The organism is Vibrio sp. Vb2960, assembly GCF_033337665.1.
GTDB classification, from domain to species: domain Bacteria; phylum Pseudomonadota; class Gammaproteobacteria; order Enterobacterales; family Vibrionaceae; genus Vibrio; species Vibrio alginolyticus.
Map to the genome: position 1 here is coordinate 57,672 of NZ_JAWORD010000010.1, position 115,343 is coordinate 173,014.

Annotated in this window: 96 protein-coding genes and 2 tRNA genes; 61 read left to right on the plus strand and 37 right to left on the minus strand. The window is 44.7% G+C overall.

Annotated features, from left to right (window positions below):
* The first annotated feature begins 52 nt into the window (after nucleotides 1-52).
* The 5 genes from R7O03_RS10530 to R7O03_RS10550 all read left to right on the plus strand — a co-directional run bounded on the left by R7O03_RS10530 (nucleotide 53) and on the right by R7O03_RS10550 (nucleotide 5,570).
* A complete protein-coding gene (locus R7O03_RS10530; protein ID WP_005386570.1) occupies nucleotides 53-391 on the plus strand; it encodes a P-II family nitrogen regulator in 339 nt (112 codons plus the stop codon).
* 27 nt (nucleotides 392-418) lie between these two features.
* Nucleotides 419-1,648: an ammonium transporter gene (locus tag R7O03_RS10535; protein ID WP_005386568.1), complete on the plus strand. Its 1,230-nt coding sequence runs from the start codon at nucleotides 419-421 to the stop codon at nucleotides 1,646-1,648.
* A 152-nt stretch (nucleotides 1,649-1,800) separates the two neighbouring features.
* Nucleotides 1,801-2,814, plus strand: coding sequence for a Fe(3+) ABC transporter substrate-binding protein (locus R7O03_RS10540; RefSeq protein ID WP_005386566.1), 1,014 nt, complete (start codon nucleotides 1,801-1,803; stop codon nucleotides 2,812-2,814).
* A gap of 99 nt (nucleotides 2,815-2,913) precedes the next feature.
* Complete coding sequence (locus R7O03_RS10545; protein WP_025768193.1) at nucleotides 2,914-4,539, plus strand: ABC transporter permease; 1,626 nt, start codon at nucleotides 2,914-2,916, stop codon at nucleotides 4,537-4,539.
* Entirely contained in the window at nucleotides 4,539-5,570 is a 1,032-nt protein-coding gene (locus R7O03_RS10550; protein WP_005380055.1) for an ABC transporter ATP-binding protein, read from the plus strand. The genes R7O03_RS10545 and R7O03_RS10550 overlap by 1 nt, the downstream gene beginning before the upstream one ends.
* Before the next feature lie 157 nt (nucleotides 5,571-5,727).
* Here R7O03_RS10550 and R7O03_RS10555 read toward each other — a convergent pair whose 3' ends face one another.
* The 14 genes from R7O03_RS10555 to hemL all read right to left on the minus strand — a co-directional run bounded on the left by R7O03_RS10555 (nucleotide 5,728) and on the right by hemL (nucleotide 28,502).
* On the minus strand, nucleotides 5,728-7,140 hold the full coding sequence (locus R7O03_RS10555) for a phosphoglucomutase/phosphomannomutase family protein (RefSeq protein ID WP_318071126.1): 1,413 nt from the start codon (nucleotides 7,138-7,140) through the stop codon (nucleotides 5,728-5,730).
* A 125-nt stretch (nucleotides 7,141-7,265) separates the two neighbouring features.
* Nucleotides 7,266-9,674, minus strand: a complete 2,409-nt coding sequence (locus R7O03_RS10560; protein WP_170893985.1) for a GH36-type glycosyl hydrolase domain-containing protein — start codon at nucleotides 9,672-9,674, stop codon at nucleotides 7,266-7,268.
* 84 nt (nucleotides 9,675-9,758) lie between these two features.
* Complete coding sequence (locus R7O03_RS10565) at nucleotides 9,759-11,678, minus strand: beta-N-acetylhexosaminidase (protein ID WP_005380048.1); 1,920 nt, start codon at nucleotides 11,676-11,678, stop codon at nucleotides 9,759-9,761.
* A gap of 8 nt (nucleotides 11,679-11,686) precedes the next feature.
* On the minus strand, nucleotides 11,687-12,577 hold the full coding sequence (locus tag R7O03_RS10570; RefSeq protein ID WP_005380046.1) for an N-acetylglucosamine kinase: 891 nt from the start codon (nucleotides 12,575-12,577) through the stop codon (nucleotides 11,687-11,689).
* 2 nt (nucleotides 12,578-12,579) lie between these two features.
* The gene (locus R7O03_RS10575) at nucleotides 12,580-14,319 is read right to left on the minus strand and encodes a glycoside hydrolase family 9 protein (RefSeq protein ID WP_213903889.1); all 1,740 of its coding nucleotides are present in this window, start codon (nucleotides 14,317-14,319) and stop codon (nucleotides 12,580-12,582) included.
* Nucleotides 14,320-14,382: 63 nt separating this feature from the next.
* Nucleotides 14,383-15,378, minus strand: a complete 996-nt coding sequence (locus R7O03_RS10580; protein ID WP_005380041.1) for an ABC transporter ATP-binding protein — start codon at nucleotides 15,376-15,378, stop codon at nucleotides 14,383-14,385.
* Nucleotides 15,379-15,425: 47 nt separating this feature from the next.
* Nucleotides 15,426-16,409 (minus strand): ABC transporter ATP-binding protein, encoded by a 984-nt coding sequence (locus tag R7O03_RS10585; RefSeq protein ID WP_005380040.1) that lies wholly within the window; start codon nucleotides 16,407-16,409, stop codon nucleotides 15,426-15,428.
* A 2-nt stretch (nucleotides 16,410-16,411) separates the two neighbouring features.
* Nucleotides 16,412-17,437 carry an ABC transporter permease gene (locus R7O03_RS10590; RefSeq protein ID WP_130545024.1) on the minus strand — a complete coding sequence of 342 codons (1,026 nt, stop codon included), beginning with the start codon at nucleotides 17,435-17,437 and terminating at the stop codon, nucleotides 16,412-16,414.
* A 2-nt stretch (nucleotides 17,438-17,439) separates the two neighbouring features.
* Nucleotides 17,440-18,426 (minus strand): ABC transporter permease, encoded by a 987-nt coding sequence (locus tag R7O03_RS10595; protein ID WP_005380038.1) that lies wholly within the window; start codon nucleotides 18,424-18,426, stop codon nucleotides 17,440-17,442.
* A gap of 170 nt (nucleotides 18,427-18,596) precedes the next feature.
* Nucleotides 18,597-20,279 carry an ABC transporter substrate-binding protein gene (locus tag R7O03_RS10600; RefSeq protein WP_005380037.1) on the minus strand — a complete coding sequence of 561 codons (1,683 nt, stop codon included), beginning with the start codon at nucleotides 20,277-20,279 and terminating at the stop codon, nucleotides 18,597-18,599.
* Between the two features lie 781 nt (nucleotides 20,280-21,060).
* Entirely contained in the window at nucleotides 21,061-24,447 is a 3,387-nt protein-coding gene (locus R7O03_RS10605) for a response regulator (RefSeq protein ID WP_005380036.1), read from the minus strand.
* A gap of 226 nt (nucleotides 24,448-24,673) precedes the next feature.
* Nucleotides 24,674-25,699, minus strand: coding sequence for a 16S rRNA (guanine(1207)-N(2))-methyltransferase RsmC (gene rsmC, locus R7O03_RS10610; protein WP_017820412.1), 1,026 nt, complete (start codon nucleotides 25,697-25,699; stop codon nucleotides 24,674-24,676).
* 76 nt (nucleotides 25,700-25,775) lie between these two features.
* Complete coding sequence (locus R7O03_RS10615; protein WP_005386541.1) at nucleotides 25,776-26,861, minus strand: AI-2E family transporter; 1,086 nt, start codon at nucleotides 26,859-26,861, stop codon at nucleotides 25,776-25,778.
* Between the two features lie 345 nt (nucleotides 26,862-27,206).
* Entirely contained in the window at nucleotides 27,207-28,502 is a 1,296-nt protein-coding gene (hemL, locus tag R7O03_RS10620; RefSeq protein ID WP_005380032.1) for a glutamate-1-semialdehyde 2,1-aminomutase, read from the minus strand.
* 246 nt (nucleotides 28,503-28,748) lie between these two features.
* On the opposite strand from hemL, the gene erpA reads away from it, so the two are divergent.
* The 3 genes from erpA to vmeK all read left to right on the plus strand — a co-directional run bounded on the left by erpA (nucleotide 28,749) and on the right by vmeK (nucleotide 33,425).
* Nucleotides 28,749-29,090, plus strand: a complete 342-nt coding sequence (erpA, locus tag R7O03_RS10625) for an iron-sulfur cluster insertion protein ErpA (protein ID WP_005380031.1) — start codon at nucleotides 28,749-28,751, stop codon at nucleotides 29,088-29,090.
* A gap of 105 nt (nucleotides 29,091-29,195) precedes the next feature.
* On the plus strand, nucleotides 29,196-30,311 hold the full coding sequence (locus R7O03_RS10630) for an efflux RND transporter periplasmic adaptor subunit (RefSeq protein ID WP_213894053.1): 1,116 nt from the start codon (nucleotides 29,196-29,198) through the stop codon (nucleotides 30,309-30,311).
* A 9-nt stretch (nucleotides 30,312-30,320) separates the two neighbouring features.
* Nucleotides 30,321-33,425, plus strand: a complete 3,105-nt coding sequence (vmeK, locus tag R7O03_RS10635; protein WP_318131702.1) for a multidrug efflux RND transporter permease subunit VmeK — start codon at nucleotides 30,321-30,323, stop codon at nucleotides 33,423-33,425.
* A 64-nt stretch (nucleotides 33,426-33,489) separates the two neighbouring features.
* Here the strand turns inward: vmeK and R7O03_RS10640 are convergent, their stop codons facing one another.
* Nucleotides 33,490-34,782, minus strand: coding sequence for a peptidoglycan DD-metalloendopeptidase family protein (locus R7O03_RS10640; RefSeq protein WP_054579093.1), 1,293 nt, complete (start codon nucleotides 34,780-34,782; stop codon nucleotides 33,490-33,492).
* Between the two features lie 130 nt (nucleotides 34,783-34,912).
* Here R7O03_RS10640 and tyrS point away from each other — a divergent pair, with 130 nt between their 5' ends.
* A complete protein-coding gene (tyrS, locus tag R7O03_RS10645; RefSeq protein WP_017820416.1) occupies nucleotides 34,913-36,100 on the plus strand; it encodes a tyrosine--tRNA ligase in 1,188 nt (395 codons plus the stop codon).
* Between the two features lie 419 nt (nucleotides 36,101-36,519).
* A complete protein-coding gene (locus R7O03_RS10650; RefSeq protein ID WP_005380062.1) occupies nucleotides 36,520-37,365 on the plus strand; it encodes a magnesium transporter in 846 nt (281 codons plus the stop codon).
* On the opposite strand, the gene dacB is transcribed toward R7O03_RS10650, so the two are convergent.
* The gene (gene dacB / locus R7O03_RS10655; RefSeq protein WP_017820417.1) at nucleotides 37,344-38,765 is read right to left on the minus strand and encodes a serine-type D-Ala-D-Ala carboxypeptidase; all 1,422 of its coding nucleotides are present in this window, start codon (nucleotides 38,763-38,765) and stop codon (nucleotides 37,344-37,346) included. The two genes, R7O03_RS10650 and dacB, sit on opposite strands and share 22 nt — an antisense overlap.
* Nucleotides 38,766-38,951: 186 nt before the next feature.
* Nucleotides 38,952-39,974, minus strand: coding sequence for a porin (locus tag R7O03_RS10660; RefSeq protein ID WP_005380064.1), 1,023 nt, complete (start codon nucleotides 39,972-39,974; stop codon nucleotides 38,952-38,954).
* A 545-nt stretch (nucleotides 39,975-40,519) separates the two neighbouring features.
* On the opposite strand from R7O03_RS10660, the gene greA reads away from it, so the two are divergent.
* Nucleotides 40,520-40,993, plus strand: a complete 474-nt coding sequence (gene greA / locus R7O03_RS10665; protein ID WP_005380065.1) for a transcription elongation factor GreA — start codon at nucleotides 40,520-40,522, stop codon at nucleotides 40,991-40,993.
* Between the two features lie 84 nt (nucleotides 40,994-41,077).
* Here the strand turns inward: greA and yhbY are convergent, their stop codons facing one another.
* Complete coding sequence (yhbY, locus tag R7O03_RS10670) at nucleotides 41,078-41,374, minus strand: ribosome assembly RNA-binding protein YhbY (RefSeq protein WP_005380066.1); 297 nt, start codon at nucleotides 41,372-41,374, stop codon at nucleotides 41,078-41,080.
* 138 nt (nucleotides 41,375-41,512) lie between these two features.
* On the opposite strand from yhbY, the gene rlmE reads away from it, so the two are divergent.
* The 17 genes from rlmE (at nucleotide 41,513) to R7O03_RS10755 (ending at nucleotide 59,591) form a co-directional block, all read left to right on the plus strand.
* Nucleotides 41,513-42,142, plus strand: a complete 630-nt coding sequence (rlmE, locus tag R7O03_RS10675) for a 23S rRNA (uridine(2552)-2'-O)-methyltransferase RlmE (protein ID WP_005388985.1) — start codon at nucleotides 41,513-41,515, stop codon at nucleotides 42,140-42,142.
* A 108-nt stretch (nucleotides 42,143-42,250) separates the two neighbouring features.
* The gene (gene ftsH / locus R7O03_RS10680; RefSeq protein WP_021034025.1) at nucleotides 42,251-44,224 is read left to right on the plus strand and encodes an ATP-dependent zinc metalloprotease FtsH; all 1,974 of its coding nucleotides are present in this window, start codon (nucleotides 42,251-42,253) and stop codon (nucleotides 44,222-44,224) included.
* 52 nt (nucleotides 44,225-44,276) lie between these two features.
* Nucleotides 44,277-45,107, plus strand: coding sequence for a dihydropteroate synthase (folP, locus tag R7O03_RS10685; protein ID WP_017820419.1), 831 nt, complete (start codon nucleotides 44,277-44,279; stop codon nucleotides 45,105-45,107).
* A gap of 19 nt (nucleotides 45,108-45,126) precedes the next feature.
* Nucleotides 45,127-46,467 carry a phosphoglucosamine mutase gene (gene glmM, locus R7O03_RS10690; protein ID WP_005388992.1) on the plus strand — a complete coding sequence of 447 codons (1,341 nt, stop codon included), beginning with the start codon at nucleotides 45,127-45,129 and terminating at the stop codon, nucleotides 46,465-46,467.
* Nucleotides 46,468-46,687: 220 nt separating this feature from the next.
* Nucleotides 46,688-47,026, plus strand: coding sequence for a preprotein translocase subunit SecG (secG, locus tag R7O03_RS10695; RefSeq protein ID WP_005380080.1), 339 nt, complete (start codon nucleotides 46,688-46,690; stop codon nucleotides 47,024-47,026).
* Nucleotides 47,027-47,042: 16 nt separating this feature from the next.
* Nucleotides 47,043-47,126 (plus strand) — tRNA-Leu (locus R7O03_RS10700).
* A 56-nt stretch (nucleotides 47,127-47,182) separates the two neighbouring features.
* A tRNA-Met gene (locus R7O03_RS10705) sits at nucleotides 47,183-47,259 on the plus strand.
* Nucleotides 47,260-47,484: 225 nt separating this feature from the next.
* Nucleotides 47,485-47,940, plus strand: coding sequence for a ribosome maturation factor RimP (gene rimP, locus R7O03_RS10710; RefSeq protein ID WP_005386424.1), 456 nt, complete (start codon nucleotides 47,485-47,487; stop codon nucleotides 47,938-47,940).
* 36 nt (nucleotides 47,941-47,976) lie between these two features.
* The gene (gene nusA, locus R7O03_RS10715) at nucleotides 47,977-49,464 is read left to right on the plus strand and encodes a transcription termination factor NusA (protein ID WP_005380084.1); all 1,488 of its coding nucleotides are present in this window, start codon (nucleotides 47,977-47,979) and stop codon (nucleotides 49,462-49,464) included.
* 22 nt (nucleotides 49,465-49,486) lie between these two features.
* Nucleotides 49,487-52,198 carry a translation initiation factor IF-2 gene (gene infB, locus R7O03_RS10720; protein WP_005380086.1) on the plus strand — a complete coding sequence of 904 codons (2,712 nt, stop codon included), beginning with the start codon at nucleotides 49,487-49,489 and terminating at the stop codon, nucleotides 52,196-52,198.
* Between the two features lie 114 nt (nucleotides 52,199-52,312).
* Nucleotides 52,313-52,708 carry a 30S ribosome-binding factor RbfA gene (gene rbfA / locus R7O03_RS10725; protein WP_005380087.1) on the plus strand — a complete coding sequence of 132 codons (396 nt, stop codon included), beginning with the start codon at nucleotides 52,313-52,315 and terminating at the stop codon, nucleotides 52,706-52,708.
* Nucleotides 52,708-53,661, plus strand: a complete 954-nt coding sequence (gene truB / locus R7O03_RS10730) for a tRNA pseudouridine(55) synthase TruB (RefSeq protein ID WP_005380088.1) — start codon at nucleotides 52,708-52,710, stop codon at nucleotides 53,659-53,661. Before rbfA ends, truB begins: the two co-directional genes overlap by 1 nt.
* A gap of 141 nt (nucleotides 53,662-53,802) precedes the next feature.
* Complete coding sequence (gene rpsO / locus R7O03_RS10735) at nucleotides 53,803-54,072, plus strand: 30S ribosomal protein S15 (RefSeq protein ID WP_005380094.1); 270 nt, start codon at nucleotides 53,803-53,805, stop codon at nucleotides 54,070-54,072.
* A gap of 292 nt (nucleotides 54,073-54,364) precedes the next feature.
* Nucleotides 54,365-56,500 (plus strand): polyribonucleotide nucleotidyltransferase, encoded by a 2,136-nt coding sequence (pnp, locus tag R7O03_RS10740; protein WP_005380098.1) that lies wholly within the window; start codon nucleotides 54,365-54,367, stop codon nucleotides 56,498-56,500.
* Nucleotides 56,501-56,678: 178 nt separating this feature from the next.
* Nucleotides 56,679-57,599: a lipoprotein NlpI gene (gene nlpI, locus R7O03_RS10745; protein WP_062730456.1), complete on the plus strand. Its 921-nt coding sequence runs from the start codon at nucleotides 56,679-56,681 to the stop codon at nucleotides 57,597-57,599.
* Between the two features lie 98 nt (nucleotides 57,600-57,697).
* Nucleotides 57,698-58,120, plus strand: a complete 423-nt coding sequence (locus R7O03_RS10750) for a MarR family winged helix-turn-helix transcriptional regulator (RefSeq protein WP_005394653.1) — start codon at nucleotides 57,698-57,700, stop codon at nucleotides 58,118-58,120.
* Nucleotides 58,121-58,244: 124 nt separating this feature from the next.
* Nucleotides 58,245-59,591: an MATE family efflux transporter gene (locus R7O03_RS10755; RefSeq protein WP_062730457.1), complete on the plus strand. Its 1,347-nt coding sequence runs from the start codon at nucleotides 58,245-58,247 to the stop codon at nucleotides 59,589-59,591.
* A gap of 53 nt (nucleotides 59,592-59,644) precedes the next feature.
* Here R7O03_RS10755 and R7O03_RS10760 read toward each other — a convergent pair whose 3' ends face one another.
* From R7O03_RS10760 to R7O03_RS10770, 3 genes are all read right to left on the minus strand, one after another.
* Complete coding sequence (locus R7O03_RS10760; protein ID WP_005380107.1) at nucleotides 59,645-60,523, minus strand: U32 family peptidase; 879 nt, start codon at nucleotides 60,521-60,523, stop codon at nucleotides 59,645-59,647.
* A 20-nt stretch (nucleotides 60,524-60,543) separates the two neighbouring features.
* A complete protein-coding gene (locus R7O03_RS10765) occupies nucleotides 60,544-61,557 on the minus strand; it encodes a ubiquinone anaerobic biosynthesis protein UbiU (protein ID WP_005386427.1) in 1,014 nt (337 codons plus the stop codon).
* Nucleotides 61,558-61,690: 133 nt separating this feature from the next.
* The gene (locus R7O03_RS10770; protein WP_176311149.1) at nucleotides 61,691-63,730 is read right to left on the minus strand and encodes a bifunctional diguanylate cyclase/phosphodiesterase; all 2,040 of its coding nucleotides are present in this window, start codon (nucleotides 63,728-63,730) and stop codon (nucleotides 61,691-61,693) included.
* A gap of 363 nt (nucleotides 63,731-64,093) precedes the next feature.
* Between R7O03_RS10770 and R7O03_RS10775 the strand changes: the two genes are divergently transcribed.
* Nucleotides 64,094-64,621 (plus strand): ubiquinone anaerobic biosynthesis accessory factor UbiT, encoded by a 528-nt coding sequence (locus tag R7O03_RS10775; RefSeq protein ID WP_005394645.1) that lies wholly within the window; start codon nucleotides 64,094-64,096, stop codon nucleotides 64,619-64,621.
* Nucleotides 64,605-65,108, plus strand: a complete 504-nt coding sequence (locus R7O03_RS10780) for a GNAT family N-acetyltransferase (RefSeq protein WP_017820425.1) — start codon at nucleotides 64,605-64,607, stop codon at nucleotides 65,106-65,108. Before R7O03_RS10775 ends, R7O03_RS10780 begins: the two co-directional genes overlap by 17 nt.
* A 62-nt stretch (nucleotides 65,109-65,170) precedes the next feature.
* Here R7O03_RS10780 and R7O03_RS10785 read toward each other — a convergent pair whose 3' ends face one another.
* Nucleotides 65,171-65,617 carry a hypothetical protein gene (locus R7O03_RS10785; RefSeq protein ID WP_176311148.1) on the minus strand — a complete coding sequence of 149 codons (447 nt, stop codon included), beginning with the start codon at nucleotides 65,615-65,617 and terminating at the stop codon, nucleotides 65,171-65,173.
* A 159-nt stretch (nucleotides 65,618-65,776) separates the two neighbouring features.
* Between R7O03_RS10785 and R7O03_RS10790 the strand changes: the two genes are divergently transcribed.
* From R7O03_RS10790 to R7O03_RS10815, 6 genes are all read left to right on the plus strand, one after another.
* The gene (locus R7O03_RS10790; protein ID WP_017635885.1) at nucleotides 65,777-66,175 is read left to right on the plus strand and encodes a DNA polymerase III subunit psi; all 399 of its coding nucleotides are present in this window, start codon (nucleotides 65,777-65,779) and stop codon (nucleotides 66,173-66,175) included.
* 12 nt (nucleotides 66,176-66,187) lie between these two features.
* Complete coding sequence (gene rimI, locus R7O03_RS10795; protein ID WP_158174144.1) at nucleotides 66,188-66,643, plus strand: ribosomal protein S18-alanine N-acetyltransferase; 456 nt, start codon at nucleotides 66,188-66,190, stop codon at nucleotides 66,641-66,643.
* A gap of 285 nt (nucleotides 66,644-66,928) precedes the next feature.
* The gene (gene prfC, locus R7O03_RS10800; protein WP_005380123.1) at nucleotides 66,929-68,518 is read left to right on the plus strand and encodes a peptide chain release factor 3; all 1,590 of its coding nucleotides are present in this window, start codon (nucleotides 66,929-66,931) and stop codon (nucleotides 68,516-68,518) included.
* A 94-nt stretch (nucleotides 68,519-68,612) separates the two neighbouring features.
* Nucleotides 68,613-68,810 carry a DUF5363 family protein gene (locus R7O03_RS10805; protein ID WP_005380125.1) on the plus strand — a complete coding sequence of 66 codons (198 nt, stop codon included), beginning with the start codon at nucleotides 68,613-68,615 and terminating at the stop codon, nucleotides 68,808-68,810.
* The gene (locus R7O03_RS10810; protein WP_318131703.1) at nucleotides 68,797-69,570 is read left to right on the plus strand and encodes a TatD family hydrolase; all 774 of its coding nucleotides are present in this window, start codon (nucleotides 68,797-68,799) and stop codon (nucleotides 69,568-69,570) included. Before R7O03_RS10805 ends, R7O03_RS10810 begins: the two co-directional genes overlap by 14 nt.
* A 204-nt stretch (nucleotides 69,571-69,774) precedes the next feature.
* Nucleotides 69,775-71,058 (plus strand): NupC/NupG family nucleoside CNT transporter, encoded by a 1,284-nt coding sequence (locus tag R7O03_RS10815; protein ID WP_005380131.1) that lies wholly within the window; start codon nucleotides 69,775-69,777, stop codon nucleotides 71,056-71,058.
* A 358-nt stretch (nucleotides 71,059-71,416) separates the two neighbouring features.
* Here the strand turns inward: R7O03_RS10815 and R7O03_RS10820 are convergent, their stop codons facing one another.
* Complete coding sequence (locus tag R7O03_RS10820) at nucleotides 71,417-71,551, minus strand: hypothetical protein (RefSeq protein WP_005391675.1); 135 nt, start codon at nucleotides 71,549-71,551, stop codon at nucleotides 71,417-71,419.
* Between the two features lie 90 nt (nucleotides 71,552-71,641).
* On the opposite strand from R7O03_RS10820, the gene deoC reads away from it, so the two are divergent.
* From deoC to deoD, 4 genes are all read left to right on the plus strand, one after another.
* Nucleotides 71,642-72,418, plus strand: coding sequence for a deoxyribose-phosphate aldolase (gene deoC, locus R7O03_RS10825; protein WP_005380133.1), 777 nt, complete (start codon nucleotides 71,642-71,644; stop codon nucleotides 72,416-72,418).
* Nucleotides 72,419-72,515: 97 nt separating this feature from the next.
* Nucleotides 72,516-73,844: a thymidine phosphorylase gene (gene deoA, locus R7O03_RS10830; RefSeq protein ID WP_025768209.1), complete on the plus strand. Its 1,329-nt coding sequence runs from the start codon at nucleotides 72,516-72,518 to the stop codon at nucleotides 73,842-73,844.
* 68 nt (nucleotides 73,845-73,912) lie between these two features.
* Nucleotides 73,913-75,133, plus strand: a complete 1,221-nt coding sequence (locus R7O03_RS10835; protein WP_054700480.1) for a phosphopentomutase — start codon at nucleotides 73,913-73,915, stop codon at nucleotides 75,131-75,133.
* Between the two features lie 143 nt (nucleotides 75,134-75,276).
* Nucleotides 75,277-75,996, plus strand: a complete 720-nt coding sequence (deoD, locus tag R7O03_RS10840) for a purine-nucleoside phosphorylase (RefSeq protein WP_005380140.1) — start codon at nucleotides 75,277-75,279, stop codon at nucleotides 75,994-75,996.
* A 95-nt stretch (nucleotides 75,997-76,091) separates the two neighbouring features.
* On the opposite strand, the gene R7O03_RS10845 is transcribed toward deoD, so the two are convergent.
* Nucleotides 76,092-76,697, minus strand: coding sequence for a YtjB family periplasmic protein (locus R7O03_RS10845; protein ID WP_005391677.1), 606 nt, complete (start codon nucleotides 76,695-76,697; stop codon nucleotides 76,092-76,094).
* Between the two features lie 91 nt (nucleotides 76,698-76,788).
* Between R7O03_RS10845 and serB the strand changes: the two genes are divergently transcribed.
* A complete protein-coding gene (serB, locus tag R7O03_RS10850) occupies nucleotides 76,789-77,769 on the plus strand; it encodes a phosphoserine phosphatase (protein ID WP_005380142.1) in 981 nt (326 codons plus the stop codon).
* Nucleotides 77,770-77,832: 63 nt separating this feature from the next.
* On the opposite strand, the gene R7O03_RS10855 is transcribed toward serB, so the two are convergent.
* Nucleotides 77,833-80,181, minus strand: a complete 2,349-nt coding sequence (locus tag R7O03_RS10855; protein WP_238970088.1) for a PilZ domain-containing protein — start codon at nucleotides 80,179-80,181, stop codon at nucleotides 77,833-77,835.
* A gap of 136 nt (nucleotides 80,182-80,317) precedes the next feature.
* Here R7O03_RS10855 and radA point away from each other — a divergent pair, with 136 nt between their 5' ends.
* Nucleotides 80,318-81,697 carry a DNA repair protein RadA gene (radA, locus tag R7O03_RS10860; RefSeq protein WP_005386443.1) on the plus strand — a complete coding sequence of 460 codons (1,380 nt, stop codon included), beginning with the start codon at nucleotides 80,318-80,320 and terminating at the stop codon, nucleotides 81,695-81,697.
* A gap of 215 nt (nucleotides 81,698-81,912) precedes the next feature.
* The gene (gene fusA / locus R7O03_RS10865; protein ID WP_005386444.1) at nucleotides 81,913-84,003 is read left to right on the plus strand and encodes an elongation factor G; all 2,091 of its coding nucleotides are present in this window, start codon (nucleotides 81,913-81,915) and stop codon (nucleotides 84,001-84,003) included.
* A 118-nt stretch (nucleotides 84,004-84,121) separates the two neighbouring features.
* Here fusA and R7O03_RS10870 read toward each other — a convergent pair whose 3' ends face one another.
* The gene (locus tag R7O03_RS10870; protein ID WP_130545035.1) at nucleotides 84,122-85,069 is read right to left on the minus strand and encodes a LysR substrate-binding domain-containing protein; all 948 of its coding nucleotides are present in this window, start codon (nucleotides 85,067-85,069) and stop codon (nucleotides 84,122-84,124) included.
* Between the two features lie 106 nt (nucleotides 85,070-85,175).
* Between R7O03_RS10870 and R7O03_RS10875 the strand changes: the two genes are divergently transcribed.
* The gene (locus R7O03_RS10875; RefSeq protein ID WP_224721253.1) at nucleotides 85,176-85,376 is read left to right on the plus strand and encodes a DUF1127 domain-containing protein; all 201 of its coding nucleotides are present in this window, start codon (nucleotides 85,176-85,178) and stop codon (nucleotides 85,374-85,376) included.
* 68 nt (nucleotides 85,377-85,444) lie between these two features.
* On the opposite strand, the gene R7O03_RS10880 is transcribed toward R7O03_RS10875, so the two are convergent.
* Together R7O03_RS10880 and R7O03_RS10885 are read right to left on the minus strand one after the other, a co-directional pair.
* Nucleotides 85,445-87,136 carry an AMP-binding protein gene (locus R7O03_RS10880; RefSeq protein WP_031779037.1) on the minus strand — a complete coding sequence of 564 codons (1,692 nt, stop codon included), beginning with the start codon at nucleotides 87,134-87,136 and terminating at the stop codon, nucleotides 85,445-85,447.
* A 148-nt stretch (nucleotides 87,137-87,284) separates the two neighbouring features.
* Nucleotides 87,285-88,010, minus strand: coding sequence for a helix-turn-helix domain-containing protein (locus tag R7O03_RS10885; RefSeq protein ID WP_151515083.1), 726 nt, complete (start codon nucleotides 88,008-88,010; stop codon nucleotides 87,285-87,287).
* Between the two features lie 336 nt (nucleotides 88,011-88,346).
* On the opposite strand from R7O03_RS10885, the gene R7O03_RS10890 reads away from it, so the two are divergent.
* The 14 genes from R7O03_RS10890 to R7O03_RS10955 all read left to right on the plus strand — a co-directional run bounded on the left by R7O03_RS10890 (nucleotide 88,347) and on the right by R7O03_RS10955 (nucleotide 100,830).
* Nucleotides 88,347-88,520, plus strand: a complete 174-nt coding sequence (locus R7O03_RS10890) for a Flp family type IVb pilin (protein WP_031781043.1) — start codon at nucleotides 88,347-88,349, stop codon at nucleotides 88,518-88,520.
* Nucleotides 88,520-89,008, plus strand: coding sequence for a prepilin peptidase (locus R7O03_RS10895; protein WP_031781044.1), 489 nt, complete (start codon nucleotides 88,520-88,522; stop codon nucleotides 89,006-89,008). Before R7O03_RS10890 ends, R7O03_RS10895 begins: the two co-directional genes overlap by 1 nt.
* A 62-nt stretch (nucleotides 89,009-89,070) precedes the next feature.
* The gene (locus R7O03_RS10900) at nucleotides 89,071-90,384 is read left to right on the plus strand and encodes an AAA family ATPase (RefSeq protein WP_165401630.1); all 1,314 of its coding nucleotides are present in this window, start codon (nucleotides 89,071-89,073) and stop codon (nucleotides 90,382-90,384) included.
* A 13-nt stretch (nucleotides 90,385-90,397) separates the two neighbouring features.
* Nucleotides 90,398-91,153: a Flp pilus assembly protein CpaB gene (gene cpaB / locus R7O03_RS10905; protein ID WP_005386448.1), complete on the plus strand. Its 756-nt coding sequence runs from the start codon at nucleotides 90,398-90,400 to the stop codon at nucleotides 91,151-91,153.
* A gap of 7 nt (nucleotides 91,154-91,160) precedes the next feature.
* The gene (locus tag R7O03_RS10910; RefSeq protein WP_005386449.1) at nucleotides 91,161-92,624 is read left to right on the plus strand and encodes a type II and III secretion system protein family protein; all 1,464 of its coding nucleotides are present in this window, start codon (nucleotides 91,161-91,163) and stop codon (nucleotides 92,622-92,624) included.
* A 13-nt stretch (nucleotides 92,625-92,637) separates the two neighbouring features.
* On the plus strand, nucleotides 92,638-92,862 hold the full coding sequence (locus R7O03_RS10915) for a hypothetical protein (RefSeq protein WP_031781045.1): 225 nt from the start codon (nucleotides 92,638-92,640) through the stop codon (nucleotides 92,860-92,862).
* A gap of 25 nt (nucleotides 92,863-92,887) precedes the next feature.
* A complete protein-coding gene (locus R7O03_RS10920; RefSeq protein WP_137282334.1) occupies nucleotides 92,888-94,207 on the plus strand; it encodes a pilus assembly protein TadG-related protein in 1,320 nt (439 codons plus the stop codon).
* A 1-nt stretch (nucleotide 94,208) separates the two neighbouring features.
* The gene (locus tag R7O03_RS10925; RefSeq protein ID WP_031781046.1) at nucleotides 94,209-94,673 is read left to right on the plus strand and encodes a TadE/TadG family type IV pilus assembly protein; all 465 of its coding nucleotides are present in this window, start codon (nucleotides 94,209-94,211) and stop codon (nucleotides 94,671-94,673) included.
* Nucleotides 94,670-95,203 (plus strand): TadE/TadG family type IV pilus assembly protein, encoded by a 534-nt coding sequence (locus R7O03_RS10930; RefSeq protein WP_005386454.1) that lies wholly within the window; start codon nucleotides 94,670-94,672, stop codon nucleotides 95,201-95,203. The genes R7O03_RS10925 and R7O03_RS10930 overlap by 4 nt, the downstream gene beginning before the upstream one ends.
* Nucleotides 95,204-95,207: 4 nt before the next feature.
* On the plus strand, nucleotides 95,208-96,416 hold the full coding sequence (locus R7O03_RS10935) for an AAA family ATPase (protein WP_005386455.1): 1,209 nt from the start codon (nucleotides 95,208-95,210) through the stop codon (nucleotides 96,414-96,416).
* 12 nt (nucleotides 96,417-96,428) lie between these two features.
* Nucleotides 96,429-97,874 (plus strand): CpaF family protein, encoded by a 1,446-nt coding sequence (locus R7O03_RS10940; RefSeq protein WP_005386456.1) that lies wholly within the window; start codon nucleotides 96,429-96,431, stop codon nucleotides 97,872-97,874.
* Nucleotides 97,875-97,883: 9 nt separating this feature from the next.
* Nucleotides 97,884-98,852, plus strand: a complete 969-nt coding sequence (locus R7O03_RS10945; RefSeq protein ID WP_046875024.1) for a type II secretion system F family protein — start codon at nucleotides 97,884-97,886, stop codon at nucleotides 98,850-98,852.
* A 2-nt stretch (nucleotides 98,853-98,854) separates the two neighbouring features.
* Nucleotides 98,855-99,796, plus strand: a complete 942-nt coding sequence (locus R7O03_RS10950) for a type II secretion system F family protein (RefSeq protein ID WP_005386462.1) — start codon at nucleotides 98,855-98,857, stop codon at nucleotides 99,794-99,796.
* A 20-nt stretch (nucleotides 99,797-99,816) separates the two neighbouring features.
* Nucleotides 99,817-100,830, plus strand: coding sequence for a tetratricopeptide repeat protein (locus tag R7O03_RS10955; protein ID WP_005386465.1), 1,014 nt, complete (start codon nucleotides 99,817-99,819; stop codon nucleotides 100,828-100,830).
* 99 nt (nucleotides 100,831-100,929) lie between these two features.
* On the opposite strand, the gene R7O03_RS10960 is transcribed toward R7O03_RS10955, so the two are convergent.
* Both R7O03_RS10960 and chrA read right to left on the minus strand, forming a co-directional pair.
* Nucleotides 100,930-102,045: a phosphatase PAP2 family protein gene (locus R7O03_RS10960; protein ID WP_262592472.1), complete on the minus strand. Its 1,116-nt coding sequence runs from the start codon at nucleotides 102,043-102,045 to the stop codon at nucleotides 100,930-100,932.
* 113 nt (nucleotides 102,046-102,158) lie between these two features.
* A complete protein-coding gene (gene chrA / locus R7O03_RS10965; protein ID WP_262592473.1) occupies nucleotides 102,159-103,298 on the minus strand; it encodes a chromate efflux transporter in 1,140 nt (379 codons plus the stop codon).
* A 112-nt stretch (nucleotides 103,299-103,410) separates the two neighbouring features.
* On the opposite strand from chrA, the gene R7O03_RS10970 reads away from it, so the two are divergent.
* The gene (locus tag R7O03_RS10970) at nucleotides 103,411-104,328 is read left to right on the plus strand and encodes a LysR family transcriptional regulator (protein ID WP_395230267.1); all 918 of its coding nucleotides are present in this window, start codon (nucleotides 103,411-103,413) and stop codon (nucleotides 104,326-104,328) included.
* Nucleotides 104,329-104,497: 169 nt separating this feature from the next.
* Here R7O03_RS10970 and ebgR read toward each other — a convergent pair whose 3' ends face one another.
* A complete protein-coding gene (gene ebgR, locus R7O03_RS10975; protein WP_005380173.1) occupies nucleotides 104,498-105,484 on the minus strand; it encodes a transcriptional regulator EbgR in 987 nt (328 codons plus the stop codon).
* Nucleotides 105,485-105,911: 427 nt separating this feature from the next.
* Between ebgR and R7O03_RS10980 the strand changes: the two genes are divergently transcribed.
* Nucleotides 105,912-106,499 carry an outer membrane beta-barrel protein gene (locus R7O03_RS10980; protein WP_005380175.1) on the plus strand — a complete coding sequence of 196 codons (588 nt, stop codon included), beginning with the start codon at nucleotides 105,912-105,914 and terminating at the stop codon, nucleotides 106,497-106,499.
* Between the two features lie 38 nt (nucleotides 106,500-106,537).
* On the opposite strand, the gene R7O03_RS10985 is transcribed toward R7O03_RS10980, so the two are convergent.
* Nucleotides 106,538-107,089, minus strand: coding sequence for a gamma-glutamylcyclotransferase family protein (locus tag R7O03_RS10985; protein ID WP_042521366.1), 552 nt, complete (start codon nucleotides 107,087-107,089; stop codon nucleotides 106,538-106,540).
* 182 nt (nucleotides 107,090-107,271) lie between these two features.
* Here R7O03_RS10985 and R7O03_RS10990 point away from each other — a divergent pair, with 182 nt between their 5' ends.
* Nucleotides 107,272-108,456: an NnrS family protein gene (locus R7O03_RS10990; protein ID WP_005380186.1), complete on the plus strand. Its 1,185-nt coding sequence runs from the start codon at nucleotides 107,272-107,274 to the stop codon at nucleotides 108,454-108,456.
* A gap of 73 nt (nucleotides 108,457-108,529) precedes the next feature.
* Here R7O03_RS10990 and R7O03_RS10995 read toward each other — a convergent pair whose 3' ends face one another.
* The 5 genes from R7O03_RS10995 to R7O03_RS11015 form a co-directional block, all read right to left on the minus strand.
* Nucleotides 108,530-109,483, minus strand: coding sequence for a CorA family divalent cation transporter (locus R7O03_RS10995; RefSeq protein WP_005380188.1), 954 nt, complete (start codon nucleotides 109,481-109,483; stop codon nucleotides 108,530-108,532).
* Between the two features lie 275 nt (nucleotides 109,484-109,758).
* Entirely contained in the window at nucleotides 109,759-111,318 is a 1,560-nt protein-coding gene (gene glpD, locus R7O03_RS11000) for a glycerol-3-phosphate dehydrogenase (RefSeq protein ID WP_318131704.1), read from the minus strand.
* A gap of 176 nt (nucleotides 111,319-111,494) precedes the next feature.
* On the minus strand, nucleotides 111,495-112,286 hold the full coding sequence (locus tag R7O03_RS11005) for a DeoR/GlpR family transcriptional regulator (protein WP_005380192.1): 792 nt from the start codon (nucleotides 112,284-112,286) through the stop codon (nucleotides 111,495-111,497).
* Between the two features lie 159 nt (nucleotides 112,287-112,445).
* Entirely contained in the window at nucleotides 112,446-113,963 is a 1,518-nt protein-coding gene (gene glpK, locus R7O03_RS11010) for a glycerol kinase GlpK (RefSeq protein WP_005380193.1), read from the minus strand.
* A 59-nt stretch (nucleotides 113,964-114,022) separates the two neighbouring features.
* Nucleotides 114,023-114,877 carry an MIP/aquaporin family protein gene (locus tag R7O03_RS11015; RefSeq protein ID WP_005380195.1) on the minus strand — a complete coding sequence of 285 codons (855 nt, stop codon included), beginning with the start codon at nucleotides 114,875-114,877 and terminating at the stop codon, nucleotides 114,023-114,025.
* Between the last annotated feature and the right edge of the window lie 466 nt (nucleotides 114,878-115,343).

Sequence of the window (115,343 nt, forward strand, 5' to 3'; positions counted from 1 at the left end):
GTAGATTGGATTATAAGAAGTGTTTCAGGATGAAAGCTTCGGAGATAACTCAATGAAAATAATCAATGCCATTATTAAGCCGTTTAAATTAGACGATGTACGAGAAGCATTGGCTGATGTCGGTATCGAAGGGATGACAGTATCAGAAGTTAAAGGGTTCGGTCGTCAAAAAGGTCACACGGAATTGTACCGCGGTGCAGAGTATCAAGTCGATTTTCTACCAAAGGTGAAAATTGAAATCGCGACTCACGCAGACAATGTAGATCGCGTTGTTGAAGCAATTACAAAAGCTGCGCAAACCGGAAAAATCGGCGACGGTAAAATTTTTGTTTACGATCTGAACCAAGCGGTGCGTATCCGAACTGGCGAAATGGACGCAGAAGCACTTTAAGAATTCAAAGGATTGGAGATACTTATTATGGAATTAACAACAACAGTAACCGAGTTACGTTACGCACTTGACACCTTTTTCTTCCTCATTTCCGGTGCGTTGGTAATGTGGATGGCAGCAGGCTTTGCGATGCTAGAGGCTGGCCTTGTGCGCTCTAAAAACACAACAGAAATTCTTACGAAGAACATCTGTTTGTACGCCATCGCATGCACGATGTTTCTGATTGTCGGTTATAACATCATGTATGTCGATAATGGAGAAGGAGGCTGGTTACCTTCATTTGGTACGCTAATTGGTACTCAAGGTGAAGGGGCCGACCACTCTTTAGAGTCTGACTTCTTCTTCCAAGTTGTCTTCGTTGCAACTGCCATGTCCGTCGTTTCTGGTGCGGTAGCTGAGCGCATGAAGCTTTGGTCTTTCTTGATTTTCTCTGCGATTTTAACTGCGTTTATCTATCCAATGGAAGGTTACTGGACATGGGGTGGAGGCTTCCTAGCAGAAGCTGGATTTAGTGACTTTGCGGGGTCTGGTATCGTACATATGGCAGGTGCTTCTGCTGCTCTTGCTGGTGTGTTACTGCTTGGCGCGCGTAAGGGTAAGTACGGTAAAAATGGTGAAATCTATCCGATTCCAGGTTCTAACATGCCTTTGGCAACGTTGGGTACTTTTATCCTTTGGTTTGGCTGGTTTGGATTTAACGGTGGTTCTCAGTTGATGGTTTCAGATTTTGAGAATGCTACAGCGGTAGGTCAGATCTTTCTAAACACTAACGCAGCAGCGGCTGCTGGTGCAATTGCGGCGCTATTCGTTTGTAAAACTACTTGGGGTAAAGCCGATTTAACGATGATCCTCAATGGCGCGCTAGCTGGCTTGGTTGCCATCACTGCAGACCCTCTATCGCCATCACCACTGTACGCGGTTGCGATTGGTGCGGTGTCGGGTGCACTAGTAGTATTCAGTATCATTGCTCTAGATAAACTTAAAATTGACGATCCAGTAGGTGCTATCTCAGTTCACGGTGTGTGTGGTTTCTTCGGCCTAATGGTAGTGCCACTGAGCAACGGTGATGCAACGTTTGGTGCACAGCTTTTAGGTGCCGTAGTTATCTTTGCTTGGGTATTTGGTGCTAGCCTAGTTGTGTGGGCAATCTTGAAAGCGACCGTTGGGATTCGCGTTACAGAAGATGAAGAAATGGAAGGTATGGACATGCATGATTGTGGTGTTGGTGCTTACCCAGAGTTTGTTACGGTGAAATAATCATTAGCTTGTAATAAATGGTTACACACTTAACACAATAAAACCTGCTCCGATGAGCAGGTTTTTTAATATTCGTCATTGTCTTCTTATTGAACATACATATAATAACGCAACTGATAAACGTTATCATTAGCATGGTAAAGGATTAAACAATGAAAAAACTGCTAACTCTTTCAGCACTAACTTGCGCTACTCTAGCTCCAACAGCAATGGCTGCTGAAGAAGTGAACGTCTACTCTTACCGTCAACCTTTCCTAGTTGAACCTATGTTCAATGAGTTCACTAAAGAAACTGGTATCAAAGTAAACGTAAAATTTGCTAAAAAAGGCTTAGCAGAAAAGCTAGCTCAAGAAGGTGAGTACAGCCCTGCTGACGTTATTCTTACGACAGACATCAGCCGTCTAGCTGAACTGACAAACAAAGGTTTAGTTCAGAAAGTCGATAGCAAAATCATTGAAGAAAACGTACCTGCTCAATACCAAGATAAAGAGAATGAGTGGTTTGCTCTAACTCTACGTTCTCGTAGCGTTTATTCATCACGTGATCGCGTAGGTAAACTAGGCGCAGATTTCAACTACGCAGACTTAGCTAAGCCAGAGTTCAAAGGTAAAATTTGTACTCGTAGCGGTAAGCACCCGTACAACGTTTCTCTAGTTTCAGCAATGATTGCTCACAATGGCGAAGCAGAAACCAAAGAGTGGTTAGAAGGCGTGAAAGCAAACCTTGCTCGCAAACCACAAGGCAACGATCGTGCACAAGTTAAAGCGATCAAAGAAGGCCTATGTGATGTTTCTCTAGGTAACAGCTACTACCTAGGTAAAATGGTTAACGACAAAGAGCAAAAAGCTTGGGCTGATGCAGTTTACATCAACTTCCCTAACCAAGAGACTACAGGCACTCACGTGAATATCTCTGGTATGGCGATGGCTAAGTACTCTCCAAACAAAGACAATGCTGTGAAGCTAATGGAATTCCTAACGGGTGACAAAGCGCAGCAAATGTACGCAGAAGTTAACTACGAGTACCCAGTTAAAGAAGGCGTGAAGCGTTCTGAGCTTGTGGAATCTTGGGGTGACTTTAAAGCAGACAAGCTTTCTCTAGACGATATTGCAGCCAACCACGAAGCGGCAATTAAGCTATTAGATGAAGTGAAATTTGACCTTTAATTCCTTGTGGGGGTATAACAGTACCCCCATTTGATTAAAGGATATGAGATGTATTTGCAACAGCATTTGTATTTCATACAGCCTTGCAGTAATTAGGCGATGAAAGATAAACACTCTTTATGGAAAACCAGTAGTGGGGTAATAACTCTGCTACTGGTTTTGCCGATCTTAGCGATCTTCTACACCGCAATTGGTGAAACGGATGATTTGTTTGCTCATTTAATGGCAACGGTCATGCCGACTTATATTTTTAACACGGTTGCGCTAACTGTTGGCGTAATGGTGCTGTCCTTAATTCTTGGTATTCCAAGCGCTTGGATAATGGCCATGTGTAAACTGCCGACCGAAAAATGGTTGCAGTGGGCATTGGTGCTACCTCTTGCAATGCCAGGTTATATCATTGGTTATATTTTTACTGATTGGTTTGATTTTGCAGGCCCGATTCAGATCTTTTTGCGTGATGTAACCGGATGGGGACCTGGCGAGTATTGGTTCCCTGACATTCGTACGTTGCCTGGTGCGACCTTTGTGTTGGCTTTGGTGTTGTATCCTTACGTGTATTTATTGTGCCGGGCTGCGTTTATGGAGCAAAATGTATCTTTATTGCAAAGCGCGCGTTTGCTCAAGTGCTCTCCATGGGAAAGCTTTTGGCGCATCTCGATGCCGTTAGTAAGACCCTCTATCGCAGTGGGTTTATCATTGGTCGCAATGGAGACCATCGGTGACTTTGGTACGGTAAGTTACTTCGCGGTGAATACGTTAACCACAGCGGTCTACGATACTTGGTTGGGGTACTCTAATCTTAATGCGGCAGCCAAGATTTCTGCCATGATGCTCGTCATTGTAGTACTGCTTCTTAGTGCCGAACGATACAGCCGCCGTAAACAAAAGCTTTTTCAAAGCCAATTTAACAGTCACGAAGATTTTCGTTACGAGTTGACGGGCTGGAAAAAGTGGACCGCACTGGTTTGGTGTTGGGGCTTGGTTTCAGTCGCTTTTATTTTGCCGCTACTACAGCTGATTGATTATGCGATCACTTATTTTGCGCAGAGTTGGACCTCAGAGTTTCGTGAATACGCATGGAATAGCTTAGTTGTGTCTGTTATTGCTGCGATTATTGGTGTTGCTGTCGCACTGATCGTTAACTTTACCCATCGAGTCAGTGGTAAACGAGAAAGCTTGGCATTTATGCGTCTTTCTTCTATGGGCTATGCAGTACCAGGAACGGTACTAGCCATCGGTGTGATGGTCGCTGTGCTGTTTATGGATCATCGTGTCAACGATGTTGCTAAAGCCATGGAGTGGGGAAGGCCGGGACTTATCTTTTCTGGTTCCATGTTCGCACTAGTATTTGCCATGGTTGTGCGCTTTTCCGCGGTAGCGATTGGTAGTATCGAAAGTAATTTAAATAAAATTTCTCCGTCGTTAGATATGGCATCGCGCACTATGGGTTGTAAGCCCAATGCCATGCTGTGGCGCGTGCACTTTCCGCTGGTTAAGCGCGGTGCACTGATTGCGGCTTTATTAGTGTTTATCGAGTCGATGAAAGAGCTTAATGCGGCTTTGTTACTTCGTCCGTTTAACTTTGAAACACTAGCCACATACGTTTATAACTTCGCCTCGGATGAGCATTTAGAATTGGCCGCTTTGCCAGCGGTTCTGTTGGTTCTTGTTGGGTTGATCCCGCTTGTTGTTGTTAACCGTTCACTGGAGCAAAATCACTGATGAGCTGTGCATTATCAATTAAAAACCTAACGTGCCAATATGACGATCAAACTGTACTCGAATCATTGTCTCTTGAGGTAGAACAAGGGCAGATTGTCTGTTTGCTAGGAGCCAGTGGCTGTGGGAAAACAACACTATTAAAGGCCGTTGCGGGATTATTGCCGTTAACGTCAGGCGAAATGAGTCTAAATTGCGTCACAATTGATGATGGGGAAAACTGGTTGCCGCCAGAACAGCGTAATATCGGGATGATTTTCCAAGATTACGCACTTTTTCCTCACTTGACGGTGGAGCAAAACATTGCCTTTGGCTTAAAGCAGTGCTCGACAAAAGAGAAAAATGCCAAAGTTCAAGAGATGTTAGAACTCGTGCATCTTCAAGGTTATGGCGATCGTTATCCTCATCAATTGTCTGGTGGACAGCAGCAGCGTGTTGCGATTGCTCGCTCATTAGCTTACAGCCCAGACTTATTGTTACTTGATGAACCGTTTTCTAATATTGATACGCAAGTTCGCCATGAGTTGATAAGTGAGATCCGTAAGATTTTTAAGGCGCAAGGCGTGACTGCCATTTTTGTTACGCATAGCCGTGAAGAGGCTTTTGCTTTCGCCGATAAAATGGCAGTGATGAACAATGGAGTCATCGAGCAATATGGCACAGCATCTGAACTTTACTACCAGCCTTCAAGTAAATTTGTCGCTGATTTCTTAGGTGGTGGCAGTTACCTTGCTGCTAAACGGGTTTCGAATTCAGAATATGAAACCCACTTGGGCGTGGTTGAAGCCACGGCTCAACAAGATATTCCAGTACAGGCGGAGTGCTCTTTACTGCTAAGACCGCAGCATGTGCAAATTCAATCCGATGAAGATAGTTCGGTAACCGTATTGGAACAGCATTTTATGGGTGATCACTGCCGTTATGTGATTAACGCGAATGGTGACCGTTTGTTAGCTACAGCTTCGCAAGCATTAAATATAGGTGAGTCCGTCGCGGTGAAAATTGAAACGCAAGGCGTCCTGGCATTTGCTTAACGCTCCTGAGTATCTTTTCTATCTCGTTTACGACTTTCCAACATACAATAAAAAAGCCCGGCTGTGGAGCCGGGCAAGTGTTCTTCTCCTGTTGATGAGCGCCTTTTCAGACAGCGTTGACTCTCATAATAGTGCTCGAAGCGGGCACAAGGTTCAGTTATAAAGACAAGAAGTCTTTAAACTGTTGAAGAACACGTTCCGCAGTGTCCTTATCTTGCATCTCTGCAAAAATTCGTAGCAGTGGCTCAGTACCTGAGAAGCGCGCAATGATCCAACCGCCGTTTTTGAAGTAGACTTTCGCACCATCTTCATAGCTGACTTTTTCGATTTCAAACTCAAATTCAGGCAACTGCTTTTCAACATAAATCTTGTTGAACAGAACGTCTTTTTGCGCCGGTTTGAACTTGCAATCGCCTTCTGCCATGTAGGCATAGCCGTACTTGCCGTAGATTTCATCCAACAACTCAGACAGCTTCTTGCCGGTTACTGAAATCATTTCTACCAATAGGCTTGATGCGAATACGCCGTCTTTACCTTTGATGTGGCCGCGAATGGTTAGGCCACCAGAGCTTTCCCCGCCAATCAGTGAATCATCCGCTTCCATTTGAGAACTGATGTGCTTAAAGCCGACCGGAACCTCAAAGCATTTCTCGCCATGATCTTCGGCGACTTTATCTAATAGGTGAGTGGTTGCGATGTTACGTACTACTGACCCTGTCCAACCTTTGTATTCAAGTAGGTAGTAGTAAAGCAGCAGTAGCACTTCATTTGGATGAATGAAGTTACCTTTTTCGTCGATAATACCAAGACGGTCCGCATCGCCATCAGTACCGATGCCAATATCGTAACCTTGCTCTTTCACTAGGTGCATCAAACGGTAGAGTGTTGCAGCGCTTGGCGAAGGCATTAACCCACCGAAATCTGGGTTTTTGCCATCGTTAATCACATCAACGTCACAGCGGCCGTTGATTAATACGGTTTGCAGTGCGTTTTTCGCGACACCAAACATTGGGTCGATCAAAACACGTAAATTCGCCTTCTTGATCGCTTCGATGTCGATAAAGTCGATGATTGAGTCAACGAATTCGTTCATCGGATTGATGATTTCAATCAGCTTATCTTCAACCGCTTGTTCAAAGTCGACGCTTTTTACATCTTGCGCAGTGAGCGCGTCTATTTGTGATTCGATTTTTTGGGTGATGATTTCATCTGCGTCACGACCGCCTTCAATGAAGACTTTAATGCCGTTGTAATCGGCAGGGTTGTGTGATGCGGTAATACATGCCGAGTATGCGCAGCCCATTTCTTTCGCTTTAAACATTACGATAGGTGTTGGGACAAATTTGTCGATAAAGCTAACCACAATGCCGTTTGCTGCTAGAACTTCAGCGAACCAACGACCTGCTTTATCGGAAAGAAAACGACGGTCATAGCCAATCACAAAACCGCGATCAGCAACCGATTCGTTATTCGTGATGTTTGCAACTGCTTGAGCGACCAAGCGTACGTTATCTTTGGTGAACTCCTCACCGATAAATGCACGCCAACCGCCTGTACCAAATTTGATCATGATTCGATCCTCGATAAGAGCGGCATCCCACCGCCTCTTCAATCTTTGCTAGCGAACCGATGCACTTCTCAAACTCAAGTGCATCGGATAAATCAAAAGGGGAAAAGCTCTCCCCTAAAAGATGATTAACCTAGAGTAACGATAACTTCGTTTACTGAACCTTCCGCTTGAACTGGGACAGAGGCACCATTCACTGCTTCACCGTTCACAGTAATCGACTTAACGCCTTTGCTTACTGAGTCTGGGTTAACTACTTTGATGTTGTACGTTGCACCTAGCCATTGACGAGTCACTTCGAAACCAGGCCAGTTCGTTGGGATACATGGATCGATAGTTAGGCCATCGAAGCCTGTACGCACACCAAGGATAAAGTTGGTAACAGCGAAGTAAGCCCAGCCAGATGTACCTGTTAACCATGGGTGGTTTGCACGACCGTGGTCTTGGTGGTCACGACCCATGATGAACTGAACGTATGAGTATGGTTCTGCAATACGTTTTTCGATGATGTCGTTCTGGTTGTATGGGTTTAATGCATCGTAGAACTTCATTGCACGATCACCACGACCCAGTTTCGCTTCAGCTACCCAAGCCCATGGGTTTGGATGCGAGAAGATCGCACCGTTCTCTTTTACGCCTTGGTAAACACGAGTTACGAAGCCGATATCATCATTCGGTGTTGCAAAAGATGGTGAGTTTAGGTGAAGGCCGTATTCAGAGAACAGGTTCTCATCGACAGCGTCCATCGCTTTTTCGCCGCGCTCTTGAGATACCGCACCAGAAAGTACCGCAAGTGTGTTTGACTCTAGGTGTACTCGGCCTTCCGCTTGTTGCGCAGTACCGATCTTGTCGCCATTCTTCGTCAGACCACGGATGTACCAACCGCCTTCGTCATCCCAAAGGTGGGTTTCACACGCTTCACGAACGTTTGCTGCCATCACCGTGTATTTTTCAACGTCGGCTTCCTTACCTAGGTATTTCGCTAGGTCGATGAACTCCTGCAGTGCCCAGAAATGTAGGAACGACACCATTGAAGATTCGCCACCACCTAGGTTCAGACAGTCGTTCCAGTCTGCACGCAGACCTTTACAGATACCAGTTTGACCTACGTATTCAGCCGAGAAGTCTAGCGCAGCTTTCATGTGGTCATACACGGTTGCATCACCGCCATCCGCGTAAGGAATCACTTCGTCGAAGAAGCTGTGCTCACCGGTTTCCATCACGTACTTACAGATGGTTGGAACTAGCCATAGGTGATCATCAGAACAGGTGTCTTCGATGCCGTGGATTTTGTCTTCATCAGAAGGCGTTGGAACCACGGTTGGGGATTTCGATGGTTTAACATCTGCTTTCTCTGGATCGAACCAATCTGGATCGAATAGGTGTAGACCGTAACCTGCTTTCACTTGGCCGCGCAGTAGGTCAACGATACGTTTACGCGTCATTGCTGGGTTAGCATGAGGAACTGAGATTGCATCTTGCGCTGTATCGCGGTAACCAAGACCAGTACGGCCTCCCACCTCGATGAATGAAGCAAAGCGAGACCACACCACACAAGTTTCCGCTTGGTATAACGTCCAAGCGTTGATCATGGTATCTAGACCTTCGTTTGGTGATTTCACTTGGAACTTGCCACAGCGCTCATCCCAGTGTGTTTTGATACCCGCAAATGCGTTGTCGACTTCTGCAAGGTCTTGGTACTTAGCACGTAGACGCTCACCGTTGCCTTTACCGATACCTAGAATGTAAGCAAAGCGAACTTCTTCACCCGGCTGAATAGTAAATTGCTTATGCAAAGAGCCACAGTGGTTGTAACACGTTTGTGCTGTATTGAAACACTTACCTTGTTCTACCGCTAACGGGTTTGCTTCGTCACGGTATAGGCCTAGGAAGCTGTCACGTTGGCCGTCGTATGAATCTGGGTCAAATGTTGAAGCTAGGTAGTAGAAGCCTTCGAAATCGTTGGTGTTGTAGTACAGGTCGTACTCGATCACGCCTTCGTTGTAAGCCGTACCTGCCGAGTACAGAGACATCTGATGGTTTTGGTTATCAGATTGAATGTGGCTGAATGAGAACTCAACAAATGAGAATGCACTGATCGTACGTGGTTTGTCAGAGGTGTTTTTAATCACTACATCCCAGATTTCAGCGTCTTCGCCTTTTGGTACGAATAGCGTCTTTTCAGCTTCAATACCGTTGTACTCACACTTAAATTTAGAGTAAGACAAGCCGTGACGAACTTCGTAGTTTGCTTCGTCTAGGCTCTTCGCAACTGGTTGCCAAGAGATTGACCAGTAATCACCTGTCTCATCATCACGCAAGTAAACGTAGTGTCCTGGGCGATCGAATGTCGCATTTGGACGGAATTTAGTAACACGGTTGTATTCTGGAGAGTTGTAGAACGAGTAGCCACCCGCGTTGTGCGAGATAACCGTACAGAACTTCTCAGTACCTAGGTAGTTGGTCCATGGTGCTGGTACGTCAGGGCGAGTGATGACGTATTCGCGATTCTCGTTATCGAAATAGCCGTATTTCATTTGTGTCTTTCCTTTTTACGAAGCTGCATCAGCAGCCAAAATTTAAAAACTCTTCAAGCGTGATGTTTCGACATCAGTTTTGTATTACTTCCACGGTTTACGGTAATTCACTCCCTGCAAATCAAGCAGAGGTAGATGGCCTTTCAAGCGTGATAAATAGTCGGTCCAATCTCGGTGTTGTTTGTCTGTCCAACATGCTTCTGCCATTGCAGTTAAACGAGGGAAGATCATGTAGTCCATGCGAGGTTGGTTATTGATAATTTCGCACCATAATGCTGTTTGAATGCCCCAAATGCGCTTACGTATTGGGTCGTCGGCAGGCACTTCAGCGAGCGGCTCGTAGTTGTAAGCTTTTTCTAGTGGCAGTGGGTTTGCCCAGTCCACGCCCGGTTCTTCAGGTGCGTAGTCTTGGGTCATATCTAGGTAAGTGGTTTGTGCTGGTTGCAGCACCACATCAAAGCCTTGGCGAGCACAGTTCAAGGCCGCTTCTTCGCTTAGCCATGAGTAGATCACCGTATCTTTACTGACTTTGTCGCCGTGTTGAGCTTCTTCCCAGCCCAGCATGCGTTTGCCCAATTTACGAAGTTTGTCTTCGGCATAACGTAAGAAGTGTCCTTGCAAATCTTTGTAGTCGCTGTAACCCAGTTGTTCCATTAGTGCTTGGCATGCTGGGCTTTTTGACCATACGCCGTTAGGTACTTCGTCGGCACCAATATGAACGTAAGGCGCAGGAAAAAGCGCAGAGACTTCTTCTAGCACTTTGTCGATAAATTCATAACTCCCCGGCAGAGCAGGGTTAATGACGTTGTCGTTGTAATGCTGAATACTGCGGTATTCGGTGGTATCTTCCGCTTCTACCAATAGGTGTGGTAACGACTTGATGGCGGCTCGGCAATGACCAGGTACATCAATTTCAGGAATGATGGTGATGCCGCGTTGCGATGCAAATTCGATAACGTCTTTGATGTCTTCTTGTGTGTAGAAGCCGCCGTAACGTTCATCAAAGTGCGTGTACTGTGGTTCATTGATCTCATCCAATCCGCGCCAAGCACCAATATCGGTCAGTTGAGGCAGTGATTTGATTTCAATTCGCCAACCCTCATCGTCGGTAAGATGCCAATGGAACGTATTGAACTTGTAATGAGCCAGTTGGTTGATCAAGCGTTTGACTTGCTTAACGGAGTGAAAATGACGAGCACAATCCAGCATCATACCGCGGTAACGAAAACGTGGCCTGTCCTTGATTGAACAGCAAACTACTTCCATTGAGTTAGGTTGATCGCCAACTTTGATTAGTTGTAATAACGTTGCACAAGCATGGGTAAAACCAGACGAAGATCCTGCTTCAATTTTGATTGACTCTTCGGCTACTTTCAGTTTGTAAGCGCCTTCATCCAAGGTTGGGTTGCCTTTGAAGATGATCTGACTGCCATTGTCTGATGCGAACTCAAATTGGTGAATGCGCTTAAGCTCATCAAGTAGCCATTCTTTAGCTGAATTGGCCAGGCTTGAATAAACCGCGACGCCAGCATGATGATCAAAGCTAAAATAGTGATCGCTGACCTCAATATGGTTTGGTTTTGGCAGCAAGGGCTGTGCATGGGTTAAACTTGCAGGAATCTCACTGCGTTCACGGTATGGTGAAGCTAATACGATAGGCGTGACATCCACTTGTGCGCGCTGTGGGTTTCCATCAACGACAAAGTTGATCATCGCTTCGTTAAAGCCATCCGAGTAATAACGGAATGGGTTCGAACCAATACTGAATTCACAGTAATAGTGATGGTTGGCAGCCAGTACCACCCCTTCTGGCTTAAGTGTGCAAAAACTACCAATTTGAGTCAGTTGACCATTTGAAACGCTGTCTGGAAGAATGTAACGATCGAAAGCGAAAGTTAAGCTCCAGCTGTTTAGGTCTTGGTCGCTCAAGTTATGAAAGGTGAGGCCAAAGCGGCAGTTTTGTTTCTGCTCAGAAAGGACTACGAGATCAACACGATATTCCATATCTACTCCTACGCCGCACTGAGCGAGTAAAGGTTATGTTCTGGTTTGCCAGCAAACATAATTGCGCCTTCAATCGCGTCAAACTGTGGCTCAACAATCCATTGCTGAACTGGTGGTGAAAGCCAACGTACAATGCGTTCAGCTATGCTGCCCATTAAACAAATACGTGTTGCGCCGCGCTTGTTTAATGCCACGAGAAACATTTCTATATCCGCTGCGGTTTGCTTCAGCATTTCAATGGCCAGTGCATCGCCTTGTTCCGCATGTTGGAAAATAGCCGGAGAAAACTGCCCATAATCACGAGGAAGCGCCTGTTTTGACCACGCCACCACGTTGTCGACCTCATTTTCGAAATGCGTCATAACGTGTTGTGCTAGGGGCGTTTTTTCTCTGATGCCATCTTCAGCTAACAAAACTTGCTGAACTAGGCGTAGCCCCATCACTGCGCCGCCACCTTGATCCGAAATAGGGAACTCACGACCACCGACAACATGTTGCTCCAATCCGTTAAGGTAGATGCCACAAGAACCGGTTCCCGCAATCATGATTGCGCCATCTTCGCCATTGTGCGCACCAACGCACGCACCGTAAGCATCGGTATTCAGAGTCATACTGGCAAATGGATGAGGAAGAGACATGAAGGCTTGCCAAGATGCTTTGTGCTCTGCGCCAGCAAGGGCTAAGCCGACGTGCATCGACGCGAAATCTTGTTGTGTCAGACCGCCTTGCTCGGTAGCCGAAGTGATGGATTCAAGAATCGAAGCCATTGCTATTTCAGCACCTAGCATGATGTTGGCACTGCCGCTTTTGGCCTCGCCAAGAAAATTACCTTGTGAATCTTTAATCCTGGCTCGACATGACGTGCCGCCACCATCGATACCGACAAAATACATTCCCATGATTATTCTTCCTTCATATTTTTAGAGGTCGCCAACTGAGAAACATGCTGAGCTTGACTCATTATCGCGAGTAAGTACCAAGCGCCATGCGGGATCCATTGTTCGCCCCAGCGCCAGTTTTGTAACACGTCTTCTTTTTGTGCTGGTGGGTTAAATGCAATGTCTTCCTCGTCTTCAAAGCCGCCAGTGATTCCGTTACACACGCCACCTTTTGCGTTGAAGAAACCATATTGAGGGAGGTAATCAGGGTTGTTACGACCATGGCCATCTAGCATGCACATGTCGTATGGGTTTAAGCCTACAATCCAGTTCAATGCATCTTGAGCAAACACAGAAAGTTGTTGCTGTACTTCTTGCGACGCTGTATGCGGTTGAGCAAGGTACGCCATGGTCGCGAGTGAGCCCAGTCGAGCATTCTCGCCTTGCCACCAATAGCCGGATTCATTGTTGTGTGCGACAAAAAATGCCTCGCGTTTTGACTCATTTACGCCTTTAACATATTGGCGAGGGTAACCGAATGGGTTGATCACTCTATTCGATATTGTGATCTCAAACTCACACGCTAGGTTTACGATACGTTTTACCGATTCCGCTCGTGCTGAGTCGTCTTCAATTGATAGATATTCGCATAGGGCAATAACTGGTAGACCAGCTTCGGCTGCGTGAAAATATGGACGGCTGCCGTCTTGGTTTGCTGACCAAAAGTGTTGAATCTGTTCGTCGCTCATTTGGCGTGCAACTAAACGTTGCGCCCACAAACGGCTCTCTTCCAAGTAGCGAGTTTCTTTGGTTGCTTTAAACAGTTCTACACATGCCAGTAGCGCACAGTATTCGTCGATAATGTTTTCTTCCCCATCATTGAGGTACTGCGTATTGTGCACTTTTAAGTGCCAGTAACCATTTTCCGCAGCGTTGCGGTATTTTTGTTGATCGTATTCACCGTGAACACTTAAACGCGACGCTGCCGCTAGCGCTGCAATGGCGACACCGCCACCTTGTCGAAAGCCTGCTTGATAGTCGTCAAATTTGTGACCAAGTTGAGTTTCGTACGCGCAAATCTCGCGTTGCGCAGTATCTTTGCTCCACTTGTCAAAGACCGTCATGTAGAAAAAGCCTTTTTCGTTTTGCATACGCACAAGAAAGTCTGCACCGAACAGGGCTTCTTCAATCAGACGTGTACGTGTGAAAGCTGCAATGTCTTCGCTTCCTTCAAGCAACGAAACCCCTTTTAGGATGTTCCAAACCACCATTGGGGTTTGTTGAGGATTCAAATAATTCGCGTATGAAAGGTGACTTAAATACTTGCTAACGTCTCCTGATGCGTCGTACCAGCCGCCGTGTACATCAACCTTTTTATTGGAGTTTAGTACTGGAAGTTGTCGATCTTGTTGATCGAAGATTCCGCCGCAACGTTGCGATTTGAAGTAGTGGATCACATCTGACAAAGTTTGATCCAACAGAATGTGTTCGCCAACGATGAAAGAGGAAGAGCGCGTATCTTCTACTTGCAAGAAATAGTCGCCTGACGTTGTGAAAGAGGAAAAGTCGATGAGGTAGAAATAGCCCTGATGCCAGTTCGCCACTTTACCTTGTTCTTCAACCGCAAAAGTTGCCACGGTTTGCTCGCTAGTGGCACAAATCAATTGAGCAGTGTAAGAAGACAAGTGTGGTTGTTCGGTCTGGATAATGGCTTTCTTTGGGCCCAGACGTTCATAACCAATGTGGTTAGTCAGTAGCAGCATTCAATGTCTCCGGGAAACGATAAAAACAGGAGTGGGTCAGGCTGAACCTGACCCTCGTTATGATTAATCTTCAAATAAGTAACAGCGGACAAAGTGGTTGTCGGACAGTTGAGTGACGCCTGGTAGTCGTTCGCGACATTTGTCGGTAGCGTGTACACAACGTCCAGCAAATGGACAGCCGACAGATTCTGGTGTCCAAAGTGGGATTTCCCCTTTGTTGCCTTTCAGTTTCTCGTGAATAGACTTCGATGGATCTGGAACCGCAGATACCAACAGTTGCGTATATGGGTGTTGAGGATCGTGAATGATTTCTTCAGTATCGCCCCATTCAACCATGTGACCTACGTACATGACCGCGAGATCTTCAGCAATGTAACGCGCTGTTGCGATGTCGTGAGTGATGTAAAGCAGAGACATTTGTTTCTCGAACTTCATCTCTTCCATCAAGTTCAGAACACCGGCACGGATTGATACATCGAGCATGGATGTTGGCTCATCCGCCAAGACTACTTCAGCTCCAACTGCGATGTTACGAGCTAGGTTTACACGTTGACGCTGACCGCCAGATAGCTGGTGCGGGAACTTTTGCGCCGTTTCTTTTGGTGGAATAAGACCAACTTGTTCAAGTAGGTCGTACACACGCTCTTCCAGTTCTTTCTTGTTGCCCGGTGCTACTTTCTTATGAATCAGCAGCGGGCGCGCAATATGGTGGAAGATATTGTGCGTTGGGTTTAGCGAGCCAAACGGGTCTTGCCACACCATTTGTACACCTTCACGGTAGGTCATTAAATCGTGACGAGAGGTGATGTCTTGGATATCACGACCTTTGTATTCAATGATGCCATCGGTTGGTGCGTACATTTTTGCAATCATTTTTGCAGTAGTAGACTTACCTGAACCAGATTCACCTACCACTGACAAGCCGCGGCTCTTGTACATTTTGAAAGAGACGTCGTTGATTGCGCGCATCTTAGATTGTTTGATTGAGTTACTGTTTAAAGGGAAGTCCTTAACGACATTTTTACCCTCAATCAGCAGTTCGCCGAATTGTTTGCTCATAATTCTCTCCAGTGTAATTTTTGTTCTTAGCTAGCGTTTTTTTGTTGTTAAACCTTAGCTTGAGCAATGGTGTCGCCGTACAAATGGCAATTTGAGAGGCGACCTGGTTCAATTTGACGTAATTGGGTTGGTACACGTGTACATGCTTCATGTACGCGATCGCAACGAGCTTGGAAGCGGCAGCCCCGTGGTACTTCTAGCAAGTTCAACGGGTTACCTGGAATACCAGTCAATTTGGTCTTTGGTCCAGTTAGTGGAGGGAAAGAGCTACCCAAACCTTTGGTGTAAGGGTGGTAAGGACTTTCCAGAATTTGCTTAGAAGGTGCGACTTCAATCAACTCACCTGAGTACATGATGCCGATACGATCCGAGAACTCGACCATCAATGACAAGTCATGTGTGATGAACAGAATTGAGAAACCAAACTCTTCTTTAAGCGCGTAAATTTTTTGTAGAATTTCACGTTGAACCACTACATCCAATGCGGTAGTCGGTTCGTCCATGATGATCATTTTTGGGTTCAGAGCCAAAGCGATTGCGATTACTAGACGTTGACGCATACCACCAGAGAACTGGTGCGGGTAATCACTCAATCGGCTAGGGTGGATATCAACGATTTCCAGCAGACCTTCAGCGCGTGTTTTTGCTTGAGCGCGAGTCATATTGGTATGACGCATGATGACGTCACAGAACTGCTCTTCCATGGTTAGAACAGGGTTCAAAGCGTTCATCGCACTCTGGAATACCATCGACATTTCACTCCAGCGGAACGCTTGCATGCGATCATCGCTGTACTGAAGGATATCTTCACCGTTGAAGATCACCTCACCACCTGTGATAAACGCTGGCGGCTTATGAAGGCGCATTAGTGAGAAGGCAACAGTGGATTTGCCACAGCCAGATTCACCAGCCAGACCGAATACTTCACCTGGTGCAATGTCGAAGCTCACGTTGTTACAGGCGCGGACATCGCCCGCATCTGTAATATAGTCTACGCATAGGTTACGGATGGAAATTAGTGGTGCAGTCATGATTATTTATCTCCGCTCCATAGTGCATTTTGTGGTGCCAGTTCAGGCTCACGCTCTTTCTTGTCTTTTGCTGCTAGTTTTTTCCAGCGTTTCATGCCTTTGTGAGAACGAAGTTGAGGGTTCGCAATTTCGTCAACGGCAAAGTTCAACAGAGCAAGACCAGTAACCAGTAGTGTTAGGGCAATACAAGGTGCTAGTACTTCCCACCATGCGCCAATCAGCATGGCTGATGAGGTTTGCACGTTGTAAAGCATGATGCCCCAACTGATCGTGTTGGCATCACCCAAACCTAGGAACGAAATGACCGCTTCAGTGTTGATCGCCAGCATTACTGAGCCAATGAAGCTCGCACCGACAATTGGGATAAGGTTTGGTAAAATCTCAACGAAGATGATGCGGAATGAAGACTCTCCCAATACTTCGGCAGCTTTAACGAACTCTTTCTCGCGTAGTGCCATAGTTTGAGAGCGGACAACACGTGCACCCCATGCCCAAGAAGTACCAGCGATAATCAAGGCAATGGTGAGTGGGCCTGCTTCACCGATAAAGGCCGCCAGCACGAATAGCAATGGATACTGCGGAATTACTAACATGATGTTCATTGCGGCACTCAATATGTCATCCACTTTACCGCCGAAGTAACCTGCCGATATACCAATGACTGTTGCTAAGAAACACACGATGATGCCAGCACCAAAGCCTACACCCAGTGATACTCGTGCACCGTAAGCCACCTGCGACCAGATATCGCGACCCATTCGGCTAGTACCTAATACGTGGTCGGCCTTTTTAGACATAAGCAGTGTACGACGATCGTCTGCTAGGTTTTTAGCGACCCAACCATCAGGGTTGTTTTGTGCCTGTTTTACAACAAAGCTTGGGTATTCGTGTGGGTTACCGGTTCGCTTGTCTGGCGCATGCTTTGTAAGTAAAGGAGCGGCAATCGCAACGAACACGAACAGCGTAACAATGCCAAGACCAATGCGAGCAAATGCGTTACCTAAAATAAGTTTGAATAGTTCTTTCATGATTATTTGCCTCCCGTACGTAGGCGAGGGTCTAGAATCATGTACAGCATGTCAGCCATTAAGTTGAAGCACAGCATGAACATCGTCATGATAATTAACTGACCTTGAAGTACTTGGTAGTCACGAGCGTGAATTGCGTTCAATAGAACAGTACCTAGGCCTGGGTAGTTGAAAATCATCTCGATGATTAATTGACCTCCAATGGCCATACCTAAAGACATAGACAGTGCGGTAACACTTGGAAGTAGTGCGTTACGTGCGGCGTAATTAAAGACGACGCGGTTTTCACTCAGCCCTTTACCTTTAGCCATCGTGATATAGTCTTCGGCGAGAAGGTTGATCATGTTGTTACGCATGTTAACTAGGAAGCCACCAATTTGAACGATGGTTGCACAGAATAGAGGTAGTACAGCGTGGTAACCCACGTTCTTGATGAACTCCCAGCTTGTCCAATCAGGAATAGTACCTGGCGTGTAAGCATAGCCAGATGGGAACCATTTCAGGCCAATCGCAAAGGTAAACAGCGCTAACATTGCGATAACCATTTGTGGAATAGCTTGAATGATCAATGTGCCAGGCGTTACGAATGCATCGTACTTACTACCGCGCTTCCAGGCGGCAAAAATACCAAGGACAGAAGCGATGGAGAAAGAAAGTACAACCGCAGTACCAGCTAGAAATAGTGACCAGCCAAATGCACTACCTAGTAAAGAATTAACTGAAAGAGGGTAGAACTGGATTGATGTACCTAGCTCCCAACTTAGAATGTTTTTAATGTACGAGAAGTACTGAATGTAAATTGGCCCATCAACGAAACCGAGCAGTTCTTTCATTGCTGCGATTCGTTCTGGAGTCACCTGTACTGAAGCATTAGCAAACATCATGGTAACTGGGTCACCAGGCATTGCTCGCGGAATAATAAAGTTTAACGTCGCTGCAACTAAGAGCGCGACAAGATAGAACGACAAACGTCTTAAAAAATAACCCATAACTCACACCTTACTCACCCAGATTTTTTCCCTGTTTCTGGTTTCAGGTCGCTCCTAGCGAAATTTAGAGCGAAAAATCCCCTGACGACGAGCGCCACATATTGGTTTCGTTAACAAGGGATTTTTATAGGCGGCACACGGGATGTATGCCGCTTGAAATGAACTTCTACTTATTTAACTGGTTTTAGGTCCAGTACGTGAAGTAGACGCTCTGGGATACCTGCCCAAATGTTTGGACGGCCCTTAGGGTTTTCTTCGTTCCACCAACCAGTGAAGCGAGTTGTGTTGTATTGGTACATGTACGCGCCAGATAGCACAGGAATAGTTACTTGGTCCTGAGCAATGATCTTCTGAATGCCATGAGCGATCTCTAGTTGTTCTTGCTTATCTGCTGTTTTGTAGAAGCTGTTAAGAAGACCGTCTAGCTTATCGTTCTTGTAGAAGTGCATTGCAAAGCGAGGCATGCCGTCACCAGCTTGTAGCTTCGAGTTGTAGCCACTATCCCAGTACAAGTGTGGATCTGCACCGTGGAAGTAGTTGGTGTAAGCAACGTCGTAAGTACCTTCTAGCATTGCTTGGTTGTATACCGAGAAGTCCGGTGTACGAGCACGAGCTTTAATGCCCACTTCTGCTAGTTGCTCAACGGCTAGTTGTACTGTGTTATTGAAGTCAGTCCAACCGTTTGGTGATTGAATTAGAAGCTCGAAAGACTTGCCAGATGGTGTATCCACAAAGCCATCTTTGTTTACATCTTTGAAGCCAGCTTTAGCTAGAAGCTTTTTCGCACCTTCCGCGTTGTATGTGTTGTAGCCTTTGTACTTGTTGTGTGTCTCTTCATCAGACCAAGCTTCGAATGCGTAGCCAAGGCCAGATGCGAAGTCGTTCACTGTACCGCCGCCGTAGAAAGCGATATCAATGATAGTTTGACGGTCTAGCGCCATAGAGAACGCACGACGGAAGTCAACGTTAGTTAGCGCTTCGTTTTTCGCAGCGTCTGGGTTTTTGAAGTTCACTACAAATGCTTGAGTACCCGCTGGTGGGTACCAGTAGTGGTGATTCGGACTTGCTGCAGCGTACGTACGGTCGATGTCTGGTACGAATGAAGACGTCCAGTCCATTTCGCCGTTAACGATTTTGCCCAAGAATTGGTCGTTGTTCGCGATTTGCGGCACACGCAGACAGTCTACATCTAGGTTGTCTGCATCCCAATAATTCGGGTTCTCACACTGGATATATAGCTGCGGTGTGAAAGTGTCGATTTCGGTAAATGGACCACTGCCTACTGGATTTTCGTTTGTGAATGTTGCTGGATCTTTGACTTTGCTCCATACGTGCTTAGGTACGACGGGTACTTTCGCAATTTCGTAAGGAACGTTTGAGTTTGCTTCGCTTAGACGGAATTTAACTTGGTAGTCGTTAACTTTTTCTACGCCAGTCACCCAAGAGTTGATACCAGATTGGTCTAGCTCTGGCTTCTCTTTAACTAGGTTGAAAGAGTAAACAACATCATCAGCGGTAAACGCTTTGCCATCAGACCATTTTACGCCCTTACGGATATCGAAGGTTACGCTCATCAGGTCATCAGCCATGGTAAAGTTTTCTGCTAGACGAAATACAGGCGTGTTACCGTGCATTTCGTTAAAAACAACGAGCGGCTCGTAAATAAAGTCGGTTGTTGTGTGCAGGTTAGTTGCACCCAAGAAAGGGTTAAAGTTACGAACGAAAGTTGTAAACTCTTTAGGGTGGATAGTCAGTTCACTGCGTTCAGCCGCAGTAGCTACCGATGCAAAACCTGTAGTAGCCGTTGCAATAATTGCTGTTGCTAGTGCTGTTTTTTTAATATTGGCAAGCATAGCTGTTCCTTACTATTTGCTTTCATTTCACTAAATGGAATTGAATGTCATCAATTGATAAACACTCTCTAAGACCTACCTCTTGTACATGCCTTACTCATTACAACATTGAGTTTCGCCAAGAGTGGCCTGTAGGCCTTAGGCAGGAGTAAGAAAACACCTTATCCATAAAATAATCAAACTTGATTCCCGTTAAAAACGTTAAAATCTCTGAGCTCTCCGTTATAAACGTTATTTTGGCTAATTTTAACCAGTAGAGGGACAAAAAATAAACGTTGATATGCGTCGCAGTTTATATCCTTGTTAATAATGAGTGTTGGTGATTACTAACCTGGTGATCCATTTAAAATATACGTTTCTTGCTTGGTTTCTAGGTTCGGAGATCTCGCTCACATGCAGAAATGGTGTTAATTAATCAGCTAAAAATTAATCTGCCGTTCTGTTGTGATTAAGTTCGCAATCTCTATCAATAGTTCGTCAAAATCCGCTTGTTATCTGAAAAATGGCCTTTTTTATCGACAGTTTTCTTCCGTTTGTCGTCCTTTTTTTATTGTATGAATGAAGTTTTTTGGTTGCTCGAACTTACCTAATTAAGGCCAGTTAAATGGATAAGATCGTACGTTTTGAAGACCAACAATAGATAGCGATGTCTAACCGAATGTTCGTTATTGGAAATATGTTAATGGGGTAGGAAGAGGCGGTCTCTTTTATCTCTAGGAAGGGAATACTCGAATAACAAAAAAGCCCAGCATGCACGCTGGGCTAGTTTTTTTGATAAATATTAGCTGGTCAATAGTCGCTGTAGTTTATCTCGTTGTGCTTCTATGTATGCTCTCTCGGGGCTCTGTTCTTTGCAGTGTTCGAGAATGAACTCTATCGAGCTTAGCACCGTTCTCCAACGTGGTGTTTTGGGTAATGTTTCTATACGCATGTATTTATCTAAAGTGCGTGTTTGCAAAGTACTACGGTCTAGATAAACGCGCCACAAGCCACTTTGCTCTGCAAATGCGAACTTACTTTCACCCGTTACAGATTCCCAATACTCTAAAGCATGTGTCATTGCGTCTACTAGAACTTCTCGCATAAGTTCTTGCTTGTCTTTTTTATTACCGAGCGCTTTGTCTGCAAGGCGCGTAAATTCTCCGCCAAGCTCTTTTAGCTTTTGCAATTGGTCTTTGTCACCATCAAATGCATAACTTGAAAGCACTTCTACGGCGGTTTCTAGATTATGTATGCGAGCGGCACTGGCTCCACCGCCGACATTAAAGATGTACATGATATCTAACCCTGAACCTTCAGGGAGCTTAAGAATGTCTGCTTCGATGTTCTGACGAATATCTTCAATATAGATATCAATCTTGCCACAGTAATGAGGTTGTTTGACGGTCAGATATTTAGGGGCAATCAGCTCATCAGCAGATGAACGCTTTAGCTGTTCTAAGCTGCGCTTGAATAGCTTACAAGCAGCTTCGTTAGCAAAGCGAATACGCTTGTCTTCACGTAGACAGATGATAGCTTCAGGAGCCGATTCTAGCTGTTCCAACAAACGACCTTGAGTCTCAAGTAAGCTTGCTTCAACGACTGCACGCTGTCTAAGTTCAGACTCTAGCACTTTGTTTTCCATATGGCGCATTTCTGCTTTACTTGCCGTTAAATGCGCTTGGATACGTGCCGCCAACTCTTGTTTATTAAATGGTTTCGATAAATAGTCGTTGGCTCCTGCCTCAAAACCTCTTACACGATCTTCTGTTTGACTGAGTGCGGTGAGCATAATGATTGGCAACTCGGCATGATCATAGGTTTCACGTAGTTCACTACAAACTTGGTAGCCGCTCATGCCTGGCATCATGATATCCAATAACAGAAGTTCCGGCTTCTCTTGCTCGACGAGCGCTAACGTTTCTGGCCCATCGGAGACGGTACGCACACGATAGCCCTCTAAACGTAAAAAGCTTTCAAGCACGCGTAAGTTTACTGGTTCATCGTCAGCAACATACAGTAACGGGCCGTCTGGGTTCTCTGGAAGTGATAAGTCTTCACTGTTCTCTACATTAACTTCAGGAATTTGGAAGTGCCCGTGCGCAGCTAGAGTCTGGGTTGCTTGGATTTCTTCTTCACTGGCGAGCGGTAAAGTGAAACTGAAGGTAGTTCCGACCATTGGTTGGCTACTGACGTATAACGAGCCTCCCATTAATTCGATCAATTGACGGCTAATGGAGAGCCCAAGTCCTGCACCTTGACGATAACGGCTCGCGTCTTGCCCTGCTTGGATGAGTGGTTCAAAAATATGTTCAAGTTGTTCTGCGGGAATTCCTTGTCCAGTATCCACAACTTGTACGCGTACATGATCATCTACCACATTAGCGGAGATAACAATTTTACCTTCTGAGGTGTATTTAATCGCATTGCCAATCAGGTTATATAGCACTTGTTCAAGGCGTTGCGGGTCAGCTGACACTGCTTTTAAATCCGCAGGGACTTGGTTGATGATGCGGATGGTTTTACTTCCAAGTAAATGGCTAGAAAGCTCTAAAACCAATCGTGTTGCACTGCCCAAACTCACTGCTGATTTCTGGATATCCATGCTTCCATAACGCATTTTATGATAATCCAACAAGTCATCGACTAGATTAGCGAGACGCTGACCACTTTTAATGATGATATCAAGCTGATATTTCTGGCTAGCGGGGATCGCGCCATTGGCGCCGGACGCTAAGGTTTCAGCAATCCCGACCATGCCGTGTAACGGTGTACGAAGTTCATGAGAAGTCGTGGCTAAGAACTCATCTTTTAATTTATCGGCCAATTGCAGTTCTTCATTCTGTTTCTGAATGATCTGTATGTTGCTTTCTAGTTCTTCATTTTGCTTCTTAATGGTTTGAATCTTCTCTCGAATAGAGCGTTGCATTCGTTCAAAGCTTAACGCAAGCCGACCAATTTCATCTTTACGAACCGTATTAAAAGACGTGTCATCAAGATCCCCTGCAGAGACCTTTTCGGCAACCCAAGTCAATTTCAGCAACGGAGAAGTGATAAAGTTTGATAAATAGTGAGAAGCTATCACCACAAGGATAATGGCGATCAACATAGCGATAACGAATAGTTTTTCGAGTTGATGGATACGAGCGAAAGCTTCGTTTTCTGGTAACTGTACGACGAGCGCCCAAATCACACCACGAGTTTCAATCGGTGCATAAGCCGCGATGATTTCTTCACCTAAGCCGTTCGTGTAAGTGCCGACACCAAACGCACCAGAGAGTGCTTTATCGATCACTTCTAAACTGTTCTTAATGTCGTCTTGTTTCGTGTTAATTGTGCGAGGTTGGTGATCATTTCCAACCAGCAGGGTGTTAATGGATGACTCTCGATTAGCGTCTGCGGCTAACTTAGTGATGCCATTATTTGGCAAGCGGAACATGGCATAGCTGTGTAGATAACCTTGCTGAACAATTGGTGCACCTAGCCAAGCGACTGATTTACCCCCTTCCAGCTCGAAGTCAGACACAATCACAGGAGTGTAGTCTTCGTTTACTTTTCGACGTTCAGTCACATCATCGGCGAGACGCTTGAAAGTTTTGCCAAGTGCCGAGTCTTTGTAGGGGCCTGATAACAAGTTCGTTCCGTAGTTATCGTCTTTGTTGATCGAGTAGGTGACGTTACCATTGATGTCGACCAGCAAAATGTCATTAAAATCAGAGCGCTTGAGGAGCTCCAAGTAGGCCCAATGATAGCGTTTATGTAAAAGTCGGTAACGTTCACTTCCTACATAGTTGGATGACTCGGGTAACGTTGAGGTTTTGATTTGGTCTCCGCTGCCCTCGATGTAGCGCTGTTGGGCGTTTTTACGAGACTCTTCAATATCATTGCCTAAACGACTAAAAGCATTGACGAGACCGTAGAATCGGCCACCACTGGCGTAAGCCAACTCTGAGCGCACAAAGCCCATGACTTCGGTTTCTCGTGCCTCAAAGTAGTCGATGATTTGCTGCTGTTTTGTATCTCGAACAGACAGTAAGTGCGAGGTGCTTTGTTCTTGCAGATCTTTACTGTGGGACTGCAAGAAAAAGATCGCAGTAATGGTAAGAGGTGTGATACTGAGCACCAGAAATGCGGTCATCAGTGTACTCTGAAGGCGCTTAAATTTCTGTTTTTTGTAGAATTTAAACATGGATAAGATTACAACTCATAATGGGCAGTTCTAAAACATACTTCGCTGCCGAGGTTCTCGTTAAAAACGGATAAGATGTTCAACTAGATAGAATTAACAAAATTAACGAGTTTTTTTTCTTTGACAAGAAAGTTAGTTGTAAAGCGTGCAGGGTGACGCAGTTTTTCTTATGAGTGTTGAATTTATGAGAAAAAATCGCGCAGGTTTGTGTCTGCGCGGGGGGAAGTTATGATTTTTTCGCGTAGTAGATAGAAAATTTATTGGTCTTATTTAGCGTCTCGCAATTATTAAACGCCCGCTCGATAATTGGTGGGTATTTTAAGAAGCTATTCGCGACAATCACCATTTCGCCGTCTTTGGTTAGGTATTGTGGCGCCTGACCCAACAAGGTTTCCGCTGCGTTGTAATTTGTGTCTAGACCACTGTGGAATGGCGGGTTGCTGACGATAAAGCGGTAGTCTTTTGCGGTATCCGAGTATATATCTGATGCAAATACGCGTCCGGATAAACCATTCGCTTCTAATGTGGCTTGGCTAGAAGTGATCGCATAAGCATTAATGTCACACATCTCAATCGCGATCTCTGGATTCGCTTTCGCCATAAACGCACCGAGTACACCTGCACCACAACCAAAGTCGAGCACTTTGCCCGACAGCTTAGGTAAGGTTTCAAGCAGCAATCGGCTACCTAAGTCGAACTCGCCATGGCTGAATACGCCAGGTAGGCTCTTAACCGCTAGCGACTGCTCACCGAGTGTAACAGTGTAAGACTTAAACCAATCTGCTTGGTTGAAAGGTTTTGGTTCATTGAGGCAATTACCCCAGTAAAATGAGCAGCGACGAGCAGAGTCGTACTTGTTCACAGGGCCGTATTCTTGGAACATCTTCTCGATGCTCTTGATGCCGGAGCGGTTTTCACCAACGATGACGATTTCGGTGTTAATGCCCAGTTTCGCCATCAACATCGCCAGCAAGTATTCTGCTTCAGCTTTTGCTTTTGGCCAGTATAAAAGGACCATGTCTGCTTTTGTTTCAACATCAAACACAGAGCCAAAATGACTTTTCACTTTGTCAGAGGTTTGAATTTGGCGGTAGTAGCTATAGTTGGAAGTAAACACTTCAACAGACTCACAATGAGCCACTAACTCAAGAGGAAATAGGTCTTCAACTTCACCAGCGACTAAAACGTGTTTTCCGTTGAAGTATTCAAGTTGGCGCTGAGCTATTTGGCTAGGAGCGATATAAGCAGACATAAATTTGGTTCATCAGAAATAATTTGGGGCAGATTTTCGCACAATCTGCCCCAAGCTTGAAGTGATTAAGCGGCGACTAGCTGTTGTCTTGTTGGTTAAGGAAGTCTTTGAATTCTTCCTCGTAGATATTAAACAGTACCATGGTCACGGCAAAAATAAGTGGGCCGTAGATAAGACCAATCAAACCAAACAGATGCAGACCACCCAGTAATGAGAAGAAAATCATAAGGGTATTCATGCCGGCGCTGCCTTGCATTAGCAACGGGCGCAATAGGTTATCTATAGAGCCAACGACAACTACACTCCACACCGTCAAGAAGATAGCCCAAGTCATATCGCCTGTTAAGAACAAGTACGCTGCTGCAGGAATCCAGATTAGCGCGGTTCCTACCACTGGAATAAATGATGCAAAGCCCATCATCGTTCCCCAAAATAACCCAGGGAAGCCTGCTAGCCACATACCGATACCGCCAGCCAGACCTTGAGCAATCGCTGTCATGAATGAGCCCATTACGGCTGATTTAGAAACTTGCTCTATCTCTGTCAATATGCGGTCTTCTTGGCTACGTGAGAGTGGCAGGATATGACGAATCGCAGAGATAATTTTGTCGTGGTCACGAAGCAGAAAAAACAACACAAACAGCATTAGGAAGAAGTTCATTAGGAAGTTGGTTGCGTCTCCTAAAATCTTTGCGCTAATAGCAACTAAGTTAGAGCCAAACGATGTGGCAAATTGCCCAATTTTCTCAGCGATGGCTTTGGGCTCGATTTTATCAAAAGGTAAGTACTCATTAACAATCGCTAAGCCTTTGATAACGAAAGGATGTTGGAATATATCTTGGATACCACCATTGGTAACCCAATTATATGTATTTTGTGAGAAAACAGAGCCTTGCTGAACAATGGCGGCAAACACAAATAAAAGCGGGATAACAATAATAAACGTCAAGACGACACATGACAGCAGTGCCGCCATATTGGGGTGCTTGGGAATTTTCTGCTCAAACCATTCGTGTATCGGAAACATGAGCAAAGAAATGATAAAAGCCATCACAATGGAATTGATATATGGCTCAACCAATAAGTAGCAAGCAAAAGCAGCGGCGAGTAAAGCAACCATTAGTACTCGGTGACTCGACGTTATTTTTACATTATTTGGCATGGTATTAGTCCAACTTACAGGTGACGTTTACGGTTTATGCCTTCAATGATGGCGTGTAACCTTTATTACTTTGCACTCTTAACTCTTTCAAGCTTATGACAATGCCGAATTAGAGCAGGGCGATGTACCTTGCTATAATGACTACAAATCAGTCGGTTATCAATCAAGAGATGAGCTATGGGTTGTTGCAACGGTGATAAAAAGTGTCAAACCGAGAAAAAAGCTAAGCGAATACCGTGGTTTGGCATTGTCGTTGGGGTATTAGCGATATTGGTTATTTTGAATTGGCAATAAAAAAGGACCGTTACGGTCCTTTTCTAAATGCGTTATCGCCGTTTTTAGCGATTACTTCGCTTCTTCTGCAAGAACAGCAAAACAGCGGTCAGCAGCTTCTAGTGTGGCATCAATCTCTTTTGAACCATGAGCGAGTGAAGTAAAGCTCGCTTCAAACGCAGATGGCGCAAGGTAGACACCGTGTTTTAGCATTAAGTGGAAGAAACGCTTGAAGCGTTCTACATCGCACTTCGTTACGTCTTCGTAGCAAGTTACTTTTTCTTGGTCAGTGAAGAAGAAGCCGAACATACCGCCCACTTGGTTAACAACTAGCGGAATACCGTGTTTTTCTGCTAGAGACTTAAAACCTTCAGCAAGTTGTTTCGTTTTAGAAGCTAGGCGCTTTTCGTTGCCTTCTTCTTTTAGAAGGTTCAAACATGCGTAGCCTGCTGCCATTGCGACAGGGTTACCGGAAAGGGTACCAGCTTGGTAAACAGGGCCTGTAGGTGCAACGTATTGCATCACTTCTTTACGGCCACCGAAAGCACCTACTGGCATACCGCCACCAATCACTTTACCCAGTGTCGTTAGGTCGGGTTTGATGTTGTAGTGTGCTTGCGCGCCGCCTAGAGCAACACGGAAGCCTGTCATTACTTCATCAAAAATTAGTAGCGCGCCTTCTTGATCACAGATTTCACGTAGCCCTTCGTGGAAGCCTTCCACTGGTGGAATACAGTTCATGTTGCCTGCTACTGGCTCAACGATGATACAAGCAATTTCGCCTTTGTTAGCAGCAAATAGCTCGCGTACAGAATCTAGGTCGTTGAATGTTGCTGTTAGCGTGTGCTTAGCAAAATCTGCAGGAACGCCAGGAGAGCTTGGTTGACCTAGTGTTAGTGCACCAGAACCTGCTTTTACTAGCAAGCTGTCAGCGTGGCCGTGGTAACAACCTTCAAATTTCATGATCTTGTCGCGACCGGTGAAGCCACGTGCAAGGCGAATCGCGCTCATAGTAGCTTCAGTACCAGAACTTACCATGCGGATTTGCTCCATTGATGGAACAAGCTCAGAAACTAATTCTGCCATCGCGATTTCAAGTTCTGTTGGCGCACCGAAGCTGAGACCGCGTTGCGCTGCATCAATTACTGCTTCGCGGATAACCGCGTGGTTGTGGCCAAGAATCATTGGACCCCAAGAGCCAACGTAATCAATATACGCTTTACCATCGGCATCAAAAATCAGTGGACCGTCTGCTCGTTCGATAAATAGCGGAGAACCGCCAACGCCGTTGAATGCACGAACTGGTGAATTGACACCGCCAGGGATGGTTTGCTGAGCTTTTTGATACAGCTCTGATGATTTGGTCATGGGGTTATCCTCTTTTGATTGCTCGGACCAAGTGGAGCGCATTGTACCTAGCTATAATCAAGTTAGAAACGTTTTGCTTAATTTATGTGTTGTTTCGCAGTGTAATCTTATATATCCGCATCTGTTATAAAGAATCGGCGGCGAATACTTGAACGAGTTTGTCAGGTATTGGATAATCGTCTCAATTAGCACAAATTTGACGTCTTGCTTCAGGCTTGACGCATTACACGAGTGAGAGAGGTCTTCGTGAGCGAAGTAAACGTACCATTATCTTTTTCTGACGCAGCAGCATCTCGCGTTAAAGCATTGATTGCTGAAGAAGAAAACCCAGCATTGAAACTGCGCGTATACATTACTGGCGGCGGCTGCAGCGGCTTCCAATACGGCTTTACTTTTGATGAAAATGTAAACGAAGGCGATACGACAATCGTAAACAGTGGTGTAACACTGGTTGTAGACCCTATGAGTCTGCAATATCTCGTTGGCGGTATTGTTGACTACACTGAAGGGTTGGAAGGAGCGCGCTTCTTCGTAAATAACCCAAATGCAACGACAACATGTGGTTGTGGTGCATCGTTCAGTGTGTAGTTAACACCTAACAGGCAGCTAATGGCTGCCTGTGCTTTATGTAGAAGGATGTCACGTAAAGCACACGCTCGCAGATATGCAGAGAAATAATAAAAAGGACTTTATATGTCTGGACTTTCTTTTGGACGCCGAGTTGTCGAGCGCCCTTGGCTAGTATCTCTTATCCTCGTCTTACTTCTTGTTGCATGGCTAACCATCGGCCAACTCAAAGCACAAGATGATCATCCTAACTCTTCAACATCCACGAACACGACACCACTTGCAAAGGTGATGTTTGATACTTTTCTTGCCGAACCTACCAGTAAAACCATTGAATTGTATGGACGAACAGCGCCCAATCGTCAAGCGCGTCTTGGCGCCGAAGTTGCCGGTAAAATAGTCAGTCTTAACATGAAGAAAGGCCAAGCGGTCAAACAGGGACAAGTGATCGCAAACATCGATAAGCGCGACCTTGGCATTCAACTTAAACGAGCCCAGGCGATGCTGTTGGTTAAAGAAAAAGAGTTTAATGCAGCTAAATCGCTAAAAAGTCGAGGACTGCAAGGTGAGGTTGCATTTGCGACAGCGCAAGCAGCGTTGGTAGATGCACGTGCGAATTTGAGTAACGTGCAAACGGCTTTAAGAAATACTGAGGTTAAAGCGCCATTTGATGGCATCGTAGATCACCACTTTGTTGAGTTAGGTGATTTTGTCGGGATTGGCGATCCTATTGCGACGGTCATTGATTTGGATACTTTAGTGATTGAAGCCGATGTCAGTGAACGGCATATACAATACCTTAAGGAAGGCCTAGAAGCCGACGTAAGAACCATTAACCAACAGCATCATCAAGGTCGTGTACGCTACATTGGACGTGTTTCTTCTGCTTCTACTAATACATTTCCAATTGAAATCGAAATTGATAATCAAGACGCAAGAATTCCTGCCGGTATGAGCGCAGAAGTACAGCTGCCTTTGAGTGAAGTGTTGGCAGTAAAGATTACGGCTGCCATGTTAGCACTAGATGAAGAAGGTAACTTAGGTGTCAAGACACTGCGTAATGAGCATGTTGAGTTTGTTCCAATTCAACTCGTTAAGGCCGAGGATGATGGTGTGTGGCTCTCTGGGTTAGGAGAGCGTGCAGACATTATCGTGCTGGGACAAGGTTTTGTGCGAGATGGTGATCAAGTACTGGCCAATAAAGTTGATGACGTAGTTGTTGAAGCGGCTAGTGAGCAGTAAGGAGCACTTATGTACACTCTGATTGATGCTGCGTTATCCCGCGCTCGCACCATGCTGACATTACTGGTGATGATCTTAATTGCCGGTGTCATTACTTACGTCACTATCCCCAAGGAATCGAGCCCAGATATTACCATTCCTATTATCTACGTTTCTGTTGGGCATCAAGGCATTTCTCCCGTCGATGCCGAACGTTTATTAGTTCGGCCAATAGAGCAAGAGTTGCGCTCTATTGAAGGCGTAAAAGAGATGACCTCTGTGGCATCAGAAGGTCATGCTTCGGTGACGCTGGAATTTAGTGTCGGAGTGGATCTTGATAAAGCGATGGCAGATGTGCGTGATGCGGTTGATCTTGCGAAGCCAAAGTTACCAGAGGACAGTGATGAGCCAACGGTAAACGAAGTCACGTTTGCATCTGAAGAGCCTGTGTTGACCGTTGTGCTCTATGGCACCGTACCAGAGCGAACCATTGTTCAGATTGCCAGAACGTTACGTGATCGTTTGGAAAGTTTCCGTCAGATTCTTGAGGTTGAAATCGCAGGAGATCGCGAAGACATCGTGGAGATAGTTGTCGATCCGCTATTGATGGAAAGCTACGGTCTCGATCAAGCGGATATCTATAATTTAATCGCCTTGAATAACCGAGTTGTGGCAGCGGGGTTTGTCGATACTGGGTATGGACGCTTTTCGGTAAAAGTCCCATCGGTTTTTGATTCACTGAAAGATGTGCTTGAACTACCGATCAAGGTGAATGGCAAAGAGGTGATCACTTTTGGCGATGTGGCGACAGTACGACGTGCATTTCGCGATCCTGAAAGTTTTGCTCGTTTAGATGGCGAATCTGCCATCGTTTTGGACGTAAAAAAACGGGCAGGGGAAAACATCATTGAAACGGTTGAGCTGGTAAAAGAAGTACTGGCTCAGGGACAGAAGCGCGCCGAGTGGCCCGACAATTTGCAAGTTAAATACACTTGGGATCAATCCGACGATGTCAAATTGATGCTCAGTGATCTACAAAACAATATCTTATCCGCAATTATCCTCGTAGTTATCGTCATTATTGCCATATTGGGGGTTAGGACCGCGCTTCTCGTGGGGATTTCTATTCCAGGATCGTTCTTGACTGGGTTGTTGGTGTTATCGGTATTTGGGCTGACGGTCAATATCGTCGTACTGTTTGCTTTAATTATGGCAGTAGGCATGTTGGTGGATGGTGCCATTGTGGTGACAGAGTTTGCAGATCGGCGCATGCAAGAAGGAACGCCACGTAAAGAAGCTTATCGAGATGCAGCAAAGCGAATGGCCTGGCCTATTACCGCATCCACAGCAACCACATTGGCTGCGTTTGCTCCGTTACTTTTCTGGCCAGACATTACTGGTGAGTTCATGAAGTACTTACCACTTACTTTAATTGCTACCTTGGCCGCTTCACTGATGATGGCTTTACTGTTCGTTCCTGTCATCGGTGGGATCATTGGCAAGCCTCAAGTAGTCAATCAGAAAGCTCAGCGAGAAATGGTTGAGCTGCATAACGGCAACTTTGAAAAAGCGACAGGCATTACCAAACTTTATTACCAGACTCTGTCGGTAGCGATTCGTCATCCATGGAAAGTCTTACTCAGCGCGATACTGCTAGCGGCAGGTGTCGGCTTCACTTACAACAAAGCTGGCTTGGGTGCAGAGTTTTTCCCTGAAGTGGACCCTGCCTTTTTTACCGTTAAAGTTCGTTCTTATGGTGACTTGTCTATTCACGAAAAAGATGTTGTTATGCGCAAAATCGAGAAGGTGATGCTCGGTCATGACGAGTTTGAAAGTGTCTACACGCGCACAGGATCGAGCGATAATGGGGACGAGATTGGCCAGATTCAAATAACGCCTGTGGATTGGCAATATCGACGCAAAGTGAAAACCATTATTGAGGAACTAAAAGAGACGACAGACCGCTTTTATGGTGTTGAACTTGAGTATAAATTCCCGGACGCAGGACCGCCTGTCGAGCATGATCTCGTGATTGAAGTGTCATCACGAAATTTGAGTGTTAGTGCGTTAGATGAAGCAGCCAAAAAAGTACGACATTGGGCTGATGGTAATCCTGCACTGACCAACTTGAGTGATACCACTAATAAGGAAGGGATTGATTGGCAAATTGATATCCAGCGAGATGACGCCTCTCGCTTTGCAGCGGATGCTACTTTAGTCGGGAATACCGTCCAGTTTGTTACGAACGGCTTGAAAATAGGCGATTATTTGCCCGATGATGCGGATGAAGAAGTCGATATTTTGGTGCGCTATCCGCAAGATAAGCGCGACATAGGTCGATTTGATCAACTGAGAGTGAAAACGGCAGCTGGTCTGGTACCGATTACGAATTTTGCTCAAATCAAACCAGATCATAAGCAAGACACTATTCGTCGGGTCGACGGTCATCGAGTTATCAATATTAAAGCGGATATGGTGGAAGGTTACAATTTGGCGCTTGAGTTACCTAAGATTGCCGCTGGAATGGAACAGCTCGACTTACCGGAAGGCATTGAATATAAGATTCGGGGTCAAAATGAAGAGCAGGAAAACTCATCAGCATTCTTGCAAAATGCTTTTATTGTCGCGCTTGGTGTGATGGCTTTGATTTTAATTACGCAGTTTAATAGCTTTTATCAAGCTTTCTTAATCCTTAGTGCAGTGCTGTTTTCTACCGTTGGTGTCTTCGCCGGGTTACTTATTTTCCAAAAGCCATTTGGCATCATTATGTCGGGAATTGGAGTGATTGCGTTGGCTGGTATCGTGGTAAACAACAATATTGTTTTAATCGATACTTATAATCAGATGCGTAAACGTGGCTTAGAAAAATCTGAGGCTATTTTGCGTACGGGTGTGCAGCGTTTAAGACCCGTTTTACTTACGACGGTGACCACCATATTAGGCTTATTGCCAATGGTGTTAGAAATGAACATCGACTTAGTTAATCAGAAAGTGGAGTTTGGCGCACCAAGCACTCAATGGTGGTCTCAGCTTGCGACCGCTGTCGCGGGTGGTTTGGCGTTTGCGACTTTGCTAACGTTAGTTCTGACACCGTGTTTGCTTATGCTCGGGAGAGAGCATCACTCCGAACAGTAAGCTTTATCGTGATGATATCGACAAAACAAAAAGGGCAGCTTCGCTGCCCTTTTCAATACCTGGCTTACTTCATTGCTAGCAGTTTGCTGTAGCGTTCAAGCTTGTCCATGCTAATTTTCGCGTTTGCCATGAAAGTTTGTCTCGCTTTGCCTGTCAGGGATTTAGATTGTGGCAAATTCACCGTGCGCGGGTTTTTATGGACACCATTCACAAGGAACTCATAGTGCAGGTGAGGGCCAGTTACACGGCCAGTTCCGCCAAGCGTACCAATGGTTTGGCCTTGCTTAACGCGTTGACCAGCTCGTACAGTACGTTTGGTTAAGTGCAGGTACTTGGTAATGTAAGTATTGCTATGTTTAATGAAAACGTAGTTACCATTAAATTTGTTGTAAGACGATTTTTGAACAACGCCATCACCAGCCGCCCAAATCGGGGTGCCCACTGGTGCTGCATAGTCCGTGCCTCTATGAGGACGAACGCGTCCCGTCACTGGATGTAAGCGGCGTGGGTTGAAATTAGACGAAACTCGACGGAAGTCCAACGGCGCGCGTAAGAATGCTTTTTTCATTGCACGCCCATTTTCGTCGTAATACTTGCCACTTTTCTGATCCAATATTGCGGTAAAGGTATCGCCTTGGTTTTTAAAGATCGCAGCAATGATTTTTCCACGGCCGATTACTTCACCTTCTACCACTTCCTCTTGGTAAAGTACTCGGAAGCTGTCGTTTTTACGAATATCTAAAGCAAAGTCGATGTCCCAACCAAATATGCCAGCCAGTTCCATGATTTGGTTACCATTTAATCCAGAAGATATTCCTGCATTCCAAAAGTTTGATTTGATGGTGGCTTCAGCGTAGTTGTACTGGAAGTCGACTTCTTTTTTATCAACTTCAGAAACGTACTTGCCGTCTTTTAATGTGATACGAAAAGTCTCGAACGCGCTTAGTGTTCTTCTTAGCTGCACCAAGTTGTTATTTTCGTCAAAACCAAATTGCAATCGGTCACCAGGTCGAAGCCGAGTTAACTGTTTTTCCACTTCTTTGTCTGATGACACCAGTTCATGTAATAGACGAGCAGAAAGCCCTACGCGACTAAATAAGATGGCAGCACTCTCGCCATTTTTTACCTTGTATGTCTCCCAGCGTAGCACGGCGGGAACCGCAGGCGATGAACTATTTAGTGCACTGAGTTCGAGGGAAACTGGCACAGGATAATGTTGACCAACTTTTAATCGGCTCTGCTGCGGGTCTAGGTCTTGCGGATCAGGTAAAAAGAAGAGCGCGAAGATAATCAGCGCACTAAAAAAACCGATCAATACTTTGTGCAAGAGTGGAAGTCGGACAAAAATCGAATGCATGAGGTACTTGATTGCTAAATTAAACGGAAAAAGTGACAACTACCTAGTCTAACGTGTTTCAAAATGCATCGCTATTCAAGTAATATGTTCAGCTATTATATTTTTGCCAAATCTGTGGGAGTGAACAAGAATGGCGAGCATTGAAGCTGCACTAGCCGAGATTAAGCGCGGTGTTGAAGAGCTGATTCCAGAAGAGGAGCTAATCGCAAAACTAAAAGAAGACCGTCCTCTACGTATTAAATTGGGCGCTGATCCAACAGCACCTGACATTCACCTAGGCCATACGGTTATTTTCAATAAGCTTCGCTTGTTCCAAGAACTAGGTCATGAAGTGACGTTCCTAATCGGTGACTTCACTGCAATGGTTGGTGACCCAACAGGTAAAAACACAACTCGTCCACCGCTAAGTCGCGAAGACGTATTGCGTAACGCTGAAACGTACAAAGAGCAAGTGTTCAAAATTCTCGATCCTGCAAAGACTAAAATTCAGTTTAACTCTGAGTGGCTGTCTGAATTGGGCGCAGAAGGTATGATTCGCCTTGCGGCAAACCAAACCGTTGCTCGTATGCTAGAGCGTGACGACTTTAAAAAGCGTTACGCGGGTGGTCAGCCAATTGCTATTCATGAGTTCATGTACCCACTTCTACAAGGTTGGGACTCAGTAGCAATGGAAACGGATGTTGAATTAGGTGGTACAGACCAGAAGTTCAACCTTCTAATGGGTCGTGAACTGCAAAAGTCTCACGGTCAAAAACCTCAGGTTGTACTGATGATGCCGCTTCTAGTGGGCCTTGATGGCGAGAAGAAGATGTCTAAGTCAGCAAACAACTACATCGGTATCAGCGAAGCGCCAAGCGAAATGTTTGGTAAAATCATGTCTATTTCTGATGACTTAATGTGGAGCTACTACGAGCTGCTCTCTTTCCGTCCTCTGGAAGAGATTGCTCAATTCAAAGCTGATGTAGAAGCGGGCAAAAACCCTCGTGACATCAAAGTATTGCTAGCAAAAGAAATTATTGCTCGTTTCCACAGTGAAGCCGATGCCGATGCAGCAGAGCAAGAATTCGTAAACCGTTTTGCGAAGAACCAAATTCCTGATGAAATGCCAGAGTTTGACTTTGACGCAGGTCGCCCAGTGAGTAATCTGTTGAAAGAAGCAGGCTTATGTCCATCATCGTCAGATGCGATGCGCATGGTTAAGCAGGGCGCTGTGAAGATTGATGGTGAAAAAATTGCGGACAGCAAATTTGCTCCAGAAGCGGGTACTTACGTGTTCCAAGTAGGCAAACGTAAATTTGCTCGTATTACTATTCAGTAATTCATAATGACTGCAAATGAAAGCGTCCGAAGGGCGCTTTTTTTGTATGAAAATTTAGCAAAAACGGCAAAGTAAAACTTCCATACCTGATGAACTTTGCTACTATACTTGCGCTGCCAATAATGGCAGCGCTATCGGAGATTTACATGAACAATACCGACCATCCTCCCAGTCGTTGGGTGAGTAAGATTAAGGGAGCGAAATAACCCGCTTCGGTATTGGCGATCTCCGCCTTACCTAAGTGGTGAGGCATCTTTTCTAACTTTCTTCTCGTTATTTTCTTCATACATTCTGAATAGACAGTGCATTCGCATTGGTTTTCTCTGTGCATCTTAATTGTTGTCTGACTTTTAGCGTGCGAGAGTGGCTTTTTCATGCTTTGTCGATGGTCGTTACCAATGCCAATCGGGAGATTCGCCATGACGGTAATGAACAACACTTTTATTGAAACAACACCAAACTTTTCTGAAGTAGAAATTGGTGCAGCTCGCAATGCATTCTTGCAGTACGAGCAAGAGCAACAAGTCCATTTGCTTACGGTTATGCCGATTGATGAGGCTGTAGGTATTTTACAGCATTGCTCTGTCGGCTATGTGAATAGTCTTATTGCTCAACTTGAGCAAGCAGGTCATGACAAACGCGCACGTCATTATGCTCACCAACTGGGTCTGCATATGTCTGAAGTTGATACACCCGATGGTTATTTATCGACTAGTGTTTTGGGGCACGTGAAGCAGCGTATTGGGTGGATCATTGCACTGGCTCTTTTAGGGATAGTGTCAGGCTTGATCATTGCTCAGTATGAGGACACCCTTAGTCAGCTTGTTTTACTTGCAGTGTACATGCCAGTGATTGCAGCTGCTGGTGGTAACACAGGAACACAAGCAGCAACTTTGGTGATTCGTGCTCTTGCTACTGGAGAGTTAAAAAAACGCCAATGGTTAGAAGTTTTGTGGAAAGAGAGCCGAGTCGCTCTATTTATTGCGCTAGCGATCGCTATCGTGATGATTGGACGCATTATGTTATTTAGTGCAGGACAATCAACAGGAGGCTTTGAACTGACCGATATCGCACTGGCAATAGCAGTTGCGCTGTTCATTCAAGTCACCATTTCTACAACATTGGGCGGGCTGTTGCCAATTATTGCACGAGCTTGCAAGTTGGACCCAGCCGTATTGGTGAGTCCAGTTCTTGCGTCTATCGTCGATATTTCAGGAATGTGGATTTACTTTAACGTGGTGAACTATTTCTTAGGTATTGCCTGACTAAAGTTCACAATGTCATTGTAAAAAAGCTGCTCAAAATGTGTAATCGGGGCGATGACAGGTGTGTTGTCGTCCCGTTTTTCTGGGAAGTAGTCTGAAACAAACTGAACAAAAATGGTGTTAGGTTGACCATTTTTATCCAAGCCATATCCAGCCATATTGTAAGTCCCGTAGATAGAGCCACTTTTCGCGATCAGCTGTCCTTTAATTGGAAGTTTTCGCATACTTTGTCGGTACTTTAATGTGCCGGATTCACCTGATTTCGGCATGATGGCAATCAATTTGAGTTCGTTTTCATGCTTCCAAATATAGCGCAGCATTTCAGCCATCTTGGTCGCGGAGATCCGGTTATTTCGCGAAAGTCCTGAGCCGTCTTCTAGGCGCGCATTACGAATATCAATACCAGTGTTGGCGAAAATGATCTGCTTGATCGCTTCTGTACCGTTAGTAAAACTGCCTGGCTGAACGAAAAATTTAGCACCAAGTGTTTTGGTTAATGTGTCGGCAATCAAGTTGTCAGAGTTTTTGAGCATATCTTCAAGAATGTCTGGTAAGGCCTTTGATTGATGCATTGCGATGAGCTTTCGCTGCTTTTCTGGCGCCGTACCGACCCTAATCTTTCCTGATACTCCAATGTTGAGCTCCTTGAGCAAAGTCGCCAACCTTTGACTGGTGTAACGCTCAGGGTCTTGAACCGCAAATTTCAGTGGCAATGGTTTGTCTCTTTCAACCAAGCACCCTGTTAGCTTGTAGTTGTTATCGGGATTTGCAACTAAACCTAAGTCACAATGACGACTTTTCTTAATGGTTTTAGAAACTGTTTCTACGGTACTTGTGACACGAATAGGTTGATGCTCTGGTACGTAGACCCGCGTTCCACCATCTTTTTGTGTATAGATAGAGGCTTGTACACAGTTGTTATTGAGTGTGATGGTCGATGCCGGAGCGCTGTAGCAAACTCCCAAGATATCCCACGGCCAGCCCACCGCACGGTTATAACCAGTGAATGCGCTGTTATCGAGCCATAGGTCACCGTTAATCCGTTTTAAGCCATTTTTCTTAGCTAGAGTGAGAAGTGATTTTAAGTCGTTGGTTTGGAGTGTTGGGTCGCCGACAAAGTAAATCACTGCATCTGAGTTCGACGTTTCCAGCTTGGTTCGAAACCGGAAATTATCACCCAGTTCTAGCTTTGCGGCTAATGCGGTGACGATTTTTAATGTACTCGCTGGTGGGAACAGTTGTTCGGTAGGATGAACACCGTCAAGCTCAGCATTTTCACTGAGTTTTTCCGCAACTAAACTGATGCGGGCGCCTTCAGGCAACACCTCTTGATGAGGGTACGCTTGTGAAAAAGCAGAAAGTAATGAAGAGAATATGAGCAAGGGCCAACGTAAACGCATAATGATACTTTCTAAGGTGAGTTATGTGATTGAGTATACGCAAGTCCTTTCAATATGCTAGGTAACTAAAGAAATGCTTCAAATGTCTTCATGAATGAGACACGAGAGAAAGGCGCGCTGCTTAAAATGAAGTATAAAAAATGCCCGCTTAAAGCGGGCATTCGATATTCTAGTCAAAGACCGGAATTAGAAGTCGTAACGTAGACCTAGAGCTAGCTCGTCTTCAGCATCGATCTTAGTTGCAACTGTTTTGCTAGTGTCAGTTGAACCAAACTTGTCACCTGCATCAATCAGGTTGAAGTTGTAAGAAATGTAACCACGGAAGTTAGGCTTGAAGTAGTAAGAAGCATCAACAGCGAAGTTGTTTGCAGAAGTTTCGTTGTTAGTTTCTGCATTGTTGTATGATGTTGTAAATACTGTTTGGCCTAGAGTGTAAGCACCCGCTAGCTCGTAACCAGTGTAATCAACTGTGTTACTGTTGTTTGAATCTTCCATTTTCTCGCCGTCAGTGAATACACCAGCGAAGTAAAGATCAGACATTGTGTAAGATGCAGCTAGCATGTACTCGTTAGCTTTGTCTTGATCTGCGTAACCAGCACCTAGCTCAAGACCAGTGTCAGCTAGAGCGTAGATTGCAGATAGAGAGTAACCGTCTTGTTTGTTGTCGTAGTACTCACCAGTGTTTTTGTTTTCCATACGATCAGCGAAGCGGTAGCTTGCTTTTACGCTTAGGTTTTCAAACTGGCCTTTGTAAGCCATCATGTTGTCTGTACGGTCTGATACAGCTAGTTTGTCTGCTGCAGAGTTACCGTGGTAAGCCATGATATCTGTGAAGTCAGTGATAACGCCTAGTGCACCTTCAGTTTTACCGTATGCGAACTCACCGTAAGCACCGCCAAGACCAGCGTAAGCAAGACGAGTTTCTAGATCGCTCTTGTCGTCGCCGTCTACAGTACCGTTTTGAGCAGTCTCAAATTCACCTTCCCAGAAACCAACACCGTATAGGTTGTCATTGATTTCTTGTTTACCAAGGAAGTTTAGACGGATGCGAGATTTGTCTTGAGCGTCGCCATCTTTCATAGATAGACGTGCTTCAGCACGGCCGCCCATTTCTAGAGAAGTACCGTCTTGGTTGTAAAGTTCAGCTGCGTTTACGCCAGTTGCCATAGCTGCTGCAGATACAGAAAGAGCAATTAGAGTCTTTTTCATCTTATTTGTCCTAGTTAGCTGTCCATAATCATTGTTGTATGGGGGAGAGGTGATCTCTCACAAGTTGTTGGTCCAAAATTGGCTAATTGAGCGATATAGTTCGCACTTGTAAGCCATTGATCTAACAACTCGCTGGACATGTTTTACTGCTAAAGTTTCCGTATGAGTTAGTAAAATGATATAAATCCCACTGATGAACACTGTTCAATTGTGTGTTGTTTTTATTTAAATTACTGTTTTTAATTGAAATTATTGGCAATGACATTGGCCTGACATTGATTAGTTTTTATCTTTTTTGAGGTTTTTGGTGTAATGAACAGTGTTGTTTTTCAATAAATTGAGAAGGTGATTCGCCCTAGAACCGCTCTAAAAGTGAGTTATATCATTATGCCGAAAAGGCATAGTCTTGCTGTCTTTCGAATTAAGATGATTTCGTCCGGGAGTTTGTTTACACTAAACGAAATACATCTTTAAGCGCACTACCCAGTCCTATGACAGGGTGGGCTTTTTTTGTCCAAAGACCCATTTGGGCTTGAGGTTATAAAATGGAAAAAGTTCCAATGACACTACGTGGCGAGCAAAAGCTACGTGCAGAACTCGATCGTCTACTTAAACTACGTCCTCAGATCTCAGAGGCAATTGCTGAAGCTCGTGAGCTAGGTGATTTAAAAGAGAATGCTGAATATCACGCCGCTCGTGAAGAGCAGGGTATTTGTGAAGCACAAATCCGTGACATTGAATACAAACTGTCAGTTGCTCAAGTTATTGATGTAACGAAGATGGAGAACACGGGTAAAGTTATTTTTGGTTCAACCGTAACCTTGATTGATATCGACACCGAAGAAGAAAAAACGTACCAAATCGTTGGTGATGACGAAGCCGATATCAAAGCAGGTCGCATTTCAGTGAGCTCACCTATTGCTCGTGGCCTGATTGGCAAGATGGAAGGCGATGAAGTTGCTATTCAAACTCCGGGTGGCGCGAAAGACTTCGAAATTGACCGAGTAGAATATATCTAGGTCGTTTGGAGTAGCATTACTGCCCTGATAAAACGCAAAAAGGTCGCCTCAGGCGACCTTTTTTCTTCAGCAACGTAAGTAGAGTTACTTACGAGGGATTTCGATTTTACGCTCTTCAGACTGGCGGTATAGCACAAGCACTTTACCAATAGTCTGAACTTTTTCAGCGCCCGTCTCACGTACGATAGCGTCGATGATTAGCTGTTTTGTTTCACGATCTTCCGAAGCAACTTTTACTTTGATAAGTTCGTGATGGTTAAGAGCGATTTCAATTTCTGCTAGCACGGCTTCTGTAAGTCCATTTGCGCCCATTAGCACAACAGGTTTTAAACTGTGAGCTAGGCCTTTAAGGTGCTGCTTTTGTTTGGTGCTTAGGTTCATTACGCGGCCAATTTTCTTTAAAATAAGGGTTGAAAAAAGCTATTTTAACGCCATCTATTGCTGAAGACTATAATTTATTGAGTAATAGGTAGCGCCTATTAAAACAATAGCTCCAATTTGTGCCTTGTTGGGATTAAAATGAGTAAACAAAAACATTCGGCTAGTTCTGGTCGTTGGTTGAAAGAACACTTTGATGATAAATACGCGAATGAAGCCCGAAAAAAAGGCTACCGCTCACGTGCTTATTTCAAGATCGATGAGATTCAAACGAAAGATAAATTGTTAAAGCCTGGAATGACAGTCGTCGACTTGGGGGCTGCGCCGGGCGGATGGTCTCAATATGCTGCTAAGATAGTAGGGGACAGTGGTCAGATCATCGCGTGTGACTTGCTTCCTATGGACCCGATTGCTGGCGTTAGCTTTTTACAAGGCGACTTTCGTGATGATGCGGTATTGGAAGCTTTGCTAGAAAGGATCCAACCTTCCATGGTAGACGTAGTAATGTCTGATATGGCGCCTAACATCGCGGGAAACAATTCTGTTGATCAACCTCGCGCTATGTATTTAGTTGAATTAGCTTTAGATATGTGTCGACAAGTTCTAGCGCCTAATGGTAGCTTTGTCGTAAAGGTTTTCCAAGGGGAAGGCTTCGATCAGTATGTGAAAGAAGTCCGAGACATGTTTAAAGCCGTAAAAATTAGAAAACCAGACTCATCGCGAGCTCGCTCTCGAGAGGTCTTCGTCGTAGCCACTGGTTACAAAGGTTAACCATTTTGCTCTCTTGAGAGCGTGTTAACACTATAGCTACAGTTAATGAACTGTAGTACCCTACCTTTAATTACAATTAGTTATCGAGAGGCTTACACCTTGAGTGACATGGCAAAAAATTTAATTCTGTGGCTTGTTATCGCCGTCGTATTGATGTCGGTATTCCAGAGCTTTGGCCCTGGAGAAAGCAATGGCAGAACCGTGGATTACACCACGTTTGTACAGGAAGTTGGCCAAGGCCAGATTCAAGAAGCAACTTTTAAAGACGGTGAAATTAGCTTTGTTCGTCGTGGCGGCGGTGCCAAAATGGTCACTTACATGCCAGTGTATGACCAAAAGCTTCTAGATGACCTAATTAACCAAAACGTGAAAGTACAAGGCACGCCTCCAGAAGAGCAAAGCTTGCTTGGTACTATCTTCATCTCTTGGTTCCCAATGATCTTACTAATTGGTGTATGGATTTTCTTCATGCGTCAAATGCAAGGCGGCGGTGGTAAAGGCGCCATGTCTTTTGGTAAGAGCAAAGCTCGAATGATGAGCGAAGAACAAATCAAGACAACTTTTGCTGACGTTGCTGGTTGTGACGAAGCAAAAGAAGACGTGAAAGAACTGGTGGACTACCTACGCGATCCAAGCCGCTTCCAAAAACTGGGCGGTAAGATTCCAACGGGTGTTCTAATGGTTGGTCCTCCTGGTACGGGTAAAACGCTTCTAGCGAAAGCCATTGCCGGTGAGGCGAAAGTACCATTCTTTACTATCTCTGGTTCTGATTTCGTAGAAATGTTCGTTGGTGTTGGTGCATCTCGTGTGCGTGACATGTTTGAACAAGCAAAGAAAGCTGCACCTTGTATCATCTTTATCGATGAGATCGATGCGGTAGGTCGTCAACGTGGCGCAGGTGTTGGTGGTGGTCATGATGAACGTGAACAAACACTAAACCAAATGCTCGTTGAGATGGATGGTTTCGAAGGTAACGAAGGTATTATCGTTATCGCTGCGACTAACCGTCCGGACGTGCTAGACCCTGCGCTACTGCGTCCTGGTCGTTTTGACCGTCAAGTGGTAGTTGGTCTTCCAGATGTACGTGGCCGTGAACAGATCCTAAAAGTTCACATGCGTAAGGTCCCTCTAGCGGGTGATGTAGAGCCTTCTCTCATCGCACGTGGTACTCCAGGCTTCTCTGGTGCTGACCTAGCAAACTTAGTTAACGAAGCAGCCTTGTTTGCTGCGCGCGGTAACAAGCGCAACGTTTCTATGGTTGAGTTTGAACTGGCGAAAGACAAAATCATGATGGGTGCTGAGCGCCGTTCAATGGTGATGTCTGAGGAAGTGAAAGAGTCAACCGCATACCACGAAGCTGGTCACGCGATTGTTGGTCGCTTGGTTCCTGAACACGATCCAGTGTACAAAGTGTCTATCATTCCACGTGGTCGTGCGTTGGGTGTAACAATGTACCTTCCAGAGCAGGACCGCGTGAGCATGTCTCGCCAGCACCTAGAATCAATGATTTCTAGCTTGTACGGTGGTCGTTTAGCAGAAGAACTTATCTACGGTGCTGACAAAGTATCAACCGGTGCTTCTAATGATATCGAGCGCGCAACAGATATTGCTCGTAAGATGGTTACTCAATGGGGTTTCTCTGAAAAGCTTGGCCCTCTGCTGTATGCAGAAGATGAAGGCGAAGTGTTCTTAGGACGTAGTGTAACTCAGACTAAACATGTGTCTGACGATACAGCGAAGTTGATTGATGACGAAGTTCGTCAGATCATTGACCGCAACTACGATCGTGCGAAGAAGATTCTTCAAGAGAACATGGATATCATGCATGCGATGAAAGATGCGCTGATGAAGTATGAAACCATTGATGCTCGCCAGATTGATGACTTAATGGAGCGCAAAGCTGAAATTCGTGAGCCTGCGGGCTGGAGTGATAACTCAGCAAGCAAACCAGAAGACAGCGACAAGCCTCAAGCAAAGCAAGAAGTTAAAGAAGAAGCAACGGATACTGCGAAAGATGCAGAACAGCCTAGCTCTTCTGATACAACTTCTAACGAAGCGCCTGAAAAGAAAGACTCTGAATAAAGAGTATCGATAATATTAAACCCCGAGTTATCTCGGGGTTTTTGTGTTTATGATGATGATTACAGCAAATAACAAATCTTTGGACCTTTCGCGTCCACATGTCATGGCCATTCTAAATGTGACACCGGATTCCTTTTCGGATGGCGGTAAATACAACTCAATTGAACTTGCTCTTGCTCAAGTTGATAAAATGATAAAGGCTGGTGTAAGTATTGTTGATGTTGGTGGTGAATCGACAAGACCTGGTGCACCGGATGTGTCTTTGGAAGAAGAGCTTAGGCGTGTTGTCCCAGTAATCAAAGCCATTCGTGAAAAGTATGATGTGTGGATTTCCGTTGACACCAGTAAAGCGGAAGTGATGCGTCAAGCAATTGATGCTGGGGCTGATTTGATCAATGACATCCGTTCGCTGCAAGAGCCAGGTGCTCTGGAAGTCGCAGCAGAAGCAAACCTTCCAATTTGTCTGATGCATATGAAAGGTCAGCCTAGGACCATGCAAGTTGACCCTCATTATGATGATTTAATGGGGGACGTGTCGGCTTTTCTAGAAGAACGTATCGCGGCGTGTGAAGCAGCAGGGATTGATAAATCTCAACTGATTCTCGATCCTGGGTTTGGCTTTGGCAAAACAATCGAACACAATTATCATATGCTTGCTCATCTTGAAAAGTTTCATGAATTCGGCCTGCCTATTTTGGCTGGCATGTCTCGTAAATCCATGATCTTCAAACTGTTAGACAAGCCAGCGGCAGAGTGTACGAACGCAAGTGTCGTTTGTGCTACGATTGCCGCGATGAAAGGCGCGCAGATCATTCGCGTGCATGACTTTGAAGAGACAATCGAAGCGATGAAAGTTGTTGAGATGACGAAAAACAATATTTAAAAATAATAAAGGAAAGTTTATGTCGAATGAAAGACGTTACTTTGGTACTGACGGTGTGCGCGGTAAAGTAGGACAATACCCAATCACTCCAGACTTCGTACTTAAGCTTGGCTGGGCTGCTGGTCGTGTACTAGCGAAACAAGGCACAAAGAAAGTTATCATAGGTAAAGATACACGTATTTCAGGTTATATGCTTGAATCTGCACTAGAGGCTGGCCTTGCAGCTGCGGGACTTAAAGCAACATTTACTGGTCCCATGCCAACTCCAGCTGTGGCATATTTAACTCAGACTTTCCGTGCCGAGGCTGGTATTGTGATTTCTGCATCACATAACCCATATTACGACAACGGCATTAAATTCTTTTCTTCTGAGGGTACTAAGCTACCTGACGATATCGAATTGGCGATCGAAGCTGAGTTAGATAAAGAAATTGAATGTGTGGAGTCTGCTGAGCTTGGTAAAGCAACCCGCCTAAATGATGCAGCTGGTCGTTACATCGAATTCTGTAAGAGTACTTTCCCATCTGAGTTGAGCCTTGCGAACTTTAAGATCGTAGTAGACTGTGCGCACGGTGCAACGTACCACATCGCTCCAAATGTTTTCAAAGAACTTGGGGCAGAAGTTATCGCTATGGGCGTAGAGCCTAACGGCATCAACATTAATGAAAAAGTGGGCGCAACAGACGTACGAGCTCTTCAACAGCGTGTTGTTGAAGAGCAAGCGCATCTTGGTCTCGCATTTGATGGTGATGGTGACCGCATCATTATGGTCGACCACCTAGGTAACAAAGTTGATGGTGACCAAATTGCTTATATCATCGCTCGTGATGCACTTCGTCGTGGTGAGCTAAAGGGTGGTGTTGTTGGTACACTAATGACTAACTTGGGTATGGAAAATGGTTTAAAGCAGCTAGGCATTCCGTTTGTACGTGCTGCTGTTGGTGACCGTTATGTCATGGAGCAACTGCTAGAAAAAGGTTGGAAAATTGGTGCTGAAAACTCAGGCCATGTGATCTTATTAGATAAAGTCACAACCGGCGATGCGATTGTTGCTGCACTTCAAGTACTTGCTTCTGTAATTGGCAGCGATATGTCTTTATATGAACTATCGCAAGGAATGACATTATATCCTCAGGTTTTAGAAAATGTCCGTTTCTCAGGAGAAAGTAACCCTCTTGAAGCTACAGCTGTATTAAACGCTGTCGCTGAAGTAGAGGCGACACTTGGTGATAAAGGGCGTGTACTGCTGCGTAAGTCTGGCACTGAGCCTTTGATCCGCGTTATGGTGGAAGGCGAAGATGGTGAACTAGTTCAACACTCAGCATTGAAAATCGCTGAGGCTGTTAAAGCAAGTTGTTAATCATTGCGTTAAAGCATGTCTTGAATGAAAAGGGCATCTTTTGCCCTTTTTTTGAGCGCTTAACGCATTGGCATTGATTTTTTACTAATTTTCCCTTGTCAGCGTTACTGGCTTTCGCTAGTATTGCTCCGCCTCCCGTTAGGAGGTCGCTAGCCTTGTTCATAATGATTTATTCTTTTGAACGGCGCTGGCTCAACAATTTGGAACATAGGTGGAAAAAATGTTTTCAGTTCTACTTGTGATTTACCTGTTGGCAGCGCTTGGTGTGATTGGCCTTGTGTTGATTCAACAAGGTAAAGGCGCAGATATGGGAGCCTCGTTCGGTGCTGGTGCTTCAAACACAGTGTTTGGTGCTGGCGGCTCAGGTAATTTCCTAACCCGAACAACTGCTATTTTAGCAACCGTATTCTTTATCGTTAGCTTGTTACTTGGTCGTATGTCTACGCACCAGACTGAATCACAATGGGTAGACCCAACGTTAGGTCAACCAGTTGTTGAACAAGTTAAGGATGCAGCGAGTGAAGTTCCTGCCCCTGCGGGTGATGAAATTCCTCAATAAGCTGTAAGGTTTTGATGCCGAGATGGTGAAATTGGTAGACACGCTAGCATGAGGTGCTAGTGCCTTAGGTGTGAGGGTTCGAGTCCCTCTCTCGGCACCATGTATTTACAAACTTGTAAATCACTTGTTTGCGAGTATAATGCTCAGCAAGTCGGACGCGGGGTGGAGCAGCTTGGTAGCTCGTCGGGCTCATAACCCGAAGGTCGTCGGTTCAAATCCGGCCCCCGCAACCAATCTCTTTCTTTAAAAGGAAATCGTAGATTGGCAAGTTTGCGTAGTGCTAACCACACTACGAGTTAAGAAAAGCAATTGTTGGCTATTCTTAACGTATCAGGGTCCAGCAGCATAAAACCCCGACTATCGGGGTTTTTTGTTATCTGAGCTTTTTGAAATAGCTCAGATACTGCTTGGTTTTTTGATTGGGCTCTGAGCCCTTTTTTTGTTTCTGGAGTGGTTAAATGACTGGTTTAGAAAGACAACTTACTGAAATGCTTGACGCGCCAGTAGCGGCATCAGGTTATGAGTTAGTTGGATTAGAATTCATTCGTGCAGGCGCGCACTCAACGTTACGTATCTACATTGACCATGAAAATGGTATTAACGTAGACGACTGTGCAGAAGTTAGCCACCAAGTTAGTGCAGTTTTAGACGTTGAAGATCCAATTTCTGTTGCTTACAGCCTAGAAGTGTCTTCTCCAGGTTTAGAAAGACCACTTTTTAAAGCAGCACATTACGAGCAATTTATTGGTCACGAGGTCAGCATCGTATTGAAAATGGCTGTAGCAAACCGTCGTAAGTGGAAAGGTATTATCCACGGTGTTGATGGCGAAACAGTGACAATTACTGTAGACGGTCAGCAAGAAGAGTTTGCTCTAAGTAACATTTCCAAAGCTAACCTGATCCCTAAATTTTAGTTCCCTAAAAAAGTTTAAGCTTAGAGGCTAAATACAATGAGTAAAGAAATTTTAGCGGTAGCAGAAGCGGTATCGAACGAAAAAGCGGTACCTCGTGAGCGTATCTTTGAGGCTCTTGAGATTGCTCTAGCAACTTCTACAAAGAAAAAATACGAAATCGAAATCGACGTACGTGTTGCCATTGACCGTAAAACCGGTGAGTTTGTAACTTACCGCCGTTGGTTAGTTGTTGATGACGTTGAGAACCCTACAAAAGAGATCTCACTAGAAGCAGCGCAATACGAAGATGACTCAATCGAGCTTGGCGACTACGTAGAAGACGAAATCGAATCAGTAACGTTTGACCGTATTACGACTCAAACTGCTAAGCAAGTTATCGTACAAAAAGTTCGTGAAGCTGAGCGCGCACAAATCGTTGAACAGTTCATCGACAATGAAGGTGATCTAATCACTGGTGTCGTGAAAAAAGTAAACCGTGACACAATCGTGCTTGATCTTGGTAATAACGCTGAAGCGGTAATCCTGCGTGATGACCAACTTCCTCGTGAAAACTTCCGTCCAGGCGACCGTGTACGTGGCCTTCTTTACAAAGTCGCGCCTGAAGCACGTGGTTTCCAATTGTTCATCACTCGTTCTAAGCCAGAAATGTTGGCAGAACTGTTCCGTGTTGAAGTGCCTGAAATCGCAGAAGATATTATCGAGTTGAAAGGCGCGGCACGTGATCCTGGTTCTCGCGCTAAGATCGCTGTCAAAACAAATGACAAACGTATCGACCCTGTAGGTGCGTGTGTTGGTATGCGTGGTGCACGTGTACAAGCTGTTTCTGGCGAACTTGGTGGGGAGCGTATCGATATTGTGCTTTGGGATGATAACCCAGCTCAATTCGTTATCAACGCAATGGCGCCAGCTGATGTTGCTTCTATCATCGTTGATGAGGATGCACACTCAATGGACATCGCAGTTGAAGCTGACAACCTAGCGCAAGCTATCGGTCGTAACGGTCAAAACGTGCGTCTAGCATCTCAACTAACAGGTTGGGAACTGAATGTTATGACAGTTGCTGATCTTCAGAAGAAACACGCTGAAGAATCACAAGCATCTATTGAAAACTTCATGAAGTACCTAGATATTGAAGAAGACTTCGCTCAACTTCTTGTTGAAGAAGGTTTCTCAACGCTAGAAGAAATCGCATACGTGCCAGTTAACGAGCTACTAGAAATCGATGGTTTGAATGAAGAACTAATCGAAGAGCTTCGTGGACGTGCAAAAGATGCACTAACGACGATCGCACTAGCACAAGAAGAGTCTTTTGAAGGTCTAGAACCAGCTGAGGACCTACTTGCACTTGAAGGTCTTGAGCGTGAGATGGCATTTAAATTGGCAGCGAAAGGTGTAGCGACACTGGAAGATCTTGCTGACCAAGGTATTGACGATTTAGAAGGTATCGAAGGCCTGACCGAAGAACGTGCAGGTGAGCTAATTATGGCCGCACGTAACATCTGTTGGTTCGGCGAAGAAGCATAATTTTCGGCAAGGAGGAAGCGGCATGACACAATTAACAGTTAAAGCACTGAGTGATGAGATTGGTACGCCAGTCGACCGCTTGATTGAACAACTTGCTGACGCTGGCATTAAAAAGGCGAGCTCTGACAATGTTACTGATGAAGAGAAGCAGAAGCTTCTCTCTCATTTAAAGAAAGAACACGGTGATAAATCAGGTGATTCAGAGCCGACTCGCCTTACGCTTCAGCGTAAAACTCGTAGTACACTTAGTGTGAACGCGGGTGGTGGTAAGAGTAAGAATGTTCAGGTTGAGGTGCGCAAAAAACGTACATACGTGAAGCGCAGCACAATTGAAGATGAAGCGAAACGTGAAGCTGAAGAAGCAGCACAACGTGAAGCAGAAGAAGCAGCAAAACGTGCAGCAGAAGAAGCTGCAAAACGTGAAGCTGAAGAAGCTGCGAAACGTGAAGCTGAAGAAGCTGCAAAACGTGAAGCGGAAGAAAAAGCGAAACGTGAAGCTGAAGAAAAAGCGAAGCGAGACGTAGATACGAATGCACAACGTAATGCTGAAGAAAAAGCAAAGCGTGATGCTGAAGAGAAAATTAAGCAAGAAGCAGCGCGAAAAGAGGCCGACGAGCTTAAACGTCGTCAGGAAGAAGAAGCTAAGCGTAAGGCTGAAGAGGAAAGTCAGCGCAAGCTTGAAGAAGCTCGCGAATTGGCTGAAAAGAATAAAGAGCGTTGGTCTGCTGCAGAAGAGAAAAAGGGTGATATGGAAGATACAGATTACCATGTAACGACTTCACAATACGCACGTGAAGCCGAAGATGAAGCAGATCGCAAAGTAGAAGGCGGTCGTCGTAAGAAGAAAAAAGCAGCTTCGGGTAAAGACGACCAAGCTCGCGGTGGCCGTAACAACCAACGTGGCGGTAGAGGTCGTAAGGGCAAACTTGCTAAGCCGACTTCAATGCAGCACGGGTTTGATAAGTCAGCAACGGTTGCTAAGCAAGACGTTGTAATTGGCGAAACGATCGTTCTATCAGAACTTGCTAACAAGATGTCGGTTAAAGCGACAGAAGTTATCAAAGTAATGATGAAGATGGGCGCTATGGCGACTATCAACCAAGTGATCGACCAAGAAACAGCACAACTTGTTGCTGAAGAAATGGGCCATAAAGTAGTTCTTCGTAAAGAGAACGAACTGGAAGAAGCGGTACTATCTGACCGTGACACTAACGCGGAAGCAGTTCCACGTGCTCCAGTTGTTACTATCATGGGTCACGTTGACCACGGTAAAACGTCAACACTTGACTACATCCGTCGCACACACGTTGCTTCTGGCGAAGCGGGTGGTATTACTCAGCACATTGGTGCGTACCACGTTGAAACAGACAACGGCATGATCACGTTCCTTGATACTCCTGGACACGCAGCGTTTACTGCAATGCGTGCTCGTGGTGCTCAAGCGACAGATATCGTTGTTCTTGTAGTTGCAGCAGACGATGGCGTAATGCCACAAACAGTAGAAGCGATTCAGCACGCGAAAGCGGCAGGCGTTCCTCTAATTGTTGCTGTGAACAAGATCGATAAAGAAGACGCGAACCCAGATAACGTTAAGAACGAGCTTGCTCAATACGACGTTATTCCTGAAGAGTGGGGCGGTGAGAACATGTTCGTTCACATCTCTGCTAAACAGGGTACAAACATCGATGGTCTTCTAGAAGCAATCCTTCTTCAGTCTGAAGTTCTTGAACTTACAGCTGTAGCTGAAGGCATGGCATCTGGTGTTGTTGTTGAATCTCGCCTAGATAAAGGTCGTGGTCCAGTTGCAACAGTACTTGTTCAATCAGGTACACTAAACAAAGGCGACATCGTTCTTTGTGGTCAAGAATACGGCCGTGTTCGTGCAATGCGTGATGAGCTAGGTAAAGAAATTACTTCGGCTGGCCCATCTATCCCTGTAGAGATCCTAGGTCTTTCAGGTGTACCATCTTCAGGTGATGAAGCAACAGTAGTTCGTGACGAGCGTAAAGCGCGTGAAGTAGCTAACTACCGTGCTGGTAAGTTCCGTGAAGTGAAACTTGCTCGTCAGCAGAAATCTAAACTAGAGAACATGTTCTCTAACATGACTGCAGGTGAAGTTGCTGAACTTAACGTTGTACTTAAAGCAGACGTTCAAGGTTCTGTAGAAGCAATCGCAGACTCACTAGTTAAGCTATCTACTGACGAAGTTAAAGTGAACATCGTTGGTTCTGGTGTTGGTGGTATTACGGAAACTGACGTAGTACTAGCGGAAGCTTCAAACGCAATCATCCTTGGCTTTAACGTTCGTGCAGATGCTTCTGCTCGTCGTGCTGTTGAAGCCGCAGCTGTTGACTTACGTTACTACTCAATCATTTACCAATTGATTGACGAAGTGAAACAAGCAATGGGCGGTATGCTTGCTCCAGAATTCAAGCAAGAGATCATTGGTCTTGCTGAAGTTCGTGACGTGTTTAAGTCACCGAAACTGGGCGCTATCGCTGGTTGTATGGTTACAGAAGGTGTGATCAAGCGTAACAACCCAATCCGTGTACTACGTGATAACGTTGTTATTTACGAAGGTGAACTAGAGTCACTACGTCGTTTCAAAGATGACGTTCAAGAAGTTAAGAATGGCTACGAATGTGGTATCGGCGTTAAGAACTACAATGATGTTCGCGTTGGTGACCAAATCGAAGTCTTCGAAATCGTTGAAATTAAACGTACTCTAGACTAATTGACTAAAATTACTAATATTGTCTTTGAAAGATAAGTAGTAATTGGTTGTTGAATACACCATGGGGGGCTGGCTTTGACCAACCCCCCATTCTTTCTATATAAGAGTAAAGATATGTCAAAAGAATTTAGCCGCACGCAGCGCGTTGCACAGCAGCTGCAAAAAGAACTAGCGATGATCCTTCAACGTGAAGTTCGTGACTCTCGCCTTGGCATGGTGACGATCTCAGACGTAGAAGTCTCTCGTGACCTAGCTTACGCAAAAGTATTTGTGACCTTCCTGTGTGTGGGTGAGCAAACACCTGAATCATGTCTAGCAGCGCTACGTGAGCACGAAGTGCACATTCGCATGATGTTAGGTAAGCGTATTCGTCTACGTTTAACGCCAGAAATCCGCTTCCACTATGACAATACGCTTGTTGAAGGTATGCGTATGTCTAACCTAGTGTCTGAAGTCGTTAGTTCAGACAAACAAAAGCAAAAAGATTCTGGTCGTGAGGACGAAGAATAATGGCTCGTCGTCGTAAAGGTCGTCCAATTAATGGCGTTATACTGTTGGACAAACCAACAGGTATCTCTTCCAATGATGCACTGCAAAAAGTAAAGCGAATCTACTTTGCCGAGAAAGCAGGCCACACTGGAGCCTTGGACCCATTAGCGACAGGCATGCTGCCAATTTGCTTGGGTGAAGCGACAAAATTTTCTCAGTTTCTTCTTGATTCTGATAAACGCTACCGCGTGATCGCAAAGCTGGGTGAACGTACCAATACGTCTGACTCGGATGGTGAAGTTGTAGAGACGCGTCCAGTCGATGTTACGTTAGACAAGCTAGAAGCGTGCATCGATCAGTTCCGTGGTGAATCTGATCAAGTGCCTTCCATGTTCTCTGCGTTGAAGTATCAAGGTAAACCCTTGTATGAATACGCTCGTAAAGGCATCGAAGTTCCGCGTGAATCTCGTAAGATCACGGTATATGAGATTGTTCTTCACCGTTTTGAAGGCGATGAAGTAGAGATGGAAGTGCACTGCTCTAAAGGTACCTATATTCGTACTATCGTTGATGATCTGGGCGAAATGTTAGGTTGTGGTGCGCACGTAACTATGCTTCGTCGTACTGGTGTTGCTAAATACCCTTACGAGAATATGGTAACACTTGAGCAACTAAATGAGTTGCTAGAGCAAGCTCACCGCGAGGAACGAGCGCCTCGAGAACTACTGGACCCACTGCTTTTGCCAATGGATACAGCGGTAGAAGACTTACCAGAAGTCAACTTGGTGCCTGAACTGGCGAATATGGTCCAACATGGGCAGCCCGTTCAAGTATTTGGTGCTCCGACTGAGGGCTCACTTCGCCTTACTATGGGTGAAGAACGCTTGTTTATTGGCGTTGGCGAAATGAACGAAGATGGCAAAATCGCTCCTAAGCGATTGGTCGTGTTCCGAGATGACGTTGCATCCAAGTAAATGATTGAAAATACCGACCTGAGTGTCGGTATTTTTATATTGCACGAGATAGGAAATTTCCCTATAATCCGCGCTTCGCGTAGCGGCTGAATCAGAGATTGGCTGCTACAACTTTAAACCTACTCTTATTAGGAGAGAATTATGTCTCTGAATGCAGAAACTAAAGCAGCAATCGTTGCAGAATACGCACAAGGCGAAGGCGACACTGGTTCACCAGAAGTTCAAGTAGCTCTACTTACAGCTTCTATCAACCACCTACAAGGTCACTTCAAAGCGCACAAAGGCGATCACCACAGCCGTCGTGGTCTTCTACGCATGGTTTCTCGTCGTCGTAAGCTTCTAGATTACCTAAAAGGTAAAAACCTAGCTCGCTACCAAGACCTAATCAAACGTCTAGGCCTACGTCGCTAATCAGCGACTGCATAGCAGTTTGTCTAAAAAGGGGCTTTATGCCCCTTTTTTGTTGCCTAAATTTAGCCAAATTAGACTTATGCCGTTATAATACTGGCGGCTAAACCTTGTAAGAGGTTTTCTCAAAAGCTCATAGCATTACAGTCAACCACGTCGACCAAAAGGTCGCGACTATTCAAAAGGAACTTCCGAGTTTCTTTTTACTAGTCGCGATTCGTAATGCCTTGAGTGTCAATTAACACATCTAAGATTTCTTTAAGCACTAAAGGAAGATTAGAAACAAGGAATAACAATGTTCGAAAAACCAGTTGTTAAAACGTTCCAGTACGGTAACCACACAGTTACTTTAGAAACTGGCGTTATTGCACGTCAAGCTACAGCAGCAGTTATGGTCACAATGGATGATACGTCTGTATTCGTATCTGTTGTAGGTAAAAAAGAAGCCGTTGCAGGTCAAGACTTCTTCCCACTAACGGTTAACTACCAAGAGCGTACTTACGCTGCGGGTAAAATCCCAGGCGGCTTCTTCAAACGTGAAGGTCGTCCTTCTGAAGGCGAAACGCTAACAGCTCGTCTAATCGACCGTCCAATCCGTCCGCTATTCCCAGACGCGTTTAAAAACGAAGTTCAGGTTATCGCGACAGTAATGTCTGTAAACCCAGATGTTCAGCCAGATATCGTTACAATGATCGGTACTTCTGCTGCTCTTGCTATCTCTGGCATTCCATTCAACGGCCCTATCGGTGCGGCGCGTGTTGGTCATATCGATGGTCAGCTTGTACTTAACCCTAGCCAAACTGAACTAGAAACTTCTAAGCTTGACCTTGTTGTTGCAGGTACAGAGTCAGCAGTACTGATGGTTGAGTCAGAAGCGGACAACCTAACTGAAGAAGAAATGCTAGCGGCGGTTGTTTATGGTCATGACCAACAACAAGTTGCTATTCAAGCTATCAACGAATTCAAAGCAGAAGTTGCAACTCCTGCTTGGGATTGGGTTGCTCCTGAAGAGAACACAGCGCTTAAAAATAAGATTGCTGATCTAGCAGAAGCTAAACTTGTTGAAGCTTACCAAATTACTGAGAAAATGGCTCGTTACGACCGCATCCATGAGATCGCTGCGGAAGTAAATGAAGTTCTTCTTGCTGAAGATCCTGAAGCAGACACAAAAGAAATCCACACTATCTTCCATGATCTAGAGAAGACAGTAGTACGTAGCCGTATTATTGCTGGTAACCCTCGTATCGATGGCCGTGAAAAAGACATGGTTCGTGCACTAGATGTACGTACTGGTGTTCTTCCTCGTACTCACGGTAGCGCGCTATTCACTCGTGGTGAAACTCAGGCGATCGTTACTGCAACGCTAGGTACTCAGCGTGATGCTCAAATCATCGATGAGCTAACTGGTGAGCGTAAAGATCACTTCCTACTGCACTACAACTTCCCTCCATACTGTGTAGGTGAAACTGGTTTTGTAGGTTCTCCTAAGCGTCGTGAAATCGGCCACGGTAAACTGGCGAAGCGTGGTATTGCTGCAGTAATGCCTTCTGTTGATGAGTTCCCATACACAGTACGTGTTGTATCGGAAATCACTGAATCTAACGGTTCATCTTCAATGGCTTCAGTATGTGGTACTTCTCTTGCGCTTATGGACGCAGGTGTACCAATCAAAGCATCTGTTGCTGGTATTGCAATGGGTCTTGTTAAAGAAGGTGACGATTTCGTTGTACTTTCTGACATCCTTGGCGATGAAGACCACCTAGGTGACATGGACTTTAAAGTAGCAGGTACTAACACTGGTATCACTGCACTTCAAATGGACATCAAGATCGAAGGCATCACTAAAGAAATCATGCAAATTGCGCTTAACCAAGCTCAAGGCGCACGTAAGCACATCCTATCTGTAATGGATGAAGCAATCTCTGGTGCTCGTGAAGACATCTCTGAATTTGCTCCTCGTATTCACACGATGAAGATCAGCGCAGAGAAGATCAAAGACGTTATCGGTAAAGGTGGTGCAGTTATCCGTGCTTTAACTGAAGAGACTGGTACAACTATCGAAATCGAAGACGACGGTACTATCAAGATTGCGGCAACTGAAGGCACTGCTGCGAAAGAAGCTATCCGCCGTATCGAAGAGATCACTGCTGAAGTTGAAGTGGGCCGTATCTACACAGGTAAAGTTGCACGTCTAGCGGACTTCGGTGCATTCGTAACGGTTCTTCCAGGCAAAGATGGTCTTGTACACATCTCTCAAATCGCCGAAAAACGTGTTGAGAAAGTGTCTGACTACCTAGCTGAAGGTCAAGAAGTTCAAGTTAAAGTTCTTGAAATCGACCGCCAAGGCCGTGTACGTCTAAGCATGAAAGAAGCGGTAGAAAAGCCAGCTGAAGAAGCTGCTGCTGAAGCACCGGCTGCTAAAGACGAGTAAGACAAAATGAGACTTTCAGCCTTTTATTAGATTAAGGGCCTGAAAGCATGTTATAAAAGGGGAGCATTTTCGCTCCCCTTTTTTGGTTTGTTTCGATGTATTAACCTCAAACGAGGTTATCGCCTATATTGCATTAAGAGAAACAAATCTTGAGCGGTCCAAACAGGAGTATCAATTAGTGAAATGGTTTCAAACCGCAATTTTATGTGTTGCTATCGCGCTGGCCGGTTGTGCAAATACTTCTCAACAATCAGCACAAAAGTGGTTATATCCACCGATGGCGGTGCCACTTCAGCCTAGTGTTCAACAAGAAGTACAAATCGCGCGTCTATCGCAGTTGCTACAACGTCCCGACCTTAGTGATGAAGTGCGCGCTAAAATGCATTATGAGCGCGGTAGCTACTACGACAGCGTTGGTTTGCGTGATCTTGCCCGTTTGGACTTTAACCAGTCTTTGCAGTTGAATCCTGCTCAGCCGGACATCTTCAATCTTTTGGGAGTATACTTTACCCAAGTAGGAGAGTTTGATGCGGCATATGAAGCGTTTGACTCGACCATAGAGTTGGCTCCTGATAATACCTATGCTGAGCGCAACCGTGCGATTGCACTGTATTATGGTGGCCGAATCGATCTCGCTTTAGAAGATATGACCAAGCATTATCAAGAAATGCCTACGGATCCTTTTCGTTCATTATGGCTGTACATCATCGAAGCTGAGCAAAATCCAGAGCAAGCAAAAGCCAATCTTCAACAGCGTTATTTACGAGATCGTAGTGAAGAGTGGGGATGGGTTCTTGTTGCCATCATGCTACGAGACGTCTCGGACGAAGACGCGCTTAAAGCAATTATGGATGGAACGAGAGAGAACTATCGCCTAGCTGAACGATTGACGGAAACGTATTTCTACCTTGGAAAGCGTAATCAGCTTGAAGGTGATATCGCAAGTGCCATCTCACTTTATAAGCTCGCGATTTCGTTCAACGTTTACGATTATGTTGAGCATCGCTATTCTTTCTTGGAGCTGGCGCAAATTTACGATCAATTACAGCAAGATAGATTGGCCAAGTTAAAGGCTGCCAAGAAGCTGGAAATTGAATGATTTAGAGCCGCTCGATGAGAGCGGCTTTTTTTATGATTGAACTTGATGAGTGACTCATTTAAAATAGTTAGTCTTGCTAACTAAGTGGTGGTGGCTTTATGGCATTAGAAGAAAGCTTGATTGATTTAGAGCGTTTTTGCGCCAAAGCTTGGCGTGTCTATGCCAAAGAAGATCCATTATCACATCTAAGCTTTAATGAGTTCGATTATTTACGTGTGATTCAGGTTTACCCTGAGGGTGTGCGAATAACCGATCTTGCAGAAGAGCTGCAAGTGACTAAGCCTTCCGCGTCGACAATGGTTGTGCGTCTGGAAAAAAAGGGTTTGGTGAAACGCATCGCATGTAATGAGGATGCTCGTGCTAAGCGTGTGTTGCTTACAGAAGAAGTCGCAGAAAAAATGTCTTTGGAACAGGTGGTTTACAAAGATATCTCTGAACAAATGATGCAACAATTAAATCAGCAAGAAGCTGAGCAGTTACAAGCTTTACTGAATAAAGCATTGAGCAATAAGTCATTTTAAACTAAACCAAAGGCCTCCGCTGTACGCATTAGCCTTTGGTGTTTCATTTTTCTTTTATTTAATTTAACCATTTAGTTAGTCTTGCTAATTAAATGGTTAGCTTTGCTAACTACTGGTGACAGTCATGCAAAACTCAATTTATAGACAGTTTTGGAAATATACGATTCCAACCGTCGCAGCAATGCTCGTAAACGGTTTGTATCAAATAGTTGATGGCATTTTTATTGGCCGTTATGTTGGCGCTGACGGATTAGCTGGGATCAATGTTGCGTGGCCTATTATCGGCTCGATCCTCGGTATAGGAATGATGATTGGGGTGGGGACTGGCGCGCTGACTTCGATCAAGCAAGGAGAGAACGATCATGAAGGCGCTAAGCGAATCCTAACGACCGGATTGACGTTGTTAGCGGCATTGATGCCGGTCGTTGCTACAATATTGTTCTTGTTTTCGGATGAATTTATTCGCTGGCAAGGTGCGGAAGGGCGAGTGTTTGAACTTGCGCTGCAATATTTGCATATTCTGATTGTCGCGTGCGTATTCACGTTGGGTTCTATCGCGGTTCCGTTTCTGTTACGCAATGACGACAGCCCGAACTTAGCAACGATTTTGATGGTCATCGGTGCCGTTATTAACATTGTATTAGACTACGTATTTATTGCTTGGTTGGAGTGGGAGTTAACCGGAGCCGCTATTGCCACTGCACTTGCACAATTAGTGGTCACTGTGCTCGGTATTGGTTACTTCTTTACTTCAAAAGCAACATTACGCCTTCGTATCCGCGACTTCAAAGTTCAGGTTGATGCTGCACCAAAGATTATCATGATAGGTACATCAAGTTTCTTTATGTACGCCTACGGCTCTGTGATGGTGGCACTGCACAACGCGTTATTTGCTCAATACGGAAGTGCAATGTTGATCGGAGCGTACGCCATTTTGGGGTACATCGTGACGGTTTACTATCTGATAGCCGAAGGAATTGCGAATGGTATGCAGCCTTTAGTGAGCTTCAACCACGGTGCACGTAATCAGGAGAACATCAGAAAGTTATTAAAGGTCGCGATGGGGACATCTGTGCTTGGTGGGGTGGCGTTCGTTGTTTTGATGAACCTTTTCCCGTACGAACTGGTTGCGGTGTTTAATAATGCTGACCAACAGTTGATTGATAGCACTGTGATCGGGATTCGTTTACACATGTTTGCGTTGTTCTTAGATGGTTTTTTAGTTGTGGCGGCCGCGTACTATCAATCAGTAAACAAAGGCAGCAAAGCTATGTTTGTAACACTAGGCAACATGCTGGTCCAGTTGCCATTCTTATTCATTATGCCGAAACTTTTCGGCGTGACAGGCATTTGGTTAGCTTTCCCATTGTCTAACATTGCATTGAGTTTGGTCGTGATCAGTATGTTGTGGCGAGATGTGAAAAAGCTGCTTAATGAAACTTCGGCTGAGCCAACAGTGCAAGCCTGTTAACAATGGCTGATAGAGAAAAGCGAGGTTGGGCCTCGCTTTTCTTTTTTGGGGAGCTAAATGTTTTTTACTTCTAAGCCAGCTAGCTGATGCCAATAGCCATTGCATTGGCGGCTTTCAAGTTTTTCAGGGTTGTCGCCGTGCTCGTTTGAGCGAAAATGCTCTAACTCAGAAAGTGTACTCACACCGAGAGGGCTTAATCGGACCACATCAACCAGGCCTTGCATACTTGGTAAGTCATTGATCAGGTTATAACAATACCCTGATTGCGTTTGAATGCCGTTAAGGTTAAAGACTTCTTGTCCTTCTTGGCTGCTGACCTGGATACCCGTAGGGTATTTGATACAGCAGGTTTCGCAATCGTCTTTCGCTAGGTTTTCAGCTCGGGCTGTGAAACAGCGAGCGGAATATGCTAAAGGCAAATAACCGTGGCTAAATACCTCAACTTCAAACTTGTTACGAATACCAAGCTCGTCACACTGAACCAAAGTATCGTTTAACCATTCGCGAGAGAGCTCGACAGGCATGCACCAACGCATCATACCTTGCTTCAAAAATAAGTTGAGCGTGTGTGCGTTATAAGTATTGATTGCAGGGCCAACGACGAAAGGCACTTTATGCTCTGATGCCAATTGAACAGCAGATACGTCATTTGCTTCAATCGCGAAGTCACCGTTGTCGATGTACTTCTTCATTATGTTTACTTCACTCGGAGCTTCTAGTAGTGCCATTGTTGATAGCACCACTTGCTTGCCAGATGCAGACAGCTCTTTTGCTATTTCAAGCCAATGCGAAGGCTTCATTTCTCGACGTTTTGAGCATACGGTTTCCCCAAGATAGATGATGTCCGCGGAGCTTGATTTCGCTTGTTCATAAAACGCTTCGATGTCTTGTTTTGGCCAGAAGTACAACAGCGGGCCAAGCGCGTATTTCATTGAATTATCCATCTTAACCTCTACTGCCATTTGCGGTGATAAGCACCAAGTGTGGTCTGCGTACCTTCAGACACGTTTGCCAATGCGGCATCCCAAGCCGCTTCGACTTGATAAGCTTCTGGGTTTGCTTGGTAACGGTCAATCGCGGCTCGCCATGTTCGAGTGACTTGTTCTACGTAAGCAGGGCTACGTTGGCGACCTTCAATTTTTACAGACGCCACATTTGCAGCAAATAGTTCTGGTAGCATAGAGAGGGTGTTCAAACTGGTTGGTTCTTCCAGTGCGTGGTAGCGTTTTTTCTCGCCTTCGATTTCAGCTTCGAAACGACCTTTACACAAGGTAGGGTAGCCCGCATTTTCACCGGCGCTGTAGCGATCGATCAAAATGTCGTTAAGGCGGGATTCCAGACCATTTTCTGTTTCTTGCCAGCGAACGTACTTAGCTGGAGAGCATGCTCCCACAGTGTTTGGAGACTCGCCTGTCATATATGACGATAGGTAGCAGCGACCTTCAGACATGATGCAAAGGCTACCAAAAGCAAAGACTTCTAACTCGACATCGCTAGTGATGTTGCGTGAAAGCTGTTTGACCTGATGAATCGATAAAACGCGAGGTAATACTACCCGTTTTACGTTGAAGTTTTGTTTGTAAAAATCAATGGCTGCGACGTTGGTCGCTGATGCTTGCACTGAAAGGTGTAGTTCCAGATCGGGATATTTGCGAGCCGCGTACTCCAGCACTGCAATGTCTGCAACAATCAGCGCGTCTACACCCAGTGCCGCTGCATTGTCTACTGCGTTCGTCCAGCGCTCGAAGCCATTGGGATGAGCGAAGGTATTCAACGCGACATGAATTTTTTTATTGCGGTCATGAACGTATTGCACCGCTTTTTCTAATTTCTTGCCGTTAAAGTTGAGGCCAGCAAAGTGACGGGCGTTGGTATCATCTTTGAAACCAATGTAGACGGCATCGGCACCGCAATCAATCGCAGTTTTTAACGCAGGCAGGTTACCCGCGGGACACAAGAGTTCCATATGCTCACAATCATTGAGAATAAAAAGGTGTCCGCATTTTATGAAGAATTATGAATAGCGAAATTGACCTAAGTTAGGTTTAGCTCAATAAAGTCGATATTTACCCCTTGCGAGTAAGGGGATCGGGTCGGGGTTAGTTCTTGTGACGACGATTCTGTACAAACAGCTCTTCAATTTCATGTTTTGGCTGCGGGCGATAAAAATGGAATCCTTGAATCGCATTACATTGAAGGTTAGAGAGCAAAGTAGCTTGCTGGTGGGTTTCCACCCCCTCGGCAACGACAGTTAAGTCGAGCGACTTACCCAGATTAATGATGTTTTCAATCACAGTGACTTGTTTCGGTAGTGTGTCGATATCATTAATAAAAGCGCGGTCGATTTTTAGCTCGTCAATAGGGAAACGCGCTAAGTAGGAAAGAGAAGAGTAGCCGGTACCAAAGTCATCGATAGAGAGAGCGAAGCCAAGCTTTTTAATCGCATTCAACATTTGCAGTGTATGTTCGCTATCACTCATCACGGCACTTTCGGTTAGCTCGAAGGTAATGCAGCTTGGATCAAGCTCGGTAGTGCGAAGCAGCTTTTCCATAAAGTCGATCAGCTGTGGGTTGCCAAATTGCTCGGGAGAGAGGTTGATGGCGACACGGCCTGGCAGTATGCCTTGTTGCTTCCAACGTTTTACCGTATTGAAAACATCACGCATCACGACACGTCCAAGGTGTTCGATTAACCCAGCGCGCTCGGCGACAGGAATGAATGAGCCAGGACTAATGTACCCTTCGACTGGATGCTTCCAACGAACGAGCGCTTCTGCGCCGTTGATACTGAAGTCTCGCGCGTTAACCTTAGGTTGATACCACACTTCCAAACCGTTCTGCTGCAATGCTTTTTGCAGTTCGATTTCGAGCCACAAACGCATACGCGCTTCTTTGTTCATTTGATCGTTAAATTTGATCAGACGATTTCTACCACGATCTTTGGCTTCATACATCGCAGTATCGGCATTTTGTAGTAGGATTCGCGCATCTTGTCCGTCTTCAGGGTATCGAACGCTACCAATTGAACACGCAAGGCGTTTACTGAAGTGGTGCAAGTCGAAAGGTTGGTTGATCAACGAGATAATGCGATCGGACAAAATTTCAGCCATGCGGGTGTTTTCTGGCTCCGGCAGAATGACGCCAAACTCATCGCCACCCAAATGACCAATAATCGCTTGGTTTGGTAGTAACCGTTTAAGACGGGCCGATACCTCTTGAATCACTTTATCGCCAATATGGTGACCAAGTGAGTCATTTATGTTTTTGAAGTTATCGATATCCAAATAGAACACCAGAAGCGGTGTTTGCTTTTTGATCAGCTGTTCCAAACGTTTGGTGAAGCCAAAGCGGTTGTAGAGTTTGGTGAGCGAGTCAATGTGTATGTCTTCATTCGATGCGGAAGACAGGTTTTTGGGCGCATCATCAGCATCTTGGATTAGGATAATTTGAGATTCGCTACCTAATATCGCCGTGGAATCCGCGTGTAGCTGAACTTTCCGTTCAAAGCCGCATCTTGCGCTGGTTAAGCAGACAAAAGGTTTGTCAGAAATTAAAGTACTCAATCGATGACTAAATACCTTTTTACTGTTTTCATCGATGAATAAACGACTTAGCTCTTCGCCCAACAATTCATGAGGAGAGTTAAGTCCGAGAAGGCGCGCTGATGCGGGGTTCGCAGAGATGACAACATCATCTTCGATAAGCAGTAAGCCGTCTGGTAGCAGTTGTGTTAACTTCGCAAACTTACTTTCGGACTCTTCTAAGGAGCGAACGAGTATCTGCTTTTCTGAAGTATCGACAGCGTGAAAAACAACAAAGCGAATGTCGTTACCTTCAAAAACTGGCGAAAGACTAAAGTGAAGACTGGTTTCAAGGTCGGTTTCATCGAGCGTGATTTCGGCTTCGACATGTGCCCCTTTGAACGCGCGCTGATAGTATGGTGCAAGCTTCTTATAAAACTGTTCACCCAGCACTTGGCAATCGTTTAAGCCGACGATTTCCTCATGACTTAAACCTGCGATATCGCAGTAACGGTCACTTACCATTCGATAATTGTGTTTTTTATCAAGAATGGCAAAGAAGAAAGGGCTATTTGAGGTTAGCGTGGCAAACCAATGTTTTAATTGCTGGGAAGGCATTAGGGTATTACCGATCTCCAATGAGCCAGATTATTCGTCCGTGTATAAAAAGCGACACCCTGATAAGCCTGCGGCGGTCTACCACCAAACCAAAGTGTTACTTGCCATTAAAGGGCTCGCGGTTTTAGCTGTGCAGTCGACAATCACATGGATACGCTCAGATAACTATAACTTTGAAAATACGGTTGTAAAAGTGTTTATCCACCTGTTCGCATCAATAATACACGTAAGTTCAAAAAAAGAAGCGTTAGTGAACAATAAACCACCAATCTAAAATAAGCACTTTATTGATACATAACAGTAATCTCATCGCCACGATTGCTTAATATAAGCAACCTAATGACAAAGTAACGGATAATGAACGTGTTAAACAAGATTCGCAGTCAACTAGTAAAGAACGCAGCTAATATTTTGCGTTCTCCAGTCCAGTTATTACCACAGCCAATTCAGCAAAAAGCGTTGCTGGAAGGGCTAAAAATGGTGTTTAAAGAAGCCTTGGAAGATGGTGACTTTGAGTTCCTTGAAGACAAGTGGTTAAAAGTTGCGATTAAAGACTTGAACTTAGCATGGTACATCAGCTATCAAGACGAAAAATTGGTGGTAGCTGAAAAACCAGTTCAGGAAGATGTGAGTTTTAGTGGTAATCTAAACGACCTAGTACTGATTGCTGGTCGTAAAGAAGACCCTGACACACTGTTCTTCCAACGTCGCCTTTCAATTGAAGGTGATACTGAGCTTGGCTTAGAAGTGAAAAACTTAATGGACAGTGTCGACTTAGAGCAGTTACCGAAAGCAATGCAAGTCGCTTTGAATCAATTGGCTGATTTTGTTCAGAAAGGAGTTCAAGCGCCTGCACAACCAACCGGAGTAGCGAATGCTTATTCGAACTGAAGCCCCAGCGGACATTCTTACCATTGACCGCTTATTGAAACACGCCTTCCCGACGGAAGCTGAAGCTGAGCTTGTGATGCGTTTGCGCGAAAACAGCAAATTCACGCTTTCCTTAGTCGCGTGTACAGATGAGGGAGAGGTGATAGGCCATGCTTTATTTAGCCCTGTGACCTTAAATGGTGAAGATTTGTCATGGCAAGGGCTAGCGCCATTAGCTGTTCATGAAGATTACCGTCGCCAAGGCATCGCTGCAGAGTTGATCAAAGAAGGTTTTGATTCACTGCGTGATTTTGGCTATCCAGTGTGTGTGGTGTTGGGCGATCCTGATTATTACGCGCGCCAGGGTTTTCAATCATGCGACGAGATGGGCTTTGAATGTGCTTGGGATGTCCCTAAAGGTGCATTTCGAATCGCAGAGTTGGTCGAAGGTCAATGTGCCGGACGCTCCGGACGTATAGACTATGCGCCAGAGTTTTCTGAACTGTAAATGAAAGAAGCCCACGACTATGTGGGCTTCTTTCTTATTCACTGAAAACTGAGATAGGGAGGTTACGATGACGGGTTACTTTTCTTTTTGCCCCAGACCTCTATTTTCGCTTTTTTACTTACCCCTAGCAGGCTAAGTTTTGTGCTTCCCCAGCTACTGTAAGTCATTTCAATCTGTTTTAGCTTGGCTTCTTTTGTACCTGGAAGGCTCCAGGCACGAGTCGACAATCCGCTTGTTAGTACGCCCATCGAGGAAAGCTTTTTCTCACTACCATCTGTCATGACGACTTTTAAACCATTAATGTCTACCGTTCCTTGCACACATTTTAGTTTTATTTTACTGAAGCTTCGGTTTCGGAATAGACTATTTGGTGTCACGGTATCTGTTTCTGTATGAAAGTTAACGGTTTTCGTTGCAATCAGCTCCCACTCATCGCTGTTATTAGCAAAAACACTCATGCTGGTGGCGGCTACCAGTGTGCAAAGCAGTAGCGTATTTAAGAATTTCATAATGTACCTCATATGTCATACCCAATGTGTGGCCGTTGGCAAAACGCTATGTTAAGGAATATCCAAATCATCTCATTGTGTTCAGGTGTTCCTTGAAGTCCTTTAGGTATAATCGCGATAATTTGATAGGATTGCCCTCGTTCAAATAGGTGACGGAAAATGTCAATTAACGAGAAACAGTATTTACGTGAAATGGGGATCAGCACATGGGAGCTGGTACACCCTGAAAGACTGGAAGGCTATCAATCGCCATTATTGGATTTGCAAAGTTCATGTAAACTCCTATTGGTATCGCCAATATGTCCAGAAAACGAGACGGCATTGATGTTTGAGCGCGTATTAAAAAGCATTAAGCTCACGCTTGATGATGCGCTACACCTAGAGCCTGAGCGCTTATCCATGCTGGGTGAACATCAGCTAGAGTGGGTGTGGTTTGCAGGCTGTGAGGCTGATAAAAGCATCAAGGCAAAGCACCTGACCTCGCCACTATTACAAGATATTGATGGTAATAACGAACAGCGCCGCGCATTGTGGCAACAAATCTGTTCGTACTCTTAACGGAGCTAATGCGTGACAATTGAAATTACGCCGATGTGTGCAGATCACCTCGACCAAGTTTGGCAAATCGAGCAGCAAGCACATTCTCACCCTTGGGCCGAATCTTTGGTTCGTGACTTATCCAGTCGCGGTGCTTGCCATCATGTGATGCTGGAAGGCTCTCAAGTGGTTGGTTACTTCTATGGACAGAATATTGTTGGAGAAGTGACACTATTAAATATTGCAGTAGCGCCTTCTCAACAGGGCAGAGGGCTAGGGCAAAAATTGCTGGACGCGTTTATTGAACACTGTGAACAAGCCAAAGCAGAGAGTGCTTGGTTAGAAGTGCGTGAAAGTAATCACCCAGCTATCCATATTTATGAGCAAGCAGGTTTTAATGAAGTGGACCGTCGTTACAACTATTACCCAGCTAAATCGGGAAATGGTAAGGAAGACGCCATTATCATGAGTTACTTATTTTTGAGTTAGTTTTAGGCCGTTACTAATTACCTCATCAACACTTATGCTTTAAATGCGTATCCGGATTCGAGGCTTTTGAATATGTAATAATAATTTTTTGAATTTTTACATCTCTTTGTGTGGAGCTGGCTCTCCCTTGTTAGTTGCAGGTAAAGGCTGGTGAGCCGAGTAAATTCAGTTCATGTCTTTCCAGTTTGCTAGCACAGCGATAATAAGCGAGAATACCGCACAATATCGAATAGTAGATATGCTTGCCTATTTTGTGAGCATGAAAGTAATTTAGAAGATTAACTAATGTCAAATCCCCTTTTTTTAGGCGAAGTGTCTAAGCGCAGAACGTTCGCTATTATTTCTCACCCGGATGCGGGTAAAACCACCATTACTGAAAAAGTCCTTTTATTCGGAAACGCGATCCAAAAAGCAGGTACGGTTAAAGGTCGTGGTAACGCACAGCACGCAAAATCAGACTGGATGGAAATGGAAAAAGAACGTGGTATCTCGGTAACCACTTCTGTAATGCAGTTCCCTTACAATGACTGTCTGGTAAACCTACTTGATACGCCTGGACACGAAGACTTCTCGGAAGATACATACCGTACGTTAACGGCAGTAGACTCGTGTTTGATGGTTATCGATGCGGCGAAAGGTGTCGAGGATCGTACACGTAAGCTGATGGAAGTAACGCGTCTGCGTGACACGCCAATCGTAACCTTCATGAACAAACTTGACCGTGACGTTCGTGATCCAATGGAAGTATTGGACGAGGTAGAAAACGAGTTGGGCATGATGTGTGCGCCAATTACATGGCCAATCGGCTGTGGTAAAGAATTTAAAGGTGTGTACCACATTCACCGTGATGAAACGATTTTATACGAATCAGGTCACGGTCATGAGATTCAAGAAGTTCGAATCATCAAAGGTCTCGACAACCCAGAGCTTGATGAAAAAGTTGGTGCAGGCCTTGCGGAAAGTGTTCGAGAAGAGCTTGAGCTTGTCATGGGTGCTTGCCCTGAGTTTGATTTGGAAATGTTCTTAACCGGTGATCTTACGCCAGTTTACTTCGGTACTGCATTAGGTAACTTTGGTGTGGATCATATGCTAGACGGTCTAACTGAATGGGCCCCAGCGCCGAAAACTCGTCAAGCGGTTGAACGTGAAGTTGAAGCGACCGAAGAGAAGTTCTCTGGTTTCGTATTTAAGATCCAAGCGAACATGGACCCAAAACACCGCGACCGTATCGCATTCATGCGTATTGTATCGGGCACTTACACGCAAGGTATGAAGATGAACCACGTTCGTCTTGGCAAGCAAGTGAGTATCTCTGATGCAGTAACCTTTATGGCTGGTGACCGTGCACGTGCAGAACACGCTTACGCCGGTGACATCATTGGTCTACACAACCACGGCACTATTCAGATTGGTGATACCTTTACGCAAGGTGAATCACTGAAGTTCTCTGGTATTCCGAACTTCGCTCCGGAACTATTCCGTCGTATTCGCCTGAAAGATCCATTAAAGCAGAAGCAGCTTCTCAAAGGTTTGGTTCAGCTATCAGAAGAAGGTGCGGTACAGGTATTCCGTCCTCTACAGAACAACGATCTGATCGTTGGTGCCGTTGGTGTACTTCAGTTCGATGTTGTTGTGGCTCGTTTGAAATCTGAGTATAACGTTGAAGCGATTTATGAAGGCATTAACGTTGCAACTGCTCGTTGGGTTGAGTGTGGTGATGCGAAGAAACTGGATGAGTTCCAACGCAAGAATCAAGCGAACTTAGCATTGGATGGTGGTGATAACCTAACGTATATCGCTCCAACAATGGTTAACTTAAACTTGGCGAAAGAGCGTTTCCCTGACGTTGATTTCCGTGCGACGCGTGAGCACTAATTTGCGCGGTTAGGGTAAGCCTTAACGCAAACTAGATTTTAAAACGCCCTTGGCTATAAACTTAGCCAAGGGCGTTTTTATATAAGGATAAGATATGAATTGGTTTAAACGTGGGCTAAAGCGTTACGACAACTGGTGTAAAGAGATGGGGTTAACTCCCGATCAGAAACGCAGTTGTGTCCCATATCGAAAAGACCCTGCCCATCAAACTGAAGAGAAGAGTGAAGCCCAACCATCCTCTGATTTTCTGCCCGCAGATACAGATAAAAAGCGTCAAGATGAAGCTCTTTGATACGCACTGCCACTTTGATTTTGATGTGTTTCAAGATGACTTTGCGCATCAACTTGAGCTTGCTCAAACGCAAGGCGTCGCAAGAATTTTGATTCCTTCCGCCGGTCCGCAAAACTGGGCTCGTATTCAAACTTTGGCAGAGCAACATGCCAATTTGTATTATGCGCTCGGCTTTCATCCGTATTTTCTTGAAGATAACGTTGAGCAGCACCTTACAGAGCTAGAAGGCTATCTAAATCAAAAAGGACCACAGTGCGTAGCAATAGGAGAGTGTGGTTTAGATTTTGCCATTGATGTTTATCCACAGTTGCAAGAAAAGATACTTGAAGTTCAATTTGAGCTGGCTAGACGCTTCGAACTCCCAGTTATTTTACATAGCCGAAAAGCGCACAATCGCCTCATTCAAATGGTGAAATCGGCGAATCTCCCTAGAGGTGGTGTGCTACACGCTTTTTCTGGGAGTTATCAGCAAGCCATGGAGTGGGTCAAATTAGGTTTTTTTATCGGTGTAGGAGGAACGATTACCTACCCAAGAGCCAAGAAAACACGCGACGCAATTCAAAAATTACCACTCGAAAACCTAGTAATCGAAACAGACGCACCAGATATGCCTATACTTGGATATCAAGGGGAGTCAAATCACCCAGCCAAACTCATTCACGTCTTTAATGAGCTCGTAGAGTTGCATAACGGCCGAAAGCAATCGATTGCCTCTCAACTGTGGAAAAATAGCAATTTTGCTTTCTCGATATGTGAATAAAATCTAAAGATGTGGTTTGAAATCGAAAACGTTTTCCTGCTTATTGTGAATTAACTCACAAAGCTGGTTGAATCAATCATGAATCTTATAGGAAAGTGTGAGGCTGGCATTACTTTAATTGATTCTGCATGAGTATAATTGCCCCCGCTTTATAGCTCCATTTTGTAACACGCCAATAAATAACTTATAAGGAAGTCATAAACTATGAGCCTGTTTATGAGCCTAATCGGTATGGTAGTGCTTCTTGCGATTGCAGTGGCATTTTCTAACAACCGAAAAGCTATCAACTTTAGAACTGTGGGTGGCGCATTCGCTATCCAATTCGCATTAGGTGCATTTGTTCTGTATGTACCTTGGGGCCGTGATCTACTAAACGGTTTCTCTTCAGGTGTTTCTAACGTTATCAACTACGGTAACGATGGTTCATCATTCCTGTTCGGTGGTCTTGTTTCTGACAAGATGTTCGAAGTATTCGGCGGCGGCGGTTTCATCTTCGCATTCCGTGTTCTTCCTACACTGATCTTCTTCTCTGCACTGATTTCAGTTCTTTACTACATTGGCGTTATGCAATGGGTTATCAAGATTCTTGGTGGCGCACTACAAAAAGCGCTAGGCACTTCGCGTGCGGAATCAATGTCAGCGGCAGCTAACATCTTCGTAGGTCAAACTGAGGCACCTCTAGTTGTTCGTCCATTCGTTCCAAAAATGACTCAATCAGAGCTATTCGCGGTAATGTGTGGTGGTCTAGCTTCTGTTGCTGGTGGTGTACTAGCTGGTTACGCATCTATGGGTGTTCCACTAGAGTACCTAGTTGCGGCATCATTCATGGCAGCACCAGGTGGTCTACTGTTCGCTAAAATTCTTCACCCTGAGACTGACCAGCCTCACGAAAGTATCGAAGAAGCGATGGACGGCGGTGACGACAAACCAGTTAACGTAATCGACGCAGCTGCGGGCGGTGCGGCTTCTGGTCTACAACTTGCGCTTAACGTAGGTGCAATGCTAATCGCATTCGTTGGTCTAATCGCGCTAATCAACGGTATGCTAGGTGGCATCGGTGGTTGGTTCGGCATGCCAGAACTAACACTAGAGCTAATCCTAGGTTACGCGTTCTCTCCACTAGCATTCCTAATCGGTGTTCCATGGGCAGAAGCTGTAACAGCTGGTTCATTCATCGGTCAGAAAATCGTAGTGAACGAATTCGTTGCTTACTTGAACTTCACACCATACCTAGGTGAAAACGCTCAAGTAATCGCGGCAACTGGTGAAGTAATGTCTGAGAAGACAACAGCTATCATCTCATTCGCACTATGTGGTTTCGCGAACCTTTCTTCTATCGCGATTCTACTTGGTGGTCTAGGTAGCCTTGCACCAAACCGTCGTAGTGACATCGCTCGCATGGGTGTTAAAGCAGTTCTTGCAGGTACGTTGTCTAACCTTATGGCAGCGACAATTGCAGGCTTCTGCTTAAGCCTTGCAGCACTATAATTAGAATCGGTTCTTAATATATAGACGCCGTTTTACATCATGCCCTGTAGCAAGAGATTGCTGCGGGGCATTTTTCGTTTTTCGGGCTCCAAAATTTCATCGGGTGTTTGCCTTAGTCGAGGTATTACGCAGTCAATGGAATAGGGGCTAGGAAATTTTGAGATACAAACCGTTTGCGCTCTATTTGGTGCTACAGTTTTGCGGTGAAACTCTATAATGTATTAATCACAGGATAGTGGTTAAGCTTGATTCTTAATCACGTAATGAATATTACATAATCGATGGGCAAATGAATTGCCCTGCAATATCAGATCTAATAGGCGTTTTGCTTTGTGATGTGATATTAAAGACACCGCAATCATAGATTGTTGTGCCATAGGCCAAACTGGTACTGTGCGGTGACAAGGATAGCAATTGGCATATGATAAATTTTCGCTGTATATGCCGAGTCTTCAGGGAACCAAGTCCGTTCATTAATAGACTGTTTAGCCATTTACTCACATTGTCTCGACTTGTTGATTATAGTTAAAGACGTGATGTAAGGCTGAGTAGTGAATTTTTTGAATATTGATCGGAGATAGAAATGAGCGATTTAAAAGCAGCAGCGCTACGTGCACTTAAACTTATGGACCTAACTACGTTGAATGACGATGACACTGATGCAAAAGTGATCTCACTATGTCATGACGCGAAAACAGCAGTAGGCAACACAGCTGCAATTTGTATTTACCCTCGCTTTATTCCTATTGCTAAGAAGACACTTCGTGAGCAAGGTACGCCAGAGGTTCGTATTGCAACAGTAACGAACTTCCCACATGGTAACGACGACATTGAAATCGCAGTTGCTGAAACAAAAGCGGCGGTTGCTTACGGTGCAGACGAAGTTGACGTAGTTTTTCCTTACCGCGCGCTAATGGCGGGTGATGAGAAAGTAGGCTTCGAACTAGTTAAGCAATGTAAAGAAGCTTGTGGTGACATTCTTCTTAAAGTGATCATCGAAACAGGTGAACTAAAAGAAGAAGCACTAATCAAGAAAGCATCTCAAATCTGTATTGAAGCAGGTGCTGACTTCATTAAAACTTCAACTGGTAAAGTGCCAGTAAACGCAACACCAGAATACGCTCGCATGATGCTTGAAGTTATTCGCGACATGGGTGTTGCAGAAACTGTTGGTTTCAAACCAGCAGGTGGTGTGCGCACTGCTGAAGACGCAGCAGCATACCTAGCAATGGCTGACGAAATCCTAGGTGACAACTGGGTTGATGCTCGTCACTACCGTTTTGGTGCGTCTAGCCTGCTAACCAACCTACTAAATACATTAGAAGTATCGGACGACGTCGCTGATCCAACAGCGTACTAATTCCAATAATACGTCTGAACGGTAGCACCTAAACGGGTGCTACCAAACCTCTTCTATCCTACTACAACCATGGCTCAAAAGAGCTTGGGAGGCACTAATGTATTTACCACAAGAAATCATTCGTAAAAAACGTGACGGCGAAGTACTTACCGCAGACGAAATCAACTTCTTTATTCAAGGCGTAGCGAACAACACGGTATCTGAAGGTCAGATTGCGGCGTTTGCTATGACGATTTTCTTTAATGAAATGACCATGGATGAGCGCATCGCCTTAACGTGTGCAATGCGTGATTCGGGCATGGTTATCGACTGGAGCCACATGAACTTCGGTGGTCCAATTGTCGACAAACACTCAACCGGTGGTGTGGGTGACGTAACTTCTTTAATGCTTGGCCCAATGGTGGCAGCGTGTGGCGGTTTCGTACCTATGATCTCTGGCCGCGGTCTTGGTCATACAGGCGGTACGCTGGATAAACTTGAATCTATCCCTGGTTACAACATTACGCCGAGCAACGATGTTTTTGGTCAAGTAACCAAAGACGCTGGTGTGGCGATCATCGGTCAAACTGGTGACCTTGCTCCTGCGGATAAGCGTGTTTACGCGACTCGTGATATTACCGCAACGGTAGACAATATCTCCCTGATTACGGCGTCGATCCTTTCTAAGAAACTGGCGGCGGGTCTGGAATCGCTAGTGATGGACGTAAAAGTGGGTTCAGGTGCATTTATGCCAACTTACGAAGCGTCTGAAGAGCTAGCAAAATCAATCGTTGCGGTAGCAAACGGTGCTGGCACTAAAACTACGGCAATTCTTACGGACATGAACCAAGTATTGGCGTCTTCAGCGGGTAACGCGGTAGAAGTTCGTGAAGCGGTTCGTTTCTTAACGGGTGAATACCGTAATCCTCGTCTACTTGAAGTGACCATGGCTTCATGTGCTGAAATGTTAGTACTTGGCAAGCTTGCTGAGAACACAGAAGACGCACGCGCAAAACTGATGGAAGTGCTGGATAACGGCAAAGCGGCTGAGTGCTTCGGCAAGATGGTTGCCGGTTTAGGCGGCCCTGCGGACTTCGTAGAAAACTACGACAACTACTTAGAAAAAGCAGCAATCATTAAGCCAGTTTACGCAACAGAAACGGGCATTGTCTCTGCAATGGATACACGTGCTATCGGCATGGCTGTGGTTGCTATGGGTGGTGGTCGTCGTGTTGCTACTGATGAAATCGACTACGCAGTTGGTTTCGACGAGTTCATCCGCCTAGGTGAGGTCGCAGACAGTGATAAACCTCTTGCGGTCATCCACGCTCGCACTGAAGAGCAATGGGAAGAAGCGGCAAAAGCACTGCGCAGTGCAATCAAAGTAGGTGGTGAATACACACCAACTCCAGAGGTTTACCGCCAAATTCGTGCAGAAGATATCTAATAGAACAAGTAATTACACAAGGCCTACTCAACCATAATAAAAAGCCGAGTGGGCCTAAGGAACGAGCAATGAAAAGAGCATTTATTTTAGTACTAGACTCATTCGGTATCGGTGCAACTGCCGATGCTAAAGAATTTGGTGATGTAGGTTCAGACACACTAGGTCACATCGCTGACCAATGTGACAAAGGCTTAGCAGATAACGACAATCGCCAAGGTGCACTTCGCCTTCCAAATCTATCGAAACTTGGTTTGGCAATGGCGCATAAAGAATCGACAGGTCGCTTCGCACCTGGACTAGACGCAGACGCTGAAATCATTGGTGCATACGGTCATGCAGCAGAGCTTTCTTCAGGTAAAGACACGCCGTCTGGTCACTGGGAAATCGCAGGTGTTCCTGTTCTGTTTGACTGGGGTTACTTCACTGACAAAGCAAACAGCTTCCCGAAAGAATTGACTGACCGCATTCTTGAGCGTGCAGGTCTTGACGGTTTCCTAGGTAACTGTCACGCGTCTGGTACTCAAGTTCTTGACGATCTTGGTGAAGAGCACATGAAGACTGGCAAACCAATCTTCTACACGTCTGCTGACTCTGTATTCCAAATCGCATGTCACGAAGAGACTTTCGGTCTAGACCGTCTACTAGAGCTTTGCCAAATCGCACGTGAAGAGCTAGAAGATTACAACATTGGTCGTGTTATCGCGCGCCCATTCGTTGGTGCTGGTAAAGGTCAATTTGAGCGTACAGGTAACCGTCGTGATCTTTCTGTAGAGCCACCATCAGCAACGGTTCTTCAGAAGCTCGTTGATGAGAAGCAAGGCAACGTGGTTTCTATTGGTAAGATTGCTGATATCTACGCAAACTGCGGCATCACTAAGAAAGTGAAAGCGACAGGTATCCCTGCATTGTTCGAAGCAACGCTAGAGCAAATCAAAGAAGCGGGCGACAACACGATCGTATTCACTAACTTTGTAGACTTCGACTCAGCTTACGGTCACCGTCGTGACGTAGCGGGTTACGCAGCGGCACTTGAGTACTTCGATGATCGTATCAACGAAGTGCTAGAGATTATGGAAGAAGACGATGTGCTTATCCTAACGGCAGACCACGGCTGTGACCCAACATGGCCAGGTACTGACCATACTCGTGAGCACATCCCAGTATTGGTTTATGGTCAAAAAGTACCAGCTGGTTCTCTTGGCCGCCGCGAAACATTCGCAGATATCGGTCAAACATTGGCAAGTTACTTCGGTACTTCTCCAATGGATTACGGTAAGAACTTCCTATAATTAGTTAGGTTTTTGAAAACTAGGAGCTTGATAGCTCCTAGTTTTATGTTTGCAGTATGTAAATGCTGCTTGTCGGAAATGAGAATACTCTGGCTTATATCGCCTTAAGCGCGGAGCGCTAGAGAAAGGTTAAGGAAAAGAAAATGGCAACTCCACATATCAATGCTGAAATGGGTGCATTTGCAGACGTCGTACTGATGCCTGGTGATCCACTACGTGCAAAATACATCGCAGAGACTTTCCTTGAAGATGTCGTTCAAGTGTGTGACGTTCGTAATATGTTTGGTTACACAGGTACATACAAAGGCCGTAAGATCTCGGTAATGGGCCACGGTATGGGTATCCCATCATGCTCGATTTACGCGACTGAACTAATCAAAGACTTCGGCGTGAAGAAAATCATCCGTGTTGGCAGCTGTGGCGCAGTGAATGAAGACATCAAAGTGCGTGATGTTGTGATCGGCATGGGTGCATGTACTGACTCTAAAGTGAACCGTATCCGCTTTAAAGGTCATGACTTCGCGGCAATCGCAGACTACAACATGGTTCGTGCGGCAGAAGACGCTGCAAAAGCTCGCGGTATTGACGTTAAAGTTGGTAACCTATTCTCAGCAGAGCTTTTCTACACGCCAGATCCAGAAATGTTCGATGTAATGGACAAGTACGGCATTGTTGGTGTTGAAATGGAAGCGGCTGGTATTTACGGTGTTGCGGCAGAATACGGTGCAAAAGCTCTGACAATCTGTACGGTTTCTGATCATATCAAGACTGGCGAACAGACTACATCTGACGAGCGTCAAACGACATTCAACGACATGATGCTAATCGCACTAGATTCAGTATTGCTTGGTGACGAAGAGTAAGCGACGAAGAGTCATTCTATTTTTCGCTCTCAAGAGCTAAAAAAACAGCCCGCACATTACGGGCTGTTTTTATATGAGTTGTTAGCGCTACCTAGTTACTTGGTTAGCAGCAGGTTTGGCGCTTTTTTACGACGTATCGGTTGTCGACGTAAAATCAAGATGAACAACATACCACAGACAAAGCTCATTAAGACCATCATGTACATATAACGATCGCTCTTGCGATAGTGGTGGTCAGAAATAGCCGTCACCCGGCCCGTCTCAAAGGTCACGCGAACAAAACCGATAAGCGCACCATCTGCAAAAACTGGTTCAACCAACTGCTGGCGACCAATGGAAGCTGTTGCCAAAGGCGTATCCAGGCCAAGAACTTCGCGTACCGATAATGCCTCTTCACTAGACGCTAAACGTACACCCTGTGCATCGTAGATTGTTGCATCAAACACTAAACGGTCTTGTGCTAGCTGGTTTGTTAGCTGAAGTAATCGTTCTTGATCTTTAGTTAAAATCATCTCACTGGCAGAAAGAGACGCCTGTGAAATCAAAACTTTGGTGAGCGTTTCAAGCTGTTGTGCTTGAATTTTCTCATTACCCTTACTGATCACAACACTGTTTTTTATTGTGATAAACAACATCACACACAGTAGGATTAGTGCCAGAATTCTTAGGGCATTCCTTACTGAGAACAAAGATTCACTCATGCTCTTTACTCATCCATTTAAAATAAAACAAAGACTTGCCTTTTTAGTTTGTTGAGGTAACGTTTTAGCAAAGTCATAAGGGATTATATACATGGACGCGTCAAAAAGCTTGCCTATCAGAAAACATACGACACTTTTAAAACGATTACCCGAGACTCGATTTGCCTCCCAATTAGATAAAGCAAAAGCAAACTGGATCGTATTTGCTGAGTACCTTTCGCCAAGTCACTTCGAAGACATTGATTTCTTCACCGGCTTTTACAACCCAATACTAGAAACGTGGAAAGTTGGCCAATATGAAGTAGCCCTGATGGCCGGAGAGTTGACTCCTCAACATGAAACGATCTTACAAAGTCTCAACCTAGATTACGCCTCGCTTAATGAAGTGCCCGATCTATCAACCCAAGGGTTGATTGTATTTGATATGGATTCAACGGCGATCCAGATAGAGTGTATTGATGAAATCGCGAAACTGGCAGGAGTAGGGGATGAGGTCGCTGAAGTCACTGAACGTGCCATGCAAGGTGAGCTGGATTTTGAGCAAAGTTTACGTCAGCGAGTTGGTAAGCTCAAAGGTGCCGATGAATCAATTCTTGAACAAGTTCGTTCCCAGTTACCATTCATGCCGGACTTTGAAGCGCTAATTGCGACGTTGAAAGCCTTGGGCTGGAAAACAGCGATTGCCTCCGGTGGTTTTACTTACTTCTCTGATTACATCAAAGATAAAGTCGACTTAGACTTTGCTCGCTCCAATCAATTAGAAATTATTGACGGCAAACTCACGGGTAAAGTACTTGGCGATGTGGTAACGGCGCAGATGAAGTCAGACATTCTAGTGGAATTGGCGGATGAATATGAAATTGAGCAGCACAACACGGTTGCTGTCGGTGATGGCGCTAATGATCTTGTGATGATGTCGGTGGCAGGATTAGGGATTGCGTATCACGCAAAACCAAAAGTGGAAGCTCAAGCGCAATCAGCGATTCGCTTTGCAGGGTTGGGCGGTGTGCTCTGTATTTTATCTGGCGCATTGGTGAAGCAGCAAAAGGTCAGCTGGAAAGCTAAACCTTAACCATCCATTCAAAAACACCGCCAGAAAGGCGGTGTTTTTTTTCAATTTGGTATGACTTTGAATTTACTCGGTTAACTCCAATCTAATTACAACCTCTTCAGTAATGTCTTCAAATTCACTGTAACCAACGAGCGCTGTTAACTCTTTTTCTAACTTGCTCGCTTGATGTACGCCAAATTGGGTTAAGTCACTTAAATCTTGTTGCAGTAATGATGTCATCGGATCGAAAATTGGCGCAGTAGAAAGGCGAATCACGTAAAAGTCACCCATCATTCGCGCTTTCTTTATAAATTGAATCCGCTCTTTTACGCTGTTGAACTCTTGATGAAGCTTTGACTCAATGCCTGTAATTTTATTGCCTACTTTTGCGGCGCTTATGTAGATATCCTGATGTCTGGCTTGAGCACCTTCTACACGTTTTATTGGCTCTGCGATTAATGTGCTTGTCCGGCCTTTAAAGATAGGTTCAAGTGACAACAGTTGGTCATGCCCAAGACGGGCAAAAAGCTCAATGTGTTTAGGTAGCGGCAAGTTCACCCCGATAACGGGGGTTTTGATTGAAGATGACGTACTCTTACTGATAAAAATGGGCGTGCTCAGCGTACGCGAGAGCAACATGCAGTGTAGCCTTTCAAGTAGAGCATTACTTGGTAGCGTCTCTTTTTGCGGGATTAGCTTGTCTTGATTGTGCTCGATAATGCTGTTGAAAAAAGCGATTACCTTCATGGTTTGGCTGCTTTCATCAATAACTAGCTGCACGCTACAACCGTCTGGGCTTACACGAATTACTCGGTATGGCACCGACATTAACGGCAATTTTTTATCGTAGAGTTGTAATTCTCGAAAGTTGATTCTTACCTCTTGCCCAGAACGTAACATCGTGGGCTCACTTAGCCTAATTCCGAGTCCTCGTTTGGAAAGGTCAACAGTACTGCCGCCTGTTTTAGTCTGTCCTGAGTACAACTCTAAAGGTGTTTTAAAACGATAACGAGGCTCTTTTCGACGAGACTTTGCATCAAAATAAATGCCCTTTGGATTGCCGATAACTCTTCTCGGATGGCGAAACGCGTTTAATGTATTAGCGGGTAAGCGCGGCTTTTCAGTTAGCAGGTAATCCTGCCCTGACTTTTCGTCAGCAATTTCTTGCAAAATACCAATATGAGTCAGTGATTGAGACGTTTCTGCTAACTCTGGAGAGAAAGCTGCTAGGTCTTCCTGTTCTTGCTCAGATAGTTCAAAGATTGAAATTCTAAACGCGCGCCAACTCTCTCGTTTGCCACCTAAATGCCAAAATAGCTGGCGCTGTTCGCGAGTTGCTTCAGGGCGAAACATCGAATAGAAATAGGTTCGATTCTCGTGCTCGTGAGTAAATGAATAAAGGACATTGGTTGTTCCTTTAACACCAGGCTTAATGAGTGACGCGATGCGTTGCTCGTTGAATAAGGAACCAAACATTTGCTGGTTTCTCTCATCGTGCCAGTATTGCCAAAGCTTTTGATTGTTTGGCGTTAACATTGCTAATTTTAGGTCACTACCATCAAAGAATAGAGGCAAGCTGCTGGTGTGCTTTAGTGCGATGTGCTCATAACCGCGAGTTCGAGCTCGAATAATCTTGTCTTGATTGTCGTGACGAGCCCTTTTAGCAGCACTGTTGAGCGCTTCATCTATCACTCTGGTGACGACATTGGTGTCAGTTAAGCGTATGGTTCTGAGGTATCGAACTGAATCATTTTCGTAACAGTCATCAACCGCGAGTATGCGGTATGCAAGCGGTTTCTCTATACCTGCAACGTTAGATTTGCTGGCAAATTCAGTAAACGTGACCTGAATAATTTCCCCAAGGTTATATTTAAATGCGCTAGGGACTTTGAACTTTGCGCCAGAGCTAGATAAATCAATGCTTAATCCATGAAGAAGCTGTCCTTTAGAACGGCAAATTTCAACTTGAGATTGGACTTTCAAGCGTTTTTCTTGGCGCTTTAAATCATAGCCTAGGTGAACGGGTTCTGCTAAGAACGGGCTTTTAGGATCCGTTAACGATTGCGTTTTTTGCTGAGTAAGGCGCTTGCTCATTACGCGAAAGTTATTTCGCGTGTTGACCAATGCTTCCCACATTCCTTCCGTGTAGCAGCCAAACTTTTTGATGTTTTTATGGTAAGCGTTGAAAGCAACGTCATCCAACCAATGTGGAATGCCATCTAAAATATACTCGCGACATTCGCCTTGAACGCGACCTCGCAAATCAATGCTTTTTTTGCATGGAGCCATTAAGCGGTTAAGTTCCATTTTAACCAAAATTTTGGCCGAAGGCGGCTCTTCCTCGGTCAGTTGGCCAAGGACAAAGTCAAAGTCATTCGTACCGTAAACGGGAATGAGTCGTTCTGCGAGCGAGAGAATTTCAGATTGCTGCATTATTTCTGTTAGAGTATGTCGTTACTTTAAATTGTATCGGCTAAGCGAAGTAATACTTAAGTATATCAATAGTTCATTTCAGTTCAGGTCTGACTTGGCTGTGCTTAGTCACATTTGTAGAAAAAATTGAGGCATCATGGCGAAAGCAAAACGAGCGTATGTTTGTAATGATTGTGGCGCGGACTTTCCCCGTTGGCAGGGGCAGTGTAACGCATGTGGTGCATGGAATACGATAACAGAAGTACGTATCGCTGCATCGCCAACCGTTGCTCGCAATGAACGCTTAAGCGGCTACGCTGGTTCCGCAACAGAAGCTACGGTTCAAACGCTATCCGAAATTGATCTGCAAGAAGTACCTCGCTTCACCAGTGGGTTTAAAGAGCTTGACCGCGTGTTGGGTGGTGGTGTTGTACCAGGTGCCGCAATTTTGATTGGTGGTAACCCTGGCGCTGGTAAATCAACCCTTCTGTTGCAAACCATGTGTAGTTTATCTGCGCAAATGCCAACGCTTTACGTAACCGGTGAAGAGTCATTACAGCAGGTGGCAATGCGTGCTTCCCGATTGGGCTTGCCGAAAGATCATTTAAAAATGCTATCGGAAACGAACGTCGACAAAATTTGCCAAATCGCCGAAAAAGAGCAGCCTCGTATAATGGTGATAGACTCGATTCAGGTGATGCACGTTTCTGATGTTCAATCGTCGCCTGGCAGTGTTGCTCAGGTACGTGAATCTGCGACGGCTCTGACACGATACGCAAAACAGAATAATGTTGCGGTATTTATTGTTGGTCACGTAACAAAAGATGGTACCCTTGCGGGCCCCAAAGTTCTTGAACACATTATCGACTGTTCGGTACTACTCGATGGTGGAACGGATAGCCGATTCCGCACTTTGCGTAGTCATAAAAACCGTTTTGGCGCTGTGAATGAGCTTGGTGTCTTTGCAATGACAGGCCAAGGATTGAAAGAAGTGAGTAACCCATCAGCGATCTTCCTTTCTCGTGGTGAAGAAGAAACATCAGGCTCTTCCGTCATGGTGGTTTGGGAAGGTACGCGCCCTCTGCTAGTAGAGATTCAAGCGCTGGTGGATTACTCGCAGTTAGCCAACCCTCGTCGTGTTGCGGTCGGCTTGGAGCAGAACCGCCTATCACTTTTGCTCGCTGTGTTGCATAAGCATGGTGGCTTACAAATGGCAGACCAAGATGTCTTTGTTAATGTGGTTGGCGGTGTTAAGGTGACGGAGACGAGCGCTGATCTTGCTTTAGTTATGGCGCTTTTATCGAGTTTTCGTGACCGTCCACTCCCTAAAGATGTGGTGATTTTTGGTGAGGTAGGGCTTGCGGGCGAAATCCGTCCAGTGCCAAGTGGGCAAGAGCGTTTGAATGAAGCGTTCAAACATGGTTTCAAGAAAGCCATCGTGCCAGCAGCCAACATGCCGAAAGGTGGCATCCCTGGCATGCAAATTCACGGCGTTAAGAAATTGTCGGAAGCTATAGAGGCTTTTGACGAGCTGTAATGCTCATAAGAATGGTATTTGTGCAATCACAAACTGTTCTATTCGTCCTCAATAAAATGCGAATAAAGTACATAAATTGCTGTGTTTGACTATGCTTTGGGGACGGAAATTTCACGTTAAAATTTTTTTTCTTCCATCCGCACGCAAGGGTATCAGTATTGACAGAATGTGATATACTCTGCGCGCACTTTATACCTTATTAACAGAGTAAGACAATGACTGATTTATCAAAATACAGAAACATTGGTATTTTTGCTCACGTAGACGCGGGTAAAACTACCTCTACAGAGCGTATCCTAAAGCTAACTGGTAAGATCCATAAGATCGGTGACACTCACGACGGTTCAACTACTACTGACTTCATGGAGCAGGAAGCTGAGCGTGGTATCACAATCCAGTCTGCAGCAACAACTTGTTTCTGGAACGATCACCGTCTAAACATCATCGATACTCCTGGACACGTTGACTTCACTATCGAAGTTTACCGTTCTCTAAAAGTACTTGACGGTGGTATCGGTGTATTCTGTGGTTCTGGTGGTGTTGAGCCTCAGTCAGAAACTAACTGGCGTTACGCTGACGAATCACACGTATCACGTCTGATCTTCGTTAACAAACTAGACCGTATGGGCGCAGATTTCTACAAAGTTGTAGATCAAGTACAGAACGTACTAGGTGCTACACCTCTAGTTATGACTCTACCTATCGGTATCGAAGAAGATTTCGTAGGTGTTGTAGACGTACTAAGCCAACAAGCTTACGTATGGGATGAGTCTGGCCAACCAGAGAACTACGAAGTTCAAGATATTCCAGCAGACATGGTAGAAAAAGCTGCTGAATACCGTGAAATGCTAATCGAAACTGCTCTAGAGCAAGACGAAGATCTAATGATGGCTTACCTAGAAGAAGGCGAAGAGCCATCTCTAGAAGACATCAAACGTTGTATCCGTAAAGGTACTCGTGATCTAGCATTCTTCCCAACTTACTGTGGTTCAGCGTACAAGAACAAAGGTATCCAACTTATTCTTGACGCGGTAATTGATTACCTACCATCTCCAACAGAAGTTGATCCACAGCCTCTAACTGATTCAGAGACTGGTGAGCCAACTGGTGAAGTTGCGACTGTATCTGCAGACGAGCCACTACGTGCTCTTGCATTTAAGATCATGGATGACCGCTTCGGTGCTCTAACCTTTATCCGCATCTACTCTGGTAAGATGAAGAAAGGTGACACAATCCTTAACTCTGCAACTGGTAAAACAGAGCGTATCGGCCGTATGGTTGAGATGCACGCGGACGAGCGTAACGAGATCGATTCAGCACAAGCTGGTGACATCATCGCTGTAGTTGGTATGAAGAACGTTCAAACTGGTCACACTCTATGTGATCCTAAGCACGAATGTACTCTTGAGCCAATGATCTTCCCAGATCCAGTAATCTCTATCGCAGTTAAGCCTAAAGATAAAGGCGGTTCTGAGAAGATGGGTATCGCGATCGGTAAAATGGTTGCAGAAGATCCATCATTCCAAGTTGAAACTGATGAAGATTCAGGCGAAACTATCCTGAAAGGTATGGGTGAACTTCACCTAGACATCAAGGTAGATATCCTTAAGCGTACTTACGGCGTTGAGCTAGAAGTTGGTGCTCCACAGGTTGCTTACCGTGAAACTATCACTCAAGCAATCGAAGATAGCTACACGCACAAGAAACAGTCTGGTGGTTCTGGTCAGTTCGGTAAGATCGATTACCGCATCAAACCAGGTGAGCCAAACTCTGGCTTCACGTTCAAATCAACAGTTGTTGGTGGTAACGTACCTAAAGAATTCTGGCCTGCAGTTGAGAAAGGCTTTGCGTCAATGATGGAGCACGGTGTTCTAGCTGGCTTCCCTACTCTAGACGTTGAAGTTGAACTATTCGACGGTGGTTTCCACGCAGTTGACTCTTCAGCTATCGCTTACGAAATCGCAGCGAAAGGTGCATTCCGTCAGTCTATGCCTAAAGCTGGCGCGCAACTTCTTGAGCCAATCATGAAAGTTGACGTGTTCACTCCAGAAGATCACGTTGGTGACGTAATCGGTGACCTTAACCGTCGTCGTGGTATGATCAAAGACCAACAAGCAGCGTCTACAGGCGTACGTATCAAGGGTGATGTACCTCTATCAGAAATGTTTGGTTACATCGGTACTCTACGTACTATGACTTCTGGTCGTGGTCAGTTCTCTATGGAGTTCTCACACTACGCACCATGTCCAACAAACGTTGCAGAGCAAGTAATTGCTGACGTTAAAGAGCGTAACGCTAAGAAGTAATTCTTAAGTTAACTCTATAACTTGAAAGCCCCGCTTAGTGCGGGGCTTTTTGTATCTAGCAGTCTTATACGCAGAGCGTTTTTGTTTTATTCCTATTTAGCGTTTGTTTTGACGATTGTTATGATGCCGTTCTAGTGCTGTTGCCTTTTAGGTCAATGGTCCTAAAGTCTGGCACCACTGACTTTTCAAATATTTCTATTTCTTCCTTCAACCATTGCGCAAACAATTGAGCTTTAGGTCTTTTTAAGTAGCCTTTTGGCGCGCACAAGTAATACGCAAAATTGGGCTTGATGGCGATATCTCCAATTCGGACCAATTTGCCAGAACGAAAATATTGATGAGCTAAACTGTGTTTTACTAATGCCACGCCTTGAAGTGATAGTGCAGCCTCAAGCACGAGATGTGATCCACTGTATTTTAAGGTAGGCTTTGCTGCGCAGTGACCCAAGGTTGCTAACCACATATTCCAATCAAGATCAGGCCAAACATCTTCAATCAGCTCAGCTTTGCTTAAATCCTCGATGTTATAGATCCCGTGCTCTTTCTGATACACCGGATGACAAGCTGGATAAAAAGCTTCGTCCATCAGCCATTGTGATTCTAAATTGGGGTACTTTCCTAAACCGTAACGAACACATAAATCTATCTGGCTATCTTGAAAAGACACCAAATCATTGGTTGGTTCTAATAGCAAGGCGATATCAGGGTGACGCTGGCGAAAAGCCGTAATCTTCGGGACTAACCAATGATGAGCGAAAGAGGGGAGTGTTGATATCGAAAGGTGGTTCGGGTTTGGATCTTGATTGACTAATCTAACCCCTTGCTGCAAATGAGCAAACCCTCTTTCTGCCTGACTAAACAGTAGCTCTCCCTCAGGTGTGAGCACGATTTTTCTGTGCTGACGAACAAATAGGTCCGTGCCTAAGAACTCTTCTAAATGACGAATTTGTTGACTAATGGCCGCTGGCGTAACAAACAGTTCTTTTGCTGCCGTTTTAAAGCTTCCTTCCTTTGCTGCTACGAAAAAGTAATACAAGCCCTGTAAGGGAGGCATTCGATCTTTCACATTAGTTTTCCTTAACTCTATGGCAGATTCTATCGTTTGAGGATATCAGCGTAGTCGCTGATTATTAAGTGGTCAACATTGTATAGGAATCTTTGAAATGGAAAACATGACACACACTTGTGAACGTACTATACCTACTGCCCATCAGAGCGGGTTACAGTTAATTTATTCTAAACTGGCGGCTTGGAGAAGGAACTATAAGACACGTCGTCACTTGAGAGAGTTACCAAAGCACCTTTGGGACGATATTGGATTAGGTGAAAGAGAGATTAGTTGTGAAGTGAGTAAGCCATTCTGGAGAGAGTAGTTTATGAGTTTGATTCAAGCTCAAAGTTAAGTTGCACTCCCCAATGGTGTTGAGGAGTGCAAGCAAAATTACAAGTCTTCTTCCCACACGACCAATTCATCTTTTGGCCAATTGTGGCCTATCTCATGATACTTTTGTTCGAGCACATGACGTTTAATTTTAAGCGTTGGCGTCAGTACGCCATTTTCTATACTCCAAGGTTCTTTAATCATTAACACACCTTTGATTTGCTCATGAGAGGCGAGTTCTTGGTTCATCCTGGCAATAACTTTACGTGTGGTACGTGCGTATCGCTCTCGATCAAAGTTAGGGAAGTCATGTGGCACAACCAAAAGAATCGGAGCGGGTAGCCCTAAACCGATGAGACACATCATCTCTACGCGACTGTACTCGAAAAGCTTTTTCTCGATAGGAACCGGAGAGACAAATTTACCTTTGGCGGTTTTGAAGTTATCTTTTTTACGGCCTTGAATCGTTAGATAACCATCTGAGTCGATAGCGCCGATATCGCCTGTGTGTAGCCAGCCCTCTGAATCAAAAGACTCTTGGGTGGCAATGTCATTTTTGTAGTAGCCAGAAAATAGCCCTTTGCCACGCACCATGATTTCATCATCAGCTGCGATTTTTAACTCAATGCCTGGCCCTGCATTACCGACACTACCGATTTTGTCAGCTCTAAATGGGTAGTTGAGCGTGCTGTAGGCAAATGATTCCGTCATCCCCCAAGCCTCTGTGATATCAAGGCCCACTGAGTGGTACCATTCCAACAGCGCTGGCGATACAGGTGCGGAGCCACAGCCTAATACTCGAGCCTGATCTAAACCGAGACCATCTGCTAGCTTTTTCTTGATCAAAGAATTGACGAATGGGATTTTCAACAGAATATTGAGCTTCTTCTGTGGAAGTTTGTCTTGAATACGTTGCTGGAATAGCGTCCATAATCGTGGGACGGAGATAAACAGAGTTGGTCGGTGCATCTTCACATCTTCGATAAAAGTGTCCAGTGACTCTGGAAATGCTGTTGGCACGCCACCCATAATCGATGAACCGAAGATATAAACACGCTCTGTAATATGAGCGAGCGGTAAATAAGAGAACAATCGGTCGTTTTCTTGGATACCAATATGATTGATCAGTTGCTGAACAGACCAACTGAATGCGCCGTAAGTTAGCATCGCACCTTTCGGTAACCCTGATGTGCCTGAGGTATACACCAACGACATTAGCTTGTCATCGTAATGCTGCGGACGCTCTTCACTTGGCACTGCATCAGCAATGAGCGCTTGGTATTCGTGCTTACACTTAGGTGCCGTGTCATAAGGTAGAGCGATGCTAATGAGTTCAGGCATAGCATCAATGACTTGCTGAGTTGCTTTGGGATCATCGAGTTTTCCGCCAATGATCGCTTTACTTTCACTATGAGTCACACAGTATTCGATGGTGTCTGCACCGGCGGTAGGAAAGATTGGCACACTGACATAGTCACCAAGCATCATAGCAAGATCGCAAATAAACCATTCTGCACAGTTTTTAGATACTAACGCGACTTTGTCGCCAGGCTTTACACCAAGCGAGCGTAGTGCGCTGACAAGTTTTAAGGCTTGATCTGCAACATCAGAGAATGTGTACTCAACAAACTGTCGGTTAATAATTTGTTTTAGGTAGACCTCATTTGGACGCTCTTGAGCCCATTTGAGGATCATTTCATTTGGTGGTGGGAGAGCGCAACCAGCAGCGCTATTTAGATTCGGCTGATTCATTTTAAGTGACTCCATGTCTTCTCATTGTATTTATAATTGTTAACGCATTGTTAACTTTAGCATGTTAAATCGCGACACGGGAATGCATTTTGATGAAATATGTGGGGAAGATAGCGTTAGTTGTCCTGACAGTTGCTACAAATAAAGCCTAAAACTGCTGTCGATAATTTGCTGGAGACAGACCTGTTTTTTTCTTAAAAATTCGAGAAAAGTAAGAAACGTCTCGATACCCGCACTGATAAGCAATGTAAGCAATTTTCATCGATTCATTTTCAATTAGCATTTTCTTAGCTAATGAAATGCGTTTCGCCGTGACATAATCACGAAAACACATACCCACTTTACGGTGGAAAACTTTGGAAAAGTAGTTCGGCGAGTAATGGCAAAGAGCGGCTGCTTCCTCTTCTCTTAGGTCCTTATGAACGTTATTGGCGATGTAATGGACTACGTCTGAAAAGTTTGACTTGCCGCTTCGAGAGAAAAGTTTATCTACCGAGATTTGTTCTTCGTCTACTTTACTATGCAAAAAGTATTTCAATTTTATCTGTGAAAGCCAGATAGGAAGAGTGAGCTCGTTCAACTTATAATATTCCGCACAAATATGCTTGGGCGGCAAGTGGGGAACCGTATCTTTTGGAGATACGACGATTAGTTTTTTGTCGAGGTTTTTACAGAGCGTTATAACACCTTTCAAGTGCTCTTGATGATCACAGGTTATGTAGTAAAAGAAATAGCTATGTTCTTTATCGCTGAGGACTGAGATATCTTTACTGCAGTCCATAATGTCAAAGCACCCATCAAACTCACAACGAAATTGTTCCGGCAGCGAGCAAAGGGTCTCTCCTATCCAGTAAGCTTTGGTCTGTTTATCCATATGAATCCTGCTCAGTACGTACTACACCAATGTTAGTATGCATTGAGGTCAGTCGAGCCTCATTCCTTGAGCTTCAGACCTCACCCTTTCGTTTATTAAGCTTAGGCTTATATAGTCATACTGCAAGTGTGAAATGTGTCACATAGCTTACAGTGATGTGTCTTATTTATGATACATTTCGCCTCTGAAGCGCAGACAGGCAAGAAAGTACTAACCTTTGGCAAAAAAGTCCTAACCCCCCTAATTCTTGATGACTAATGTTTAAGCATGATTCGGGTGTATATGATACCTGCGTCATGGACAAGCGAGATTTGGTTAAATAAAGGGGATAATCTTATGGATAACTTTCGCAATCTAATCAAGGACTTCATGGAAGACGAAGAGGGGCTAACACTTTTGGAGTACATCCTAGGTGCGGCACTAATTGTTACTGCATTCTTGACTTCAGGCTTCTGGACAACCTTGTCTAACAAGTTCACTTCAGTAGCTGGTCGTATTAGCTCTTCGTAATGGTTAGCGAGTTAATTATTTGGTCATTACTTATTGCGATTGGAGTTTCAGACGCACAGAAACACAGAATACCGAATAAAGCGGTGCTTATGCTTTTGGTTGCAGTAACTGCAAACGTAATTTACAACCCAGCCACAACTGGTTTGGATCATTTATATGGTGGGTTGGTTGCGTTTGCGGTGTGTTTCGCGCTGTATCTTTTCAAAGTAATGGCTGGAGGAGACGTTAAGTTACTCGCCGTCATAGGGGCATGGTTGGGATTGAGTAACCTTGGGGAAGCGTCTACCGGGATAATACTCGCTGGAGGCATTGTCGGCATTTTTTATCTAATGCTACATGTGTCATCGACTAGTGTTGCTCTATCACATCAGATTAAAGGGTATTGCTTAGAAAAAGTAACACCAGGTTTTAGGTCCAGTAAGCCGTTAGTCATTCCATTCGCGCCGATAATCGTAATTGGATTAGCTTATTTTTCCTATACCCACTAAATAAAAATAATAAATGGCATGCAGCATCAGTTGGCTAAGCAACTTCAAGGAGGGGAAGTGTGATGGGCTCTGTGTATTGGGAAAAACTCGTGCCACAAATAAATCCACCAAAAGTACCTTCATCGGTAGAAGGTCTTGGCATACCGGCTTCAGTCGTTGAAAACTTAGTGTTGAAACACCTGTCAGCTTATCCGAAATGTGATTTGATCGAGTTAACACAGCGGTTATGTGTGGTTTCAAATATTGTTGAACTTGCTTTGGCGCAGTTGAGGAAACGAAGCTGGGTTGAGGTATATCAGCCTACATCTGAGAAGCTAAACCATTCGTACTCGAACATTCGTTATAGTCTAACGGAATTAGGACTTGCGGAAGCAGACATTGCATATAGAAAAGATCCATATATCGGTCCTGTTCCAGTTTCTTTGGAAGAGTATTGGACCGTTGTTGAAGGACAAGATCTACGCAAAAACCCTGTTACCCGTATCGATGTAGAGCGTGCATTATCTGATGTTTTTGGCTCGGATCACTTAGTTCCTGTTCTCGGACCTGCTATCAACTCTGGACGAGCTTTGTTGCTTTACGGCCACGCGGGTACTGGTAAAAGTTACGTTGCATCAAGAGTGCTCAATGCAATGAACACTTCGGTGTTTATTCCTTACGCCGTATATGCCGATGGCAACATCATCAAAGTGTTCTCAGAGCATCATCACCGTCGTTTAGACAACTCCCATTCTCAGGTTTTCGTTAAGTTGGAAACCCATTACGACAAACGCTGGGTTCTTTGTGAAAGACCAAACATTCAAGTGGGCGGTGAGCTGACATTGGAGATGCTTGAGGTAAACCACAGCGAGCATAATCGTGTATGGATTGCGCCACTTCAAATGATGGCTAACAACGGAATCTTAGTGATTGATGATCTCGGTCGTCAGTCAATGCCTGTTGATGCCTTGCTAAATAGATGGATCGTTCCAATGGAATACTTATTTGACCATCTGGCGCTGCCAAATGGTCAACAAGTAACGGTGCCATTTATGCTTACTTTGGCATTCTCATCCAATTTTGCACCAAGCAAAATTGCTGACCCTGCTTTTTTACGCCGTCTGGGGTACAAAATTGAGTTTAAGCCACTTGGTGATGATGACTATAAAGCGCTTTGGTTATCGCTGTCCAAAGACTTGCAACTCGCGTTGTCGCCTGAATTTTTTGACACATTAAATCAATTGCACCGTGAAAATAAAATGCCTAATTATCCATGCTTACCTAAAGATCTTTTGGGCATTAGCAGAGACGTTCTCGTTTTTGAAGGAAAACGAAAAGTCGTCTCATCAGACATTTTAACTCGTGCCTGGGGACTGTATTTCACAGTGGATGAATAGGGAGATCTAAATTATGAGTCGGACTCAAGTCATCATGCTATTGCTACTCTCCATTGTTTTCGGCCTTGCTGCCGTGTTGATAGCTAAACAATGGATGGATGGCAGAAACCAACCAACAGTCGAGTTAGAAGAGGTCGAAAGGCATCCCGTTTTAGTTGCCGCCATGGAGCTAGAACCAGGAACTATTCTCTCTGAGAAACATTTGTCTACTAAGCTCATGGAAGTGGACTGGATAGATGATGAAACATTGAAAGTAAAAGAACAGGCATTGGGAAGAATCGTTGCCAATACTATTTACGCGGGTGAACTTGTTAACCCTCATCGCCTTGCCCTACCTGGTGAAGGCGCAACACTTGCTGCATTAATTCCAGAAAACAAGCGAGCAATCACTATTCGCGTAAATGACGTTATCGGTGTGGCAGGTTTTTTGTTACCAGGCAACAAGGTCGATGTCCTGAATACAGTGAGTTATGGACAAGGTAAAAACGCCACAACAAAAACAGTGCTTAAAAATATCAATGTTCTTGCGGTGGACCAAACAGCCAAAACGAATGATAACAAACCCGTGATTGTACGCGCTGTGACTTTAGAAGTAACACCGAAAGAGGCAGAAAAGCTCTTATCGGCGAACAGCAAAGGCGATATACAGCTTGCTCTGCGCAACCCTCATGAAGTGGATAAACCTGTTGTAGCAAGAAAATACACGCCACGACCTAGTGTGACCATTATTAAGGGATCTCAGGCATCCAGTGTCCGAGTCAGCAATTAGGTGAATTATGAAAACAATAATATTACTTGTTAGCCAGTTACTTTTCGTCAGCTTGTCTGTTAACGCAGCTACGGCGCAGTCAGGAAAAGTCGTAACCGTTGCACATCACCAATCAACTCAATTGATGATATCAGGCCAAGCAAAGAAAGTGACGTTAGGGGATCCAGAAGTCTTGGATATTTTAGTGCTCAGATCGAACGAGCTGTTTCTTATTGGTAAGAAGTTAGGTACCACGAATGTGTCGGTGTGGGATCGCAGAGGCCGGTTAATTGAGCAGTTTAACGTGGAAGTCACGCATGATCTAAATACGCTTAAGTCGAAGCTTTATCAGTTCTTGCCGGATGAAAATATCGAAGTGCACAGTGCGCAAGAAAAAGTGGTACTTAGAGGCTTGGTCAGCAGTCAGCAAAACATGGACACTGCGGTCAAAATTGCTGAAACCTTTGCTTTGGGTGAAGCGGCAGATGAAGAAGATGATAGCTCTAAAGATGATGAAAGTATGGTCATCAATCTACTTTCTATTGGTGGTGCTCAGCAGGTGACGCTAGAAGTTACCGTTGCCGAAGTACAGCGCACACTTGTAAGACGCTTCGACTCAAACTTCCACTTTTTCCAAAGAAGTGGGGATTTTACTTGGGGTGGTACGACTGCTGGTGGCGGTATTGATGGCATTGGACCGATTTTGAACGTCCCAACAGTCGAAGATTTCGGTTTTCTCGGATCGTTTATCGACAGTAATACCTTGTTTACCTTTGCGCTTGATGTGGCGAAGCAAAATGGCGTAGCGAAAGTGCTGGCAGAGCCTAGCCTTACCGCATTAAGTGGTACGCAAGCCGAGTTTGTCGCTGGTGGTGAATTCCCAATTCCAGTACCAAATGAAGATGGCATTACCATCGACTACAAAGAGTACGGTGTTCAACTCGACTTTGTTCCGTTTATTTTGAGCGATAAGAGAATCAATCTCAAACTGAACGTCAATGTGAGTGAAATTTCCAATTCTGGTGTGTTGACGTTTAATCCAAACGAAGTGAATGCCACTTTCTTTATTCCACCAATCACAAAACGAAGTGCTGGTACAACGATTGAGCTAGCAGATGGTCAAACCATTGGTATTGCGGGGCTATTGAGTGAAAACGCGCGTAACGTTGCGAATGGTATACCTGGTGCGAGTGATCTACCTGTGTTAGGCCGCTTGTTTAAGAGTGAAGAATTTACCTCTGGGGAAACAGAACTAGTCATTCTGGTTACTCCTCGATTAGCAACCCCAATTGATCGACGTCGAATCACTCTACCAACAGATGGTTTTGTTGCTCCAAACGATGTGGAGTTCTATTTGCTTGGTAAAGGTGCTGAGTTGGATTTCGATAGGTACCAGCTAAACGACATTAGTGAAGAAGATACTAACAACAATTTTATTCAATACGGTTCGTCAGAAGGTGGCTCTGAGGGCAAGTTTGGGCACAGTCTATAAGTGGGAGAACAAGATGAAAAGCATAATGATAATGACCATTTGTTTCACATCATTCGGCTTGTTTGGCTGTGCGAATGACCCCGAGCTTGGTATCTCGGTTAGCCAGCTGCGCGCTGAACAAACTCTGAATCCAGAAGCCTGGTATGAGAATTTGGGCTACTTACCGGAAGGTAGTGGTGAGCGCACACAAGTTAGCTTAGAGGTATATAACAACAATGGGGTAGCCAAAGATGATTAAGTGATACGTTCACTTAGGAGGGGCTATGCGAAGGAATATGCATATAGCGCCAAGGAGAGCTCAGAAAGGGATTACCTTGGTATTAATTAGTTTAGTTTTATTATTTTTACTTGGTGTTGCAGCCTTTGGTATTGATTTGAATCACCAAGTACTCAATAAAACAAGACTACAAAACGCGGTCGACTCCGCTGCATTAGCGGCTGCGGTTGTCGTCGATGAAAGGACCGACGCGGCAGATTTGGCTGAGCGGCTTAGTTTAGCGACGCAAGCGGCGAATGATGCTCTGACTCATTCTGCTGCGTCTGATGGTAACCAAGAATTAGTTTACACGGGGGAAAACATAGATGTAACTTTCTCAAATTCGAACGCTAAAGGCTCATTTGTTGAAGCTGGAGAGTTCTCTTTGGGCAGTGACAGCGACATCTATGTTCGTGTTGCCGTTAGTAATGTTCTTTTGACACAGTATTTAAGTGGCATGTTTGGGCTCGACAAAGGGGTGTCAGCAAGTGCTGTTGCAGGACCAAGTGCGCCAAGCATTACTACATGTAACGTGTCGCCTATTGCTATGTGTGGCGATGTAGGCTCAGCTGATCTGGCGTGGGGATACATTCCTTCTTCAAACCCAAACTACAATGGCGCACAAGATCGAGATGCTGACACTATTCATGTATTGAAACCATCAGGGCACACGGATGGTGGCATTGGTTCGGGTAACTACCACCTTTTAGACTTTGGTTCCGGTAAAAATACAGTAAGAGAAATGCTGGCAGGGGATACTGAGGAGTGCATAACAGTCGGTGATTTAGTCACAACAGAGACTGGTAAAGGTACGGGACCAGTAGCTCAAGGTCTAAATACGAGATTTGATGGGGGTAAGCCAGATGAAGGCATTACTTCAGATAAGTACATCGAAGAGTCCAACGTAACATACGACAATTACCAACAACAATATCAGGATGCGGAAGATCCGGCCGTTGATAACGATGCGTTTTATTATGCCGATTATGTCGAAGGGTTAGCCGCTTGTACGGGGGGGCCTGGCGCGTGCAAGTCGCAATATTACCGAGCGGATGGGAAAACCGATCGAAGGGTATTACGAGTGCCGATCGTTCGTTGTGATGAAGCTCCAAAAAAAGGCGGCAAGATGGATTTAGAAGTACTGGGCCTAGGATGCTTTTTTGTTACTCAGGAAGTGCAAAACAAGGGGAATGAATCGGAAATATTCGGTCAGTTTCTAGAGGATTGTACGGTAAAAAATGCGTCGTCTGGGGTAGATCCGGATGAAGATGGAGTTGGGCCATACAAAATCGTTCTATACAAAGACCCGTCAAGTGGAGGGTCTTAATATGATGTACTCCAATAGAAAGCATCAGATGAAAAAGATGGCTAACCAGAAAGGACTGGCAATTATAGAGTTTATTCTTGCATTGCCAGTGCTACTGATGCTGACCGTATTAGTTATCGACGTGAGCCGAGCTTTTATTCAATACACAGAGGTCAACAAAGCGTTGCAAAATGGCGCACGGTATGCCGTGGTTGATACTTATGGCACGTTAGATTTTGAAGGTATAGCTGAAGAATCTGATATTAAAAATGTGGTGATCTATGGCACGCCGAGTGGCGTTGGTACGCCGGTAATCGACTATATTGAAGCTGCTGACATTATTGTGACTCAACCAACGGACACCAATAAGGTTGTCACCATATCGGCTACTTATAATTATGAGCCTATTTTCTCAACCTTACCTTTTACCGGAACCTCTTTGGCTTTCAGTATTGGCTCTTCTGCGTCAATGAGGACTAGCCCATGAAACAATGGATAAGGAAACAGAAAGGACTGACCCAAGTTGAGTTTTCGTTAATTGCACTTGCGGTAATGTTAGTACTGTTCATGATTATTGAGTTTGCAATCTACTTTTATTCAGTGCAAATGGTCAACGAAATTACCAGGCGAGCGGCACGACTTGCCACGGTTTGTTTTATTTCTGAACGTGATGAAATACCTAATCATCAAGCTTTGGAGAGTCTATATCCTTCAGGTTTTACCGCTAATAATTTACAAATCGAATATTTAGACGATACAGGTGCAACTGTTGATGTGTCGGATTTTTTGAGTACTCCACCTGCAGCATCTACAGTGTTAGATGCTCAGTTTTCAAAAATAAAATATGTTCAAGCAAGAGCAGTTGATTATGAATTTAAGTTTTTTGTGTTAGCTGCGCTTATTAGTGCAGTAGGAAAAACGCCTGCTTTTGAAACTGTATTGCCGGCAGAAAGCTTAGGTGTATTAAAGCCTGAAGCTGATAACCCTGCTGTTTATTCGGATTGTTCCGCGGAGTAGCTTTATGTTGAAACCAGTCAAAATGGATAATGAAACACATAAAAGTTTAAAAACTAACTTGATTATTTGGATAGTTTATTCTACATCAAATTTTAAAATTCACATTGCTGATGAACTATCAAGGTGTGTAAATCTAAATATTGATTGGATAGAGCTAGATACCTTTAACTTGGACTTTGTGAAAAATAAGCAAGTTCCTGATCTCATTTATATTGAAACCGGTGAAAGCTGGGCTCAGAAAGTGGCTCATGTTTATTCTAGTGACAGCAGTTTACAGCATAATCATACCGCTTTGATTGTATTTGGCGACGAGAACGATACTGCATCCCTTAAAATGGCATTAAGGCTTGGGGCAACAGATTATTTGTCTCGTTCGGTTGATTTTGGCGAGCTATATCCTTTATTAAAATCTACCGCGGATGAAAAGATTGCTAATAAGAAAATGGGCGATCTAACATTGTTTATTAATACAAAAGGTGGCTCTGGAGCAACCACTTTGGCTATTAATACAGCAATAGAATTATCAAGCTATGCTAAGAGTAAAGTGTTGCTCGTTGACTTGGATATGCAGTTTAGTGATGCCGCTGATTATTTAAACTGTAAGCCTAAATACAATATTAATGATGTGATTGATTCTGTTAATGATTTAGATGAATTATCACTAGAAGGACTAGTCTACCAGCATCCTTCAGGTTTGAATTATTTGTGTTTTAACCAAAATGATCCAAAAGGTAATTACAAGCATGCGGTTCAAGTTAGTAAATTATTACCTATTTTGAGGCAGTTTTACTCACATATTATTGTGGATTTATCTCATGGCGTTGAGCACGTTTACCAACAAATTGTTTCTCCGGCAACACATGTTTTTTTGATTCTGCAACAGAATGTTACCTCGGTGAAGCATGCTGTTAGTTATATACGTTCTTTAGAATTAGACTATGGTTTAAGTAGTCATCAGGTTGAACTAATTGTTAATCGTTTTGAAAAGAAATCGACAATATCGTTGAAAGACATTGAAAATGCGGTTAGTGGACATGCAATACACTTAGTACCTAATAACTTTGCTATTGCTATCGAGAGCGCTAATTTGGGCAACCCAATTGTTCAATCTAAGAAAAATAGTGCGCTGAAAGCGTCTTTGGCTGAAATATCGCACTTATTAGAAAGTCCGACCAAAGAGAATCAAAGTTGGATAAAAAAACTATTTTCTTAGTAAGGGGGAGTTATGTTTTTCAAACGGAAAGGCGTCGGGAGTTCTTTCAATTCCGTAGATGAAACAAAAGAGTCCAAAGTTGTGAATGTCGAGTTGGCAAAATCTGATGAAGACTCGTCAGATGAGCAAAAGTCTTTGTCGCCGGTAGAAGCCAAGATGAAAGCGATCGAGGAGCAGAAAAAGCAATTAGAACAAGATCTCTCGATAAAACACTACTACCACAAGAAACTACTGGATACCTTGGATCTCGGGCTTCTATCGCACTTGCAAGAAGATCGCGCGAAAGAGGAGTTGCGCGAAGCGGTTGTTCAGCTCATTGCGGAAGATCAAACACACCCATTGAGTTCAGAAGCGCGAAACCGCGTAATACATCAAATTGAAGATGAAGTGTTCGGCCTGGGGCCTCTTGAGCCACTTCTTGAAGATCAAACAATCTCAGATATCTTAGTAAATGGCCCGAAAAATATTTTCGTCGAACGTTTTGGTAAGTTGGAGAAAACACCGCACACCTTTTTAGACGAACGCCATTTGCGCAACATTATCGACCGTATTGTAAGCCAAGTGGGTCGAAGGATCGATGAGGCTTCACCCATGGTGGATGCTCGACTCAAAGATGGCTCACGTTTTAATGCGATTATACCTCCTCTTGCTATTGATGGGCCTTCAGTTTCTATTCGACGTTTTGCGGTTGAACGTTTGAACATGGATAACTTATTAGAACTTGGATCGTTGTCTCCTGAAATGGCGAAGTTTCTTAATGCGGCGGTTGTGGGGGAAATGAATATCCTGATTTCTGGAGGTACAGGTTCTGGTAAAACAACCACGCTAAATATTTTGTCGAGCTTTATTCCTAGCGACCAACGCATTGTAACCATTGAGGACTCAGCAGAGTTACAACTCCAACAGCCACATATTATCCGTTTGGAAACACGTCCTTCCAATATCGAGGGTAAGGGTGAAATTTCTCAGCGTGATTTAGTAAAAAACTCACTACGTATGCGTCCCGATCGGATAGTTGTTGGTGAGGTTCGTGGCTCAGAAGCGGTGGATATGCTATCCGCAATGAACACGGGTCATGATGGGTCTTTGGCTACTATCCACGCGAATACACCAAGAGATGCGTTGAGCCGGATTGAGAATATGTTCTCGATGGCAGGGTGGAATGTGTCGACAAAAAACTTGAGAGCGCAGATCGCGTCTGCCATCAATATTGTTGTGCAAATGGATCGTCAGGAAGACGGTAAACGTCGCATGGTTAGCGTACAAGAAATCAATGGCATGGAAGGTGACGTTATTACCATGTCGGAGATCTTCACCTTCCAAAGAAGAGGGGTCGATCAAGAAGGCAATGTGTTAGGTGATTACATGGCTACAGGGATTGTACCAAGCTGCCATGACCAATTAGTAAAACGAGGCTTAGACGTACCATTTGAAATATTCAATGAAAAAGCCCGTTAGGAGATTGCTATGGATAGTCAATTCCCCCTTTTTCTTGTACTGCTGTTTTTGTCCGTATTCTTTATTAGCCAAGCGTTAATTCTGCCTTCTGCGGGTAAAAAGGTTAAGCATAAGCAATTAATCAAGCGGATACACGAAAGCCATAAACATATTGATCAAGAGAGTATTTCTTTATTAAGGGAAAACTCGCTCAAGAATCTATCGCCATTAGAGCGATGGCTTGTGAGGTTTAGCCTGTTCGATAACTTTAAGAAGAAGTTGGAACTGGCTGGGATACACATGGGGTTCAGTCGGTTTATTTTCCTCACATTCCTCGGAGGGACTGCGGTTGGTCTATTTCTGTTCTTGTTCGGGCAAGTTTGGTACCTCTGTGCTGGTGTTGCTTTTGCTTGCTGGGTGTCTGTTTACTTCTACATACAGAAAAGGATTGCTGATCGTTTAATGAAATTTGAAGAGCAACTGCCAGAGGCTCTCGATATCATCAAGCGAGTTTTGCAGGCAGGGCAGCCAATTACGCAGGGGTTTGGAGAAGTAGGCAGAGAGGTTAGTGCTCCTCTTGGTCCTGAGTTCATGAATACCTTTAACTTACTCAACTATGGTTATGACCTCCGCTTGGCGATTATGCAAATGTCGGAGAGAACTCCTACCGTATCTATGCTTGCTTTCTCCAGTGCTGTGTTACTGCAAAAGGAAACGGGTGGTAACTTAGTCGAAAACATTGAGAAGCTCTCCCATATCCTACGTGCTCGTTTCAAACTCGCTCGAAAAATAAAAACCATTTCGGCGGAATCTCGAATGTCGGCATGGGTATTAGTATTAGCGCCTTTTGGTTTGTACGTCATCATTTCCCTTGTTCGACCTGAGTATATTGAGTTACTCCACACGCATCCAATGGGGATCAAAATGGTCATTGGTGGGATGGTAGCGTTGTTTATCGGCACGCTTTGGATTCGTAAAATCGTCAATATTGAGGTGTAGCCATGGAAAGTATTCAAGGATGGTTAAACGATTTTGCTGTCGGCCAAGAAACACTGCTTATGGGGTTGATCCTCATCACTACAGTGTTGGTTGTGATGACGTTAGGCTCGATAATTATCGGGGTTAACTCGCCAATTAAACGAAAGTTAGCCGAATTGTCTGGTGATAAGAAAGAAGTCTCTCATCACAACAAAAAAATGTCAGACACCTTGGAGTCGTTAGCGCCTTTAACTTCCCCAACCAGTGAAAAAGAGCGCCAAACGACACGCAATAAGCTGATGCATGCTGGGTTTCATGAAAGCAATGCATTATCGATGTTTTATGCCATTAAATCGGTCACGACGATCTTAGGTGTGATGGTGGCGGCACTGGTGTATTTCTCGGTTCCGGAATCTAAATACCTGTACACGTATATGGCGTTATCCGTATTTATTGGGCTTTTATTTCCTGATTTTATTTTGCGTCGAATGGTGAACAAGCGTCAGCAAGCGATTCGTGCAGGTGTGCCCGACATGCTTGATTTGCTGGTGGTTTGTACCGAATCAGGGCTTGGCTTTAATGCAGCGTTGCGTCGGGTTGCTGATGAACTGGTTATTTCTCACCCAGAGCTTGCCGATGAAATCGATACGGTGTGCAACAAAATTAAAGCGGGTAAACCAATGCCAGAAGCGCTGAGGGAGCTAGTATTAAGAACAGGGTTAGAAGAATTAATGGGGCTGGTAAGTATGCTTAGCCATGCCTCTCGAATAGGGGGGAGTTTAGTCAACTCCTTGCGTGAATATACCGAAGACTACAGGGATAAGCGTCAACAAGCAGCAGAAGAAATTGCTGCAAAAATCCCAGTCAAAATGATGTTTCCAATGGTGCTATTTATTTGGCCTTGCTTTTTTATAGTGGCTATCGGACCTGCGTTAATTTCATTGGCTGAGGCATTTTCTAATTAAAAAGCAAAATAGGGATCGTTATGTGGATTAAGAAATACGTCATCATCTCGTTGTTGGTGCTTACCGCATGTTCAACAACTGAACAGTCATCAGATTTCGATTCAACGCTGTACTCAGGTAAGCCCGTTGAGTCTCTCACTAATGATGAACCTCCCAAAACAGAGGAAGAGGCAATCTCACGAGGGGATATTGCATTAAGCAACAAAAATGTCGACTTAGCCTTGTATGAATATATTCGCTCACTCTCTTTCCCGAATGCAGTCCATAAAGATAAAACCTTGTACACCGTGGGGCGCATCCATTTAGCTAGGGAGAATTCAGAACTCGCCGATAAATCATTTCGAGCATCTTTGGCTGAGAACCCCGATCATATTGGCTCCCTGACTGAGCTTGGTACTTTATACACGAAGCGTGGAGAAAAGGACGTCGGGAAAAGCTACTACATACGCGCTTTGAATGCTGACCAAATTCGCATGGATGGCGATCCTACCATCACTAAAGACAACATTACTGCAGAGAGCGTTGCAACATATCGCTATGATGATAAATCACCAGTCTCTGCTTACTCCGGTCTAGGTGTGCTTTACGACATTCGTGGCGACCACGATATTGCGCAGGCGTTAATTCGAAAAGCGTTGGATATTGACTCAAGAAACGTAAACGCTTTGGTCAGCCTTGGCTACTCCTACTACATGGAAAAAGCTTACTCAAAAGCGGCGCACTTTACTCAAGCCGCACTAAGTATCAAGCCAGGAGATGAGAGAGGAATCAATAATTTAGGTCTCATTGCTTTAGCTAAAGATCAGCCACGACAAGCTCTGAGTATTTTTAGTCGACACATGACAGAACCCGAAGCGCTCAACAATGTTGGCTATTTCTTGATCCTTCAAGGCAAACCAGGAGAGGCGATTCCTTATTTACAACAGGCTATTGATAAGAACCCTGCCTACTATGAACTGGCAAATAAAAACCTAGAACGAGCATTGGCAATGGTGAGAGAGCGAGGGGATACCTCTACCGCGCTTCTCCAATAAATTTGAAGACCCTTTTAAAAGAAAGCCACTCTGCAAGATAGAGTGGCTTTTTCATTTATGGGGAGTAGTCCGTTGCAAAGGTGTTTGTTCAATTAGCCGTCATTCGCTTCTTTCAGGGTAAGAAGCATAGCGCCGTAAAGCCCAACCAACTATCTTCCATAACATCACCGTCAAGAGTGTTGCGAGGTAGCCATCAATCGCATAATGCCAGGCTAAATGTACCGAACCGATTTGAATGATGACTGCGAAAGCGTAAGCAAAGTAGCCGATGGTTTTGTTGAGTCTATAAATTGATAGCGCCATCAAAACAGCAATGGAAACGTGCAAACTCGGCATTGCCGAAATGCCAGAGCCAATACCATTGGCATTCGCGATGTACTCATCCCAAAGATATTGCTGTGTAGGCAATGCCCACAATTGCCCAGCGTCTACATTGGTAAGATATTGGCTTTGGACTTCGAGCGTTTTCATCAGAGGAACAAACTGTTCATCTCCAGTGATAAGCTCCACATAACAAGGGCCTGCTGAAGAAAGCAGCGTGGCGAAGAAGACACCAAGAATCATCCAAGACAGTGCGAACGTGAGTAAAAACTGTTGCCTTACCAACGGGTATTTTTTGTAGATAAGGAAAAAGATGAGTATACCCCACATACAAAAAAACCATGCGTTGTAGGCTACATTTAGCCCTAATGAGGCCCAAGCATTGGAGAATAATGCATGGGTCAACTCCCACGGAGCAACGCCGAAGTGTAGCAACGAATCAATATTCGCAAAGGTCAGATCCCACTTGAAAGGATTGATGATTGGAATCAGCGACTTCAAAAACGTGTGGTTAGAGAAAATCAGGTTGAGTGCCATCATCGAAACAAACACTGATACAGGTCGGTACAGCGGAAAAATAAGATGCTTCAGTTTTCGTATGAAGCGCTTTGCTGGCTGTTTTTCTTTGCGCAGTATGAGATAGAAATAATAGTAGATACACCAGCTTAAACCTGTGACATACAAAGCTTGTATGAGTGTTTCAAGGTAAGTGGTAAAAGAGTAATCGATAGGGAAATCGAGATACAAAGAACAAAGATAAATGACAGCAGTCGAGATAAAGCAATAGGTGTAGAAAATCCTATCGTTCAATAACTCATTCTTTACTGATGTGAGTAAAGCCGATGCTTTTTGCTGCCAGCTAAGGTTGAGCTCGTAATTGTTGTCTTGTTCCATTGATGATCCGTCATCTCTATCCTTCCAATATCATTAAGCTTAGTTGAGAAAACGGGCACTCGTATTTGAGTACCCGTGGTTTATCTGGATTCAATAGTTGGCGTATCAGCAGGCTACATCATGCCCGTGACAAGGCCTGCCGCCACAAAAAACACGATCATCCACAGAACCGAAAGGTTGAGCTTTTTGTGTAGATAGAAACCCGCAATCACTAACGCCATGTCGATGGGAGCAATAACTGCGCTGCTAAATACTGGCTGGTAAAGTGCCGCGAGTAGTAACCCTACTACCGAGGCATTTACACCGTTGATGGCGCCGGAGACCAGCGGTTTGCCTGCCAGTGCTTGCCAGTTTTTAAGAACGCCAAGCAGTAAAAGAAACCCTGGGAGGAATACGCCAAGCGTTGCGATCAGAGCGCCTAAAATTGGCGTATCCGAAAGCTCATAACCGATAAAAGTCGCAAAGGTGAACATTGGCCCCGGTACAGCTTGTGCAGCGGCGTAGCCTGTTAAAAATGCATCTTGGCTGAGCTGGTCGCCAACAATGTTTTGCAGAAGCGGCAGAACCACATGACCGCCACCAAACACTAAGCTACCAGCTTGGAAAAAATCACTAAACAGCCCAAGCAAAGGTAACGTATGAGCCACTAACGGTAAGCCGAGTAAAAGCACCGCAAATAGAGCCAATGGCGCGATAGACGGTTTAAACGGCTCGGCTGATGGCGCGGAGTCTTTCTTTAGATATCGCATTCCGACAAAACCTGCTGCGATCAACACGAACATTTGCGTCATGATGCTTGGTGCCACCAGCAACGCAATCGCAGTCGCGACGCACAAACCCGCGGTCAGTTTACTTTGGCAGAAATTTTTGTACATGCCCCAAGTAGCATCCGCCACGACGACGACTGCTAGCAGTTTTAGGCCGTGAACGATGTTTTGGAACATTGCGGTGTCGGTGATTTGGCTACTCACCATCGCCAGCGCCAACATGATGATCACCGAAGGAAGCGTGAATCCGACAAATGCTGCGCATGCGCCACTTAAACCGCCGCGTTTATAGCCTAAAGCAAAGCCAACTTGGCTTGAGCCCGGTCCCGGCAAAAACTGACTGAGTGCGACAATTTGCGCGTACTCGCTGTCATCAAGCCATTTCAGTTTCTCAACAAAGGTTTGGCGAAAATAACCAATATGAGCCGCCGGGCCGCCGAAGCTGAACCAACCCAGCCAGAAAAAAGTTTTGAATATGGTGAACATGTCGAGCCTGTTTATCTAAAAAGCATTGTTGCTAATTTATCGAATGCTCTAAAATGACTCAAATTGATGATTTTAATTTCATCTATGAATGAAATGGGATAAGGATATTGGAGTGAAAGAGGACATTCAATGGCGCAACATTGACTTGAACTTATTGGTGACGTTTTCCTACCTGTATCGCCATCGAAGCGTTAGCGTCGCGGCAGAGAAAAGTTACGTTAGCCAGTCGGCGATGAGTCATAGTTTGTCTCGTTTAAGGTTGTTGTTTGACGACCCGCTTTTTGAGCGAAAAGGGCACAAGATGGAGCCCACCGAGCACGCTCACCACATCGCGCCAACTGTGCATCACTTGTTGGATTCTATCGCCAAAGACTTGCTCACTAAGTCTGCCTTCCAACCTGAAAATTACGCGGGTGTATGTCGCATCGGGTTAACGGATTATGCCGAGTTTATCTTTGCTCCTCGGCTTTATGACGAAATACGCCAGCGCGCCCCAGAGGCGCAGATCAGTTTTATTAACGTCAATCGTAGCAACTACGTGGCACTAACTGAGCATGAAAAGCTCGATGTCATTATTGGCAGCATGCCGGTGTTGGATGACAACTTTGAGAGCTTGTACTTGTACACCGAAAAACACGTGTGCATGTGTGATAAACAGGTGTTGAAAGGGGAAACACAGCTGTCTCTGGAAGCGTTCGCGAACATCGAGCAAGCTCTGGTAAGTCCCGATGGGAGCTTAAAGACACAAGTAGACCAAAAGCTCGCAGAACATGGCTTGAGCCGCAAAGTCACCGTGGCGTCGCGCAACTTTCTCACTATTCGGCATCTATTGAAAAAGCGCGATCTCATTGCCATCGTGCCAGAAAAAATGGCGTTGGCGGAGGGCTTTTCGGACGATCTCGTTACCGTTAAGCCGCCGATCGCCGTTGCGGATTTTGATATTGCTATACTGTGGCATTCCAGCCGAAACAATGAAGACAAAGGCATTTGGCTACGCGAGTTGGTTTCTTCGACCATCACCTCTAAATGATAAACATTTGGGGCACTCATGGTGCTTAGAGTTATTTGTTGTTGAACTTCTTACAACCCGCTGAGTTATCGGCGTTATACCGAAACAGTACTGATTGAGCAAAATGAATGTCTTTGGTTGGGGGGGATGTTCCAGATTTAATTCATAAAAGAGATTAATGGAAAAGGTATCATTGAGTTGTACCACGTAGTTTAAGCTCTGTTTGCACGTATACATGAAGAGGTTGTAAGCGTCCATCTCGGTATTTTTCCACCAGTAAGTTCACTCCCTGAGTTCCCATCAACTCAGAGTGAATACGAATTGTAGACAACGGCGGAAAGGTAAAGCGAGCAGTAGGAATATCATTCATACTAATCAACGTAATATCCTCTGGTATCTTTAAGCCAAATTCATGGATTGCACGTACTATGCCAATCGCGATGGAGTCTGAATCAATGAATACTGCTTTCGGGAAGTCACCTTTGGCTAGCATCTCTTTCGCTAAGTTATAACCGGACAAACTAGAGCAGGCACAATAGTGTATATCTTGTTCTGCGACCACGCCTTTTAGATAGCCATAGTCCAAAAACACATTTTCACGAGTGTCAGCTGCGTCGGGCTTGTTTTGACCGCCAATATAACCGATGCGGCGGTAGCCTCGTTGTACAAAGAAATCAACTACTTGCCTACTGATTCGAATAAGGTCGACATCAACGCAATCATAAGGGCAGGTTGGATCTGAAAAGTTTATGTAGCAGATGCTATCGGCTAGACGTTTAGGTAATTTATCTACTACCTTTTGGTCGACATTTCCGACTAAAAGGACACCTGTTATCTTTTTCGTTTCAACATCAATTTCACTGTTATAGCAATTGGTTAGCGTAATACCTAATTTGTCGCATTGCGTTTCAATCCCATGACGAATTGATAAGTAGTAAGGGTCATTCACCTCTGTTTCTTGTTTGTAGTTATATAAGGCTAAAAAGTGATGTTTTTGCTTAACTTCTTTGATGCCTTTCTTCGAGCTACTGGTGCGGTACTCCAGTTTTTCTGCAATTTCCAAAATGCGGTATTTGGTTTCTTCTTTAACGCTCAACGTTGGGTCGTTGTTCAAAACCCGCGATACGGTTGCAAGTGAGACGCCCGCTTCAATGGCGATATCTTTTAGCTTTGCCATGTAAATTTCCCGTCGGCACTGCTCACTGCCCAAGTGTGAGCTCAATAATCTGACTATTTTAAACAGCTACTTAGAGATGCACAAACCTTTAGTAAGACAGTCCTAAACACTTTAAATCAGCATATCAAGCCAACTTGTTTTCATGAAATACACTCTATTGAGTAATAAATAAAGCCGTAAACGTAAGGATTATATTGCTGTAAAAATACTGAAAAACGCGACTGGTTTGGAAACTTGCTACTTGTGGTAACTCTAGTACTTAATAGGACTCGAGCTGTTTAGAGTTTAATCAAGCAAACGTTTTATTGTTCATGTTTATGTTTTGTGTCTCATTTTATAAACAAATCAATAGGAAAGTATTCAACTCTATTTATAATCTCCGCGCTTTTAAAAGCTGTCTAACAGTATGAAAAATTAGGAAATTATAATGAAAAAAGTATTGCCATTATTGGCTTTAGGTGCAGTGGTTGCTTCAGCATCAGTTCAAGCAAAAGGTAACTGGTATGTTGGTGCTGATTTGGTAAATTCAGATCTTAAAGTTAAAAGCTTGTCAAAAGATTTTTCTGCGACAGGTCTTAGCTTTGCTGTAGGTAAAGAGCTTCAATATTCAGAAAACTTCAAACTAGCTTTTGAAGGTGAGTACATATACTTTGGCGACTTTGAAGAAACATTTTCTTACATGGGGTGGCCGGTTAAATTTAGTGTTGATGCTTCTGCGTTCAATTTCAATGCGAAGCCTAAATACCAATTTGCAGGTACAGGCTTCTATGTTGGTGCGATTGCTGGCCTTGGTGTAATGAGTGTTTCTTATGAAGTGAAATCATCTAGCACTGTTACCGATGATGGTCGTGATGTAGGCTTTAACTACGGTGTTGAGGCTGGTTATGAGTTCGCTTCAGGTTTGGTTGTATCTGGTGGCTACCGTGCTTCTTCGGTAAGTATTGATGCCGAAAACGGTGGCAGCGAAGATTTTGATTTTGACAGCCTGTACGTTGGTGTTGATTACAAGTTTTAAGCTCGCGTAAGCAAAACATAGATACTAAAAAGGAGCCGTTAGGCTCCTTTTTTGATCAGATTATCAATCAACTCATAATGGTGATCTTGTACGCCTGCAAGGTTGCCATATTTGGGTTGATGGCGGTCATTTTCTTTCGCGTGTTGCCAGCCAATGGTGTGACGCACAAAATGCTCTGCAAACGCGTGGGAAACTTCCAAGCAACCTGCCAGCACGGTATCAACATAACTTTGCATGATTGGGCTCTTTGCGCATGGTGGTAGTGGCTCGTCTTTTACGTAAACCCAAATGTCATGTTCTTGGTTAAAACTCGCATCTGTTTCGATTTGATCTGGCTGAAGTTGAATACGATGATAACCTCGCTCACGGCGGTCGAATTCTGCGAGCGCTTCTTTATTCACTTCGAGTAAAACGCCATTAACCTGTCCATCGCCTTGGTTCACCACTAATGGAGAGAGGCTGTAGCTGTCGTCAATCTTCCCCCAGTAGCGAACCAACCCATGTGCTATGACGGGAATGGCTTCTCCCGTTTGTCCGGTTAATTTACGTGACGCAGAATTAATCAAACTGCCATAGCCAAATATGTACATTGTCGTTGCATCCCTTAACTGATAGTTGTGCCTCTCATGTTTATACCTAACCCGCATCTGAAGCACAACTTTACCTCTTAAGTATAATCTTAATTATAAACATGTATTTTTTATACATGTTTATGGTAGCATCAATATGTAGTTGAGTTAACCAGCATCGAGAGACGCTTGAGGGCAAGATAATGCTGAATATCACCGATAAAAAAGTAGAAGAAAAAATCCCCGCATGGCTGCGATTAGGCTTTCGGCCGTTTTTTCTGTTTGGGTCGATTTACGCCATTGTTGCGATTGCGTTGTGGGTGTGGATGTTCCAAGGCGGACAGCCAAACGCATTAGCCGTGCCTGCATTGTGGTGGCACGTACATGAAATGTTGTTCGGTTTTTCGATGGCCATTGTAGTTGGCTTTGTACTGACCGCGGTACAAAACTGGACTGGCATTAATGGTACCAAGCATTACATGCTTCTGGCTTTATTTGGCTTGTGGTTAGTGCCCCGCATATTGCTTTGGACACAAGCACCGTTATGGTTAACCAGCAGTATCGAAGCGGTATTTTTACTGTTTGTCGCCTATGAGGTGGGCATTCGTGTGTATCGAGCCAAAGGTTGGCGTAATTTGTTTTTCGTTCCACTGTTTCTTTTAGCCATCTTTGCGAACTTTGCAAGCTACGCAACGATAAAAGGTATGCCGCCCTTTAGCTCTTCAGCGGTGTGGCAAGCAATGCTGTGGTGGTTTACCTTGCTGTTGTCAGTGATGGGCGGACGTGTAATTCCATTTTTTACTGCGCGTCGATTTAATTTCGAAAAAGCGCAACCATTGGCTTGGTTAGAGTGGTTCGCGAACTTGCCATTGGTAATGCTATTTGTGCTGAGCTTTTTCCCTGTGACGTTTGCAGAACTAGGTAGTCCTTTGATGCTATTTGCAGGTGTTGCTCAGTTGGTGCGTTTTGTTCGCTGGAAACCTTGGTTAACCCTGAACGAGCCTTTAGTATGGTCGCTGCATGCTGCGTATTTGTGTTTACCACTAAGCTTAATTTTGCGAGGCGTCTGGGGAGATGCATTTGCCAGCCATAACCTCATTCACCTGTTTGCGATAGGTGCGTTAGGCGGTTTGATTTTAGCGATGATTACACGGGTGACGATGGGACATACTGGTCGCATGATCTACAAAGGGCCAAACATGAGCCTTGCGTTTGCAGCGATTACCGCGGCAGCTTTGGTTCGCAGTTTCGCCGTGATCTTTGATCCAGCGAACATGATACTGTGGATTGATATCAGCGGTGGATTATGGATTGTTGCGTTTGGGCTATTTGTGTGGCGCTTTGGTGTGATGCTTGTGACCCCTCGTGTGGATGGTCACCCCGGATAAGATTCTAATGTGAGTAGAGAAAAGAGGAGCCGCGTGCTCCTCTTTTGGTTTTTGTTCTTTATAGGTTTAGTGTTTATTCGTCTTCGTCGTCCGCTTTATTCGTGAGCCCCAAGCGTTTAAATAGCCACCACTCTAGACCAAAAATGACAATTAAGGCGATGCAGAACCAGGTGAATGCCATGGTGGAATCCACGCCTGGCATTCCACCAACATTGATACCGAGTAAACCTGTTAAGAAGCTGGTTGGTAGAAAAATCGTTGCTACCAAAGTAAACAGGTAACTGTTTTTATTGGTTTTCTCATCACGATGATGTTTGATCTCTTCTTGGAAAAGCGCCACTTCTCCAAGATAAAACTCAAGTGTTTCATTTATGCGCGTAATATTATTGTGTGCGAAGCGATATTGATGAGGTCTCAAAGCAATCAATTCTGATTCTGACTCCACAAGATCACGGATAGCGTACTGCTGAGGGCGAATAAAACGCTTGATAGAAATCAGTGCTTTTTGAGTCGCCATATGTTTGTACGTCGACTCATCATTCACGTCGAACTGGTTTAGTGTTTCTTCAATCGTATCAAGGTAAATGTCTATTTTACTGTTTAATCCTTCAATGATCTGATGAAGTAAACTGGCAAGACTTTTTGGGCCTTTGTGTTCCGCTAATGCTTGGCGAATCTCCATGATCGCGCGTGATGGAATTTTACGAGTTGAAATGAGTGCGCCTTGAAAGTAGAGAATTCGAATACTAAGCATATCTTCTGGTGATGCATTGCCGTTCATATTGACGCCTCGTAAAATCAACATGAAGTTCTCGTCATCCAAAGGATGGAAAGATGGTCGGCTTTCGTCGGCTAATAGATGATCAACCGTAGCTCGAGGTACTTGGTTCTGCTCCAGCCAACCACGAATATCAGGATGCAGCCGTTCGCAATGGTACCAATGCTTAGCTTGAATTTGCTCTGCCGTGGTGGATTGTTGAGTTGCTTCTGGGGTTGAGAAGTCCCAATGTTCAATCATAAAACCCATTTTCTTTTCCTTGTTTGAGCCGATACCAAAATAACCTCAAGATACTTCTTTCGCGAGAATTGCATTGCCATACAGAGGCAATACTCTGAGTACGGTACTCTGAAGTCATTGATGCATTATTTTTCAAATGAGTATGATTGTATTTAACGCCAAATGTCTATGAATAGTTGTTCTTATTTGCAATCGAGTGGAGCGCACCAAGGTGTTGTGCTTAAACAACAAAACAAAAAGCCTGCAACTAAGCAGGCTTTATTGTGGGGGAGGGAGGGGAGCTGTTAGCCAACTTGAGAAAGATTAACCACTTTCTGTTGTAGCTTTTTCTTTAAATAGTCCGTTAAGGCCTGTTTTTCTTCCTCGTTCATGTAAAGACCAAGCTTAGTACGGCGCCATAAAATGTCTTCATCGGTCATTGCCATTTCATGGTTCATTAAGTAATCGATCTCACGTTGGTAAACACCACCTGCTTGTGCCGAGAACGTTTGTCCTAAGTCAGCTTCACTTGTTGTGCCTTCCATTAAGTTCCAGGTTTGGGTACCAAACTGTGTGACATAACGAAGAATCAATGCTTCTGGCGCCCAAGTGTATTTAGCGTGAATTTGTTTAGCTAATTGTTCACGACTACAGCTGAAGTTACCACCAGGAAGGGTTTGGTTGGCCGTCCAGTCTTTACCCATTTCAGGTAGGAACGGAGCAAGTTTCTTCATTGCTGCTTCACCTAACTTACGGTAGGTCGTTAACTTACCACCAAAAACAGAAAGCAGAGGTGCATGGTCGTATTCCGCATCGAGCTCTAGCGTGTAGTCTCGTGTGATTGCTTGCGGAGAGTCAGATTCATCGTCACATAAAGGACGAACACCGCTGTATGTCCAAACTACATCTTCGCGAGTCAACTGGTGGACAAAGTGTTGGTTTACGATATCAATGAGGTAATCGACTTCGTCATCTGAGATCGACACTTCACGTGGGTCACCTTTGTATTCCACATCTGTTGTACCAATGATTGAGAACTTATCTAAGTAAGGAATCATAAATACGATGCGATTGTCTTTGTTTTGAAGGATGTAGGCTTGCGGTTCGTTGTGGATACGAGGAACAACGATGTGCGAGCCTTTGATTAAGCGAATGTTACGAGGAGAGGCTTGCTCTAATCCATCATCAAAGAACTGTTTTACCCAAGGCCCCGCAGCATTGACTAACGCTTTCGCTTTACGTTCTAAACGTTGGTCTGTCATCACATCGTGAATAGTAACGTGCCAGATACCACCTTCACGGTGTGCTTTTTCCACGCGGCAGTAGTTACGTACTTCAGCATGGTTTTCGCGAGCCGCAAGAACGTTCAGTAATACTAAACGTGCATCATCAACCCAACAGTCAGAGTATTCGAAACCCGTTTTCATTTCTGGTTTTAGCAAGCCAGATTTCGCAAGGTTGACGGTTTTACTGCCTTGCAGCGTCGTACGTTTACCCAAGTTATCGTAAAGGAAAAGGCCACAACGAATCATCCAAGCTGGGCGTAGGAATGGGCGATGCGGTAAACGGAAACGCATTGGTAATGCGACGTGTGGTGCTTTACGAAGAATAACCTCACGCTCTGCGAGCGCTTCCGAAACTAAACGAAACTCGTAGTGTTCAAGGTAGCGTAAACCGCCGTGTATCAGTTTAGAACTTGCTGAAGAAGTCGCAGATGCGAAGTCATTTGCTTCATATAAGCCAACACTCAAACCTCGGCCAGCTGCGTCTGCTGCAATACCAGCTCCGTTAATGCCGCCACCGATTACGATCAAGTCTAAGGTAGTGGATGAGCTAGTAGTGGAAGCATTATTTTGTATACTCATAAATTTGACCTCTTGGTGAGCGAACGAGCATTTTAGAACATAATGTAATCCTAGCTCAGGTTTCGTTTGTGATCATCTATTATTTTCGTTTGTGAGCGTTTTGTGTGATTTAGACACAAAAAAACCTCTGTCTAATTAAGACAGAGGTCATTTGAGGGGGAATTATACGATTGACGTTACTCGTTTTCGGAGTTTGATTCGTTAGCTTCAACCACTTCAAGTGGGATAGAAGCTTCCTTCAAAATTGACAAGATTTCTTCTGGTGGCTGCTTATTGGTAAAGATCATGTTGAGCTGTGCAATATTGCCTAGTTTCACCATAGCATTGCGCCCGAACTTGGTGTGGTCTACGGCAAGAAATACACTACGGCTATTGTCAATGATCGCTTGTTTTACCCGGACTTCGTGGTAATCAAAGTCTAATAGCGAGCCATCGAAGTCGATACCGCTAATGCCGAGAATACCAAAGTCGAGACGGAACTGTTTAACGAAATCGAGGGTAGCCTCGCCAACAATACCGCCGTCTCTGCTGCGGACTTCTCCACCCGCTAAGATGACTTTGATTTCAGGGTTAGGGAAAAGAATGGTCGCAACATTGATGTTGTTGGTGACAACACGCAACTGTTTATGGTTTTTATTGAGCGCTCGCGCAACTGCTTCTGGTGTGGTGCCAATATCGATGAATAGTGTGGCACCATCTGGAATGTGTTTGACTACCTCGTCTGCAATGACATCTTTTTCATTGAAGTTGAGCGCTTTACGCGTGTTGTAAGATGTGTTTTCAGAACTGAGAGGAATAGTGGCTCCACCGTGATAACGACGAATTTTGTTGTCATCGGCGAGTTCATTGAGATCGCGTCGGATGGTTTGTGGGCTGACATTGAATCTTTCTACCAACTCATCCGTGCTGACATAGCCTTGTTTTTTCACCAGCTCAACAATCTGCTGGTGTCGAGGTATTTGCTTCACTTACCACTCCCTTGTGCATTGGTAACGGCCAATGCTTCAAATTCGAAGCTCTATTGTGCTCGAATTTGCTCGTTGTGAGAAGTAAGCGAGTTCAGGAATCGGGGATAAAGCGCAAAAAGAGCGCACAAATGGCGCTCTTTTTTTCTTATGGAGATGAGATTAATCTTCTTCGTCGTGAAGTTCAGACCAGGTTTGTGCACATTTCACTGCACGTTTCCAGCCCTTGTAACGACGATTGCGTTTTTCTTCATCATCGTGTGGCTCAAAGGTGCGATCAAGTACCGCTTTATTCTGCAACTCATCAATGCTATCCCAGTAACCAACTGCAAGGCCGGCAAGGTAGGCTGCACCAAGAGCGGTAACCTCAGTTACTTGAGGGCGGTGTACTTCTGTGTTCAATACATCGGATTGGAATTGCATTAGGAAGTTGTTCGCTACTGCACCACCATCGACGCGAAGGTTCGCAAGCTTAATGCCTGAGTCAGCTTGCATCGCATCCAGTACGTCACGAGTTTGATAAGCGATGCCTTCCAATGTTGCACGGATGATATGGTTTGAATTCACACCGCGAGTAAGGCCGACAATCGTGCCACGTGCGTAGGCATCCCAGTATGGAGCGCCTAAACCAGTAAATGCTGGCACGACATAAACGCCGTTTGATGTATCCACTTTTGTCGCGAAGTATTCAGAGTCTTCTGCACCGTTTAGGATTTTCAATTCATCGCGTAGCCATTGGATAGAAGCTCCACCCATGAATACGGCGCCTTCAAGTGCATAAGCTGGTTCGCCTGCAGGACCACAAGCCAAAGTAGTTAGAAGGCCATGTGTCGAAGTGACTTTTTCTTGGCCAGTATTCATTAGCAAGAAACAACCCGTACCGTAAGTGTTTTTCGCTTGACCCGCTTCAACACACATTTGGCCGTAAAGCGCTGCTTGTTGGTCACCTGCGATTCCAGAAATAGGAATACGAGTACCGCCTTTACCACCGATGTTGGTTTTACCGTAAATTTCCGATGAGCGCTTCACTTCTGGCATCATAGATGCTGGGATGCCAAGCTCATCTAACATTTTTTGATCCCAACATAGATCGTTGATGTTAAACAGCATGGTACGCGATGCGTTAGTGTAGTCGGTTACGTGAACGCGACCTTGAGTCATCTTCCAAACTAACCAAGTATCGACAGTACCAAACAACAGCTTACCTGCTTCTGCGTCTTCTCGTGCGCCTTCAACATTGTCCAGAATCCATTTAACTTTGGTACCGGAGAAGTAAGGGTCAAGCACCAAACCAGTGTTGTCACGTACATAGTTTTCGAGACCGCGTGCTTTTAAATCTTCACAGATATCAGCAGTACGGCGACATTGCCATACAATCGCATTGTAAACGGGTTTACCTGTTTCTTTGTTCCAGACGATAGTCGTTTCACGCTGGTTAGTAATACCGATAGCCGCTAATTGGTCGCTACGGATGCCAGACTTAGCTAGAGCTTCTACTAAGGTAGAGCTTTGTGTTGCCCAGATCTCCATTGGATCATGTTCAACCCAACCAGCTTCTGGATAAATCTGAGTAAATTCGCGTTGCGCGACGCTTACGATGTTCGCATCATGATCAAGAATCACTGCGCGAGAGCTTGTTGTACCTTGGTCTAGGGCAACAATGTATTTTTGCTCAGTCATGGTAAGAATCCTTTTGTTTCGTTATTTATATTTTAGTAAATGTTCGAGTTACGTCAGTTTTAAGCTCTAGCTTCTTCTGTTTCTTCTTCCGTCTCACATTGGTTTGGAATCGTGCAACCGTGACCTTGTTGTGGAAGGTAAGCGGCAATCGCTTTTGGATACAACCAACCTCCAAAACATGCACCTGCAATCGGAGCAAGTAAAGGCACGATAAAGTAAGGAATGTCTTTAGCACCTGTCAGAGCGTAATCCCAGCCTGCGAAGTAAGCGAACAGCTTCGGTCCAAAGTCACGAGCAGGGTTCATAGCAAAGCCTGTTAGTGGGCCAAGTGAACCACCGATGACGGCAATCAAAATACCGATCAATAGAGGGTTCATTGCGCCACGTGCCGCGCCGTTATTTTCATCGCCCAGAGCCAGAATCGCAAACATCAGCACAGCAGTGATAACGAATTCCACAGCAAAAGCACCAAAGAAAGAGAGGGAGGCATGCGGATAGGTTGAGAAGATACCAGCAGTTGCTAGTGCATCTTGGCTGCTGCGAACGAAGTTATGAGCGATTTCGTAGTCGGTGAAAAGGTTGCTGTATAAGCTGTATACCAATGCAGCAGAACAGAATGCCCCAAGCATTTGAGCGATAATGTATGGCACCACTTTCGCCTTATCAAAACCATGGAACATAGCAAGTGCGATGGTAACGGCAGGGTTGATGTGTGCACCAGAGACGCCAGCCGTACAGTAAATAGCGATGGCGACACCGAAGCCCCATACAATACTGATTTCCCATTGTCCAAATGATGCGCCTGTTAGAACTAAGGCTGCAACACAGCCTACGCCGAAGAAAATAAGTAGTCCTGTACCGATAAACTCGGCCAAACATTCTCCGAGCAGAGAGGGGTGTTTGTTCGTTGTCATGTTAAAAGTCCTTTGATCATTTTTGCCTGTCTAGCACGATACTATTGTGCATACATAAACGTTTGCGAAAACAAACGAGCGTTAAAAATGAGCGTTTGAGCATAAATTTGTTAATCAAAGTCTTCGTTTTTGTTAAATGGCGCATCTTTTAACCGGAAAAGAACACAACGAAAATAATTTATTTGTCACGAGGCCAGTGTTGAGAGCGCTCAAATTACCGATGTGAAAAAGAATGCACAACTGGTAAGAGGAGTTTTGTGAAGCTGCTACGTGCTTGGAGATTTATTGCACAGAACTTGTGTAGCAATTAACCCTAAAGGAGTAGCGGAATGTCAAATGTATCAAGGGATAGCAGTGATATAAAAAATACGCTGTCATGTTTGGACTTTTAGAAACAATCGTCATCCCATTGGTACCAATAGGATGAGTTGATAAGAGAATAAACGCTGTTAATGTCTTGTGTTTG

Coding starts and splice junctions, on each gene's coding strand:
- R7O03_RS10600 (WP_005380037.1), bottom strand. CDS start 20,279: ATGCTTGCCAATATTAAAAAAACAGCACTAGCAACAGCAATTATTGCA.
- R7O03_RS10935 (WP_005386455.1), top strand. CDS start 95,208: ATGTTGAAACCAGTCAAAATGGATAATGAAACACATAAAAGTTTAAAA.
- R7O03_RS10820 (WP_005391675.1), bottom strand. CDS start 71,551: ATGGCTAAACAGTCTATTAATGAACGGACTTGGTTCCCTGAAGACTCG.
- R7O03_RS10575 (WP_213903889.1), bottom strand. CDS start 14,319: ATGCTGCTACTGACTAACCACATTGGTTATGAACGTCTGGGCCCAAAG.
- R7O03_RS10550 (WP_005380055.1), top strand. CDS start 4,539: ATGAGCTGTGCATTATCAATTAAAAACCTAACGTGCCAATATGACGAT.
- R7O03_RS10890 (WP_031781043.1), top strand. CDS start 88,347: ATGGATAACTTTCGCAATCTAATCAAGGACTTCATGGAAGACGAAGAG.
- rpsO (WP_005380094.1), top strand. CDS start 53,803: ATGTCTCTGAATGCAGAAACTAAAGCAGCAATCGTTGCAGAATACGCA.
- R7O03_RS10805 (WP_005380125.1), top strand. CDS start 68,613: ATGAATTGGTTTAAACGTGGGCTAAAGCGTTACGACAACTGGTGTAAA.
- fusA (WP_005386444.1), top strand. CDS start 81,913: ATGACTGATTTATCAAAATACAGAAACATTGGTATTTTTGCTCACGTA.
- R7O03_RS10790 (WP_017635885.1), top strand. CDS start 65,777: ATGTCAATTAACGAGAAACAGTATTTACGTGAAATGGGGATCAGCACA.
- R7O03_RS10570 (WP_005380046.1), bottom strand. CDS start 12,577: ATGGGAATGTATTTTGTCGGTATCGATGGTGGCGGCACGTCATGTCGA.
- R7O03_RS10780 (WP_017820425.1), top strand. CDS start 64,605: ATGCTTATTCGAACTGAAGCCCCAGCGGACATTCTTACCATTGACCGC.
- R7O03_RS10640 (WP_054579093.1), bottom strand. CDS start 34,782: ATGCATTCGATTTTTGTCCGACTTCCACTCTTGCACAAAGTATTGATC.
- ebgR (WP_005380173.1), bottom strand. CDS start 105,484: ATGGCAAAGCTAAAAGATATCGCCATTGAAGCGGGCGTCTCACTTGCA.
- R7O03_RS10920 (WP_137282334.1), top strand. CDS start 92,888: ATGCGAAGGAATATGCATATAGCGCCAAGGAGAGCTCAGAAAGGGATT.
- R7O03_RS10760 (WP_005380107.1), bottom strand. CDS start 60,523: ATGAAATACGCGCTTGGCCCGCTGTTGTACTTCTGGCCAAAACAAGAC.
- R7O03_RS10995 (WP_005380188.1), bottom strand. CDS start 109,483: ATGGGTTTTATGATTGAACATTGGGACTTCTCAACCCCAGAAGCAACT.
- R7O03_RS10845 (WP_005391677.1), bottom strand. CDS start 76,697: ATGAGTGAATCTTTGTTCTCAGTAAGGAATGCCCTAAGAATTCTGGCA.
- R7O03_RS10985 (WP_042521366.1), bottom strand. CDS start 107,089: ATGTACATATTTGGCTATGGCAGTTTGATTAATTCTGCGTCACGTAAA.
- R7O03_RS10580 (WP_005380041.1), bottom strand. CDS start 15,378: ATGAGCAAACAATTCGGCGAACTGCTGATTGAGGGTAAAAATGTCGTT.
- R7O03_RS10925 (WP_031781046.1), top strand. CDS start 94,209: ATGATGTACTCCAATAGAAAGCATCAGATGAAAAAGATGGCTAACCAG.
- rbfA (WP_005380087.1), top strand. CDS start 52,313: ATGTCAAAAGAATTTAGCCGCACGCAGCGCGTTGCACAGCAGCTGCAA.
- deoD (WP_005380140.1), top strand. CDS start 75,277: ATGGCAACTCCACATATCAATGCTGAAATGGGTGCATTTGCAGACGTC.
- R7O03_RS10875 (WP_224721253.1), top strand. CDS start 85,176: ATGACACACACTTGTGAACGTACTATACCTACTGCCCATCAGAGCGGG.
- R7O03_RS10595 (WP_005380038.1), bottom strand. CDS start 18,426: ATGGGTTATTTTTTAAGACGTTTGTCGTTCTATCTTGTCGCGCTCTTA.
- serB (WP_005380142.1), top strand. CDS start 76,789: ATGGACGCGTCAAAAAGCTTGCCTATCAGAAAACATACGACACTTTTA.
- R7O03_RS10630 (WP_213894053.1), top strand. CDS start 29,196: ATGTCTGGACTTTCTTTTGGACGCCGAGTTGTCGAGCGCCCTTGGCTA.
- prfC (WP_005380123.1), top strand. CDS start 66,929: ATGTCAAATCCCCTTTTTTTAGGCGAAGTGTCTAAGCGCAGAACGTTC.
- R7O03_RS10565 (WP_005380048.1), bottom strand. CDS start 11,678: ATGGAATATCGTGTTGATCTCGTAGTCCTTTCTGAGCAGAAACAAAAC.
- hemL (WP_005380032.1), bottom strand. CDS start 28,502: ATGACCAAATCATCAGAGCTGTATCAAAAAGCTCAGCAAACCATCCCT.
- R7O03_RS10940 (WP_005386456.1), top strand. CDS start 96,429: ATGTTTTTCAAACGGAAAGGCGTCGGGAGTTCTTTCAATTCCGTAGAT.
- R7O03_RS10605 (WP_005380036.1), bottom strand. CDS start 24,447: ATGTTTAAATTCTACAAAAAACAGAAATTTAAGCGCCTTCAGAGTACA.
- deoC (WP_005380133.1), top strand. CDS start 71,642: ATGAGCGATTTAAAAGCAGCAGCGCTACGTGCACTTAAACTTATGGAC.
- R7O03_RS10540 (WP_005386566.1), top strand. CDS start 1,801: ATGAAAAAACTGCTAACTCTTTCAGCACTAACTTGCGCTACTCTAGCT.
- R7O03_RS10545 (WP_025768193.1), top strand. CDS start 2,914: ATGAAAGATAAACACTCTTTATGGAAAACCAGTAGTGGGGTAATAACT.
- R7O03_RS10770 (WP_176311149.1), bottom strand. CDS start 63,730: ATGCCTTCCCAGCAATTAAAACATTGGTTTGCCACGCTAACCTCAAAT.
- R7O03_RS10960 (WP_262592472.1), bottom strand. CDS start 102,045: ATGGAACAAGACAACAATTACGAGCTCAACCTTAGCTGGCAGCAAAAA.
- R7O03_RS10560 (WP_170893985.1), bottom strand. CDS start 9,674: ATGAAATACGGCTATTTCGATAACGAGAATCGCGAATACGTCATCACT.
- R7O03_RS10885 (WP_151515083.1), bottom strand. CDS start 88,010: ATGGATAAACAGACCAAAGCTTACTGGATAGGAGAGACCCTTTGCTCG.
- pnp (WP_005380098.1), top strand. CDS start 54,365: ATGTTCGAAAAACCAGTTGTTAAAACGTTCCAGTACGGTAACCACACA.
- glpK (WP_005380193.1), bottom strand. CDS start 113,963: ATGACTGAGCAAAAATACATTGTTGCCCTAGACCAAGGTACAACAAGC.
- R7O03_RS10555 (WP_318071126.1), bottom strand. CDS start 7,140: ATGATCAAATTTGGTACAGGCGGTTGGCGTGCATTTATCGGTGAGGAG.
- R7O03_RS10900 (WP_165401630.1), top strand. CDS start 89,071: ATGGGCTCTGTGTATTGGGAAAAACTCGTGCCACAAATAAATCCACCA.
- rsmC (WP_017820412.1), bottom strand. CDS start 25,699: ATGTCTGCTTATATCGCTCCTAGCCAAATAGCTCAGCGCCAACTTGAA.
- deoA (WP_025768209.1), top strand. CDS start 72,516: ATGTATTTACCACAAGAAATCATTCGTAAAAAACGTGACGGCGAAGTA.
- tyrS (WP_017820416.1), top strand. CDS start 34,913: ATGGCGAGCATTGAAGCTGCACTAGCCGAGATTAAGCGCGGTGTTGAA.
- R7O03_RS11015 (WP_005380195.1), bottom strand. CDS start 114,877: ATGACAACGAACAAACACCCCTCTCTGCTCGGAGAATGTTTGGCCGAG.
- infB (WP_005380086.1), top strand. CDS start 49,487: ATGACACAATTAACAGTTAAAGCACTGAGTGATGAGATTGGTACGCCA.
- R7O03_RS10895 (WP_031781044.1), top strand. CDS start 88,520: ATGGTTAGCGAGTTAATTATTTGGTCATTACTTATTGCGATTGGAGTT.
- R7O03_RS10980 (WP_005380175.1), top strand. CDS start 105,912: ATGAAAAAAGTATTGCCATTATTGGCTTTAGGTGCAGTGGTTGCTTCA.
- cpaB (WP_005386448.1), top strand. CDS start 90,398: ATGAGTCGGACTCAAGTCATCATGCTATTGCTACTCTCCATTGTTTTC.
- radA (WP_005386443.1), top strand. CDS start 80,318: ATGGCGAAAGCAAAACGAGCGTATGTTTGTAATGATTGTGGCGCGGAC.
- glpD (WP_318131704.1), bottom strand. CDS start 111,318: ATGAGTATACAAAATAATGCTTCCACTACTAGCTCATCCACTACCTTA.
- R7O03_RS10990 (WP_005380186.1), top strand. CDS start 107,272: ATGCTGAATATCACCGATAAAAAAGTAGAAGAAAAAATCCCCGCATGG.
- yhbY (WP_005380066.1), bottom strand. CDS start 41,374: ATGAACCTAAGCACCAAACAAAAGCAGCACCTTAAAGGCCTAGCTCAC.
- R7O03_RS10585 (WP_005380040.1), bottom strand. CDS start 16,409: ATGACTGCACCACTAATTTCCATCCGTAACCTATGCGTAGACTATATT.
- R7O03_RS10945 (WP_046875024.1), top strand. CDS start 97,884: ATGGATAGTCAATTCCCCCTTTTTCTTGTACTGCTGTTTTTGTCCGTA.
- rimP (WP_005386424.1), top strand. CDS start 47,485: ATGACTGGTTTAGAAAGACAACTTACTGAAATGCTTGACGCGCCAGTA.
- truB (WP_005380088.1), top strand. CDS start 52,708: ATGGCTCGTCGTCGTAAAGGTCGTCCAATTAATGGCGTTATACTGTTG.
- R7O03_RS10835 (WP_054700480.1), top strand. CDS start 73,913: ATGAAAAGAGCATTTATTTTAGTACTAGACTCATTCGGTATCGGTGCA.
- secG (WP_005380080.1), top strand. CDS start 46,688: ATGTTTTCAGTTCTACTTGTGATTTACCTGTTGGCAGCGCTTGGTGTG.
- R7O03_RS10750 (WP_005394653.1), top strand. CDS start 57,698: ATGGCATTAGAAGAAAGCTTGATTGATTTAGAGCGTTTTTGCGCCAAA.
- R7O03_RS10650 (WP_005380062.1), top strand. CDS start 36,520: ATGACGGTAATGAACAACACTTTTATTGAAACAACACCAAACTTTTCT.
- R7O03_RS10590 (WP_130545024.1), bottom strand. CDS start 17,437: ATGAAAGAACTATTCAAACTTATTTTAGGTAACGCATTTGCTCGCATT.
- ftsH (WP_021034025.1), top strand. CDS start 42,251: ATGGCAAAAAATTTAATTCTGTGGCTTGTTATCGCCGTCGTATTGATG.
- vmeK (WP_318131702.1), top strand. CDS start 30,321: ATGTACACTCTGATTGATGCTGCGTTATCCCGCGCTCGCACCATGCTG.
- R7O03_RS10785 (WP_176311148.1), bottom strand. CDS start 65,617: ATGAAATTCTTAAATACGCTACTGCTTTGCACACTGGTAGCCGCCACC.
- rlmE (WP_005388985.1), top strand. CDS start 41,513: ATGAGTAAACAAAAACATTCGGCTAGTTCTGGTCGTTGGTTGAAAGAA.
- nusA (WP_005380084.1), top strand. CDS start 47,977: ATGAGTAAAGAAATTTTAGCGGTAGCAGAAGCGGTATCGAACGAAAAA.
- R7O03_RS10880 (WP_031779037.1), bottom strand. CDS start 87,136: ATGAATCAGCCGAATCTAAATAGCGCTGCTGGTTGCGCTCTCCCACCA.
- R7O03_RS10615 (WP_005386541.1), bottom strand. CDS start 26,861: ATGCCAAATAATGTAAAAATAACGTCGAGTCACCGAGTACTAATGGTT.
- dacB (WP_017820417.1), bottom strand. CDS start 38,765: ATGCGTTTACGTTGGCCCTTGCTCATATTCTCTTCATTACTTTCTGCT.
- R7O03_RS10810 (WP_318131703.1), top strand. CDS start 68,797: ATGAAGCTCTTTGATACGCACTGCCACTTTGATTTTGATGTGTTTCAA.
- R7O03_RS10535 (WP_005386568.1), top strand. CDS start 419: ATGGAATTAACAACAACAGTAACCGAGTTACGTTACGCACTTGACACC.
- R7O03_RS10855 (WP_238970088.1), bottom strand. CDS start 80,181: ATGCAGCAATCTGAAATTCTCTCGCTCGCAGAACGACTCATTCCCGTT.
- R7O03_RS10755 (WP_062730457.1), top strand. CDS start 58,245: ATGCAAAACTCAATTTATAGACAGTTTTGGAAATATACGATTCCAACC.
- R7O03_RS10955 (WP_005386465.1), top strand. CDS start 99,817: ATGTGGATTAAGAAATACGTCATCATCTCGTTGTTGGTGCTTACCGCA.
- R7O03_RS10815 (WP_005380131.1), top strand. CDS start 69,775: ATGAGCCTGTTTATGAGCCTAATCGGTATGGTAGTGCTTCTTGCGATT.
- chrA (WP_262592473.1), bottom strand. CDS start 103,298: ATGTTCACCATATTCAAAACTTTTTTCTGGCTGGGTTGGTTCAGCTTC.
- R7O03_RS10950 (WP_005386462.1), top strand. CDS start 98,855: ATGGAAAGTATTCAAGGATGGTTAAACGATTTTGCTGTCGGCCAAGAA.
- R7O03_RS10915 (WP_031781045.1), top strand. CDS start 92,638: ATGAAAAGCATAATGATAATGACCATTTGTTTCACATCATTCGGCTTG.
- R7O03_RS10930 (WP_005386454.1), top strand. CDS start 94,670: ATGAAACAATGGATAAGGAAACAGAAAGGACTGACCCAAGTTGAGTTT.
- R7O03_RS10530 (WP_005386570.1), top strand. CDS start 53: ATGAAAATAATCAATGCCATTATTAAGCCGTTTAAATTAGACGATGTA.
- glmM (WP_005388992.1), top strand. CDS start 45,127: ATGTCGAATGAAAGACGTTACTTTGGTACTGACGGTGTGCGCGGTAAA.
- R7O03_RS10765 (WP_005386427.1), bottom strand. CDS start 61,557: ATGGAACTCTTGTGTCCCGCGGGTAACCTGCCTGCGTTAAAAACTGCG.
- R7O03_RS10910 (WP_005386449.1), top strand. CDS start 91,161: ATGAAAACAATAATATTACTTGTTAGCCAGTTACTTTTCGTCAGCTTG.
- folP (WP_017820419.1), top strand. CDS start 44,277: ATGATGATTACAGCAAATAACAAATCTTTGGACCTTTCGCGTCCACAT.
- greA (WP_005380065.1), top strand. CDS start 40,520: ATGGAAAAAGTTCCAATGACACTACGTGGCGAGCAAAAGCTACGTGCA.
- R7O03_RS10660 (WP_005380064.1), bottom strand. CDS start 39,974: ATGAAAAAGACTCTAATTGCTCTTTCTGTATCTGCAGCAGCTATGGCA.